We start from the raw sequence: 113795 nt of genomic DNA, 5'->3' as shown, positions 1-113795 counted from the left end.
ATCTTGGCGGCGTTGATGGTGGCCTTCGGGCCGTTGAGCACCGCAATCTGCACGATGCGCCCATCGACGGCGGCGGCATCGAAGTTTTTCTCCACATAATCCGCGCCCACCATATCGAGGATCAGCTCGACGCCGGTCTTGGTGATTTCCTTGACGCGTTCGACGAAGTCCTCGGTCTTGTAGTTGATGGCGTGATCGGCGCCGAGCTTGAGGCAGGCATCGACCTTGTCCTGGGAGCCGACGGTGACGATCACCTTGGAACCTAGCGCCTTGGCGAGCTGGATCGCCATGGTGCCGATGCCGGAAGAGCCGCCATGGATCAGCACGGTCTCGCCGGGCTGCAATCCGCCACGCTCAAACACGTTATGCCAGACGGTCATCAGGGTTTCGGCGGTGGCGCCGGCCTCGGTCATCGAGAAGCCTTCGGGGACCGTCATCGCCTGCGCATCCTGTGCGATGCAATATTGCGCGTAGCCGCCGCCGGCGACCAGCGACATCACCTTGTCACCGAGCTTGTGTTTGGTGGCGCCTTCACCGAGGGCGACGACTTCACCGGAGATTTCGAGGCCGGGCAGATCGCTGGCGCCGGGCGGCGGCGGATAGGCGCCAGAGCGCTGTGCGACGTCCGGACGGTTCACACCGGCGGCTGCGACCTTCACCAGGATTTCGCCGGGACCCGGCTTTGGAACGGGGCGCGTTTCGGGAATCAGCACCTCGGGGCCGCCCGGTTTGCTGATACCAACGACGGTCATTTGCGTGGGCAGCTTTTCCATGATTTGTCCTTGCGGCGTACGGGATGTCGGCTGGCCATCTGATTAAACAGCCGGATCAACGCTGGCAACATCCGGTGCATATTCGAATTTGAGACGGGGAGGGCCCCAAATGGCGATCGACGACGACGACAAACCGAAGAAGAAGGTCAGCCATGAGGTCGGGCAGGACCTCTCGCTGCTATCGGTCGAGGAACTCGCCGAGCGGATCGCGCTGCTCAATGGCGAGATCGCGCGGCTGCAATCGAGCATGACCTTGAAGCGCGCGACGCGCGATGCGGCGGATCGCTTTTTCAAATCGTGACGGGCTATTGAACGGCGCTCTCCCGGCTCTCTGTCATTGCGAGGTGAAGGAAAGCTGTCCTGCAGCTTTCCTCTTAGCGAAGCAACGCGGCAATCCAGAAGCCATACGCGAAGAAAACTGGATTGCTTCGCTCTGCTCGCAATGGCGGACGAGAGGCCTGTGCAATACCGCCGACGCTTCCTCAGTCGCGATCCCGACATTGTCTCATTCCGATACAGTTTGCGAGGCGTCGCATGGCAAACGGATCGTGAAGAAAGCCCGCGTATTTACGCGCAATTAAGCTTTCTCGCATATTACTTAAATTGTCCTTGTTTGGACACCGAGTGGCTCCTGTCCACTCTGTTTGACGCCTCCCTGTTATCAACTTTAAAGCCGCCGGAAACGGCGGCTCTTTTTTTGGTACTCATGTCTTCTTTTGGGGCGTCCGCGATCGTTAAATCGCGTTGGAAACCATAAATACTTCTTTAATTTTACGCCGCTGGACTCTCACGCACGCACGCGTAATGATTTGTTCATCATAAGCCCGCCGTTCAGAGCTGGCTGCGAAACCATTTGCGTGAGGCGTTAACTATGTCGGATCGTTTGCACAGCGAACCCGCTCTCGTTCAGTTTAGCGAGCGGCTGACCAATTCTGCTGCCTTCGGCGCCTTGTTTCGCGAGGGGATGGATCTGGTCGAAGAGACCGCGGCCTATCTCGACGGCGTCGGCCGTAGCGAGGCCAAGGCACTGGATCGCTCCGTCAGCCTGACTTACGCCACCGAAAGCATGCGCCTCACCACCCGCCTCATGCAGCTTGCCTCATGGTTGCTGCTGCACCGTGCGGTGAAGGAAGGCGAGATGACGTTGACCCAGGCCAATCGTGAAAAGACCAAGGTCAAGCTCAGCGCCGCCGATCCGAGTCCGGAAGAAATGCTGCTCAAGCTGCCCGAGCAGCTGCAGATCCTGATCACGCGTTCGATGGTGCTGCAGACCAAGGTTCGTCGCCTCGACATCTCGATCCATGCCGCGACCACCACGCATGCGCCGATCGGCAATCCGCTGGTGCCGCAGCTCAATCGCCTGAAGGCTGCGTTCGAACGCTGATCGCGCGTCCCTCACATTCCTGAACGCTGTTCCTCGCTCGCCGCTCATGCGCTAAACATGAGCTCGGCGCAGCGGGGGCATTTGCGATGGCAGACGATATCAGGGCATTGACCGGGGTGCGCGGCGTCGCAGCCGCTGTCATCGTCGTGTATCATTTCGGTGACGTGCAGCTCGCAACCGGTGGCACGGGCTCATTCTTCCGCATTCCCTACGGCTATTTGCTCGTCGACCTGTTCTTCATGCTGTCAGGCTATGTGATGGCGCTGACCTATCGCGACGCGTTCCTGTATCTCACCGGCAAGGCCTTTGCGCATTTCATGCTGAAGCGGGTCGCGCGGCTGTACCCGGCCTATTTCATTATCGGACTGTTCTATGTGGCCAAGATCGCAGCCGGTCTGTCCGGCGAGAAGCTGGAGATGTATTCGGCCTGGGACTGGACCGGCAACCTGCTGATGATGACCGGCTGGGGTCTCTACATTTTCCCGATCATCGGCGTAGCCTGGGCGGCGAGCGCCGAAATGGGCTCCTATCTGCTGCTGCCGATCCTGATGCCCTTCACTCAGCGCGGCAGTAAGTGGATCGCGGGTCTCGCCGTGATCGTGGCGTTGCTCGGCATCTATGCTGTCAGCATCAGCGGCCGCGGTTCGGGCGGGCCGCTCGATGTCGTCAACGGTAATTCGCTCTATCCACTGCTGCGCGCGGTGGCGGGCTTCACGCTGGGCCTTGCAATCTTTCGCTTTGGGGATGTGGTCGATCGACTGTCGCCGAGCGTGCAGGACATTTTGGTGGTCGCGCTGCCGCTGGCCATCATCGCGGTCGGTCTCGCCGATGCGAGCGATCGCTTGATGTATCTGCTGTACATCCCGCTGGTCGCGGTGCTCTCGCGTGATGGCCGGATGGCGCAACTGCTGTTCGGCAACGCGCTGGTCTACCGGCTCGGCATCATCTCGTACTCGATCTATCTGATCCACCCGCTGTTCGTCAGTTTCGCTATCAGGACCTGGCGGCATTTAGGCCAGACCGAGACTGTCTATATCGCCGCATCGCTGGTCTGTTTCGCCATCATCTGGGCGCTGGCGGAAGTGAGCTATCGCTTCGTCGAGATGCCCGGGCGCAACTGGATCACGCAGCGGTTCATCCCGCGTAGAAGCGATGCGCCTGTGAAGGCGTAAGCCAGCCGGAGATGCTGTGAGCGGTGCGGCGCGATGCCGCAGACACTGGCGGTCCATTCTTTCAGATATCACCGCCAAACTGTCCGCAAATGTGAGCGATGCCACTGCACGAAGGGCTTCATCTCCCGCAAAGTACTGCTGCCATAGGGTTTCCCGACAGGAAGCCAGAGCGTTGGCCCGAGAGCAATGCGAGTTTTGAAGGCAGGTGGCGCCGGCTATCTTCGCATTGTTGCGGTGACTCCATGTCGCACGGGAGCAATCGCAACGATGTGGCATTGAAGCGCGGCCACACCGAAATTCCGCGCCGATCCAAGTAGGAATCTGATGTCTTTGTCTCCTCGTCTGTTCGGTCTCATTGGCGTGTTGGCGTTTCCGGCGGTTGCGGTTGCGGCTGATCCGGTGGTGATGCTGCCATCGGTGCCCTTCGTGCCCTCGGCCTCCGGTGGCTGGACCGTGACCGTCGGGATCGGCGGCGAGATGCAGCCATCTTACGAAGGCGCCGGGAGTTCTGAACTTGCGCCAAAGCCGATCATCTCGATTCGCCGTGCCGGCACGCCGGCCCGTTTCAAGAGCATGCGCGACAATGCAAGCTTCGCCCTGATCGACGTGGGCGGCTTTCGCGCCGGTCCCGTCGGCAACTATAAAGCAGCGCGCAAGGCCGCCGATCACAGCGAGCTGCGCGGTTTGAGGGACGTCGATTTCGCGGTCGAACTCGGTGGTTTCGCCGAATACTACGCCTTCGACTGGCTGCGCCTACGCTCCGAACTGCGCCGCGGTCTCGGTGGCCACGAAGGCATTGTCGCGGATTTCTCGGCTGACGTGATTGTGCCGATCAACGAGCGGATGACCTTTGCTGCCGGCCCACGCTACCGGGTGACGGATGCGAAATATGCGGAGACTTACTTCAGCGTCAATAATATCGAGGCGCTTGCGTCTGGTTTGCCAGTTTACGACGCCAAGGGCGGTTCGAGTTCGGTCGGTGCGGGCGCGCAATTGCGCTACAAGCTCGATCCGCAATGGGAAGTGCGCGGCTATGTCGAATATGACAAGCTGCTCGGTAGTATCGCTGACAGTCCGCTGGTGAAATTCCGGGGATCCACCAATCAGGTGACCTACGGCGTCGGTGTGGCCTATTCGTTCGACGTCGGCGTGCGATAGCACGGCGCGCGTGCGTAGCGTGGGCAAACACCGCGCTTGCTGGCTTGCGCTTCTAGCGCTCCCCGATCAGATAGTACGACAACATCGTATCCAGCTCCTGTTCCAGCTCGCCATTGGCGAAGGCATCCGGACGGAATGCGATCGCCGCATCGAGTGCCGAGCCGACCATTCTCGGAATGAAGAAACTTCCGGCTTCGCGATTGAAGCCAGGGCGTAGCTCGTCGGCATGGCTGTCAAACATGCCACGCAAGAGGCCTTGCCGTTGCGGAAAGCGGTCGAATGGCCACTGAACAGGGGGACGGCCGGAGGCGGTCTCCATCAAGACCTTCAGCAGCGGCAGCACGCGGGCATGCTGGCTGATCGCGGTGTTCAGACCGGAGCGGACGAATCCACGCAGATCCAACCCTTCGAATTCTGAAATGGTCTGCCAGATATTTTCGGACATTTGGGCTTCCGTCCGGCCATGGAGGGCCCCGAACAGCGCGTCCCGGTTTGGAAAATATTGATAGAGCGATCCGATGCTGACCCCGGCGCGCTCTGCAATCCGGTTCGTGGTGGCGCGTTCGTAGCCTTCGTCCACCAGCACGAGGGCAGCGGCGTCCAGGAGGATGCCCACGGTCGCAACGGAGCGGGCCTGACGCGGCTTCTTGCGGTGGTGCCCGGTATTGGTCGGCATGGTCTCGTTGCGCCCCCGCGCAAGATGATGTGGCGCACCTTATAGGGAGGGCAACGGAGGCGGTTTTAAGGTACCGCCATGGCCAATGTCGGCCAGCAACGAAAAACGCCCCTGCTGGCTGCAGAGGCGTTTTGAAAGGCAATCGGATAAGCCTGAAAGGCCGATCTTCCTTGTGAAGATCAATCTTCCTTCTTGAGGAAGCCCGAGAATTTCTTCTGGAAGCGCGACACGCGGCCACCGCGGTCGAGAAGCTGGGTGGTGCCACCGGTCCAGGCTGGGTGCGACCTCGGATCGATGTCGAGGTTCAGCTTGTCGCCTTCCTTGCCCCAAGTGGAACGGGTCTGATACTCCGTACCATCGGTCATAACGACCGTAATGTTATGATAATCCGGGTGAATTTCGGCTTTCATGACGGTTCCTTCGGCGCGCCGGCGCCTGAATCTCTGTGATTTCGATGGCGGATTTGGCCGCTCTATATCGCAGGAACGTGCGGGAGACAAGGACTCCCGTCGTGGATCATTGCCCATGCAATTGACCTAGGTCATTTGCCTCGGGGCCCGCTCCGGCCTATCTCAGAGCAACGACAAGAACGGTTATAAATCATGAGTGCAGTCGAACGGCTTGAGATCCCCCGCGCGGCCAAGCCGACGCTTCCGCAGCCCGATCCGGTGCTTCCGGAGCCGTCGCTGGCGGATACCGTTGTGGAGCCCCAGGTACAACCCAGCCGAGCCAAATTGCGGCCGCTCCTGGCGTTGGCGCCCTATGTGGCGAGGTATCGCGGCCGGGCCCTGCTGGCGCTGGTGTCATTGACCATCGCGGCTGTGACCACGCTCGTCGTGCCTGTGGCGGCACGGCGGATGATCGACTTCGGCTTCAGCCCCGAAGGCATCGCGATGATCAACAACTATTTCAGCGTTATGATCGCTGTGGTGGTCGTGCTCGCACTGGCCAGCGCGGCCCGTTACTACCTCGTCATGACCATCGGCGAGCGCATCGTCGCCGATCTGCGCCGCGACGTGTTCCAGCATCTCACCGCGCTGTCGCCGTCATTCTTCGATACGTCGCGCTCCGGCGAACTGGTGTCGCGGCTCACGGCCGATACCACGCAGATCAAGTCAGCGGTCGGCGCGTCCGTATCCATCGCGTTGCGCAACCTTGTGCTGTTTCTCGGCGCGGCAGCCATGATGGTGGTTTCTAGCCCGAAGCTCTCCGGCTTCGTGCTCGCGGCGATCCCGCTGATCGTGATCCCGCTGGTGGCCTTCGGGCGCTGGGTGCGGCGTCTGTCGCGCAACGCGCAGGATACGCTGGCGGAAGCCTCGGCCTATGCCGGCGAACTCGTCGGTTCGATCCGTACGGTGCAGGCCTATACCAACGAGCAGCTGGCGAATGCGCGCTTCGGCAAGGAGGTCGAGCAGGCCTATGACGCCGCACGTGGCTCTACGCGCGCGCGCGCCGTGCTGACCGCGATCATCATCTTCATCGTCTTCTCCAGCGTTGTGGGCATTCTGTGGGTCGGCTCGCACGATGTTCTGACGGGCTCGTTGACGCCGGGTCGGCTCGGCCAGTTCGTGCTCTATGCGGCCTTTGCCGCGTCCAGCCTCGGCCAGCTCAGCGAAGTCTGGGGCGAGATTTCGGCGGCGTCGGGCGCGGCGGAACGACTGTTCGAAATCCTCAACGTGAAGTCCGCCGTGGTGGCCCCGGCATCGCCGCGGGCATTGCCGCAGCCCGCGCGCGGTGACGTCGTGTTCGACAACGTCTCCTTTGCCTATCCGACCCGGCCGGACATCCTGTCCGCCGCTGGCGTGTCGCTGTCGGTGAAGGCTGGCGAAAAGGTCGCCATCGTCGGCCCCTCCGGCGCTGGCAAGAGCACGCTGTTTCATCTGCTGCTGCGCTTCTACGATCCCAAGGGCGGCGCCATCTCAGTCGATGGCGTGCCAATCCGTGATGCCGATCCGCGCGAGCTCCGCAAGCGTATCGCACTGGTGCCGCAAGACTCCGTCGTGTTCGCTACAACCGCCCGCGAGAACATCCGCTTCGGTCGTCCCGATGCGACGGACGCTGAAGTCGAGCATGCGGCATCGCTGGCGCATGCCACGGAATTCATTCGCCGCCTGCCTGATGGATTCGAGGCGCAGTTGGGCGAACGGGGCGTCACGCTCTCGGGCGGCCAGCGTCAGCGCATCGCAATCGCGCGCGCCATCCTGCGCGACGCACCGCTGCTGCTGCTCGATGAAGCAACGTCTGCACTCGATGCCGAATCCGAGACGCTGGTGCAGACCGCACTGGAAGAACTGATGAAGCACCGCACCACGCTGGTGATCGCCCATCGCCTCGCCACCGTGCTGTCCTGCGATCGCATCCTCGTCATGGATCATGGCCGCATCGTCGAGCAGGGCACGCACGCCTCACTGGTCGCGGCGAACGGGCTTTATGCACGATTGGCGCGGTTGCAGTTCGGGGTGTGAGTGTTGACGATGGGAGGCTTGCTACGGCTTCCATTCCATCAGGTCGACGGCACGGCCTGACGTGTTCACCTCGTCGCCGGTTTTGACAAAGCCGTTACGCATATAGAATTTGATTGCGCGGATATTGTCGGCATTGACCTTCAGCGTCACGCCGGTGGGCGATAGTCGTTTGGTTTCATCGACCAGCGCGCGGCTGACATCTGATCCCCATTGAGCGGGGCTGACCACCAGTTGGTCGAGATAACCCGTGCCGTCGATGGTGACGAAGCCGACCAGTGCGCCGTCCTGCTGCGCAACTACGATCTGCGCTACGGGTACCAGTTCGGTGCGCCATCGGTTGCGCCACCAGTTTACGCGGGCGTCGAAATTGATCGAGGGATAGGCCTGTCGCCATGTCTCCAGCCACAAGGTGATGGACGCGTCTTCATCGCTCTCGCGATAGGGGCGCAACTCGAATGGCTCAGGCATGCCGTCAGCGCTCGGTGAGCTTGAGTTCGATGCGACGGTTGCGCTTGTAGGCTTCCTCAGTCTGCGCCGTATCCAGCGGCTGGTTTTCGGCGAAGCCGGCGGCGACGAGACGCTGTGCGGGCACGCCGAGCGAGATCAGATATTGCACGACCGAGATCGCACGCGCCGACGACAGTTCCCAGTTCGACTTGAACAGCGGGCTGTTGAGGATCGGCCGCGAGTCGGTATGGCCGTCGACGCGCATCACCCAGGCGATTTCGGCCGGGATTTGCTTGTCGAGTTCGATCAGGGCACTGGCGACTTTGTCCAGTTCGGCGCGGCCTTCGGGAAGCAAAGCCGCTTGGCCGACATCGAAGAATACTTCGGACTGAAACACGAAGCGATCGCCGACAACGCGAATGTCGGGGCGGTTGCCGAGAATGGCGCGCAGGCGTCCGAAGAATTCGGAACGATAGCGCGACAGCTCCTGAACGCGCTGCGCGAGCGCGACGTTGAGGCGCTGGCCGAGATCGACGATGCGTCCCTGCGATTCCTTGTCTCGTTTCTCGGACGCTTCCAGCGCTTCTTCGAGTGCCGCGAGCTGGCGGCGCAGCGCCGAGATTTGCTGGTTCAGCACCTCGACCTGCGCCAGCGCACGGGCGGAGAGCTGCTTCTCGGAATCCAGCGCCTTGTTGAGCTCGGTGTTGCGGCCTGCGGCATCGGAGCCCGCACCGGCGAGGCCGTCATACAAGCCCTTGATCCGGTCGCGCTCCGATTCCGCGGCGGACAGCCCGGCGCGCATCTGAGATAGCTGCTCGTCGAGATTGAGCTTGCCGAGCTTCTCCAGCGATAGCAGGTCGTTCAGCTGAGCCAGTTTGGCGGTGAGCTGCTCCAGCGCCTTGTCCTTGCCGGTGACTTCCTGCGACAGATAGAATTGCACGACGAGGAAGATCGACAGCAGGAAGACGATCGCGAGTACCAGCGTCGACAGCGCGTCGACGAAGCCCGGCCAGTAGTTGAATTCGGAAGAGCCGCGGCGATTGCGTGCCAATGCCATGGATCAGTTCTTCTCAGGTTGGCGAGCGATGTGTTCCAGCAGCTTCTTGATCTCGCGGCTCTGTTCGCCCTGGCCATCGGCCCATTCGCGGATCATCTCCTGCTCGCTGCGCATATGCGCCACAAGGCTCTGGATCGCATCGGCGAGATTGGCCATGGCGGTCGTGGTGCCACGGTTGTTGTTGCCGTCCTCGATGGAGCGACGCAGGCGCTCGATGGCATCCTGCAACTCGGCCGGGGTGCCGGATGAGGTAACGGGGGCTGTCTCGCCGGAATATTCCTTCACGGTGGAGGCGAGCCAGTCTTCCAGATCCGTATAGAACCGGTTCTGGGCCTGGCTGGATTGCAGGTCGAGGAAGCCGAGGATCAGCGAGCCGGCGAGGCCGAACAGCGATGACGAGAACGAGATGCCCATGCCGGCGAGCGGCGCGGCGAGGCCTTCCTTCAGCGTGTCGAACAGCGAGCCGGCATCGCCGCCGACCTTGAGGCCTTCGATCACCTTGCCGACGGAGCCAACGGTCTCGATCAGGCCCCAGAAGGTGCCGAGCAGCCCGAGAAATACGAGGAGGCCGGTCATATAGCGCGAGATGTCGCGGGATTCGTCAAGGCGCGTCGCGATCGAATCGAGCAGATGCCGCATGGTCTGCTGCGAGATGGTCATACGGCCGGTACGTTCGCCGCCGAGGATCGCAGCCATCGGCGCCAGCAGGGTCGGGCGTCGGTCCAGCGCGAGGCCAGGATCGGAAATCCGAAAGCTGTTGACCCACGAGACTTCCGGATAGAGCCGGATGACCTGCCGGAACGACAGGATAATGCCGATCGCCAATACCGCGCCGATCAGCGCGTTGAGCCCGGGATTGGCAAAGAAAGCGAGAACGATCTGCTTGTAGAGCACGGTCATGATCAGACCGCAGAGCACCAGAAACACCAGCATTCGGACCAGGAAGATCCGGGGCGATGAGAGCTTGGTCAGTTCGATTTCCATCGCGGAGCGGGAGGAGGAGCCAGGCGCCATGTGCTGATCATCTGCATGCGAGGAAAGGTTCGACGCGCAATATGGCACAGCCCCGCGACAAAAAAAGATCGGATACCGCCGGAATCAGCGATGTCACCGGGAACTTCCAGTTGAAATCCGGCTCGATCTGCCGCGTATTTAGAAAAGACCTTTTTGTTGAGCCGTTTGTGGAGAAGGAGTGGCGCTGGAGCGGCACGCGCTACGCACGGCGAATGATTGGCTCGACAATTTCGATTGCCATCGCGACGAGATCGAACGCATCCTGCGTCTGGTCCATGGACGCAACTCCGCATATGGATGCGGTGCTGGCGCCGGTTCTTTCTGCGACCGCAGGCTTGTTTGTCTATGCGGATGGAAGCGAATAGTGGCGTGAGCCAGTATCGAATGGCTGCTGTTAACTAAACGTGTACCGGTTCCATCCGATTCACGTTCGCGTGAGCCTCGAAAGCCTTTGTGAGTTCAATACGATAGGCCGTGTGGCAATGCGCCGCCTCGATATGTATTGCGCCGCAGCACCGCGGTTTTTATTCTAGGCTATCAAAGAAGTTCGATAAATCCGGCTACGCGCATGAAGACCACAGAGGTCCGGCGTATCCGTTGATGCATGTTCGAATTCGCAACTTGGGATATCAAAGTAAATGACGATGTTGAACGCACGCTCTGCAGGCTTCGCGCTTCTGCTGGCGGGACTCGCGCCCGTGCTCGCAGGATGCAACGAACCCAAGGACGCGGTGGCGTCAGCACCACCGCAGGTGAGCGAGCCTGAAGTCAGCATCATTTCCGTCACGCAACAGCGACGCGCGCTGGTTCGCGAATTGCCCGGACGTATCGCGCCGACGCGCGTTGCCGATGTGCGCTCGCGTGTGTCGGGCATTATCATCGAGCGCGCGTTTCATCAGGGCACCGAGGTGAAGGCGGGTGACACGCTGTATCGCATCGATCCGAAGCCGTTCGAGGTGGAATTGCAGTCCGCAAAGGCGTCGCTTCACAAGGCGGAAGCTGCCTATGACCTCGCGTCGATGCAGGCCAAGCGCGTGTCGGGTCTTGCACTGCAGAAAGCAGTCTCCGAAGCGGAAGCCGAGAAAGCAGTCGGTGCGCAGCGTCAGGCTGAAGCCGAGATTGCATCCAAGAAAGCCGACGTCGCGCGTGCGCGCCTCAATCTGGACTATGCAACCATCCGCGCGCCGATCGACGGCATTGTCGGAGCCGCTCTGGTGACCGAAGGTGCGCTGCTCGCGCAGAACGACAATACGAATCTCGCCACCATTCAGCAGCTCGATCCGATCTATGCCGATTTCACGCAGTCGGTGTCCGAATTGAATAACTTGCGCCGCTCTTTCGAGACCGGCGATCTCGAGCGGATCGCGCCTGGCGCGGCCAAGGTGAGACTGATGCTTGACGACGGCACGCTCTATTCGCTGCCGGGCAAGCTGCTGTTTTCCGAAGCCAAGGTCGACACCTTCACGGGTCAGGTAACGCTGCGCGGCGAATTTCCGAACCCGAAGCGTGAGCTGTTACCGGGCATGTATGTCCGCGTGCAGATTGAGCAGGGCATCGACACCGATGCCATTGCGGTTCCGCAGCAGGCAGTGCAGCGCAATGGTGGCGGCGGAGCCGAAGTATTCGTTGTCAAGGATGACGGTCATGTTGCGGTCCAGATGGTACGAACAGGTGCCGTGCAGGATGGTCAGTGGTTCGTGACCGAAGGCCTGAAGGGCGGCGAGCGCGTCGTGGTCGAGGGCTTCCAGAAATTCGCTGCTGGCGACAAGGTCAAGGCGACCGCCTGGACTGACGCGAATGCCACTGCGGGCCTTCCGCCCGAGGGGCAGAAAACCACTCAAGCGCGTCCCTGAGTAAATCGACATGGCTAGTTTTTTCATCGACAGGCCGATTTTTGCCTGGGTCGTCGCGCTTTTCATTTGTCTTTTCGGCGCCATTGCGATTCCGCAGCTGCCGATTGCGCAGTATCCGATCATCGCGCCGCCGTCGATTTCGATCTCGACCAGCTATCCGGGCGCGTCGCCGGAGAATCTCTACAACAGCGTGACGCGGCTGATTGAAGAGGAACTCAACGGCGCTGCGGGCATCCTGAACTTCGAATCGACGAGCGACTCGCTGGGCGCCGTCGAGATCATCGCGAACTTCCAGCCCGGTACCGATACCAGCCAGGCGTCAGTCGAAGTGCAGAACCGCCTGAAGCGCGTGGAAGCGCGTCTGCCGCGTGCTGTGATCCAGCAGGGCATCCTGGTCGAGGAAGCTTCTGCCGCGGTGCTGAACATCATCACGCTGCGCTCCACCGATAACAGCCTCGATGAAGTCGGCCTCGGCGACTTCATGATCCGTAACATCCTCGGTGAAATTCGTCGTATTCCGGGCGTCGGCCGTGCCTCGCTGTATTCCACCGAGCGCTCGCTGCGCGTCTGGGTCGATCCCGCCAAGCTGGTTGGCTACAATCTGACTTCCGACGACGTCAACAAGGCCATCACCGCACAGAACGCCCAGGTTGCCTCCGGCAGCGTCGGTGCCGAGCCGTCGACAGCGACCACCAAGACGTCGTCACTGGTGCTCGTCAAAGGCCAGCTCTCCACGCCGGAAGAATTCGGCGCCATTGTGCTACGCGCCAATTCCGATGGCTCGACCGTGCGGCTGCGCGACGTCGCCCGGATCGAGATCGGCGGCCTCAGCTACCAGTTCACCACGCGCCTGAACGGCCAGCCGACGGCCGGCCTGTCGGTGCTGATGTCCCCAAAGGGCAACGCGCTGGCGACAGCCTCCGCGATCGAAGCTAAGATGAAGGAGCTGTCGAACTTCTTTCCTGCAAACATTGCCTATGACATTCCGTACAACGTCACGCCGGTGGTCAAAGCATCGATCATGAAGGTGGTGATGACGCTGATCGAGGCGGTTGTCCTCGTCTTCATCGTGATGTTCATCTTCCTGCAGAATTTCCGCTACACGCTGATCCCGACCATCGTCGTGCCCATCGCGCTGCTCGGCACCTGCACGATGCTGTTGTTGGCCGGCTATTCGATCAACATGCTGACCATGTTCGGCATGGTGCTGGCTGTCGGCATCCTCGTCGACGATGCCATCGTCGTGGTCGAGAACGTCGAGCGTATCATGAGCGAGGAGGGGCTTCCGCCGAAGGAAGCCACCAAGAAGGCGATGGGCCAGATCTCCGGCGCTATCATCGGTGTCACGCTGGTGATGATCGGCGTGTTCGTGCCGATGGCGTTCTTCCCCGGCTCAGTGGGCATCATCTATCGCCAGTTCTCGGTCACCATGGTCGCCTCGATCGCGTTCTCCGCGCTGCTGGCGCTGTCGCTGACCCCGGCGCTTTGCGCAACCTTCCTGAAGCCTATCAAGGAAGGGCACGGCCATGCCAAGAAGGGCGTGTTCGGCTGGTTCAATCGCAAGCTCGATGCCACCCGCGATGGCTATTCAAGGACAGTGGGCTGGTCGATCCAGCGCACCGGACGCTTGCTGATCGTCTACGTCGCGTTGCTGGTGGGACTGACCTGGGGCTTCATGCGGATGCCCGGCGGCTTTCTGCCGATCGACGATCAGGGCTTCATCACCACTGATGTGCAGACGCCATCAGACTCCTCGTTCGCCCGCACTGAAAGTGCCATCGAAAAGGTTGAGGAATATCTGAAGAAGCGTTCCGGTATCGAGAGCGTTGTGTTCCTCACCGGCTTCAGCTTCCTCGGGCAGGGCATGAACACCGCGCAGGCCTTTATCACCCTGAAGGACTGGGCTGAACGCCCGCCCGGCGATTCCGCCGCGGCGCTTGTCAACGATATCAATCGGGAATTGTCGTCGATCCGCGACGCCAAGATCTCCGCTTTGCAGCCGCCTCCGATCGATAACCTCGGCAACTCTTCAGGCTTCAGCTTCCGCCTTCAGGACCGCGGCCAGAAGGGGTTCGTCGCGCTTAATGCTGCATCCGACAAGCTGATTGCAGACGCCAATGCCAGCCCTGTGCTGCAGAAGGTATTTGTAGAAGGCCTTCCGCCGGCGCCATTGGTCAATCTGATGATCGACCGCGAAAAGGCAGGCGCCTTCGGCGTCACCTTCGAGGATATCAACAGCACGATCTCGACCAATCTCGGCTCGAACTACATCAACGACTTTCCCAACCGCGGCCGTATGCAGCGCGTCGTGGTGCAGTCCGAGGCCGCCAACCGGATGAACGCGGCCGACATTCTGAACTACAATGTCAAGAACAGCCGCGGGCAGCTGGTGCCGTTCTCGTCCTTTGCCACTGTGGAATGGGCGAAGGGTCCGACCCAGATTGCCGGCTTCAACTTCTATCCGGCGGTGCGAATCTCCGGCGAGGCACGGCCCGGCTTCACGTCCGGCGACGCCATCAAGGAGATGGAGCGTCTGTCCAGCCTGTTGCCGCGCGGTTTCGGCTTCGAGTGGACCGGCCAGTCGCTGCAGGAGAAGCTGTCCGGCTCGCAGGCGCCGTTCCTGCTCGCGCTGTCAGCGCTGGTGGTGTTCCTGGTGCTCGCAGCGCTTTATGAGAGCTGGACGATCCCGGTGGCCGTGCTGATGACGGTGCCGCTCGGCATCGTTGGCGCCGTGCTGGCGGCGAATTTGCGGGGCCTGCCGAACGACGTGTACTTTACGGTGGGTCTGATTACGATCATCGGTCTCGCGGCCAAGAATGCGATTCTGATTATCGAATTCGCCAAGGACTTGCGCGCGCAGGGCAAGTCGCTGGTGGATGCCACGATGGAAGCCTGCTTCCTGCGCTTCCGTCCGATCGTGATGACCGGTCTCGCCTTTATCTGCGGTGTGTTGCCGATGGTCGTCGCATCGGGCGCCGGCGGTGCCAGCCAGCAGGCGCTTGGTACGTCGGTGACCGGCGGCATGATCGCGGTGGTGATCCTGGCGCTGCTGATGGTGCCGGTGTTCTTCGTGTCGGTGCAGCGGCTATTCTCGCCGGACAAGGCGCCGAAGACAGAAGAGGCAAAGCAGGACGGGCCGACCGCATCGCCGTCCGTGTCGCACAGCTAAGGTAATCAAACAAAAAGCCCGGATGGCGCAACGCCATCCGGGCTTTTTCTATTCGAGCGATCAATCTTACTTCGTCAGCGGCCGCAGGATCTTCGTCAGAGCGCCGTGGACGAACTCGTTGCCGGCAACGACGTTGCCGGTCGTCAGCACATCACCACCATTGATATCGCCAACAGTACCGCCGGCTTCCTTGATCAGGATCAGGCCGGCAGCGATATCCCAAGGCTGCAGGTTGCGCTCCCAATAGCCATCGAGGCGACCGGCTGCGACGAAGGCCAGATCGAGCGAAGCCGCGCCGAAGCGGCGCAGGCCGGCGACCTTCGGCTGCAACGCGGCCATTTCGTTGCGTGACAGTTCGAAGTCGCCGCGGCCGATATGCGGCAGGCCGCAGGCGATGACGCATTCGTTGAGCTGCTTGCGGCCGGCGACGCGCAGGCGGGTGTCGTTGAGGAACGCGCCCGAGCCCTTCTCGGCCATATAGAGCTCGTCATTTGCCGGATTGTAGATCAGGCCGGCAATCACCTGACCTTCGCGCGCCAGACCGATCGAGACTGCGAATTGCGGGATGCCGTGCAGGAAGTTGGTGGTGCCATCGAGCGGATCGACGATCCAGGTATGGCTCTTGTCAGTACCCTCGCGGTTGCCGCCTTCCTCGCCGAGGAAGCCATAGCCCGGGCGGGCCTTGTTGAGGTCCGTATAGAGCATCTCCTCGGCCCGCTTGTCGGCGAGGCTGACGAAATTGGCGGGGCCCTTCATCGAGACTTGCAGGTTCTCGATCTCGCCGAGGTCGCGCTTCAGGCTGCGGCCGGCGCGGCGCGCGGCTTTCACCATCACGTTCATAAGGGCTGAATTGATCATGCGTTCGTCTCACGACGACCTGACGGCAGGTCTGATTGGGGGTTGCTGAGGCGATGGGTGCCCTGCGGGCGGCATCTCGTCAAGGCAAGATCGCTACAGGGGTCATTTCTGGGTCGTGCCCAGCCACTTCTTGGCGGCTTCCTGGGCCTTGGTCTTTTCCTCGGGGGTAGCCTGGGCCAGAAGCTCGTCGAGCATCAGGTCCCCCTTTCCGGCGGTTTTGGCGACGATGTGCCATTTCAGACCTTCCAGCCGGTCATCTGTATTGGTGCGGAGCGCCAGTACCCGGGCGAGGCGGTTCTGGGCGATCGGGCTGTTCTGTTTGGAGGCTTTGCGGAGCAGGGCGATGGCCGCAGCCTCGTTCTTGGGGGTTCCCGTGCCGTTATAGAGCGCAATGGCATATTCGACCTCGGCGTCGACATTGTCGGCCAGGGATGCCGCCTGGAGCAGGCGGACCGCCTTGTCGATGCTTTTCTCGACGCCGGTGCCTTCCTTGTAGAACGTCGCCAGCGCGTATTGCGCTTCGGGGTTACCGGCATCGGCGGCGACGCGGAGCAATTCGGCCGAACGCTTGACGTCCTGCGGCAGCGTCTGTCCGTCGAGATAGAGCAGCGCCAGATTGTAGGCGGCCTTCGGATTACCGAGCTTGGCGGAGGATGCCAGCAGCTTCACGGCCTCATCGCGTTTGCCGACATTGCCGCGATCCGACAGTCGCAGCATCGCCAGCGCGAACATAGCCTCGCGGTCGCCGCGCTCCGACGCGCGCTGATACCATTCTGCAGCTTTCGCATAATCGCGTTTGACGCCCAATGCATTGGCATAGAGTTCGCCAAGCATGGTCATCGCCTTCGGGTCGTTGTTCTCCTGCGCGCGCTTGCTGGCGAGGTCGAAGGCGGTCTTGTACTGGCCGCGCTGATAGGCGCCATAGACCAGGTCGGCATTGGGGTCGGTTGGTGCGGCTTCTGCAGGCTGCGCGGGCTTTTCAGCAGGCGGCGTAGGAACTTTCTTCGCTGCTGTTGGCGCTTTCGCCGGTGCCGGCGCCTTTTTTGGAGCTGCCTTGCTTGCAGCCGGTGGTGGCGTTTGCACCCCCGGCGGTGTCAGCGAAATCTGCGCGGTCGCGCTGGCTGCCCAGGTCAGGCAGCCGGCAATTACAGTGAGGGAACGCAGAACTTTCATTCCGGCGTTATTCCTGTTCGACCTTGGACTGCCCCGAGACGAGCGTCGCGTATCCCTGCTGGATTGCCTTCTCTGCGTCCATCAAGGCTGCAGCAGCGCCGCGCGCGTCGTTCCAGATGACCTCGCCGACCAGCACGAAGTCAGCGCCGGCAGCTGCGAATTCCCTGGCCTCATCGAGCGTTGTGGCAAAGCCTACGCAGGGCGGTTCGAACAATTCGGCCCACCACTGAAGGCGCTCGACAATGGCGTCAGCCGATGGGCGCTGGCCGTTCGGGTCGGGCTCGCCGAACAGCACGTAATCGGCGCCGGCCTCGCCCGCTGCCATCGCATTATGGCGCGTCGACAATCCGCCGCAGCCTGCAATGCGATCAGGCTTCAGCGAGGGGAGTGCATCCTGCAGGGGAGCTAGACCGGGCAGATGCGCGCCATCGGCGCCGCCGCGTGCGACGAGCTCGACATTGCCTTCGACCAGCATCGCGGCGCCGCTGGTCTGGATGACAGGCGCCAGCGCCTTGATGCGCGTGATCATGGTGCGCTGGTCGGTCGTCGCCAGTCGCACCAGGACGGCAGCGACATCTGCTCTCTCAAGAAGAGCAGGCAGGTTCGCCGCCAGCACTGACGGATCCTCGACGACGGGCGTCGCGAGATAGAGGCGCGGCATCGGCGGCGGCGGGACGGGTTTGGAAGCCAAGATTATAGCGCCTTCTGTTCTTGATCAGTCGTCCACTCGCCCTTGCTGGCGAGTGAATTCATGTGTGCACGATGGGTGAAGGCCTGCTGACCGGCGGGCACATTGTTGGCTTTGCCGGACCATGCCTTTTGCGGCGCTGCCTGAAGCGCGCGGCCATAGGAGAATGTCAGTGGCCAGGGCAGGCTGCCGATCCTGTTCATGGCGTCGAGATGCGCGGTTGCATCTTCGTCAGATTGGCCGCCGGAGAGGAATGCGATGCCGGGCACCGATGCGGGCACGCAGTTCTTCAGCATGCGCACGGTCTTCTCAGCCACTTCAGCCACACCAGCCTGCGTCTTCGACTTCTTGCCAGAGACCGCCATGTTCGGCTTCAGGATCATGCCTTCCAGCGCGACCCGTTGGACCCGCAATTCCTGGAACGTCTTGTTGAGTACGCGCTGTGTCACCTCGACGCAGCGGTCGATGTCGTGATCGCCGTCCATCAGCACTTCGGGTTCGACGATAGGGACGATCTGTGCGGCCTGGCATAGCGCGGCATAGCGGGCGAGCGCGTGCGCGTTGACGGAGATTGCGGTCATCGAGGGAATCCCAGCACCGATATCGATCACCGCGCGCCACTTTGCGAAGCGCGCGCCGCGCGCGTAATATTTGGCAAGACGCTCGGCGAGCTTGTCGAGGCCTGCTGTGACCAGCTCACCGGGACAGTTCGGCAAGGCCTGCGTGCCCTCATCGACCTTGATGCCGGGAATGGCGCCGGCTTCCTCGATAAGCCCCACCAGCGGCGTGCCATCCTTGGCGTTTTGCCAGATAGTCTCGTCGTAGAGGATCACGCCGGAAATGTAGCTGCTCATCGCCTCGCGCGAGCGAAACAGCATTTCACGATAATCGCGGCGGCTGTCCTCGGTCGACTCGACGCTGATCGCATCGAAGCGCTTCTTGATCGTGCCTGACGATTCATCTGCGGCAAGCAAGCCCTTGCCCGGCGCGGTCATGGCGCGGGCGATTTTGTTGAGTTCGGCGAGATTCATGGGCATGTCCTGAGCGGGCTAGTCCTGCAGGTCAATCTAGACCGTTCTCGGGCAAAATCCGAGCATCTGGCCGGCCAATGAGCCCGTCCGCATCCGATTCCGGCAAAAATTCAGCCTGCCATAGGCTGTATGGCAGGCTGAAACACAGTCAATTGGCAGTTTGGGCTCAGGCGATCTTCGCGTTCAGCTCGCCCGATGCGTAACGCTTGGCCATTTCGGCCGTGGTCAGCACCTTTTTGATCTTGCTGGCCTGGCCGGCGGTATTGAATTCCTGCAGGCGCTGCTTGCAGAGCTTCACCATCGCTTCCATCGCCGGCTTCAGATATTTGCGCGGGTCGAATTCGCTGGGGTTCTCGCTCAGCACCTTGCGGATCTGGCCGGTCATGGCCATCCGGTTGTCGGTGTCGATGTTGATCTTGCGGACGCCGTGCTTGATGCCGCGCTGGATCTCGGCGACCGGGACGCCCCAGGTCGGCTTCATCTGGCCGCCGAACTTGTTGATGATGTCCTGCAGATCCTGCGGCACCGAGGACGAGCCGTGCATCACCAGATGGGTATTCGGCAGCTTGCGGTGGATTTCCTCGATCACGTTCATGGCGAGAATATCGCCGTCCGGCTTGCGGGTGAACTTGTAGGCGCCGTGCGAAGTGCCCATGGCAATCGCCAGCGCGTCAACCTGCGTCTCCTTGACGAACTTCACGGCCTCGTCGGGATTGGTCAGCAACTGGTCGTGGCTGAGCTGGCCCTCGGCGCCGTGGCCGTCTTCGGCTTCGCCCATGCCGCTCTCCAGCGAGCCGAGCACGCCGAGTTCGCCTTCCACTGAAATGCCGCCGAGATGCGCCATATCAGTGACGGTCTTGGTCACGCCGACATTGTAGTCCCAGTCCGCCGCCGTCTTGCCGTCCGCTTTCAGCGAACCATCCATCATCACCGAGGTGAATCCGGCCTGGATTGCGGTCATGCAGGTTGCAGCTTCGTTGCCGTGATCGAGATGCACGCAGACGGGAATGTGCGGATAGATTTCGGTGACCGCGTCCATCATGTGCTTGAGCATGATGTCATTGGCGTAGGAGCGGGCGCCGCGGGAGGCCTGGATGATCACGGGCGCATCGACGGAGTTGGCCGCGTCCATGATGGCCAGGGCCTGCTCCATATTGTTGATGTTGAAGGCCGGCACTCCGTAATCGTGTTCTGCCGCGTGATCGAGCAGTTGACGCAACGTAATACGGGCCATGCAGGAAGCTCCTTGTAAATTGGGACAGGCGCAAACGCCGCGCCGAGGGATATATGGCTCTTAGCGCGAGGAGACGGCGAATCCAAGACGCCATCAGTCGCGCATACAGCCAACGTTAATCGCCACGATGGCCCAGCGTTCCAGCTAATGGAATTCCCGGTAACTAATGTTCGCGAGCTTCGAGTGCCGCGACGTGCTCTTCCACTTCAGTCACGCGCTCGTCGAAATCGCCAGCAGTCGCACGCATCATCACGAGCATGCCGGCAGCGTCCCGACGCTGCTTACGGCTTATTTCTTCCAGCCGATCAAGACGCTGTTCAACCGAGCTACGAAACGACGAAATATCATCGCGGATCGCGATGAGGATGTCCGTCGTGATGTTGATCGGTTCGTCTGCCATAGCAGGAACATACCATAAACATTGCGGCGCCCACAAGCCTTGCGGGCAAAAATTTACCGCTGCTACTTCTTCAACACTTCCACACCCGGCAGCGGCTTGCCTTCCATCCATTCGAGGAAGGCGCCACCAGCCGTCGAGATATAAGAGAAGTCATCGGCGACGCCGGCGTGATTGAGCGCGGCCACCGTGTCGCCGCCGCCGGCTACTGAAATCAGCTTCTTCGCCTTGGTGCGCGCCGCTGCGTGTTTGGCGCCGGCAACCGTGCCGCGGTCGAACGGTGCCATTTCAAATGCGCCGACCGGGCCATTCCAGACCAACGTGGCGGCATCGTCGATCGCTGCGTTGATGCGTTCGATCGACTGCGGACCGACATCGAGGATCATGCCCTCATCTGGGATCGCATCGAGACCGTAAGCGTGTGACGGGGTATTGGCGGCGAAGTGGAATGCGACGATGGCATCCACCGGCAGGATGATGGCGCAGCCGGAAGCTTCGGCCTTGCCGATGATCCGCAGCGCAGTGGCGGCGAGATCTTTCTCGCACAGCGACTTGCCGACCTTGACACCCTGCGCATGCAGGAAGGTGTTGGCCATGCCGCCACCGATCACGAGCGCATCGACCTTGGTGACGAGATTTTCGAGGAGATCGATCTTCGACGAGACCTTGGCGCCGCCGACGATGGCGATCACCGGCTTGGTCGGCGCGTCCAGCGCCTTGCCGAGGGCGTCCAACTCGGCCTGCATGGTGCGGCCGGCATAGGCGGGTAACTTGTGGCCGAGGCCTTCGGTGGAGGCGTGGGCGCGATGTGCAGCCGAGAATGCATCGTTGACCCAGATATCGCCAAGCTTGGCGAGTTCGGCGACGAAAGCCGGATCGTTCTTCTCCTCAGCGGAATGGAAGCGCGTGTTCTCAAGGCAGAGAATGTCGCCGTCCTTCATGGCGCCAACGGCCTTGGCTGCGACGTCGCCAACGCAGTCGTCGGCAAAGGCGACCGGCTTCTTGATCACATCGGCAAGTGCCGCAGCCACGGGCTTCAGCGAGTTCTTGTCGTCGCGGCCCTTGGGGCGGCCGAAATGCGCGAGCAGGATTACTTTGCCGCCCTTGTCGGAAATTTCGGTGATGGTCGGCGCGATACGTTCAAGCCGCGTTGCGTCGGTAACCTTGCCACCATCCATGGGCACGTTGAGATCGACGCGCACGAGAACGCGTTTGCCCTTCACATCGACGTCGTCGAGGGTGCGGAAAGAATTGGTCATGATGTTGTGTCCCAAACGCCGGTCAGCGCAGAGCGGCGCGCCGCGAAGCGGGGACCGCTACATTCGTTGGCTCCCGGACGCGGCGTCTTATGCTGCGTCCGGGATAACGGTCGTGTCTTAGAGCAGCTTGCCCATCGCGACGGCGGTATCGGCCATGCGGTTGGAGAAGCCCCACTCGTTGTCGTACCAGGAGAGTACCCGCACCAGCGTGCCGTTCTGCACCTTGGTCTGGTCGAAGGCGAAGGTCGACGAATGCGGATCGTGATTGAAGTCGATCGATACGTTCGGGTGCGAAGTGGTGCCGAGCACGCCCTTCAGCTCGCCGGCCGCAGCCTTCTTGATCGCTTCGTTGATCTCTTCCTTTGTGGTGCTCCTTTTGGCGATGATCTTGAGATCGACCACCGAGACGTTCGGGGTCGGTACGCGGATCGAAACGCCGTCGAGCTTGCCGGCCAGTTCGGGCATCACGAGGCCGATGGCCTTCGCGGCGCCGGTCGAGGTCGGAATCATCGACATCGCAGCGGCGCGGCCGCGATAGAGATCGCTATGCAGCGTGTCCAGCGTCGGCTGGTCGCCGGTGTAAGCGTGGATCGTGGTCATGAAGCCGGTTTCGATACCGACGGTCTCGTTCAGCACCTTGGCGACAGGCGCCAGGCAGTTGGTGGTGCACGAACCGTTGGAAACGACCAGATGCTCCTTGGTCAGGGTCTTGTGGTTGACGCCGTAGACGATCGTGGCATCAGCACCATCGGACGGAGCCGAAACCAGCACGCGCTTGGCGCCTGCGGTCAGATGCGACGTCGCCTTCGCCTTGGCGCTGAAGATGCCGGTGCATTCGAGCGCGATATCGATGCCGAGATCCTTCCACGGCAGCGTGTTCGGATCGCGCACCGCAGTGACCTTGATCTTGTTGCCGTTGCCGAGCTGGATGCTGTCGCCGTCGACGGTGACGTCGCCGGGGAAGCGGCCATGCACGCTGTCGAAGCGCAGCAGGTGGGCGTTGGTTTCAACCGGCCCCAGATCGTTGATGGCGACGACTTCGATGTCGGTGCGCTTGGACTCGTAGATCGCCCGCAGGACGTTGCGGCCGATGCGGCCAAAACCGTTGATCGAAACCCGGACTGCCATTCAACTTCTCCCTTTTATTAGGCTCAAACCTCGCGTGAGGGCCTTCATATAGTGACGTGTGACGGGCGTTTCATGCCCTGAATGGAACGCTGGTGCAATGTGTCAAATTTACCAGCGTTCCGATAGAGTTAAGCCGCGTTGTGCTTGCTGGTTGCAGCCTCGACCACGGCCTCGGCCGTGATGCCGAACAGCTTGTAAAGCTCCTTGGCTGGCGCGCTCGAGCCGAAGCCCTTCATGCCGATGAAGGTGCCGTCGTGTCCGATCACGGCATCCCAGCCGAACCGGACCGCGGCTTCGACGGCGATCTTGATCGGCGCGTCGCCAATGATCGCCTTCTGGCGCTCTTCAGGCTGCTCCAGCAGCAGTTCGAGCGAGGGGACCGATACGACCCGCGTCGCGATGCCCTTGTCGGCCAGTTGCTTCTGCGCAGCGACTGCGATCTCGACTTCCGAACCCGAGGCGAAGATCGACACGGCGGCTTTGCCCTTGGCCGCGATCAACTCATAGCCGCCAGCGGCGCAGAGATTGTCGTCGTGATGGGTGGTGCGCACCGGCGTCAGGTTCTGGCGCGACAGGGCCAGCATGGTTGGGCCGTTGGTCTTCTCCATGGCGAGCTGCCAGCATTCGGCGGTCTCGACGGTGTCCGCGGGGCGGAACACGCGCATGTTCGGCATCGCGCGCATCGCGGCCAGATGCTCCACCGGCTGGTGGGTCGGGCCGTCTTCGCCGAGACCGATCGAGTCATGGGTCATGATGTAGATGACCGGGATCTGCGCCAGCGCCGAGATGCGCATCGCCGGTCGCGCATAGTCGGTGAAGCACATGAAGGTCGCGCCGGCCGGGATGAAGCCGCCATGCAGCGCGATGCCGTTCATGGCTGCGGCCATGCCCATTTCGCGAATGCCGTAGTGAATGTAGCGCCCCTTGAATTCGCCGGGCTTCACTTCGATGGCGCCCTTGGTGCGGGTGTTGTTCGATGGCGTGAGATCGGCCGAACCGATCACCATTTCCGGCACGACCTGCACCAGCGCTTCGAGCGCGAGTTCGCTCGCCTTGCGGGTCGCGACGGTCTGCGGCTCGGCGATCAGCTTCTTCTTCAGCGCGAGGATCGCGTCCGCCATGGCTGTCGGTCGAACGTGATCGTTGCGGCGGGTGAATTCGCTGCGCTTGTCGTCCGGAAGGGCATCAAAACGCTTTTGCCAGTCCGCGTGCGCCGATGCGCCCTGCTTGCCGACGTTGCGCCAGGCCTGCAGGATATCATCGGGCACCTCAAACGGGCCGTAATTCCAGTCCAGTGCCTTCTTGGCGCCTGCGAGTTCTTCCGCGCCGAGCGGTTCGCCGTGGGCCTTCGAGGTACCGGCGCGGGTTGGTGCGCCAAAGCCAATCTTGGTCTTGCAGGCGATCATCGACGGACGGTCGGACGCCTGCGCCTGCTTGATAGCGGCAGCGATGGCGACCTGGTCGTGGCCATCGACATGCACGGCATTCCAGCCATGGGCTTTGAAGCGTGCGACCTGATCGACGCTATCGGCAAGCGACAGCGGACCATCGATGGAAATGCCGTTGTCGTCGTAGAGGAAGATCAGCTTCGACAGCTTGAGATGACCGGCCATGGCCAGCGCTTCGTGGCTGACACCTTCCATCAGGTCACCATCGGAGCACAGCACGTAAGTGTAGTGATCGACGATATCGCCGTATTCGGCGGCCAGCATGCGCTCGGCGAGCGCGAAGCCAACGGAGGTGGCGATGCCCTGACCGAGCGGACCCGTGGTGGTCTCGACGCCTGAGGTGTGGAAATTCTCGGGATGACCCGGAGTTTTGGAATGCAGCTGGCGGAAGTTCTTCAGCTGGTCGAGCGTCATCTCCTTGTTGCCCGTCAGATAGAGCAGGGCATAGAGCAGCATCGAGCCGTGACCGGCCGAGAGGATGAAGCGATCGCGATCCGGCCACTTCGGATCGGCTGCGTCAAATTTGAGGAACTGTGTGAACAGCACGGTGGCGACGTCGGCGGCGCCCATCGGCAGCCCAGGGTGACCGGATTTGGCCTTTTCCACGCCGTCCATGGCGAGGGCACGAATCGCGTTGGCCATTTTCGAGTGATCAACCTGCGCCATGTCGGTTTCCGTCTAAATTGAAGGGAATGGAATATTCTGCGTCCGCAAGAGGCGCGGTCTGCAGCGAGATGTTGGGATCGCTTAGGAGAAACTGGTGGATAGCATCTGGGTTCCTGGGAGTCCAAGGTCTCCCGGACAGTTCTGGTCTGTGGATATTTACGGGCGGTTTTTGTCGGCTTTGCGGTGCATAGCTTTTAAGCTTTGTTGCGTCCGGCTCGCTTGCAACCTAAGTTTCAGGGCCTAAAGGCTTGCGGAGCCGTGGTTTTTGAGCTCCGGTCGCATCACACCCAAGGTCCCGCGTAACCCAGTATGATCGAACGCCCCGCCCATCTCACAGCCTCCGATCCCGCCAATGGCGGTGCGGCTGAGATCGACTCTGCCACGCGGCGGTTGATGGCAGCGCTGGATGCTCTGGAAAGTGCGGTCGAGCGCCGCCGTGAGGCGGATCGCGACGAGGATGAGCTGGCCACCCGCATTCAGGCGCTTGGCGCCGACCGGTCCCGGCTGGCGGATGAGCTTGATGGCACGCTGGTGAAATCGCGCCGGCTGGAGCGGGCCAACCGCGAGATCGCCGACAAGCTCGATACCGCCATCGGCACCATTCGCGCGGTGCTGGCGACTGACAACGCGCATGAGTAAAGCGAGATGAGCCACGTCAACGTTACGATCAATGGCCGGCAATATCGCATGGCCTGCGAGGAGGGGCAGGAGACCCGCCTGCTGCGGCTGGCGGAAAGTCTTGAATCCCGCGTCGAAAACCTGCGCGGCAAATTCGGTGAGATCGGCGATGCGCGGTTGACGGTGATGGCGGCGCTGACCATTGCCGACGAACTGGTCGATGCCAATCAGCAGATCCGTGCCCTGCAGGAAGAACTCGCCGCATTACGCGATGTGCGCGTTGTCGCCGCGGATCGCGCACGGGCGACGCAGACGGCGGTTGCCGCGGCCCTGAATGCTGCGGCAGAGCGGATCGAGAAGACCACCCAGGTGCTCAACCGCACCATCGGCGGCGGCGTTGCTATTGGATAACGCAGGCTTTGATGCCAAGCGGGCACTGGCGCATCCGTCTCATAACCCCTACATTGCTCACGCGAGGCTGCGTCGCGCGTCAGGAGCCATATATCCCCGGGGCCTTATCGATCCTTCAGGGAACTGTCCCTGACCAGGTCCGTGGACCTGGTCACATGGTGCCCACCTACTTTCGTAGGTGCTCCGGGATCGAGTGCTTCAACGGCCATCGTGGCTTCGCACTTTTACTTTTTTGATGGCTGTGGCCCTTGCATGGCGTTTGCCGTGCAATTTTAGCCTCGCTCGCCAAAGATGATCGCGAAGACCGGTCCTGCGCTTCCGCAGGCTCTGCGGACAGCATATCGTGCGGCATGTCCGACACGCCGCCCACTCCGACAAAGATTGAGCTCCGCATCGCCGCGCTGGCACGCCGCACGGCGCTGAGCGAGGCCGAACGGTCGGCAGCCGCACAAGCCATCGCAGCGCGTGGGCTGCCTTTTCCGGTCAGGGCCGGCGACATCGTCGCCGGCTATTCTCCCATCCGTAGCGAGATCGATCCAATTCCGCTGATGCAGCATCTCGCCGCCCAGGGGGCGCGACTGGCGCTCCCGGTGATCATCGCCCGTGATGAGCCCCTGATGTTCCGGATCTGGAGCCCGAACGATGCGCTGGTGCGCGGTTCACTGGGCATTCCGGAACCAGCACCGGACGCGCCGCCACTGATCCCCGATATCCTGCTGGTGCCACTCGCGGCATTCGACCGCGCCGGCCACCGCATTGGCTATGGCGCGGGGCATTACGATCGCACCTTCGCGCAACTGCACGCCATCAAGCCATTTATCGCCGTGGGCGTGGCCTTCGACACCCAGGAAATCGAGGCCATTCCCATGCAACCACACGACGTGGCGCTGGATTATGTGCTAACCGAAACCCGGACGATCGATTTTCGGAGCATCTGACTTGCGTATTCTCTTCATCGGCGACGTGGTCGGCAAAACCGGCCGCGTGGTGATCCTCGAAAAACTGCCGGGCCTGATCCGCGACTGGAAGCTCGATCTTGTCATCATCAATGGCGAGAACGCCGCCGGCGGCTTCGGTATCACCGAGACGATCTATAATGATCTTATCGACGCCGGCGCCGATGCCGTGACCCTCGGCAACCACGCCTGGAATCAGAAAGAGGCGCTGGTGTTCATCGAACGTGCACCGCGTCTGATCCGTCCGTTGAACTTCCCGCGCCACACGCCGGGCCGCGGCGCCGCGCTGATCGATGCCAAGAACGGTGCGCGTGCGCTGGTGATCAACGCCATGGGCCGCGTCTTCATGGAGCCGCTCAACGATCCGTTCAGCGCTGTCGGCAAGGAGATCGATGCCTGTCCGCTGGTGGAAGCCGCGGACGCCATCGTGGTGGATTTCCATGGCGAAGCCTCGAGCGAAAAGCAGGGCATGGGTTACTTCTGCGATGGCCGCGTGAGCCTCGTCGTCGGCACGCATACGCATGTGCCGACCGCTGATCATCAGATCCTCGCAGGCGGCACCGCCTACATGACCGATGCCGGCATGACCGGCGACTATGATTCCGTGATCGGCATGCAGAAGGAAGAGCCTGTCAGGCGCTTCACGACCGGCATTCCCTCCGGCCGTTTCGAGCCCGCCTTCGGCCCGGCGACTTTGTCGGGCGTTGCGGTCGAAACCGATGACAAGACCGGCCTCGCATCACGCATCGCGCCTGTGCGGCTCGGTGGCCGGCTGTCGCAGGCCGTGCCCGAGTTCTGGCTGACCTAGTTCGGCCTACTGCTCCGTCTGTTTGCGCAAATCCGCGACATCGCTTGCTGTGATCTGCGATCCCTTGCTGCCGAAGCGCGCGGTCACGTAATTCGCGACAGCCGCGATCTCCGTATCTGAATGGCTCTTGCCGAAAGCTGGCATCGAGAGTGCGCCTTGCGGCGTATGCCGCTTGGTGCCGGAGATCACGATCTGCGCGACGTTCGTCGCGCCGGGATCGTTAACGGCCCACGCGCCAGTCAGCGTGGCCATGGGCGAGAGTGCGCTCTCGCCTGTCCAGCCATGGCAGCTCACGCAGGCGCCCTGGAAGACCGTCTTGCCAAGCGCGTTCGCCGTCATGCCGTCCCTGTGCGAGGGCGGTGCGGGTGGCGCGAGTTTCGCGGGCAGATCAGGTGAGGGCACCGCCGGCACCGTGCGCAGGAATGCGACCATCGCCTTGATATCCGTCGGCGCCATCTTGCTGAAACTGTGGTCCACGGCTTCGCCCATCGGCCCTGAAGCGGTACCGTGACCTTTGGCATGTCCGACCGACAGATAGGAAACGACATCTTCGTCGCTCCAGTTGCCAAGGCCCGTCGTCTTGTCCGAGGTGATATTGAAGGCCCGCCATCCGGCGGTCAGCGCGCCAGCAAATTTCTTGCGGTTGTCGAGCGCGAAGCCGAGATTGCGCGGCGTGTGGCATTCGCCGCAATGCGCCAGCGCCTCGACGAGATAGGCGCCCCTGTTCCATTCCGGGCTTTGCGACGTATCGGGTTCGAAGCGCGTATCGGGATTGAACAATGCTGACCAGAACGTCATTGCCCAGCGCTGATTGAACGGAAAGGCAAGCGTATTCTCAGGCGGTGCTGCGCGCACCGGTGTGAGGCTGAACAGATAGGCCTTGACCGCGAGCGTGTCCGCATCGGTCATGTAAGTGTAGGACGTATAGGGCATCGCCGGATAGAGCCGGGCGCCGTCGTGGCGCTTGCCGCTTCGAACGGCGTCGAGAAACTGCTGGTCGGTGTAGTTGCCGATGCCTGTCTCTTTGTCCGGTGTGATGTTGGTCGAATACAGCGTGCCAAACGGCAGTTTGAATGCGAAGCCGCCGGCATATTCCTTGCCGCCGGGCGCGGTGTGGCAGACCATGCAATCCGCCGCACGCGCGAGATATTCGCCACGCTCGATCAGGCTGGCATTGGCCATGTTGGCGGGAGCGCCTGTCGGATTGGCGCCCTTGTAGTCCGTCAGCGCCACTTTCGGCCCGCTTGAGAAGGCCATCGGTCCGGGGCCGCGCACATAGAGCGCAGCGCCGGCGACGCCGACAACACCGATGAGGATGACGCTGCCGAGAATGCGACGTGCGGCGGGCGTCATGACTTCTTCCTTTCGGCGATCGCATCGCGGTCGATCGGCATCCTCCGCAGCGCAACGCCAGTCGCTGCATAGATCGCATTGCGCAGTGCCGGCGGTCCGCCGATCACGCCGCACTCGCCTATGCCGCCGGGTGCTTCGCCGCTCTTGATGAGGTGGACATTGATTTTCGGCATCTGGTCGATCCGAAGCATGCGATAGTCGTGGAAATTGGACTGCTGCACGCGTCCCTTCTCGATGGTAATGTCGCCATAGAGCGCGGCAGTGAGGCCGAACACGATGCCGCCTTCGATCTGCGCCACGATGGTGTCAGGATTGACAGCGATGCCGGTGTCGACCGCCACGTTGACCTGACGCAGACGAATTTCTCCCTGTGAATCGATCTCCGCTTCGACCACAGTCGCGATCGAGGTATCGAAGGTGGGCTGGATGCTCACGCCGCGTCCGACGCGCGCTGGCAGTGGCTGACCCCAGTTGGCCTTCTCTGCCGCAAGATTGAGGGCCGCCAGCATCCGTGGTGCCTTGCTGAGCAATTCACGCCGGAACACGACGGGATCCTTGCCGGCCTTGCGAGCGAGCTCATCCATGAAGCTCTCGATCGCGAACACGTTATTGTTCGGGCCGACGCCGCGCCAGAAGCCGGTCGGCACCGCCGGCGGTTCGACACGGACATATTCACACTGGAAATGCGGGAAGTCGTAGGGCTGGTCCGCGGCACTATCGATGGCGTCGATGTCGATGCCCTTCTGGAACGCAGGCGGCAGCCAACGCGCGATCACGGCCGAGCCTGCGATCTTGTACTTGAAGCCGACCACTTTGCCGTTGGACAGTGTCGCCGAAATGTTGTCGCGATAGACGGGGCGATAAATGTCGTGCTGGATGTCCTCTTCGCGGGTCCACACCACCTTGACCGGTCCATTGACCTGTTTGGCGATGCGCACCGCCGCCACGACCATGTCGGGCTCAAGCCTGCGACCGAAGCCACCGCCGATCATGTGTTGATTGACCGTCACCTTTTCGACCGGCAAGCCAGCGGCCTTGGCAGTCTCGGACTGCACCCGCGACATGATCTGCGTGCCCGTCCAGACCTCGCAGGAATCTCCCTTGAAGTGCACCGTGCAATTCAAGGGCTCCATGGTCGCGTGCGCAAGGAACGGCATCTCGTAGGACGCGTCGATCCGTTCGCCGGTGGCGAGACCCTTGGCGATGTCGCCGACGGATTTGGCGATTACGCCGTCCGTCTCGCTGGCCGTGCGCAAATGCGCCCAGATGTCCTTTGAACTGATCTTGGCGTTGGGCCCTTCGTCCCAGGTGATATCGAGCGCTTCGAGCCCGGACCTGGCGGCCCACATGTGATCGCCGACCACGGCCACGAGGTCGTCGAGCACCACGATCTGCCGCACGCCCGGAATCTTCTTCGCCGCGCGGTCATCGACCTTGGCGAGTTTGCCGCCGAACACCGGGCATTGTGCCAGTGTCGCGAATGTCATGCCCGGCACCATCGCGTCGATACCGTAGATCGTCTTGCCGTTGACCTTGTCCGGCGTGTCGAAGCGCTTCAGCGGCTTGCCGATCACCGAGAAGTCTTTCGGGTCCTTGAGCGCGACGTCCTTCGGCGGCGTGAGTTTGCCGGCGGCGTCGCACAACTCGCCATAGGACAGTTTGCGCCCGCTGGCCGTATGCATCACTTGCCCATTCGACGCCGTGCAGCTCGCAGGTTCGACCTGCCACTGTTCAGCTGCGGCTTGCACCAGCATCGCACGCGCGGTCGCCCCGGCATTGCGCAGCGGTTTCCAGAATGCGCGCACCGAAGTCGATCCGCCGGTCGCCTGGATGATGAAAATTGGATTGCCGTAGAGCTTGTCGCTGGGCGGCGCATGTTCCAGCGTGATCTGCGCATAGTCGGCGTCGAGCTCTTCGGCGAGGATCATGGCGATGGCGGTATAGATGCCTTGCCCCATCTCGACTTGCGGCATCACCAGTGTCGTCTTGCCGGTGGTGTCGATGCGGATGAAGGCGTTGGGGGCGAATTTGCCCTCCGTCGTATCGGGAGGTTGCGTCGGCTCATTGGCCGCGCGGACCGGAAGCTGGAAGGCGAACATAAAGCCACCGGCAAAGGCGCCAGCGAGCAGATTGCGCCGTGACAGGCCAGAAGGCTTGTTTGCAGGACTGGTCGCAACAAGCATGTTGTCTGCAAGTTTCATGGCCGACTCCTAGGTTTGCCGTTCGGAGGCAGCATGCTTGATCGCTTCACGCACCCGGACATAGGTGCCGCAGCGACAGATATTTCCGGCCATGGCGGCATCGATGTCAGAATCGTCAGGGGTTGGCGTAGAAGCGAGGAGCGCCGCCGCTGACATGATCTGCCCGGACTGGCAGTAACCGCATTGAATGACTTCGAGGTCGAGCCAGGCTTTCTGCACCTTGGCGCCGACCGGTGTGGTGCCGACGCCTTCGATTGTGGTGATGGCGCGTCCGCTCACCGCACTGACCGGCAGCAGACAGGAGCGCACGGCCTTGCCGTCGATATGCACAGTGCATGCTCCGCATAGCGCAACGCCGCAGCCGAATTTTGTGCCGGTCATGCCGAGAATATCGCGCAGCACCCAGAGCAGAGGCATGTCGTCTGGTGCGTCGAAGGACTTCTGCTCGCCGTTGATATTGAGATTTGCCACAGTGAGACCCCCGTTTGCTCGACTCGATGATGCAATGGCGAATGGTTCGTCATCGGCCAACGACGGTACTATAGGCGTACGGTCATCATTTCAAAAGCAGCAATAAGATGCCGCAGGACTATACATTGGTTTGTATGTCGCGCGAGCGTGTCTGTCGGATAAATCGCGGTAAAATCTCCGCGACGTCATCCGACGCCCTCCTCGTGGGCGTCGGATGACTTTTATTCAAAAGAATATTGCGGTTGCGTTAGGCTCGGCCTGCCCGAAAAACGGTACGTGAGCTGCCGACTGTGGGGCTAGTACCGCTCCGGCACGTACATTTCGGCTGGCACCGGCGTGCGGTGATAGTCGGGATTGCGCACGCGTGCAGGCAGGACCACAGGCGGATGCTCGACCTCCTGATAGGGAAGCTGTTCGAGCAGATGCGCGATGCAGTTCAGGCGGGCCTTCTTCTTGTCGACGGCCTGCACCACATGCCACGGGGCTTCCGGAATATGCGTATGCTCGAGCATCGCTTCCTTGGCCTTGGTGTATTGCTCCCAGCGGGTGCGCGCCTCGACATCCATCGGGCTAAGCTTCCACTGCTTGAGCGGATCGGCGATGCGCATCGAGAAGCGCAGGTGCTGCGCTTCATCGGTGATCGAGAACCAGTATTTGACCAGGATGATGCCCGAGCGCACCAGCATGCGTTCGAATTCCGGCACCGAGCGGAAGAATTCCTCCACGTCATCCTCGGTGCAGAAACCCATCACGCGCTCGACGCCGGCGCGGTTGTACCAGCTACGATCGAACAGCACGATCTCGCCGCCGGCGGGGAGGTGCGAGACGTAACGCTGGAAGTACCATTGGGTGCGTTCGCGCTCATTCGGCGCGGGGAGTGCGGCAACGCGGCAGACGCGTGGATTGAGCCGCTGGGTGATCCGCTTGATGACGCCGCCCTTGCCAGCGGAATCGCGGCCTTCGAAGATCACTACGACCTTGAGCTTGTTCTGCTGCACCCAGCTCTGCAACTTTACCAATTCGCCCTGCAGGCGGAACAGTTCCTTGAAATAGAGGCGTCGCTCGATGGTCTCCGCCGGGCTGTGGTCGGACATTTCGTTGGTCAGGGCGTCGAGACGATCGTCATCGATCTCGAGCTCGAGTTCTTCGTCGAAGCCGTCCAGCATCTCTGCACGAATGCGGTCGTGGATTGCTTGCGCGTCATCGCGGGAATGTTCGGTCATGGCAGCTCCGCTTGTATCGAATGGGTTCACGGTTATGGACCGATGCAAATGTCAGCGGTGTGACACTGCCTCCCAGGCCCGGGGCGAATGGGCAAATGGCCCCAATGGGTCTCGCCGCCGCTGTCCATGCAGGACGGGGTACCGCAAGCCGAAATTCAACTACGCGTGATTGGCGCTACCTTGAGAGCCAAGCGTGCGCATCTGAGGTCGCGGGGCTCGTTGACCAAGGAAAAATGTGATGAATAAATTCATTCTGTTGGGCGCCGCTTTACTAATCGCCGGCACTGCGAACTGGACCGCGCAGGCCAAAGACGGGCATAGCGCTGCCAGCAAGCATCGACGGATCATGTCCTCTCACGCGCGGTATGAGGGAAGCGCCCCCGTAACGGTCTATCGCGGATTTGGTGCCGGCCCCGGTTCATATGGATACAGCGCGCCATATGGATATGGCGGCGGTTCATACGGCGGAGATGACAATGCGGAAGGCCGAACGAGCGGCGGCTAGGACGCCTTGGCAGTTTCGGCTGCTAGCTCACTCGCAGACGGAATAGGCGGCGCTGCGCCAGGTCTCAGGTGGCAGCGCAGGGCCGTTTACAAACCCAAATCATAATTTGTACGCCGTGCGGAAGCCGCCCCAATGGCGTCCCTGTATGCGCACAGGCACGTCGATCTCGCGCATCATCACGGTCTGACCGTTGCCCATGTCGCGGGCATAACTCTGGATCAGGTAGGAACGTGTATTGCGACCGGCGGCCAATCCAGCCGGATCGTTGAAGATGCGGCGGTTGCGGCAGTTGGCCGTATTCCAGGCGACATCACCCGGGCGCTGCGGCTTGGAATAGATGCTGTTATGTACCGGTAGATAGCCGTTGCGGTCGATCATGGCGCAGAACGCCATGCGGGTGTCCTTGGCCAGAAACGCATCCTGGAATTCGGGGAGTGCGCGGTCGGCCCAGCCGAGAATCTTTGTCCGGTACTGCACCGGACTGGAGCCAGGGATTTCGACGTAGTTGTCGTCGAACATGTCGTCGATGCTGATAGCGCCGGATGCAATACCGTCGGCAAAGATCTTGTTGAGCGCGGCGCCGGCATCAATGGCGCGGGTGACGAATTCGGTGTTTTCGTCATGAATAGCCCATAGCCGGTCTTCGATCCGGCTGATGAGAGCCCCGTCGGGCGCGACGAACATTGCCTGTGCGCCGGCAGTGGAATGTTCGGCAATGCGCAGGCGGCAGGGGCCGACCTCGCTGAGTTCAGCAGCAACGATGTCGTGCAACGGAAGCCGGTTCGCGTCCGGTCCGCCGATGAGAATGCCGTCCATCGAGATTTCATAGACCGGCGCGCTGATCTGGCCGCCGCGTGCCTGAAGATCGACATTGAGGTGACATGGCAGCTTTTCGCGTCGGCGCTCGTCTTCGCGCTCGCTCTGTTTCAGCAGTACCGCGCAGCGCGACTTCAGCCGTGAGGCAAACATCGTGACGGCCTGGCCGGCCTGCGCGACATGCTCGCCATGGGCAGCCGCTTCCTTCGCAGCGCTATCGATTTCCGCGGCGCTGTCGCCGACCGAGACGATGAACTGCGAGGCGGTGGTGGCATTGTGCGACATCTCGCTGGTCGTCGCGTTCTGCTCGGCGACTGCGCCATTCACATTGGCAAACACCGGGCGGATCGCGTCGATGGCGGTGGAGATGCGATGCACCGCATCGACCGAACTCGCAGCGTCGCGCTGCAGGGTGTCGATCTTCTTCCTGATCTCTTCGGTGGCGTTCTGGGTTTGCACCGCCAGCGCCTTGACCTCGGTGGCGACGACCGAGAAGCCGCGGCCTGCAGCGCCGGCGCGTGCCGCCTCGATGGTCGCGTTCAGCGCGAGCATCGTTGTCTGCCGGGCAATCTGCGCGATCAACTCCAACACATTGCTGATTGCAGCGGAGGAGTCGCGCAGGCGGTCCACATTGGCGCTGGCTTCATGGGCGGCGGCGCCGGCCTCGTCCGCGAGCCGGCTGGCATCGCGCACCTGGGTGCCGATACCCTCGGCCGAGTGGGTGAATTTGTCGGCGGCCTGCGCGAAGGTCGTGGCGGTGGATTGCGCGGCGCTGCTGCGGTCGGCCAGCACGTCGGTGCGGGCGCGGATGGCGGAGAGGGTGGTGGCGGTCGATTCGGCGCCGCCGGCGACGGATGTCGCGGCACGCTCAAGCTGGCGGATAAGCGCGCCCAGCTCGAGTTCCAGCAACTCCAGGATGTCGCGAGCGGTATCTGGTTCAGGATGCTGCGGTGCCACAGAAGGTGCTGTGTTTTCAGCGATCATCACCACTTCAGCCGCTTCCGGCTGCCGCTTGCGGAACAGTCCAAACGCCATCGGTGACCCCAATGAATACAATCTATACGGGTAACCTTGCACCTCGGCGTGAAGTGATGGTTAAGGTCGGTCGCGGTATTGCGAAGATCTGCCGGATTCGGCGGCAAATTTTTGATTTTGCCGATTTCGCGGCCTATAACCCCGCGCCGCAGCCCTAACTACCCTGACGCTTCAAGAGAGACCGCATGGCCGGACATTCCCAATTCAAGAACATCATGCACCGCAAGGGCCGGCAGGATGCCCAGAAGTCCAAGCTGTTCAGCAAGCTGGCGCGCGAAATCACCGTCGCTGCCAAGATGGGGACGCCGGACCCGTCGATGAATGCCCGGCTGCGCTCCGCCGTGATCGCCGCCCGGCAGGAGAACATGCCGCGCGACAACATCGAGCGCGCCATCAAGAAGGCGATCGGCAGCGACGGCGAGAACTATGATGAAATCCGCTATGAGGGCTACGGCCCCGGCGGCGTCGCCGTCATCGTCGAGGCACTGACCGACAACCGCAACCGCGCCGCGTCCGACATCCGTTCCTACTTCACCAAATCCGGTGGCAATCTCGGTGAAACCGGCTCGGTTTCCTTCATGTTCGACCATGTCGGCGTGATCGAATATGACGCCGACAAGGCCTCTGCCGACGACATGCTCGAAGCTGCCATCGAGGCCGGCGCGGATGACGTGGTGTCGGGCGAGGGCGGCCACGAGGTCTATGCCTCGCAGGAGACGTTCCGCGAGGTTGCCAAGGGACTGGAAGCCAAATTCGGCGAAGCCCGCAAGGCGGCGGTGATCTGGAAGCCGCAGAACACGCTCTCGGTCGATGACGAGACCGGCGAGAAGCTGATCAAGCTGATGGACCTGTTGAACGAGCATGACGACGTGCAGAACGTCTATGCCAACTTCGAGGTATCGGACGCGCTGATGGCCAAGATGGGCGGCTGAGCAGGGGTTCAGCTTCCCTCTCTTTCCTTTGGGACGGCTCCGCGTTTCTATTTCGTTCCGCTCCGACCGGCGTTATCCCTGTGGGATGACAAACCCTCCGATTCGCCCTCCTGTCCGCATCATCGGCATCGATCCGGGCCTGCGCCGCACCGGCTGGGGCGTGATCGAGATCGACGGCAACCGGCTGACCTATATCGGCTGCGGTTCGGTGGAACCGCCGGACAATCTGCCGTTGGCAAGCCGGCTGCTCGGCATTCATGAAGGTCTCGCCAAGATCCTCGGCGACTTCCAACCGGCCGAAGCTGCGGTGGAGCAGACCTTCGTCAACAAGGACGGCGTCGCGACGCTGAAGCTCGGCCAGGCGCGCGGCATCGCCATGATGACGCCGGCGATGTTCGGCATTGCCGTCGCCGAATACGCGCCCAATCAGGTGAAGAAGACCGTGGTCGGCGCGGGCCACGCCGACAAGAACCAGATCCAGGTGATGCTGAAGATCCTGCTGCCGAAGGCTGAGCCGAAATCCGCCGATGCGGCCGACGCGCTGGCCATCGCCATCACCCATGCGCATCACCGTCAGAGCACGGCACTGCGCCTCAAGGTCGTCGGCGCGTGATCGGCAAGCTCAAAGGCCTGATCGACAGCTATGGCGAGGACTATGTGATCCTCGACGTACAGGGCGTGGGCTATCAGGTGCATTGTTCCGCTCGCACGCTGCAGGCACTGCCGCAGGCGGGCGAAGCGGCGGTGCTCTCCATCGAAACATATGTCCGCGAAGACCAGATCAAGCTGTTCGGATTCCGCAGCGATATGGAGCGCGAATGGTTTCGCTTGCTGCAGACTGTGCAGGGCGTTGGTGCCAAGGTCGCGCTCGCCGTGCTTAGCACGCTGCCGCCGGCCGACCTCGCCAATGCCATCGCGCTGCGCGACAAGACGGCCGTGGCGCGCACGCCGGGCGTCGGTCCTAAAGTGGCCGAGCGCATCGTCAGCGAATTGAAGGACAAGGCGCCGGCCTTTGCATCCGTCGATCCGGTGGTCGCGCAACTCGCCGGCGCGATGGACGACAACCGCGCACCAGGCGCCGTCAGGGATGCGATCTCCGCGTTGGTCAATCTCGGCTATGGCCAGCCGCAGGCGGCGGCCGCCGTCGCAGCCGCGTCGCGCAGCGCAGGCGAGGGTGCGGAAACGGCGCAACTCATCAAGCTCGGGCTGAAGGAATTGGCGAAGTGAGCCTTGCCAGAATCGCCCGTGTGATCGGCATTGTCGCGATCTTCGGTATTGTCGGTTCGCTATCCGTGGCTGCGCTCGTATCGTTGCTCGTCGTCGGTCTGGGTGCTTCGATCCTGCAATTGATCTTCTCTGTCGCCGATCTCGATGGTTTCAGATCGCTTGTCTCGATTGCACTGTGGTTGCTGGCATTCGTTGCTGCATTGGCCGCGCTGCTGCCGTCGCTCGGTGCCGGCGTCGTCTTTGCGCTGTCCGCCGTCTATGCTGGGCAAAACACGATCTGGATGGCGTGGCTCGCTGCGGCCGTCGGCATTGCCGGCTTCATCGGTTTTGGAATGTTCGTTCAGCCCTCGGAATCGTCGGCAGTGATTTTGCCCGGCGTTCGATCGCTCACGCAAGCGCTGTCGCTGTCCGCATTGCTCGCGGGCATTGCCGTGATTCCAGCCAGCCTGTGCTGGTGGTTCGCGCGGCCGTTGCACCGTGGTAACGTCGCATCATGAATACGCCACCCGATCGCATGGTTACACCTGAGCGCCGCTCCGACGATGTCGGCGACACCACGCTGCGCCCGCAGTCGCTGGCCGATTTCGTCGGCCAGGCACAGGCGCGCGCGAATTTGCAGATCTTCATCGATGCCGCCCGCAAGCGCGGCGAGGCGCTGGATCACACATTGTTTGTGGGGCCGCCCGGCCTCGGCAAGACCACGCTGGCGCAGATCGTGGCGCGCGAGCTCGGCGTCGGATTTCGCGCGACATCCGGTCCCGTCATCGCCAAGGCCGGCGATCTCGCGGCATTGCTGACCAATCTCGAAGAGCGCGATGTGCTGTTCATCGACGAGATCCACCGTCTCAGCCCTGCAGTAGAGGAAGTGCTCTATCCCGCGATGGAGGATTTCCAGCTCGATCTCATCATCGGCGAAGGCCCTGCGGCACGCTCGGTGAAAATCGAATTGTCGAAATTCACGCTGGTCGGCGCGACCACCCGTGCGGGTCTGCTGACCAATCCGCTGCGCGATCGTTTCGGCATTCCGCTGCGGCTGAATTTCTACACGATCGACGAGCTCGAAAAGATCGTCACCCGCGGTGCCCGCGTGCTGGACATCGGCATGACCCCTGAAGGCTCTAACGAGATTGCGCGCCGCGCCCGCGGCACGCCGCGCATCGCCGGGCGTCTGTTGCGCCGTGTGCGTGACTTTGCCTCCGCTGCGGATGCGTCAGCGATCGATCGCAAAATCGCCGACCACGCGCTGTCCGCATTGGAAGTTGACAGTGCGGGTCTCGATGCGATGGATCGCCGCTATCTCACCACCATCGCCATGAACTATGCTGGTGGCCCCGTTGGTGTCGAGACCATGGCGGCCGCGCTGTCCGAGCCGCGTGATGCCATCGAGGACATCATCGAGCCCTATCTGATCCAGTGCGGCTATCTGCAGCGCACCCCGCGCGGCCGGCTGCTCACCTCGCATGCGTTCAAGCATCTCGGACTGAGTGAGCCGAAACGGGATGAGAGCCAGATCGGATTGTTCGGTTCGGGCGACGAGGAGTAGTTCGCAATGACTGACAAGATCATCGGCGTCGTCGCTGCGCTGATCCGCGATGACGCAGGGCGCATGCTGGTGGTGCGAAAGCGTGGCACCGAGGCCTTCATGCAGCCGGGTGGCAAGCGCGATGCAGGCGAGGACGATCTGGCCGCGCTGGAGCGCGAGATCAGCGAGGAGCTCGGCTGCCGGCTGGTGCCGGGCTCGGCGCAGGCGCTCGGCCAGTTCAACAGCGTTGCCGCGAATGAACCGGGATGGCAGGTGCAGGCCAGTGTTTATGCGGTGCAGGTGGATGGAGCGATCGCGCCCCAGGCCGAGATCGCCGAAGCGATTTGGATCAATCCAACTGCGCCTGAGGCTATCGTCCTGGCGCCATTGACGCGTGATCACGTGCTGCCACTCGCAGCTCACGGCTTTTCGTTATGACCGGTTCTACGACCTTCCATCTCGACGGCGCCATCGCCGACGGCCTGCATCGCATGCAGGTGCGGCGCCATGGCCTTTGTGGGGTCTTTTAAGAGCCAAGAGATCGAAGGCGTGCTCGGACGCCGGCTTCGCGAGCGCTTTGATCTCGTCCTTAGCACAAGCTCGGGCGCAATCGTCGCCGCGCGGATCAGCCTTGCCCAACATTGGCGGCCGCTAGGCCTGAACCGTCGATGCGGCGATCTCGTCCAGTACTTCGGTCAATCGGTCTACGGCCCAATCCACCTGTGACTTGTCGATAATCAAGGGGGGCGCAAAGCGTATCGTGTTCCGGTGAGTATCTTTGGTCAGCACTCCTGCCTGAAGCAAGCGGCTGATCACCGTACCGGCACTAGCCATGTTGCGGTGTAACTCGACCCCCGCAAACAAACCGCGACCGCGTACCTCGCGAATGATCGGATTTTTGATCGCAGAGAGCCGATCGAGGAGATGCGCGCCGACAGTCGCGGCACGTTCAATCAATCGCTCGTCGATCAGTGTGTCGAGGGCGGCTAATCCAACCGCTGATGCAATCGGGTTGCCTCCGAACGTGCTGCCGTGGTCACCCGGAGTGAAAACCTGCATGACCTCGCGACGGGCGAGGAAAAGCGAAACCGGCAACATCCCGCCACCGAGCGCCTTGCCGAGCATCAGACCGTCGGGTGTTACTCCTTCATGCTGACACGCGAGCAGACGTCCGGTGCGTCCCAGACCGCTCTGGATCTCGTCGCACAGCAGCAGCACGTTGTTCGCCTTGCAAATGCGCGCGGCCTCAGCGAGATATCCAGGGGGCGGCACATTGATCCCGCCTTCGCCTTGAATTGGTTCGACCAGAAAGGCCGCGGTGTCAGGGGTAATGGCCGCGGCGAGCGCCGACGCATCGCCGAACGGCACGCGCGTGAAGCCGGGCGGGAACGGCCCGAAGCCGTCGCGATATTGGGTTTGCGAAGAAAAGCCGACGATCGAGATGGTACGGCCGTGGAAATTTCCCTCCGCGACGATGATTTCAGCCCGGTCAGTCGGCACTCCCTTGACCCTGTAGGCCCATTTACGTGCCGCCTTGAGCGCCGTCTCGACGGCTTCCGCGCCGCTGTTCATCGGCAACGCGGCGTCCATGCCGGTAAGTGCACAGGCCTTGGCGAGGAAAGGCCCCAGCCGATCGCTGAAATAAGCGCGCGAGATCGTGTCCAGGCGCTGTGCCTGTTCTGTCAGCGCCTTGACGAGGCGCGGATGGCAATGGCCGAAGCTTGCCGCCGAATACGCTCCCATCATGTCGATGTAGCGTCTGCCAGCCTCGTCCCACACGTAGACTCCAGCCCCGCGGACGATCGTGACCGGCAATGGTGCATAGTTTCCTGCACCAAAACGGGCTTCAAGACCGGCGAAATCGGTCATGACAAGCGCTCTCCCGATTGGGCGCGCCTAAGGCGATGCGCGCCTCAGTTCTGATGTAGGAAGGCCGACGCAGAAAAAACAGGTGCGAGGGCTCACGACAGGCACCGCCACCTCTCCCGTTCTGCTATAATCCGTTCATGACGATCGGGATTACCGGGCCCGAACGGAAGACGCCAGGGCGAAACGCCGTGGTCGGGGTGATTGTGACTGCCATCTTCTCCGGAATTTGCCTGATCCTTCTCGCGATTGTCGGCGACTTCCTGGTCGACTGGATGTGGTTTTCCGCGGTCGGCTATTCGCAGGTTTTCTGGACATCGATCGGCGCGAAAGCCGCAGTCTTTTCCGTCGTCTTTGCGGCAACTGCCGTCATTGCGTGGGCGAATGCCCGGCTGGCACTTTTTCTTGTCCGACGGCGGCGAGGCCGGCTTCCCGTCGACTTCGACTGGAAGCTCGCGGCCACCGCGGTGCCGCCCGATCCGTTCGAATTCATGCGCGATCGGTTGCCATGGCGCCTTGCCATCGCTGGCGGCGCCGGATTCCTCGCTCTGCTTGTTGCATGGGAGGAGGTCGGCAACTGGAGCATCATTCTGCAGTTCCTCTATCAGGTGCCATATGGCGCGAATGATCCGCTGTATGACAAGGATATTGGATTCTATCTGTTCTCTCTGCCCGCCTATATCGGCATCAAGAATTGGGCGTTGCTAACGCTGTTCATGAGCGCACTTCTCGCCGCAGTGATCTATTGGCTGCATGGTCAGATCGAATACCAGGTCCAGCGGTGGTCGATATCACCGCCAGCGGTTGCTCACGGCTCGGCGCTGCTCGGCTTGCTCTTTGCGGTGAAGGCATGGTCCTACGGACTCGACCGTTATTTGCTGCTCTACGGAGACAATGGCGTAGTGGTTGGCGCGAGCTACACCGATGTCCACGTTCAGCTACCCGTTCTCTGGTTGCTGATCGGGCTTTCGATAGTCGCGGCATGCGCCGCGTGGGCGAACCTGTGGACGCGTACCTACTGGCTCCCCACTGCCGCGATGTTGCTCGTCTTCGGGGGCGCTTTCCTGCTGTCCGGCGTGATCCCGATGCTGTTTCAGCGGTTCTACGTGAAACCGAACGAACTGGAACTGGAGCGGCCCTACATCGAACGCAGCATCCGTCTGACCAGGGAAGCCTATAATCTCGACAAGATCGCCGCCAAGCCCTTTCCTGCCGAACAGGACCTTACCTTCGCGACACTCGAAGCCAACAAGGCGACCATCGAGAACATCAGATTGTGGGACGGGCAGCCGCTAGCCGATACCTACGCCCAGCTGCAGGAGATACGCACCTATTACAAATTAAGCGACCTGGATGTCGACCGCTACTGGCTTCGCGGCACCTACCAGAGCGTGATGCTGTCGGCACGCGAGCTCAGATCCTCACTGCTACCGCCGAACGCCCAGACGTGGGTCAACCTCCACCTGCTGTTCACCCACGGCAATGGAGCGGTGATGAGCCCGGTAATGCACAAGAGCGCTGAAGGGCTTCCGCTGCTTTACCTGCGGGATATTCCTCCCGTTGCGGACGGCGGTCCCGAGATCCGCGAACCGCGCATTTATTATGGACAAGAGGAGAGCAACTACGTTGTCGTCAGGACGACCACGCCGGAATTCGACTATCCGAAGGGGAGTGAAAACGCATACACGGTCTACGACGGTGCCGGTGGCGTACCGCTGACGGGTATGGTGCGAAAAATCATCTTCGCTCACCACTTCAACGACATGAACCTGCTGCTCTCCAGCTACATCACCGACGACAGCCGGATCATGATCCGGCGCAATATCGGGGAACGGCTACGCACGATCGCCCCGTTCCTCAGCCTCGACCACGATCCCTATCTGGTCGTCAGCGAGGGGCGGATGTTCTGGATCCAGGACGCCTATACAACCAGTAACTATTTCCCCTCTGCGCAGCCTGCGCCCGGCCGCAATCTGAATTACATCCGCAATTCCGTGAAGGCCGTCATCGACGCCTATAACGGCAGTGTCAACTTTTATCTGATGGACCAGGCGGACCCGATCGCGGCCACCTACCAGCGAATCTTTCCGGGGCTATTCAAGCCGTTTGCGGCAATGCCGTCCGATCTGCAAAAGCACATTCGCTATCCCGAGGACCTCTTCCTGATTCAGGCGCAGCTTTACCAGACCTATCACATGGCATCTGCCGACGTTTTCTATAACCGGGAGGATCTTTGGCAGTTTCCGCGCCAGCCGGCCAGCGATGGCGTCGCGCCGATGGTCCCTTACTACATTGTGATGCGGCTGCCCGGAGAAACCCAGGCCGAGTTCTTTATCATGATCCCCATGGTGCCAAGCCGACGCGACAATATGATCGCATGGCTGGCAGCGCGCTGCGACGCTCCTGACTATGGAAAATTGATCGTCTACGAATTTCCCAAGGAGAAGCTCGTCTACGGACCGTTCCAGATCGAGGCGCGCATTCATCAGAACACGGAGATCTCCCAGCAAATATCGTTGTGGAACCAGATGGGTTCACGGGTGATCCGCGGAAACCTGCTGGTGATCCCGATCGAGAATTCGATCCTGTACGTGTCGCCGCTGTACCTGCGCGCGGTCCACGGACACTTGCCGGAACTCAAGCGCGTGATCGCCGCCTACGGCGAGCATGTCGTCATGAAAGAGACGCTTGCCGAGGCCTTGTCCGCGCTTTTCATCGAAACTAACGCGTCGCCGACATCGCTGAGTGCCGCAACGGAAATGCCACGTGCGAGCCCTGCGGAAAACAGGGCGCAGGAGGCGCTTGATCGCTATAACGAGGCAATGAAGCTGTTGAGGTCTGGGGATTGGGCAGGCTTCGGCACGCAGATCGACGCGATGCGCGGTCTTTTGGAGAAAATGAGCCGGGAATCGGCCGGACACTGACCAACGCCGGCTGATTGTCATTCGACAAAGAGATGCGCGTTCCCGCGACCAAGATTCCAGGTGCATCCCAAGCAAGGTTCAAGCCCAAAGCGATTGGCACTTGCTGGGGAAGGTGCCTCTGTGCAAGACGATTACTCTCCGAAGTGTGATAAGAGGAATCTCCCCGTGACAGCCTCTCTTGATGGCGAAATTCGCGACGGTCGTCATCATATGCGGGTCCGCGTGTATTTCGAAGATACTGACGCCGGCCAGATTGTTTATCACGCAAACTTTCTGCGTTTCATGGAACGCGGCAGAACGAATTACTTGCGTTTGCTCGGAACGAGTCAACAAGAGCTGCTGAAAGAAGCGCGAGAGGATACGCCCGGCTTTGCCTTCGTTGTTCGTTCGATGAAAATTGATTTTCTAAAACCGGCAGTCCTGGACGATCTGCTTGAGGTCGTTACGGTTCCACAAGAGGTGAGGGGCGCTTCGATCCTGCTCGGGCAGGAAGTGCGCCGCGGCGATGAGTTGCTGCTTGAGGCCAAGGTCAAGGTGGCCTTCGTGTCCGGCGGCCGCGCCAAGCCGATTCCGAAAGCGCTGCGGATCGCCATGAAGGCCGATCAGATTTAGCAATCGCCCCATAGGTGAAACGGCATCGACTCCGCATGCGGCAAGGCTACAATCCCAGCATATCGCAAAGCCGAGGGTCCCATGTCGCGTCCGCCGTTTCCGCCCTTCACCCGAGAGACCGCCGCCCAGAAGGCCCGCATGGCCGAGGACGCCTGGAATTCACGCGATCCGGTGAAAGTGTCGCTCGCCTATACCGAGGACTCGACCTGGCGCAATCGTGGCGAGTTCTTTCAGGGGCGCCCGGCGATCGTCGAATTCCTCACCCGTAAATGGGCAAAGGAGCACGAATATCGGCTGATCAAGGATTTGTGGGCGTTCGACGGCAATCACATTGCCGTGCGCTTTCAATATGAATGGCATAACGACGCCGGCAACTGGCATCGCTCCTATGGCAATGAGCAATGGGAGTTTGACGAGGCCGGCCTGATGCGGCGCCGCGAGGCCAGCATCAATGACGTTGCGATTGCCGAGAAGGATCGCCGTTTCCTGTGGCCGGCGCCGGGGCCGCGTCCAGCCGATGTGCCGGGTCTCGGCACCGACCCGTTCTAACTAAAGCGAGCCGCTATCGACCACGAATTCGACGCGCTCGGCGACGAAGCGCGAATGCGTAGCGCTTAGCGGCGTGCCGTCGGCATCCACATCGATGGAATCGACAATCAAGATCGGACGCCCGAGTGCGACACCAAGCCGTGTCGCATCGGTCGCGTCGATGATCCCCGCGGTGACCTTCGTCGAGGCGCGGCGATAGTCCTTGACGCCGTAATGCGCCAGCGCTTTGGTCATCGAGCGCACGCGCTCATAGACCTTGCCGAAATCGGGAAAGCGTTCGGCCGACAGCCAGTTGGTGCCGACGCAGATCGGCGTCTTGTCTGCGAGGCGCAGCGCCTCGATGCGGATCAGCGGAGCGCCGGCTTTGAGGCCAAGCTGCCTGGCGAGATCGCGTGTTGCCACATCGTCCCAGGCTCCGATCAATTGCGCCTGCGGCTCGCGCCCGCCGGCACCGGCAATTTCCGAGAAGCGCGTGCGTGATCGCAGGGGGTATGCAAGCTTTGGCGATTCCACATAGGTGCCGCTGCCGCGCTCGGCGCGCACCAGGCCGCGTTCGGCCAGGGTCGCGAGGGCGCGGCGCACGGTGTGGCGATTGACGCGGTAGATGTCAGCCAGTTCAGTCTCGCCGGGCAGCTTTTCGCCAGCACCATAGCGGCCATCTGCAATGCCGCGCTCGATGCCATCGGCCACATGCCGCCAAAGTGCCACGCCTGTTGGCTTGTCCTGAATGGTCACAAAATCGGTCCCGGAATGATGTCGACCACGCATTAGCGAAAAATCGTGCCGCTGTCACGAAACAGTCATTGCCTCCGCCTATAAAGTTGTCTAGTAAATCATACAACTTGTTGAGCGACGGTGACATGACTTCATCCTCCCTGAACCACCAGCAGGCCCGGCGCCGTGAGGCGATGGGGGTGCTTGGGCACTGCGCCACGGCGGATATCGCCGGTTATCTCGATGCAGTGGCTGTTCCCGCCCATGAACAACTGCGTCAGCCGGAGAGCGGCCTAGTGATGCTGCGCGGCCGGATCGGCGGCGATGGCGCGCCATTCAATCTGGGCGAAGCGACCGTGTCGCGTGCCGCTGTACGGTTGGCATCAGGCGAGATTGGCTTCGGCTACACGCTGGGCCGGGATGGTGCGAAGGCGCACCTGATCGCGCTCTGCGATGCACTCATCCAGACCAGTGAATTTTCAGATGCTGTCGAGACCAAGGTGCTCACGCCGCTGCGTGCGCGCGTCGTCGCCGATGTCAAGCGGAAGGCCGCAGAGACGGCAGCGACCAAAGTCGATTTCTACACGCTCGTGCGCGGGGAGGGCTGATCATGACGACAGTTGCGGAAATGCCGGCCGGTTTCGCGGATAAGGTCCTCGCAGCGCAATCGACCTTCCGTTCGGTGATGGATGCGATGGCGCGTCCCGGCACCGTGCAGCGGATTCAGGCTGTTTCGGGCGTACCTGCGCCGATGATGCGCGGCGCGGCCGCTATCGCGCTCACGCTGTTCGATCAGGACACGCCGGTGTGGCTCGATAGCAAGTTGGCGGCGACGATGGATGTTGCCAAGTGGATCAAGTTTCACACCAGCGCGCCGGTCATCGCCGATCCCGCCGTGTGTGCCTTCGCCGTGGTGGCTGATGCATCCGCGCTGCCGTCCTTCGAGCACTTCGCCTTCGGCACCGGCGAATATCCGGATCGCTCCACCACGATCATTCTGCAGGTGGCGAGCCTGACTGAAGGCCCTGCCTATGAGCTGCGCGGCCCCGGTATCGATGGTGCCACAATCCTGCGTGCTGCGATCGGCGTGCCGGATCTGCTAGATCGTCTCGCGCTGAATGCCTCGCTGTTTCCCCGCGGCATCGATCTTGTGCTGGTGTCCGGCGAATCCATTGTCGCGCTGCCGCGTACCACGCGTGTTGTCGCGAAGGAGGGCTGAGCATGTATGTCGCCGTCAAGGGTGGCGAACGCGCCATCGAGAATGCGCATCGTCTGCTGGCTCATGAACGCCGCGGCGATCGCGATGTGCCGGAAGTATCGCTGGCACAGATCTCCAATCAGCTCGGTCTTGCCGTCGATCGCGTGATGACCGAAGGCTCGCTCTATGACCGCGAGCTCGCGGCGCTGGCCATCAAGCAGGCACGCGGTGACATGATCGAGGCGATCTTCCTGCTGCGCGCCTTCCGCGCGACGCTGCCGCGGTTCGGTTCGAGTGAGCCCGTCGATACGTCGCAGATGCAGGTGCGTCGCCGCGTCTCCTCGACCTTCAAGGACATGCCGGGCGGCCAGGTGCTCGGCCCGACCTTCGACTATACGCATCGTTTGCTCGATCCGGTGCTGACCGGCGAATCCTCGCCCGAGCAGCCGGCCATGACCGATGCAGAGCCGGGCGTGATGCCGCGCGTCACCGATATTCTTGGCCGCGACGGCCTGATTGAAACGTCGCCCATCGAAGATCCCGAGAAGCCGGTGGGCGATCTCACCCGCGATGCGCTGAGCTTCCCGGCAGACCGCGATCTGCGCCTTCAGAATCTTGCGCGGGCCGATGAAGGGTTTCTTCTGTCGCTCGGCTATTCATCGCAGCGCGGCTATGGCCGCAACCATCCTTTTGCCGGCGAAATCCGTCTTGGCGAAGTCGAGGTCGAATTCATGGCCGAGGATGTTGGCTTCGCCGTGCCGCTGGGATCGATCACGCTGACCGAATGCCAGATGGTCAATCAGTTCAAGGGCTCGGATACCGAGGCGCCTTGCTTTACCCGCGGTTACGGTCTCGCCTTCGGCCAGTCTGAGCGCAAGGTGATGTCGATGGCGCTGGTCGATCGCACGCTGCGTGCACGCGAACTCGGCGAGGACATCAAGGCGCCGGCGCAGGACGAGGAATTCGTCATGTCGCATTCCGACAATGTGCAGGCGACCGGCTTCGTCGAGCATCTGAAGCTGCCGCATTACGTCGACTTCCAGTCCGAGCTCGGCTTGCTCCGCAAGCTGCGCAAGGAATTCGCCGATGCCAACGAGACGCCAGTTGCTCTTCAGGAGGCCGCGGAATGAACGCGCCGACATATAACTTCGCTTATCTGGACGAGCAGACCAAGCGGATGATCCGCCGCGCCATTCTCAAGGCGATCGCGATCCCCGGCTATCAGGTGCCGTTCGCCAGCAGGGAAATGCCGATGCCCTATGGCTGGGGCACCGGCGGCGTGCAGGTCACGGCGGCGATTCTCGGCCCCTTCGACAAGCTCAAGGTGATCGACCAGGGCTCTGACGACACCACCAACGCGATCTCGATCCGTAAATTCTTCGAGAAAACTGCCGGCGTTGCGGTAACCACGAGCACGGGCGATGCGACTGTGATCCAGACACGGCATCGCATTCCCGAAGCGACGCTGCAGGCGCATCAGGTGCTGGTCTATCAGGTGCCGATCCCCGAGCCGCTGCGTTTCCTCGAGCCACGCGAGACAGAGACGCGGCGTATGCATGCGCTCGCCGAATACGGCTTGATGCATGTAAAGCTGTATGAAGACATCGCGCGCTTCGGCCATATCGCCACGTCCTATGCCTATCCGGTGAAGGTCAATGCGCGTTATGTGATGGACCCATCGCCGACGCCGAAATTCGACAATCCGAAGATGGACAATTGCGCGGCGCTACAACTGTTCGGTGCCGGCCGCGAGAAGCGCATCTACGCAATCCCGCCTTACACATCGGTGGTGTCGCTGGATTTCGAGGATCATCCATTCGAGCCCTACAAGCACAAGGCCTGCTGTGCACTGTGCAATGCCGAGGATAGCTATCTCGACGAGATCGTCACCGACAACAAGGGCAGCCGGATGTTCGTCTGCTCCGACACCGATTATTGCGAAACGCGGCAATCACAGGGGCATCGCGGCAGCGAGAATGCTGCGCCCTATGCGGAGAGCGCAAATGCTTGATGTGACAGCGAATTCAACTGTACCGGGGGCGCGCGCGGCTGCGAGTGACGAGCCGTTGCTCGTTGCGGCAAACTTGGGAAAATCTTATGGCCGTCTTGCGGCATGCCGCGACGTGTCCTTCGAACTCTATTCCGGCGAGGTGCTGGCCATTGTCGGCGAGTCCGGGTCCGGCAAATCGACACTGCTGCAGATTCTCTCCGCCCAGTTAGCGCCGACCACCGGCAGCGTCTCCTACCGGATGCGCGACGGCGTGACCCGCGACCTTGCCACCATGGGCGAGGCTGAGCGGCGTTTCCTGTTCCGCACCGACTGGGGCTTCGTGCATCAGGACCCGGCGATGGGGCTGCGCATGGCGGTCTCGGCCGGCGCCAATGTCGGCGAGCGGTTGATGGCCGTCGGTCAGAACCACTACGGCAAGATTCGTGATACCGCGACCTCGTGGCTCGAGCGCGTCGAGATTTCGCCCGAGCGTATCGACGATGCGCCGCGGACCTATTCCGGCGGCATGCGGCAGCGGCTGCAGATCGCGCGCAACCTCGTCACCGAGCCGCGTCTCGTGTTCATGGACGAACCGACTGGTGGCTTGGACGTATCGGTGCAGGCGCGTTTGCTGGACATGATGCGCACGCTGGTCAGCGAGCTTGGTCTGTCGGCCATCGTCGTGACGCATGATCTCGCGGTGGCGCGGTTGCTGTCGCATCGCGTGATGGTGATGCAGGGAGGTCGCGTGATCGAAACGGGGCTCACCGATCAGGTGCTCGACGATCCCAGAGAGCCCTATACGCAATTGCTCGTTTCCTCGATCCTGCCGGCGTGAGGTCAACATGATTCCGATGATCGATATCCGCAACGCCGAAAAGACTTTCATCATGCATTTGCAGGATGGCATCCGCCTGCCGGTGGTGCGCAACGTCTCGTTCCATGTGGCACCGGGCGAATGTGTCGTGCTGTCCGGTCCGTCGGGGGCCGGCAAATCGTCGATCCTGAAGATGATCTTCGGCAATTATCGCTGCGACGGCGGCACCATCGGCGTGCGCCACAACGGTGACGTCATCGATATCGCCACCGCCGAGCCGCGCGAGATCCTGGGTGTGCGCCGCGACACCATCGGGTATGTCAGCCAGTTCCTGCGCGCGGTGCCGCGTGTGGCAGCGATCGATGTCGTGGCCGAGCCGCTGCTCGCTGCTGGCGTAACGCGCGTGGAGGCGCGTGCGCGTGCGGGGGCGTTGCTCAAGCGCCTCAACATTCCCGAGCGGCTGTGGAAGCTGCCGCCCTCGACCTTTTCCGGCGGCGAGCAACAACGCGTGAATATCGCGCGCGGTTTTATCTCCGATCTGCCGATCCTGCTGCTGGACGAACCGACTGCGTCGCTCGATGCCGCCAACCGAGCCGTGGTCGTTGAACTGGTCGCCGAGAAAAAACGTGCCGGCGTCGCCATGGTTGCCATTGTGCATGACGACGAAGTACGGCACTTGATCGCCGACCGGCTGGTGGACGTCGCATCCTTCGCCGCTGCTGCTGCCTGAGAAAGAGAACCATGACCGCATCATCGACCGAAACCGTCATCGGCAACGCCCGGATCGTTCTCGCCGACCGCGTCATCGACAAGGGCTGGATTGCCTTCGCTGGTGGACGCATCGCCGAATTCGGCGAGGGTGATGCGCCACGTGGTAGCGACGATGCGCGCGGCGATCTGATTATGCCCGGCCTGATCGAATTGCACACCGATCATCTCGAAGCCCATTTCATGCCGCGGCCGAAGGTGTTCTGGGATCCCATCGCTGCCGTCGTCTCCTACGACGGCCAGCTTGCTACGTCGGGCATCACCACGGTGCTCGACTCGGTGCGGGTCGGGTGTGAGGACTCAAGCCAGGGCATCGACAGCTATGCCGGCGTGCTGGTGGATTCCATTGCTTCTGCCGGCGAAGCCAGTCTCCTGCGGGTCGATCACTTCCTGCATCTGCGCTGCGAGATTCCGATGCCGACCGTGGTCGAGGAAGCGAAGGCACTCTTGGCGAAGCCGAACGTCCGGCTGATGTCACTGATGGATCATACGCCTGGCCAGCGCCAGTTCCGCGATGAGGAGAAGCTGCGCACCTATTATCGCGGCAAGGGCGGCAAGTCCGATGCCGAGCTCGATGTGATGTTCGCGCAACGCCTGGCTTGCCAGCAGCAATATGCGGCAGGCAATATGCGGGCGATCGTGGCGCTGGCTCACGGGCGCAATATTCCGCTGGCGAGCCATGACGACACCACGGAAGACAACGTGACCGAAGCCGTTGGAGACAAGGTCTCGGTGGCCGAATTCCCGACGACGCTGGAGGCTGCCCAAGGCCTGCACAAGGCTGGCATCGGCATCCTGATGGGAGCGCCGAATGTCGTCCGCAACGGCTCGCATTCCGGCAATATCGCGGCGATCGATCTCGCCCGCGAAGGCATGCTGGATATCCTGTCGTCGGACTATGTGCCGTCGAGCCTTCTGATGGGAGCCTTGCAGCTCTCGAGTAAGGTGCCATCCATCGATCTGGCGAGCGCGATCCGCACCGTGACCAAGCGGCCCGCAGAAGCAGTCGGGCTCATGGACCGCGGTGAGATCGCGGTCGGCAAGCGCGCCGACGTGATCCGCGTCCATGTGGCGCATGAAGTGCCGGTGGTGCGCAATGTCTGGCGCGAAGGACGTCGCGTGGCATGACCGACACCGCGGCGATATCCGAAGCGCAAGCAGGTCGGATCGGCCCCGGCCGGTTGGTGCTGGTGGTCGGCCCGTCGGGTGCCGGCAAGGATACGCTGATCGGTCTGGCGCAGGCCGCCTGCGCGGATGACGACAATGTGGTGTTCACGCGCCGCGTGGTGACGCGCGAGGCGTCGGAATTCGAGAATAATGCGCAGGTCACGCCGGAGGCGTTCCGTCAGGCACAGGCCAGCGGCGCCTTCGCCGTCCACTGGGAAGCGCATGGTCTTTGTTATGCGCTTCCGCGCTCGATCGATGATGCGCTTCGCGCCGGCCGCAATGTCGTTGCCAATATCTCGCGGACGGTTATCCCGGCGCTACGTGCCGCTTATGAAGATGTCGTCGTGGTGTCGATCACGGCGCCGCCGGAAGTGCTTGCGGCGCGACTTGCGGCACGGGGACGCTCAACCGATGGGCCGATCGGCGATCGGCTCAAGCGTAGCGTCGAGACATCAGGTGCCGACGTCACGATCAACAATATTGGTGTCGCGGAAGATCATGCGGATGACCTGATACGGGTCATCAGGGGTCAATAGATACGGCGGAGGGCAGTGCGGCCATGTCGGTGATCGAAACCATCGAGCAGCTCGAGGAGATCTACGGCCGTTTCGATGACATCGGCGAAGCATCCACCGCCAAGGTCGCGGACTGTGTAACGGCGCAATATCGCCGGCTGATCGAGGTCTCGCCCTTCGCCGCTCTGGCGACCACCGGCCCGGAGGGGCTGGATTGCTCACCACGCGGCGACCTGCCGGGCTTCGTTCGCATCCATGATGAGAAGACCCTGATGATGCCCGACCGCCGCGGTAACAACCGCGTCGACAGCCTGCGCAACATCGTGCGTGATCCGCGGATCGCGCTGCTGTTCCTGATCCCGGGCTCGGGCACGACGCTGCGCATCAATGGAGAGGCGCATCTGTCGGCGGATCCCGCATTGCTTGAATCCTTTGCGGTGACAGAGAAGGCTCCCCGCACGGTTATCGTGATGACGGTCGGAGAGATCTATTTCCAATGCGCCCGCGCCATCGTGCGGTCCGATCTCTGGAACCCTGACAAACGCGTCGATCCGAAGACTCTGCCGACGCCCGGCGAGATCCTGGCGGAGATGAGCGAGCGCCGGGTCGGTGGTCCGGAATACGATCGGCAATGGCCGGAAAGGGCGCGCCAGACCATGTGGTGAGAGGGCGAATCTGGGGGGGATTTTTGCAGTGCGTTTCTGTCGCCTGCCGCGACTCCGTAGGCCCCTTAATCTAAGTATTTTGCGCTTGCGAGGGTCCTGAAACCCTGCCGTACAAGTCGAATCGGGGTTTGATGGTCAAAAAACATCATTTTTCCCGGCAAAATCTGTGAAAATTTCATTGAGCACGGGTTTTTTCCCGTAATTCCTCATAGTGTCTGTCTCACCGAATCACGGCAAACCAAAAGGTGCAAAATGGCAGACCAAATGACGAAGTCGCAGCTCATCGAGAAAATCGCTGAGACCACTGAGCTCTCGAAGAAGGACGTCAAGGGCGTTATCGAGACCATGGCGACCCTCGGCTATAAAGAGCTGAAGAAGAGCGGCGTGTTCCTCGTTCCCGGCTTCGCCAAGTTCGTCGTCATCAAGAAGCCCGCCACCAAGGCACGCAAGGGCACCAACCCCTTCACCGGCGAAGCCATGACCTTCAAGGCCAAGCCGGCCCGCAAGATCGTGCGCGCCCGCCCGGTCAAGGCTGCGAAGGACGCGGTCTAAGCGGACCCTCGGCGCGGTCGCCCATGAGGTGACCGCAGCCGACCAGAATTGAAGACGGCGCGGCATTCCCTTGGGCATGCCGCGCCGTTTTCGTTTGGAGGAGTGCCTTACCTCTCCCCGCTTGCGGGGAGAGGTCGACTGCAACGCGCGAAGCGCGTGGAAGTCGGGTGAGGGGGCTCTCCATTCGCTCCGCGCCTGCGGAGGCTCCCCCTCATCCGTCGTCGCTTCGCGACGCCACCTTCTCCCCGCAGGCGGGGAGAAGGCAGTCAGCGCGGCTCTAATCGTTCACGCGCTTCTTGTAGGCGACCGCGTCCATATCCCTGATATCGACGCTGAGGCTTTTGGTGTGCGGCAGCAGCAAAACCATTGCCGCGCGCAACGCCTCGCTCACGGCGACTTTCTGCTCGGGTGTGCGGCCCTCGAGCATCGAGACCGACAGGTGGCAGAAGCCTTCGGCCCGGCCGGCCATCAGGTGATGCGCATACGGGATCGCGCGCACCTTGATGTCGGCGGCCTTCATTACCCCGGTGGCGGCGCCGGCATTGTGCAACGCCTGCATCAGGCTGGCGATGTCGAGCGCGTCGCCATGGCCGTCGGTGGAATGTTCGATGACGATATGGGGCATGAGAGGACAATTCCTGGTGCGTGTTCAATCTCGGACCTCATGGTGAGGAGGCGCCACTTGGCGCCGTCTCGAACCATGAGTGTAGGGCTCCTCATCCTTCGAGACGCGGCCAAGTGGCCGCTCCTCAGGATGAGGGGACAGCGTTAAAGAAGCAGCGGCTTCACCGAATCTGCGGCATCGCGCAGCAGCGGCAGGAAGCGATCGATCATTTCCCCGGTCGAGACCCGGTCGACATGGGCGCCCATATTGATGGCGGCGACGATGGCGCCATCGTAGCGCCGCACCGGCACCGAGATCGAGCGGAAGCCCGGTTCGGCCTCGCGGTCGACCAGCGAGTAGCCTTTCTCGCGGTCGGTGATGATGGTGGCCTTCAGCAGTTCCTTGTCGATGACCGTGAACGGCGTCATTGCCACGAGGTCCATGGCATCCAGCGTCGCGGTGAGGTCGTCGTTGGAATACTTGCCGAGCATCGCGCGGCCCACCGACGAGCAGAAGGCGGGCAGCCGATAGCCGAGATCGATGCCGGCGGAGAATACCCGCGCCGGGCTGGCGCGGGCGACGAAGATCACCTCATGGCCCTCAAGCACCGCGAGCGATGAGATCTCCTGCGCGTCGCTGGAAATGCTGTCGAGCACGGGCTGCAGGATGGTGACGACCTGATTGGACGTCATATAAGAACCAGCCAGCGCCAGGACGCGCGGTGACAGCGCGAACAGCTTGCCGTCGCTGGTCACATAGCCTTTGCGTTCCAGCGTAAACAGGATGCGGCGCGCAGTGGCACGCGGCAGCTCGGCTGCCTTGGCGACGTCGCTCAGCGTCATCGGGCGCGAATGTGCGCCGAACAGTTCGAACACCCTCAAGCCCCGATCGAGGCTCTCGATGAAGTCGGTATTGCCGCGTTCGTCGTCGGGGCGCTTGATCTTGGGCATGAGCCGCGGGTCCGCCCTATTTGCCTGCTTCGAATTTTTTCAGATCGAATGACAGATCGGCGGCCTGTTCTGGTGTTGGCGACAGTGACGCGGTGATCAGGCGACGCGCGATCATCTGGTCGCCCGGCCGGTTGATACTGTCGACGGCGGTGAGCTTGCCGTCGCGATAATAAAACACCGAGAACTTGCCATCATCCATCGACCCGCGGATCACCGCGCTGTCGGTCGGCGCGGAGAGGCCGACGATCTGCAGCTTGGCGTCATATTGATCCGACCAGAAACGCGGCACTGCGTCATAGGCTTCGGGTCTGCCGGCGATCATCGCGCCCACAGCCTTGCCCTGATCGGTGGCGTTCTGCACGGCTTCCAGCCTGACGCGGCGGCCGGCGAAGCCGTTGTGGTGATTGCTGACGTCGCCGGCGGCATAGATGTTCGGCGCGCTGGTCAGGCCATGTTCGTCGACATCGATGCCATTGGTGCAGGTGATATCCGCCTGCGCGGCCAGCTCGTCATTGGCGATGCCGCCAATGCCGGCGACGATCAGGTCGGCGCGCACCCGCAGGCCGCTGGAGCAGACGACCTCATGCACGGCGCTGTTGCCTTCGATGGCAATGACGGATTCGTTGAAGCGGATGTCGAGGCCATGGGAGCGATGGCTATCCAGAAGGAATTGCGAGATCAGCGGCGATACCGCGCGCTCCAGCAGGCGCGACTGCGCCTCGATCAGCGTCACCTTCTTGCCGGCCTTGGCGGCAGTCGATGCCACTTCGAGGCCGATGAAGCCGCCGCCGACGATGACGACGTCGTTGGCTGCTTCGAGCCGGGGCTTGAGATGCAGCGCGTCATCGAGGGTGCGCAGATAGACGATGCCGTCGCGCTCATGGCCGGGCACGCTGAGCCGTCGCGCCCGCGAGCCGGTGGCGATGACAAGCTGATCGAAGGGCAGGCTGTCGCCGCCGTCCAGTGCGATCCGGCCGGCCGCGCGATCGAGTCCGATGGCGCGATGGCCCAGCACCAGTTCGATGCCCTGGGTCTTGAAATAGTCCTCGCCGCGGAGGAAAAGACTGTTGTGCGCGACGTCGCCGGACAGAAATGCCTTGGACAGCGGCGGTCGCTGATAGGGCAGATGGATTTCATCGGCGACGATGCGGATTGGCGCCTGATAGCCCTTCTCGCGCGCGCTGATGCCGGCCTGGACGCCCGCGTAAGAGGCGCCGATGATCACGAGGCCGCTCACGAGCGCGCGCTCTGGGTCCGATCCACACGCGAATTCAAAGTCTTCGACATCATCAGCTCCCGAATTGCGTCCGTATATTGAACAAGTGTTCGTTCTGCGCAAGGTGATGCTTTAGGCGTGAATTGCTGCATATGCTCAGTGACGCGGCAAATCCTGCTGCAAAATTCTGCTTGCCTGGAATTAGTCTAACGATAATATTCGCACATTCGTTCGTCTATTGAACATTGTTGATGGAGCGGCGAGATGCATCTGGGTGCGAAATGTCTGATTGCAGGAGCCATTGCAATTGGCGCCGCCGTCTTGCCGGCGGTGGCGCAGCAATCTGACCCGAACGCGCCCCAGGTCGTCCTGACGGGCGGCAAGATCCTCACCCTCGACGGCCAATCGACGATCGCGCAAGCGCTGGCCATCCGCGACGGCAAGATCCTCGCGGTCGGCAGTGACGCCGCGATCAAGCCGCTGGCCGGTCTGCAGACCCGGGTCATCGATCTCGCCGGCAAGTCGGTTGTCCCCGGCCTGATCGACACCCACGCGCATTTCAAGGCGGCCGGGCTCGGCGACTATGTGGTCAATCTCGGCGGCGCCAAGGACGTGGCCGGCGCGCTCGATCTCATTCGGGCGTTCGTTGCGAAGAAGCAGCCCGGCGCGTGGATCACGACCGGCGGCTGGCATCCGCCGTCGCAGCTGGCGGAAAAGCGCTACCTGACCCGCCAGGAACTCGACAGCGTGTCCCCCAACAATCCGGTCTATCTGCGGACCGTCGGTCATTTTTCGATGGCCAATTCGCTGGCGTTGCAGAAGGCGGGCATCGGCAAGAGCACGCCGGATCCAGCCGGCGGCGCGTTCGAGCGGGACGCGAGCGGCGACGTCAATGGCGTGCTCGTCGAGACGGCGATCCCGCTGGTCGAGAACATCGTGCCGCCCTACACCGAAGACGAGGAGTTGCGGCAATATCGTCTCGCCGAGGCCGCGCTCAACCGCCTCGGTATCACCAGCGTCGTCGAGGGGGCGACAAGCGCGCGCGACACGCAGATTCTGCAGAAGCTCGCTCTGGCCGGCGATGCGACAGTGCGGGTCGGAACGATGTTTCGACCGGAGCCGCCCGCGGACTCCGCCGGTTGGGACGCCATCATGAGCGGCAACGGCGCCACGTCGGGCTTCGGCGACGATTGGCTGAAGCTCGGCGGCATCAAGATTTTCTACGATGGCGGCATGACCCTGAAGACGGCCATGATGCGCGAGGCCTATCCGGACTCCCATGACGATTATCATGGAATCGCGCAGGTCACGCCCGAGCGGCTGAAGCAGCTGGTGTCGATCGCCAACCTTCGCGGCTGGCGGGTCGGCGTTCATGTCGTCGGCGACCTCGGCGTCGATCAGGTGCTGGATGCGTTCGAAGCCGCCGACAAGGAAAAGTCGATCAAGGATCGCCGCTTCGTTTTGATCCATGCCAGCCTGATCCGCCCCGAACAGATGGAGCGGGCACGCCGCGTCGGGGCGCGGATCGATTTCCAGAACGCCTTCATGTGGGACAAGGCGGCGACGGTCGCGCGTTTCCTCGGCAGGCCGACCGCGGATCGTGCGGTCCCGACGCGCACTTTGATCGAGAAAATGGGACTGGAGAATCTCGGCGCCGGCACCGATTTCCCGGTCAATCCGCTGAATCCGTTCCTCACGATGTATATCATGGTGACGCGGAAGGACCCGGCCGGCCAGGTCTACGGCGCATCCGAAGCGATCGGGCGCGAACAGGCGCTTCGCCTCTATACTAGCGCGGCATCGCGCTACATGTTTGAGGAAACGCGGAAGGGGACGCTGGAGGCCGGCAAGCTGGCCGACCTCGTGGTGCTCTCCGCCGACTTCATGACGGTGCCGGACGACCAGATCAAGGACATCACCGCCGATATGACGATGGTCGGCGGCAAGATTGTATTTCAGCGTTAAAAGGCGCATCGCCAGAGTTAAAAAGGAAATCTTGCCATGATGAGCCAAGAGCAGAACGACCTGATCACCCGCATTGGGCCCAAGGCGCCCGCGGGCAAGCTGATGCGCCAATACTGGCAGCCGGCGGCACTGGTCGTTGAGCTCGAAGGGGATCGTCCGATCCGTCCGGTCAAATTGCTCGGCGAAGATTTTGTCCTGTTCCGCGACGAGCAGGGCCGCTATGGCCTGCTCGACCGCGACTGCCCGCATCGCGGCGCCGATCTGGCGTTCGGCCGTCTCGAAGGCGGTGGCGTGCGTTGCGCATTCCATGGCTGGCTGTTCGACGTCGAGGGCAAGTGCCTGGAGACGCCGGCCGAGCCGAAGACCTCCAAGCTCTGCGCCGGCATCAAGCAGCGCGCTTATCCCGTGGTCGAGAAGGGCGGCATTCTCTGGGCCTATCTGGGCGAGGGCGAGCCGCCGGCATTCCCGGAAATCGACTGCTTCGCTGCACCCGGCCAATATACCTTCGCCTTCAAGGGCCTGTTCGAATGCAACTGGCTGCAGGCGCTGGAGGTCGGCATCGATCCCGCCCATGCCTCGTTCCTGCATCGCTTCTTCGAGGACGAGGACGTCAAGGCGTCCTACGGCAAGCAGTTCCGCGGCGCCTCCGCGGGTACCGAACTGCCGATGACCAAGATCCTGCGCGAATATGATCGCCCGATCATCAATGTGGAATCCACCGAATACGGCCTGCGCCTGATTGCGCTGCGCGAGCTCGACGAGGAGCGTACCCATGTGCGCGTCACCAACCAGCTATTCCCGCATGGCTTCGTCATCCCCATGAGCACGGAAATGACGATCACCCAGTGGCACGTGCCGGTCGATGACGAGAACTGCTACTGGTATGCGATCTTTACCAGCTACACGGCGCCGGTCGACAAGAAGAAGATGACCGACCAGCGGCTCGAACTTTACGAGTTGCCGAACTACACCTCGCGCAAGAACAAGACCAACGACTACGGCTTCAATCCGCACGAGCAGAAGCACGAAACCTATACGGGCATGGGCGCCGACATCAACGTCCACGACCAGTGGGCGGTGGAGTCGATGGGCAAGATCCAGGATCGTACCCGCGAGCATCTCGGCTCCAGCGACAAGGCGATCATCGCCTATCGCAAGCTGCTGCGTGCGGAGATCGAGAAAGTTGCCGGCGGCCAGAGGCCGATGATGTCGCTCGATGCGGACACCGCGCGCAGCATTCAGGGCCCGGGCACCATGGACGGCATCGGGCCGACCAAGGGCTGGGAAACCTACTGGATGGAAGTCGACGTCGCCCGTCGCCGTGGTGCGCCATGGATGGCAGCTGCTCCGGCCGATCAGACCGAGCCGGGGTCCAATGTCATCCACCTGCCGGCGGCAGAGTGAAGATCGATCAGAACAGCCGCGGGAGAGTGCGTTGAGTTTCGTTGAGCGTCACGGTTTGTGGTCCGCGGAGCAAAAAGAAGCAGCTGTCCGGCTGCGCAGCATGGTCGAAGAGCACAAGCTCGAAGTGATCCGGCTGTCGTTTCCTGATCAGCACGGCATCCTGCGCGGCAAGACGCTGATCGCCAGCGAGGCATTGCGCTGTCTCGAAAGCGGTTGCTCGATCACCACAACCATGTTCGCCAAGGACACGTCGCACAAGACGGTGTTTCCGGTGTTCACCGCCGGTGGCGGCTTCGGCATTCCCGAAATGCAGGGCGCGGCCGATGTGTTGATGATCCCCGATCCCAGCACGTTTCGGATACTGCCTTGGGCGCCTGAGACCGGGTGGGTTCTGTGCGACGTGCATTTCGCCGACGGACGTCCGGTGCCGTTCGCGACGCGCAATCTCTACAAGAAGGTGCTCGGCGATCTCGGCGCACGTGGCTATGATTTCGTCGCCGGTCTTGAAGTCGAATTTCATATCTTCAATGTCGAGAACAACCGCATGAAGCCGGAGGATGCTGGCCAGCCCGGCAATCCGCCGGAGGTCAGTCTTCTCTCGCACGGCTACAATTACCTCACCGAGCAGCGCTACGACCAGATGGAGCCGGTGCTCGAAATCATCCGGCGCGACGTGATCGCGCTTGGCCTGCCGCTACGTTCGGTGGAAGTCGAATACGGCCCGAGCCAGTGCGAATTCACCTTTGCGCCGACCGTCGGCCTCACGCCCGCCGACAGCATGGTGCTGTTTCGCAGCGCCGTGAAGCAGATCGCCCATCGCCACGGCTACCACGCCACGTTTATGTGCCGGCCGAAGATTCCGAACGTCGTGTCGTCTGGCTGGCATTTGCATCAGTCAATCGTATCGCGTGCAACCGGCGCAAACGCGTTCATGCCGACCGACGGCACGCAGCCGCTGTCATCGTTCGGGCAAGGCTATCTCGCAGGTCTTCTCGCGCATGCGCGCGCGGCGACCGTGTTCACGACGCCGACCATCAACGGCTACAAGCGTTATCGCTCCTATTCGCTGGCGCCGGATCGGGCGATCTGGGGCCGCGACAATCGTGGCGCGATGCTGCGCGTCCTCGGCGGTGCCGGCGATTCCGCGACGCGTATCGAAAATCGCGTCGGCGAACCCGCCGCCAATCCCTATCTCTATATGTCGTCGCAGATCCTGTCGGGTCTCGACGGCGTCGATCGCAAGCTCGATCCGGGGCCATCAGCCGACACGCCTTACGAGACCAATGCCGATCTGTTGCCAAAGTCGCTGCGCGAGGCGACCTTCGCGCTCAAGGAAGATCCTTTCTTCCGCGAGAAGATGGGCGCGACCATGGTTGACTATTATACGCATATCAAGAATGCCGAGATCGATCGCTTCCAGGCGGAAGTCTCCGACTGGGAGCAGCGCGAATATTTCGAGATGTTTTGACGCGTCATTTCGGCGCGCTGATGCCGGATCAAACGGGCCATCTCGGCACGTTTATTGAATACAGGTTTGCCGAATAGTTTTCTTAACTTTCCAACGGGGACAACCGCAAATGAACAGACGCAGCCAATCCATTCTTGCACTGGCCGTTCTCGGCCTGATGACCGGCACGGCCTCCGCCGACATCATCAAGGTCGGCGTGATCGGCACCATGTCGGGCCCTTACGCGCTGTTTGGCAAGAACTTCAAGATGGGCATCGACGCCTGGGTCGCCGAGCATGGCACCAAAGCAGGCAAGCATGATGTCGAATTCATCTATCGCGATGAAGAGAGCCCGAATCCCGCCAAGTCAAAGGCGCTGGCGCAGGAGCTGCTGGTCAAGGACAAGGTGCAATATCTCGCTGGCGTCTATTTCACGCCGAACGCGATGGCCATCGCGCCGCTGCTGGAAGAATCCAAGACGCCGCTGATCGTGATGAATGCGGCGACCTCGTCGATCGTCGAGAAGAGCCCCTATATCGTCCGTACCTCCTTCACGATGTGGCAGAATACCGTGCCTGCCGCGAAAATTGCGTTGAAGAACGGCGCCAAGAAGGTGGCCATCGCGGTCAGCGATTACGGTCCGGGTGTCGATGCTGAAGCGGCATTCAAGAAGACGTTCGAAGGTGAGGGCGGCGCAGTGGTCGAAGCGGTTCGCATTCCGCTCGCCACCACCGACTTCAGCCCGATCATGCAGCGCATCAAGGATTCCGGCGCGGACACCATCTTCACCTTCCTGCCATCCGGCCCGCCGACGCTGGGTTTCGTCAAGGCCTATATCGACAACGGGTTGAAGGCCGGCGGAGTCAAGCTGATGTCGACCGGTGACGTCGTCACCGAGCCGGATCTGCCGAATATCGGCGATGCCGGCATCGGTATCCTCTCGACCTATCACTATTCGGTGTCGCACGACTCCAAAGAAAACGCGGCCTTCCTTGCCACCATCAAGAAGGGCGGCGGCAACCTCGACGAAGTCACCATGACGTCGGTCGCGGCCTATGACGGCGCGCGCCTGATCTACAAGATGATCGAGGCAACTGACGGCAAGCGCGATGCCGCCAAGGCGGTCGATGCCGTCAAGGACATGAAGTGGGTCAGCCCACGCGGTCCGGTGTCGATCGATCCCACCACGCGTCATATTCGCCAGAACGTCTATCTGCGCAGTGTGGAGAAGGTGGACGGCAAGCTGATCAACAAGGAGAGCCAGACCTTCGCCGATCAGCCGGACTGGGCGCTGAGCACGAAGTAGGCAATGCCGGGGATTCCGCCTCGTTGCGGAATCCCCCTCTTTCTGCGACATCGTCGCGCGAGATGAGATTTCTTTCGACATGACCAGCCGCGCGCGCTCGCTTCGATTGACCAATGCCCGCATCTATCGTTCTGCCTGGGATGAAACCCCAGCGGACAGCATCGTTGTCTGCGATGGCAAGGTGGTCTGGATTGGTGCAGCAGATGTTGCGCCAGCTGCCGACGAGACCATCGATCTCGCGGGTGCCACCGTCATTCCGGGCCTCACCGACGCGCATATTCATCTGTTCGCCATCGCTCATGCGCGGCTGCAGGTGCCGGTGACGCCGCGCGATGCGCCCACGATATCCGATGTGCTTGATTTGCTGGTTGCGCGTGCGCGCGCCATTCCAGGTGATAAATGGGTCTACGGTGCGGGCCTCGATGAGAACGGGCTGGCGGAGCATCGGCTGCCGACACGGGCCGAGATCGACGTCATCATTCCCGATCACCCGGTGCTGATCCGCCGCTTCTGCGGTCATGTCGCCATCGTCAACAGTGCCGCGCTGCGACTGCTGGGCATCAACGATGCCACCGCCGATCCGGAAGGCGGCACGTTCGGGCGCTCCGAGGATGGCCGACTGGACGGCAGCGCCAAAGAAAGCGCAGCCGAACTGATATTCCGTGCTGCGCCGCCGATGGATCGCAATGAGCTCACCGCGGCTCTGCGCGCGACAATTGCCGATAGCGCCAGGTTAGGTCTTGTCGCTGTCGTAGAAGCCGCAGTCGGATTCACCGTCGGCTTCGATGATGAATTCGCGATCTGGAACGAGATCCGCGCAAATAACGATGTGCTGCCAATGCGGCTCGGCTTCATGAACCAGCTCGACCCGGCTGAAGCGGCGGCGCGTGGGCTGGCGCCGACGCAAGACGCCGACTGGCAGTCCATGACGCTGAAATATTTCGCCGATGGCATCGTCGGCGCGCGAACTTCGGCGGTGAGCGAGGATTTCTTCGATACGCCATCTCGCGGCATGTTCATGCGCGATGAAACCGAACTGCAACGCGTGGTCGCCGAGGCCCATGCGGACGGCTGGCAGGTTGCCGTTCATTGTACCGGCGATCGCGGTATCGACTGCATCATTGAAGCCTATGAGAAGGCGCAAGCAGCGTATCCCCGCGCCGATGCCCGGCATCGCATCGAACATTACTTCGTGCCGCCCGCCGGTGGGCTGGCGCGGATGAAGGCATTGGGCGCGCTCGTCGTCACCCAACCAAGTTTCCTCACCCGGATGCGGCGCTCGATTACCGGTGCTTTCGGTCCGCGCGCCGATTGTTGCTATCCGGGCCGCTCGGTGATCGACGCGGGCGTCACTTACATCGCCAGCTCAGATGCGCCGACCGGGTCGTGGTCTCCGTGGGATGGCATCGCCGATGCGGTGAGCCGCGCCTCGGACAATGGTGCGCCGATCGGGCAGGGTGAAGCCATCAGCGTCCGCGAAGCCATTCACAGCTATACGGTCGGTGGCGCCATCGCGATGAGGCAGGAAGACTGGCGCGGCACGCTGATGCCGGGCATGGCGGCCGATCTGATCGCCCTTGATCGCGATCCCTTCGCCGCCGAGTGCCTCCCTCTGAAAGAGACGAAGGTGTTACTCACCATGGTGCGCGGCGCTGTCGTCCATGACGCCATGCCGCAGTTTCCGGAATGGCGCTCGGGCGCTGCTTCGGCATAGGATCAATCATGCGTACCGTCTTCAGCATCATGACCGACGCCGTCGCCTACGGGATGGTGCTGTTCATCATTTCCATCGGCCTGTCCATCATGATGGGGCTGATGCGCGTCGTGAACCTCGCCCATGGCGCTTTCGCCATGATTGGCGGCTATCTGGCCTCCTATGCGATCCGCGACCTGCATGTGCATTACAGCGTCGCGATCCTGATGGCAGTGGTCGGCACTATCATCGTGTCGATCCCGTTCGAGATTTTGTTGTACCGCCGGATCTACCGGAAGTCCGATCCGCTGATTCAGGTGCTGATGACCATCGGCATCACGTTCTTCATCATCGGCATCGTCAATTTCATCTTCGGCCCGTCGCTGAAATCGATTCCGCTGCCACAGACCCTCAGTGGTCCGCTCGATATCGGCTTCCGGATGCTGCCGACCCATCGCATCTTTGTCATCGCCTGCGGCGTGGTTACGGCGCTGGCGCTGTGGCTTCTGATCGAGAAGACGGAGTTCGGAATCAAGCTACGCGCCTCGGTCGATCATAGTGGTATGGCGGACGCCTTGGGCATCCGCACCGAAATCATCTATGCGGTGACCTTCGCGCTGGCGATCGGGCTGGGCGCATTCGGTGGCGTGGTCGGCGCGGAGATCCTGCCGATCGAACCGTTCTATGCACTGCGCTATATGGTGACGTTCCTCGTCGTCGTCTCTGTCGGCGGCGCAGGCTCGATCCTTGGTGCTCTGTCGGCGTCGCTCCTCCTCGGCCTCGCCGACACCACAGGCAAGTATCTCGCGCCGGAGTTCGGCGACTTCTTCTTCTATCTGTCGGTGATCTTCGTCGTGTTCCTGTTTCCGCATGGCCTATTTGGCAGGTCGCACGCATGAGCGAGATCGTCGCGATCCAGGTTCCGCACAAGCGCAGTATTCCCTTCGGTCAGGAGGCGGCAGGTGCGCTGAGTATCATCGTGCTCGGTGCCATCGGCTACTTTCTGTATCCGGACGATCTGGCGTTCCTGACGCGGCTGATCGGCATCGCATTCCTGGTGCTGTCGCTCGATCTGGTCACAGGTTATTGCGGCGTCGCCACCCTCGGCCATGCCGCGCAATTCGGCGTCGGCGCCTATGCCGCCGGCATTGCTTGCGTGCGTGGCATCACCGATCCCATTGCGTTGCTGGCGATCGGTGTATTCGCGGGAATGGTCATGGGGCTGATCTCCGGTGCGCTGATCACGCGGTTTCGCGGGCTCCCACAACTGGTGCTGTCGATTGCCGTGGGGCAATTGGTCGCCGCGCTTGCCAACAAGCTGTCGTGGCTGACCGGCGGCAGCGACGGCCTGTCAGGCATCACACCCGGCAAGGTGTTCGGCATCTTCAATTTCGACATGTACAGCCGCACGGCATTTTTGTTCTCGCTGGGCGTGCTGGTCATTGTGTTCGTGCTGCTGCAGCGTTTCGTGCGCTCGCCATTTGGTCTGATGTGCCGCGGCATCAAGGACGACGACCTGCGCGCCAGGATGATCGGCGTCTCGATCTATCCGCGCCTTGTCGTGATGTATGGCGTCGCTGGTGCCGTTGCCGGGATCGGTGGAGCGCTGACGGCGATCAGCACCGGCGTCGTCGGTCTCGATAGCGTCAGCTTCGAACGATCGGCCGAAGTTCTGGTGATGCTGGTGCTTGGCGGCGCCGGGCATCTGTGGGGCGCGCTGGCGGGGACGATCATCTTCATGATCTTCGAGCACATCGTGGCCGCCGCCAATCCGTTCCACTGGATGACGCTGGTCGGCCTGCTGCTGATCCTGATTGTGGTGTTCGCGCCGCGCGGGCTGATCGAACCGGTGCTGTCGCTGGCCTCCCGCTTCAAGCGCAAGGGAGAGGCGGCATGACCAATCTCCTCGAAGCCCGCGGCGTGTCGTGCTCGTTCGGCGGTCTGCATGTGACGCGCGACGTCAATTTCAAATTGACTGCCGGCGACCGCGTCGCGCTGATCGGCCCGAACGGCGCTGGCAAGACCACGCTGGTCAATTTGATCACCGGCGACATCGCGCCGAGCGAAGGCCAGTTCTTCATGGGCGGTGACGAGATCACCGGTCTCAGCATTCCCGATCGCGTGCGTCGCGGTCTGGTACGCACGTTCCAGACCACGCGGCTGTTTGCCAATCTCACTGTCGCCGACAATGTCGCGCTGGCGATCATGCAGCGCAAGCGAATCACGCGCCGGTTTTTCTCGAGCTCGACGGAGCTGCCGGAAGTCCGCGCAGAATGGAGCGAGATTCTGAGCCATCTTGGCCTCGCCAAGCTCGCTTATCGCAAGGTCGTCGAGCTCGCTTACGGACAGCAGCGCCTGATCGAGCTGGCCATCGGCCTCGCGCTGCATCCGAAGGTGCTCCTGCTCGACGAGCCCGCCGCCGGCGTGCCGCATGACGAGGCGCCCAAGATCCTCGAGGCGATCAATCGGCTGCCACCTGATATCGCCGTGTTGATGATCGAGCACGACATGGATCTGGTGTTCAAGTTTGCCAGGCGCGTGCTGGTGCTGGCGGCCGGGCGGTTGATCTTCGAGGGATCGCCCGATGAGGTCACCGCCGATCACGAAGTGCGCCGCGCGTATTTGGGGAGCTATGCCGATGCCCGCCGCGCCACTTGATATCCAGAACCTGAGCGCCGGCTACGGCCCGACGCGGATCATCGAGGGCATTTCGTTCTCGGTGAAAGCAGGTGATCGTCTCGCCGTGCTCGGCCGCAACGGCATGGGCAAGACCACGCTGCTGGCGACGCTGATGGGCCTGACGACGCGCCATGGCGGTGAGATCAGGATCGGCGACCAGGACGTCACGGCCAAGCGGACCTCGGCGCGCGCCGATCTCGGTATCGGCTATGTGCCGCAGACCCGCGACATCTTCGCCTCGCTGACGGTGGAGGAGAATCTGCGCACCGGGCTGAAGGGGCGGCCGGCGTCGGCGCTCGATGAAGCCTATGCGATGTTCCCGCGGCTGCGCGAACGCCGCGGCAATTACGGCAAGCAGTTGTCAGGCGGCGAGCAGCAGATGCTGTCGATGGCCCGGACACTGCTGGGCAAGCCCTCGATCCTGTTGCTCGACGAGCCTCTGGAAGGCTTGGCGCCGGTGATCTGCGACGAACTGATGGCATTGCTGGCGAAGCTGGCCGCCACCGGTGAAGTCACTATCATTCTGGTCGAACAGCAAATCGAGCGTGCGCTGGATTTCGCAAGCAGCGTCATGGTGATGGAGCGGGGCCGTACCAGTTGGAGCGGTACGCCGGATGTGCTGACTGCCGACCGCGCGCTGGTCGATCGGCTGGTCGGCGTCGGCATTCACTAAATTCCGGAATGGCGCGCCGGCTGGCGCGTCAGGCTCGAAAGATCGTGATTCCCAATACCAGCAGCACGATGCAGATCGCCAGGAAGATATAGAACAGCACGCGCGCGACGTCGGCCGTCGCAGCAGAGATGCCGGTGAAGCCCAACAGGCCGGCGGCGACGGAAATCAGAAAGAAGATCAGCGCCCATTTCAGAAGGCTCATGGGGGAACTCCGGTTTGCAGCAGTTCCGGAACGCCCCGCTGCGAGATTTAGTTCCGGCTCGCAACCAAAGCCGCCATGTGTCCGTAGCTCGCTAATGCGGCACCGACCCGGGGAGATGCGTAACAGCCTACTAATTGGGCAGCGCAAAGGTATTGGTTAGCATTTTAAACCCGCCCTTAACCAAAACATCCCTAATGAATGGATAGTAGACCTGCTCCCCGCAGTGGATTTGTGGTTCGGGGGACAAAGGGTTCAGTATGCGTGTCGCGGTCGGTCATGGGTGGTTGCGCTGGGTGAGCACCGTTACGGCGCAGGGATGTGCGGTGCCAGCGCCCCGTAGTAAAGTCTGACGCGCATGTTCACCAAACGCGCCATCGTTACGAATACGGAAGCCGCCGATGGCGCGGCGGGCGAGAGCCCGCTGCTCAGGGTTTGGCGCAATCGTAGCCTGTTCGGCGCTGTGTTTCTCGGCGTGATGATCCTGACGGTCATTGCGCTGGTCGTGCTGCCCGTGCGCTATCTCGCCACAGGTTCGGTGATCGTTGCCGAGCAGGAGCCCAGCAATAGCAATGCATCCGCCGCCTGGGCGCAGAAGATCGGCGACCCCGCCGACGTCGAAAGCCAACTGCTGATTGCGCGCTCGCCGCGGGTGATGCGGCTCGCCATGCAGCAGCCGGGCGTCACGGAAGCCGCGATTGAAGAGTGTCAGAGCAGGAGCAGCAGCTCCACCTGCGAAAAGATGAAGACTGATACGGCGGCGCTGATCGACTATGTGTCGGGAAATTTCGCGATCGGTGCTGTCGGACGTTCGCGCGTCATCAATATCTCCTACACTTCGTCGATCCCCGAAGTCGCGCAGAAGATGGCGAATGCGCTGACCAATGCGTTTCTCGACGAGCAACGGACATCGGGTGCGAGCAGCCGCGAGGTTGCCGCGTCCTATCTCTGGAAGGAAGCCAAGCAGCTGGATGCAGAGTTGCGCGATGCCGATGCCAAGATCCAGGCATTTCGCCGCAACAAGGGCTTGATGCGCGGATCGCTGGCACCGATCAGCTCGGAGCGGCTGAGCAGCATCAGCCAGCAGCTGTCGACCGCCGAGACCGCGCGTGCCGATGCGCTTGCCCGACTGCAGGAAATCAAGACCAATCAGGCGCGCGCTGCCGACTCGCCGTCAGTGCTGTCGAACCGTTCGATCGCCGATCTCAAGCAGCAGCTCACGGTCGCCACCGCGCAGCTCGCCAGCCAGGCCAATGTGCTGGGGCCGCGGCACCCGTCGCTGCGTGCGTTGGAGCAGGAGCAGTCCGCGATCAAGGAGCGCATGGCCACGGAAGTGGCGAGCATTGCAGCCAGTGCGCAGAAGGCGTTCGACGCTAATGATGCCCTCGTGAACGCGCTCAGAAAGCAGATGGATGCCGTGAAGGCTGAAGTCGGCTCGGCGACATCGGACGAGGCCTCGATTGAGAGCATGGTGCGCAGCACCGAGATCAAGCGCCAGCAATATGCCGATCTCTACAAGCGCGCCAGCGAACTCGAAACCGAGCGGCGCGTGTTGATTGGCAATACACGGCTGGTCAGTCTTGCCGAACTGCCGACCAAACCGTTTTTCCCGAAGAAAATTCCGTTCCTGGCCGCTGGCGGCACGCTCGGCCTGCTGCTCGCATTCGTCGCAGCCTTCTTCGGCGATCGCGTCAATCTTGCGGGTCTGTCCCGGCTGCGGACGGCGAATATTCGCCCGGTGCGTGCAGACGCGCCTGCCGCCGCTGCGTCTGCCGCCGTAGCTGCACCTGTCGCAGTCGCTGCGCCGGTCGCTCCGGCCCCTGTTCAGGCGACTGCCCCCGTGACGCCGCGTCCCGGACCGCCACTGCCGACGTCGTCATCGGAATTGGCCGTCGTCACCGGCGCGCCCGTTCTGGCACGATTGCCGACCGTCAAGCGCGATCCATCGGAATCGCCGATCGGTGCGATCCTCACGGCGCAGTCCGGCTCCTCGCTGTCGCGTGCGCTGCCGCTCGCGCTGCAGGATCGGCACTATCAGGATGCACTCCGCGATCTGGCGACGGGCCTGCTGACGTCGAACGACACCAGGACACGCCGCAAGATTCTGGTCGCGTCGCCGACGACGGCCGAGGGCAAAACGTTTCTGACCCTGACCCTGGCGCAATATCTCGCAACGGCTGGCCGCAGTGTGCTGGTGATCGAATGCGATTTCGGCGCGCCGAAGTTCGAAACAGCCTTGGGCTTACGCAGCAGCATGGGGTTGCAGGGAATTCTGCGCGGCGACATCACGCCGCGCGAAGCGGTGGTCCGCACCGCGACTCCCAATCTCGACGTCATTCCGGCCGGGCCGTTCTCGGCATCCGCCGAACTGCTGATGCGTAAGCCGCTCGGTGATCTCCTGCTCTGGAGCCAGGTCTACGACGTCGTCCTGATCGACGCGCCGTCGCCGGGCATCCAGACCGATCTGGGCGTGCTGGCCAGGCAGGTCGATGGTGTGCTGCTCTGCATGCGTTCCGGCCGCTCCTCGATCGGGCAGGCAGTGGCGACATCCAGCGCGATCCGTGTCGCTGGCGGCAGCGTCTTCGGCATTGCCGTCACCATGATGCCGGACGCCAATACGCCGAGCGGCACAGACCGGGTTTCGAATAATGCCTATGCCGGAGCGACGTGATGCCCGCTCCCAGCGTTCTGTTCGTCTGCCATACGGGCTCTATCTCCGGCGCTGAGCTCGTTCTGATCGATCTTGTTCAGCCATGGGCGGGCGAGGCGGCCTTCCTGTTCGAGGATGGCCCGCTGCATCAGGCGCTTGCAGCCAAGGGCCTGAAGGTGCGTGTGTCGCGCTGGGGCGAGGGGCTCTCGGATGTCAGGCGCGATAGCTCAATCCTGAAAGCCTTTCCGCTGATTGGTCGGCTCGGGGCCATCATTGCCGAATTGACGCGCGAAGCGCGCCGTCATGACGTCATCTATGCGAATTCGCAGAAGGCCTTTGTGTTATCGGCCGTCGCCGCCACGCTGGCGCGGCGTCCGCTGATCTGGCACCTGCACGATATCATCAGCAGTGAGCATTTCGGCGCCACGCAGCGCCGCGTGCAGGTGGCGCTGGCGAATTATTGTACGGCAAAGGTGGTCGTTCCTTCGCAAGCTGCTGCAGATGCCTTCATTGCCCAAGGCGGCCGCAAGGAGCTGGTCGCGATCGTGCCTAACGGTCTTGATGTGCCGCCGGACGCCAGCACGCCGCTTGAGATCAGGCGCGAGTTGAAATTGCCTGAAGGACCGCTCGTCGGCGTCTTCAGTCGCCTCGCGGCCTGGAAGGGCCAGCATATCGTGTTGCAGGCTCTGGCAAAGACGCCGGGCGTCAGCTGTATTATTGCAGGGGCTGCGCTGTTTGGCGAAGAGCCTTATGCCGAGAAGCTCAACCGGATGGTGGCGGATCTCGGTCTCGGCGATCGCGTGCATTTCCTCGGCCAGCGCGGCGACGTGCCGAGGCTGATGCGCGCCGTCGATGCGATGATCCATCCGTCGATTGATCCCGAGCCCTTCGGTCGCACGCTGGTCGAAGCCATGCTCGCCGATGTGCCTGTGATTGCGACGGATGCCGGTGCGGCGTCTGATATTCTCGAAGCCGGCAAGGCCGGGACGCTGGTGCCGCCAGGGGACGCCGATGCGCTGGCCGCCGCTATTACCAAGGTCATGTCGCGCCCGCCTGAACTGGCGGGCCAGTTGCAATATGCCGAAGCGCGAGCGCGCTCGCATTACAGCGTCGATCAGATGCTGCAGACGGTTTCAAACTTGATCGGGCGAGCGGCCGCGGGAGCGCCTGTGTGACCGCGCATCGCTGCTCAGTTTGCAATTTGCGTTCCTGGACGGCCCCTGATCGGGCCGTAGCGGCGCGCTTATGAGCGGTGCCCGGCATTCGACGCGGAAATTTACGGCGATTCTCATCAGCGGTGCGCTGACCAGCAAGCTGCTCGGTTTCGGCCGTGAGATCTTGATGGCGCAAGTGCTCGGCGCCTCGCTGGTCGCCGACGGCTTTCGTGGCGCGATCACGGCGGTGATGCTGCCGTTGGCCTTCTTGCAGAACGAGACCGTGCCCGCAGTGATGATCCCGATGCATCGGGACGCGCTGAAGGACGGCAACGGACCGCAGCGCCTCGGTGCCATGACGGTGGCAATCACCGGCATCGCCATGATTTTGATGGTTGGACTACAGGCGCTCGGCGAGCGGGCTGTGGATGCGCTGGTCGGTGGCTTTTCGGCGGAGGGGCGTAGCCTCACTCTCGACTTCATTCGCATCATGGCGCTGGGCATGCCGGCCTCGGCGATGATCAACGTACTGGCTGCGGGTGAAATCGCACTCGGCCGGACACGCCTGACGAATATCCGCGCCAGCATCCTGAACATCGCCGTGCTGATGGGCATCGCACTGGTCGCTGTGTCCGGCAACTTTCATACGCTGGCTTGGTCGTTCTCGGCTGCCTTCAACGCGCTTGGCGCCTGGGGGCTCTACACGATGTGGCGCGAGGGCGTGCTCAGCTTCAAGGGCCTGTCGCTGTCATCGGTGTTGGCGTCGGGCCGCGAATTCTTCCGTCGGCTGCGACCGCTGCTCGCGCTACCGGTCGCCGAACAGGCCAATGTCTGGATCGAACGCCTGCTGGCATCGCGGGTCGGGACCGGTGCGGTGGCCTCGCTGGACTATGCACGCACGCTGACCGAAAGCGCGCTGCTGCTGATCAGCCAGCCGGTCGGGCTGGCGGTGCTGTCCAGCCATCCCCCGAAGGATGTCGGCGCGCAGATCGAAGGGATCGCTCGGCCCATTCTCGCACTGGCGGTGCCGGCATCGGTCTTTCTCGCCATGTTCGCGCCGGAGATCGTGCGGCTGGTTTTTCTGCGCGGCGCCTTCAACGAGCAGGCGCTGTTCCTGACCAGTCAGGCCTTGCGCGGCATCGCGCTTGGCCTATGGGCTGCGACGCTTGGCTGGATCCTGATCCGCATCCTCAATGGCGCAGGCCGGAATTTTGCGGCCGCTGCCATCATCGTCACTGCCTATCTGGTTAATATCGTAGTTAACCTTCTCACCTCATACCTGCCCACGGCGCATGAATGGGGCACCTTGTTGCTTGGACTGGGTGAAGCCGCCCGTGGTATCGTTCTTCTGGCTGGCGTCATGATCGTCCTGGGGTCCCGGCGCAAGCTGCTCTACCTGATGTTTCTCGCGTGTTTCCCGGCAGCGCTGATGGCACTCTTCAGCTGGCAAATTCATGAGGTTCTGACGGGCCCGTGGCAGCGGCTTTTCGCCGGTGGCTTTGCCTATCTGGTCTGCCTCGCGCTGTCTGTCGCGATGCTGATGCCGGGCGTCTACATTGCGGCATTTGCGCGCGTCCGGGGGCGCTTGTGATTTTGATATGCGTTTTTGTATTAGAGAGTGCCTTGATCGTCTGAGGACTTTTCGATGAAGCACCTGTTATCCAGCGCCGCCCGACGCATGGCGTCTTCCGAAGCGCTGGTTCGCCCGATCAGCATGGCTGCCGATATGTTCATGGGCACGCGTGGCTGCCTGATGACCTTTCATCGCGGCGCCTCCGCTCGGGCCTGGGAAAAGCTGCCGAACCGCGACTTCTATCTCGATACGAATTTTCTCGATCAGTTCCTGTCGCATCTGAAACGACGCGGCTGGGATGTCGTGACGATGGAAGAAGCGATCCAGCGTTCGAAGGCCGGTAAGTCGAACGATCGCTTCGTCAACTTCTCCGTCGACGATTGCTATCGCGATACCTATGAGGAGATCGTGCCGCTGTTTCGCCGTCACAACGTGCCGGTGACGTTATTTGTCACGACGGGTATTCCTGACGGCACGCTTCCGCTGTGGGCCGCAGGTCTGGAAGATACATTGCTCAACAACGACCGGGTCATTCTCGAAGATGGTGCGATCGATGTGCCGACGTCTGACGCCAAGCGTGCGGCATTCCATCGGATTGCGGATCGTTGGGATGGTCCGCAGGCATCAGCCTCTTACAAGAAGTTTTGCGAACTCAATGGTGTCGACATCGACGCGATGCACTGGAAGCATGCGATCACCTGGGAGATGCTCGAAGAGTTGCGCGACGATCCGTTGGTGGAGATCGGCGGCCACACCGTGACGCATGCCCGTATTTCGTCGTTGTCGCCGGATGGTGCACGCTTCGAACTCAAGGGCGGTCGCGACCGGTTGATTGAGCGCCTTGGCATCCCCGCCAGGCATTTCGCATTTCCCTATGGACGTTCGGGCGATTGCGGTCCGCGCGATTTCGCGATCGCGCGCGATGCCGGTTATGCGAGTGCAGCGACGACCCGCAAGGGCCTCGTGCGCAATGGCCAGGATGCCTACAACCTGCCACGCTGCACGATCAACGGCGCGGATCGCAGTCTCGCGACCATGGAGCTCCATCTGTCTGGCCTGACGGGTGTGGCCGCGAGGATGACGGGGCGTGTCTAGCAGTCGTCGTCTCAAGGTCCTCTCGATTGCACATTCCGCCGTCAGCCGCGATGCGGGGCGTCTGCGATACTATCCACTCATCGGACGCGATGACGTCGATATGCATCTCGTCGTCCCGGCTAGGTGGTATCAGTTCGGCCGTACGATTATTGCAGATCCGTCCGACGATCCCGGCATGACCGTGCATGTGATGCCGATCCGCCTGCCGCGCGCCGGCCCGATGAGTTGGTATCTGCATTTTTATCCGGGCTTGCGGCGTCTCATCCGTGAGGTTGATCCCGATGTAATCCATCTCTGGGAAGAGCCGTGGAGCGTCGTTGCGATGCAGGCGCGCGTCCTCAAGGGCCGCGCCGCGATGGTCCTGGAAGTCGATCAGAACATCCTGAAGCGCTTGCCGCCGCCGTTCGAATTCGTCCGCAAGGACGTGCTGCGGAACACCGACCATATTCTCTCGCGCAGTCCGGAGGCGACAGCAGTCGTCCGCGCGCGCGGTTATGCGGGGCCAGCGTCGCCGATCGGCTATGGCGTCGATCTCGCGACCTTCAATCAGACCGGCGAGCGCCAGGCGCCGATTGCGCCCGGGCGGGGACTACGCATTGGCTATGTTGGGCGTCTCGTCGAGGAGAAGGGTCTCGACGACGCGCTCGACGCCATGAAGCGCGCCACGGCGGATGTGACATTGGCGATCATGGGCGAAGGCCCGTATGAGCCTGCGCTGAAGCTGCGCGTCAGCGAACTGGGCCTGACCGATCGTGTCACATTCCGGGGCTGGGGCAAACCGGCCGATGTCGCGTCATTCCTGAGCGGTCTCGATGCAATGATCCTGCTGACGCGCACCACCAGCGCCGTGCGTGAGCAGTTCGGCCGGGTGATCGTCGAGGCGCAGGCTTGCGGCGTGCCGGTGATCGGTTCGACGGGCGGCGCTATTCCCGATGTTGTCGGCAAGGGCGGCTGGACTATTCCCGAGCGCGATCCGGATGCGCTGGCGACACTGCTGGATCGGCTTGCCGCCGACCCGCAGCAGTTGCTGGACCGCGGCGTAGCCGCGCGCGACAACGTGCTGACGCGTTTCACTTACGAGGTGGTGGCGAATGCGCTGGTGTCGGCCTGCCAGCAGGCCGCTGATGCAAAGCGGGGGGCGGACCGGTCCCTCCCGTGAAGCAGGCGCTTGCGATCAGGCGCCGACCGCCATAGCGCCCGGCGCAAATTCGTTCTTCGAGGCTTGCACCTGCTCCAGCAGCTCGATGTAGCGCGAACCGACATAATCCCAGCCGTAATTCAGCGCCGTGGCATGTGCACCTTCGCACAGCCGCGCCAGCGCTGCCGGATCGGAGAAGGCCATCGCGATCTTCGCGGCGATGTCTGCGCCGTCCATCTTGATCTGATAGCCGTTTACGCCATCGACGAGATAATCTTCGATGCCGCCAACCGGCGTTGCAAAAACCGGCGTCGAGCAGGCCATGGCTTCCATGCAGACCAGCGAGAAAGTTTCATAGGTAGTCGGCAGTACAAAGGCGTCGGCCGCAGCGTAGAGGGCCGGCATATCGGTACGCGATCCCGCGAAGACCAGCCGATCGGCGGAGGTTGTCGCCAGTTTGCGGTAGGGCGCGGGATTATCCGAGCCCACCACAAGCATCCAGACATCGGGGCCGAGGCGTTCGAGCGCGCCGATGGCATGTGCCAGACCCTTGCGGCGAAATTCATGACCGGCGAACAGCAGAAGCCTGGCGTTCGCGGGGATGCCGAATTCCTCACGGATCCTGAGACCGGCCGCGGTGTCTCGGGCGAAGCGATTGAGGTCGATGCCGTTGGGGATCACGCGGATGCGCGACGCGGGCACCTTGTAGATCTGTTGCAGTTCGGTTGCGACGCGCGGCGAGACCGCGACATACATGCGATAGCGGAGGCCGCCGATCATCCAGCGATCACGGAGGGCCACCCACAGATGCATGGGATTCAGCATCCATGACCAGGAGCCGGCGTTGCGCTTTTCGGCGAGGCTCTGCGCATTGACTGCGTGCACGACCAGTACGTCGCCCGTCAGGCTGTCACCGTGACTGATGATGACGGCCTTGGGATGATGATAGGCGGCGCGCGTCGCCAGCAATGTGAAGGTGGGAACGACAAAAGCGCGACCGAGATAGCGCAGGATGCCGCGCGTCTTGATGTGCGAAAGCCAGGCGCCGACGCGCTCGATCCGCGTACCTGGCGTTGCCTTGTCGCCGACGGCGCTGGCGAGAACTGTGTTGGCGATTTTGGCGCGGCTGAATGCGCATGCGAGTTCGCTGGCCACGCTTTCAACGCCGCCGACCGAACTCAATTCCTGGACGATCTGGACGATCTGGACGATCTCGATGGTCATGGGCCGACACTATGAAAACGGGTGAACGCCAATACCGTAGGTGCGCTGATAAGTCGCAATTTCATCAATATCCTGCTTTCGCAGGCTTTTGTCACCAGCACAACGTCTAAGATTTTGCCTTCGCGATAAGGCATATCGGCAGAAACACTCTGACACAGTCGAGTGAATGCAGCCCCGCCGTGCGAAGTAGTATTCCGCTCTACCTGGTGTCGGTAACTGGTGCGGTTGCATGCGTCGTATTGGTGCGATGCTACGTCGACGACGCCCCGTCGGGCAGCATTTGCCAGCGCTTCGGGCTGAATGGTGAACGGCGTCTTGAAGCGAGATCTGAAACAGAGCGCGGAAATGGATATTGTGACCCCACTTCAATATTGAGTCATGCTTAACGCGCGCTGTTTCAAATTGATCACGCGGGTTTCAAAGAGACACAGCACTGATCGAGCGTGGGACAGTTACGGCCAGGCCGCATAGGACGGGCCGTGCTGACTTGGATCGAGCCGCGCGCGACGCCGATAGGCGCCTGGCGACGCATTCTGATACTTGCGGAAGAAGCGATTGAAATAGCCGGGATCGCGGAAGCCGAGGCCATAGCCAATCTGCTCGACTGGCAGATCGAGCTGCCGCAACCGCATGCAGGCTTCGTGGATCAGGCGCTGATGCACGATGGCGCGCGGGCTGTAACCTTTCTCGCGCTTGCAATGTGCGTGCAGCTTGTCGTCGGTGACGCCGAGGGCGGCCGCATAGCGTGCGATGGGCCAGCCGTCGCGATAATGCAGTTCGACCATCTGTAGGAAATTGCCGACGAGGCGAGGGCCGTCGCCGCGCTGTGCGGCATCGTCGGGGGCTTCCTCCGAAATCACCGAACGCCAGATGTGGAGGCACAGTAACAACACATGCGTCGACGTCATCGTCGCGCTGCCGCGGCCCGGCGTATTCAATTCACGCACCAGCGTGCTGCAGGATTCCGTGATGGCCGCAAAAGTCGTCGCGAGTTGCGCGCCTTCGCGCAGCACCAACCGGTCGATGGTTCGCCGTAGATGCAGCGCCTCGGCACTGCCGGCGACGGTGCGGGTGAGGACATCGTCCGACACTGAAATCAGATAGCCTTGGGCGCCGGCTTCGCCCTCCAACGTGCCTTCGTGATCGCCGGGTAGCCACAACAGGCCGGGGGACTGAATGGCAACCGTGGTGCCGCGCATCGTGGCGGTACCGCGCCGGGTTTCGATCACCAGCAGGTGTGAGCGCCTGGCAACCGACTGCCGGATGGTCCAGCTGCGCGGCGCCAGTCCGGGTGCGAATCTGTCGGCATGCACAGCGGGAAGCTTCTCCATGAAGCCGGCTGGACCAGAAACGATGTGCACGGTCTCAAGCACTGGGACAATCCGTCGCGTGAAATAGCTCGCCTACACGGATCAATACAATCTTTCCCCGGATGCGTCCAATTCCCAGCCCCAAACGCTGGACTAGTCTCCGGCCATCGAACGCCACAAGGCGTCGGTGAAAGGAATTCGGGGAGGATAACATGGTGTCAGCAGTCAAGCGCCTTGCGGCGGGACTACTCGCGGTTGCCGGTGCGGCGGCCGTCGGATGGGACGGTGCAGCGGAGGCCCAGACGTCGGTCAAGATCGGTTATGCCATCTCGCGCACCGGCCCCGCTGCCGGCGGCGCTGCGGTGACGACAATTCCCAACTACGAGCTGTGGGTGAAGGAAGTGAACGCCGCCGGTGGGCTCAAGCTCGGCGACAAGCGCGTCCCAATTGAGGTCGTCCAGTATGACGACCGGTCGAGCGCAGAAGAAGCCGCCAAGGCGCTGGAGCGGCTGATCACCCAGGACAAGGTCGATTTCATCCTGCCGCCCTGGGGCACCGGCCTGAATCTCGCGGTCGGCCCGATCCTGAACAAGGCCGGCTATCCGCACATTGCATCGACGGCCGTGACCGACCGTGCGCCCGAACTGGCGAAGCGCTGGCCCAACAGTTTCTGGCTGCTCGGCACCAGCGCGGACGCTGCGAAGACCCTGGTCGAGCTGCTGGTGAAGCTGCGCACCGAAGGCAAGATTGGCGATACGGTGGCGATGGCCAGCATCGCCGACGGCTTCGGCATCGATCTCTCTGGTGCGGCACGTCCCGCGCTGACGGCGGCCAAGTTTAAGCTCGCCTATGACAAGACCTATCCGGTCGGCACACAGGATCTCAGCCCGATCATCAATGAGGTGAAGGCGCTGAACCCCGACGTGTTCATCGCCTTCAGCTATCCGCCGGACACGATCGCGATCACCGAACAGTCACGCATCTCCGGCTTCAACCCGAAGATCTTCTACACCGGTGTCGGCACGGCATTCCCGCTGTTCAAGCAGAAATTCGGCGCCAACGCGGAAGGCGTGATGGGCATCGGCGGCTGGAATGGCGACAGCCCGGCCATCAAGGACTATCTGGCGCGGCACAAGGCGTCGGCGGCGAATGGCGCGGAGCCGGATCGCTGGGCCAGTGCGGTCACCTATGCCGGCCTGCAGATGCTGCAGCAGGCGATCGAGCGGGTTGGCAAGGTCGATCGCGCTGCGGTCATCAAGGACCTGCAGAGCGGCACGTTCGATACGGTGATCGGTAAGGTGAAGCTCGAGAACAACATGCCGACCAAATACTGGTGGGTCGGGCAGTGGCAGGACGGCGAGTTCTACGGCGTCGGCCCGTCGGGTAACGAGGGCGCGCGTGCGCCGGTCGTGCCGAAGCCGGCATGGAAGGCGCAGTGATCGCGTCCCTCCTGCAACTGGTCTGACAGAATGACAAACGCGGTTCTCACCGGCCTCGTGCTGGGTGGCATGTATGCGCTGATCGCCATGGGGCTGACCCTGCAATATGGCGTGGCGCGGATCATGAACCTGTCCTATGGCGAGTTCCTGATCGGTGCGGCCTTTGCGTCCTATTGGCTGTTCACCGGCTGGGCGCTCAATCCGCTCGCAGGACTGGCGTTTGTCATTCCGGTCAGTTTCGGCATCAGCTATCTCTTGTATCGCGTGCTGCTCACGCCGCTGGTGCGCCGCGCGCGTACCCGCGACGCGCTCGAAGTCGATAGTATTCTGGCGACCTTCGGCATGATGTTCATCGTGCAGGGCATCATGCTGACCATGTTTGGCGGCGCCTACTTTAGTTACTCGTTCCTCGCTGTGCCGGTGACGATCGTCGGCGAAGTGTTGGCGCTCAACCGCCTGATTGCTTTTGGCCTCGCAGTCGTCGTCGGCCTTGCGCTCTATCTGACGCTGACCCGCACCCGGATCGGGACGTCGATCCGCGCCGTGGCCGTCGATCCAATCGCGGCGCAGCTTGTTGCCATCGATGTCACCAGGACATCGGCGCTGGCCTTTGCGCTCGGCGGCGCGCTGGTGGCGTCTGCCGGCGTGCTGATCAGCATGTTTCTGACCTTTAGCGCCACCTCCGGCGTGGTGTTCACCATGAAGGCCCTGATCGTGGTCGTGATGGGCGGCGTCGGCAATTTGCTGGGCTGTCTCGTCGCCGGACTGGCGCTAGGATTGAGCGAAGCGCTGGTGGCGACCTTCATCGATCCCGGCCTGACGCTTGCGGTGAATTTCGCGCTGTTCCTCTGTGTGCTGCTGGTGAAGCCGGCCGGCATTTTCGGGAGGGCGCAGCGATGAGCCGTACCCAAATGATGACTGGCGCGATCTGTCTCGCAGCCGTGGTTGCGCTCGCATTCGTCCCGATGATTGTCGATGCCTATCACCTCGCGCTCGCCATCAGTCTCTTGCAATTCACGGTGCTGGCGACGGCATGGGGCATGTTCTCCGGCCCGACGCGCTATGTGTCGCTGGCGACCACAGCCTTCTTCGGTGTCGGCGCCTATACGGTCGCGGTGCTGGGCGAGCAATTGCCGTGGTCGCTGGTGCTGCTGGTTGCGGCCGTGATCGGCGCGGTTATGGCCGTCATCGTCGGCCTGTCGACGCTGCGGCTGAGCGGTGTGCATTTCGTCATCTTCACTTTCGGCCTCGCCGAGCTCGTGCGCCAGATCGTGGTCTGGTACGAGGTCAACAAGACCCGCGTGCTCGGCCGTTACGTCTTTGTCGACATCACCCAGAACGACATTTACTGGCAGCTGCTGGCGCTTGCCGTCATCGTGTTCGGTGCCGGCTGGCTGATTGCCCGCTCGCGCTTCGGCTTCGCGCTGCGGATCATCGGTGAAGACGAGGCCGTGGCACGACACTGCGGCATCAATGTCACCATCGCCAAGGTCGCGCTGTTCACCATCACGGCCACCTTCATGACGCTGGTCGGTGCGATCATGGCGCCGCGCTTCACCTATATCGAGCCATCGATCGCCTTCAACGCGACCATTTCCTTCGAGGTGGTGATCATGGCACTGCTCGGTGGTGCTCATCGCTTGTGGGGTCCAGCGCTCGGCGCCATTCCGCTGACGCTGTTGTTCGACTTCCTGTCCGCACGCTTCCCCAGCACATCGACCTTGATCATGGGCGTGGTGTTCCTCCTGATCGTCTATGCGCTGCCGTCGGGTGTCGTCGGCCTCTGGGAGAAGTTGAAAGCCTGGCGACCCACGGCCTCGAAGATGCGGGGAGCGCAGGCATGACCCCCAGCACAACGCCAGTCCTGCGCATCGAAGGCCTGACCCGCGCGTTCGGCGGTCTCATCGCTGTCAACGGCATCGACCTGACGGTGCATGCCGGCGAGATCGTCGGGCTGCTCGGTCCCAACGGGTCCGGCAAAACGACGGCGCTCAACCTGATCTCCGGCGTGCTGTCGCCGAATGCTGGCGTGATTGCCTTCGCCGGCCACGACATCGCGGGCTGGCCGACCCATCGCATCGCGCGTCTCGGTCTCGCACGCACGTTCCAACTGGTGCGCGTGCTCGACGGCATGACCTGCGGCGAGAATGTGGAGGCTGGGCTAGCCTTTCATCATGCGCCGCTTGCACGCGACGCGATGGCGGCGGCTGCGGCCGGCCTGCTCGCGCGGGTCGGTCTCGCCGGATTTGGCGGACGGCGCGCATCGGAGCTTACTTATATCGACCGCAAGCGGCTCGAACTGGCACGCGCGCTGGCACTGCAGCCGCGCCTGCTGCTGCTCGATGAATGGCTCGCCGGTCTGAACCCGTCCGAATTGCTGATCGGGATCGAGCTAATCAGATCGCTCAAACAGGAGGGGCTGTCGATCCTGCTGGTCGAGCATGTGATGGATGCGATCCGTTCGCTCTGCGATCGCTGCGTGGTCATGAGCAGCGGCCGCAAGATTGCAGAAGGGCCTGTAGCTGCTGTGCTGAGCGACCCCGCGGTGATCGAAGCCTATCTGGGAGTGCCGGCGGATGCTTGAGGTCTCCAATATCAGCGTCACCTATGGCCAGCATCACGCGCTGAGCGATGCGGCCCTCCATGTCGAGCGCGGCGAGATCATCGTCATTCTCGGCGCCAATGGCGCCGGCAAGTCATCGTTGCTCAAGGCCATTGCCGGTTTGCTGCCGTCACCCGCCAAGATCGTCAAACTCGCCGGTCGTGATCTATCCCGTCTGCCGCCTCATGAGATCGTGGAAGCCGGGCTTGCGCTGGTGCCGGAAGGTCGCGGCGTGTTCGGCGAATTGACAGTGGCCGAAAACCTGTTGCTCGGCGCCAACCCGAAGCGTGCGCGGGCGGTCGAGGCAACGCAGCGTGCCAAGGTGATGACGCTGTTTCCGCGGCTTGGCGAACGCTTGGCGCAGACGGTGCGCACCATGAGCGGCGGCGAGCAGCAGATGGTCGCCATTGGCCGCGCACTGATGTCGAATCCCGACATCCTTCTGCTAGACGAACCGTCGCTCGGCCTGTCGCCACTGCTGGTCCGCGAATTGTTCGCCGCCTTGCGCAAGGTGCGTGAGACCGGCGTCGGCCTGCTGCTGGTCGAGCAGAATGCCCGCGAGAGTCTGGCTATCGCCGATCGCGGCTATCTGATCGAGAACGGCAAGATCACCGGCAGCGGCACCGCCGCAGCCCTTCAATCGGACGACGCCGTGCGCCGCGCCTATCTCGGCGGTCTCGCCAGCGGCGCGGCCTGAGCGTTCCAAGAAACATTCAACGGAGGATATCGCCATGAACCAGATCAATCTGCTGCTCGAGAACCAGGATGTGGAGGCCATCGACGGCGCGACATTCGATCGCCTCAACCCGATGACCGGCGACATCGCGTCGCGCGCGGCTGCTGCGCAGATCGCCGATGCCAAGCGCGCCGCTGACGCTGCTGCCGCTGCTTTCCCTGTATGGTCGGCGACCGGTCCGGGTGCGCGCCGCGCCGTCCTGCTGAAGGCGGCCGATATCCTTGCCAGCAAGGCGCCTGATTTCATTGCCTTGATGGCGTCGGAAACCGGCGCGACTGCCGGCTGGGCCGGCTTCAACGTTCATCTCGCCTCCAACATGCTGCGCGAAGCGGCGTCGATGACGACGCAGATTTCCGGCGAGATCATTCCATCGGATAAGCCTGGCTGCATCTCGATGGCGATCCGCCAGCCCGCGGGCGTCGTGCTCAGCATCGCGCCGTGGAATGCGCCGGTCATCCTCGGCGTACGTGCGGTCGCGCTGCCGCTGGCCTGCGGCAACACGGTCATTCTCAAGGCATCGGAAATCTGTCCGGGCACACATCGGTTGATCGGCGAGTGTCTGCGCGAGGCCGGTCTGCCGCCTGGCGTACTTAATGTGATCACCAACGCGCCGGAAGATGCGCCCGCGCTGATCGATGCACTGATCTCGCATCCCGCCGTGCGCCGGATCAACTTTACCGGTTCGACCCGCGTCGGCCGCATCATCGCAGAGACCGCCGCCAAATATCTCAAGCCAGTGCTGCTTGAACTCGGCGGCAAGGCGCCGCTGGTGGTGCTCGACGATGCTGATCTCGATGCAGCAGTGGCGGCCGCGGCCTTTGGAGCATTCATGAACCAGGGGCAGATCTGCATGTCCACCGAGCGGCTTGTTGTCGATCAGAAGATCGCCGACACCTTCGTGGCTAAGCTCGCGGCCAAGGCGGGTAGCCTAGTCGCCGGCGATCCGCGCAAGGGCGATACACCGCTCGGTTCACTGATCGGCAAGGATGCTGCGGATCGCATGCAGGCGCTGATCAAGGACGCCGTGGGCAAGGGTGCCCGTGTTGTGGCGGGTGGCAGCGTCGATGGCACGCTGATGTCGGCTACAGTACTCGATCACGTCACCTCGGCGATGCGGATCTACAATGAGGAGTCATTCGGGCCGATCGTGAGTGTCGTGCGCGTCGATGGCGTGGACGAAGCCGTGCGCGTTGCCAACGATACCGAATACGGACTATCGGCGGCGGTGTTCGGCCGCGATATCGCCCGGGCGCTGGAAGTCGCCAAGCGGATCGAGTCCGGCATTTGCCACATTAACGGCGCGACCGTGCATGACGAGGCGCAGATGCCGTTCGGCGGGGTGAAGGCGTCGGGCTACGGTCGGTTCGGCGGCAAGGCCGGCATTGCCGAATTCACCGAACTGCGCTGGATCACCATCGAGACCGGCCCGCAGCACTATCCGATCTGATCGTGTCCGTTACACGCGGACGTCAGAAGCTGACGGCAGCGTAGGCCTTGCTGATATCTGCGGCCGCGTGCTGCAGATGCTCGCGCAACCTGATCTGGCTGGCTTTCGGCGTGCGGAATGCCGGCGTCACGAAAGAGATTGCGGCGATCACGCCACCGGAATCGCGGACGGGAACGGAGACGGCATAAACATGCGGTGTGATTTCCGCGCGCGACTCCGACCATCCCTGCTCGCGGATCACGGCGAGCTCGCGCACCAGCAGCCTGCGATGTGGTGCGAAGCCGGGATCGCGCCGAACGGCGTCGTCGAGGATTGTCTCGCATTCAGCTTCGGGCATATGCGCGAGCAGCATTTTCGGGCCTGCACCGCGGTGCAGCGGCAACGCCGTTCCGACCTCGAAGGTCAGGCGAATGCGTGATGACGATTCGGCGCGCTCGATACATACGGCGCGATCGGCCGAGCGGCGCAGCAAGATGATGGTTTCTCCGACTTCCTGAGAGACGCGCTTCATGAAGGGGCGCGCAATGGAGGCAAGGTCGGTGCCGGCGCGGGCCGCCTGCGCAAGGCCGATCACGCGCGGCGCGAGCACGAACGAGCCGCGGCCGTCTTCGTCGATGAGATCGGCTTCGCGCAAGATGCCAATGTACCGATAGGTCGACGACAGTGGCACCCCGATCTGTTCAGACAGGCTTTCTGCGGAATGCCGCGGACGATCGGTGGAGAAGGCCAGCAGGGCGCGAAGTATCTTTCGCGAACTGCCATCTGCAGCGGCAGGACGGTCCGTCTGGTCGACGCGTTTCGACGCAGTTGCGGCTCTCTTGATGGCCAACGGAACCTCCATTCGGTAATGCTTGCCAATGGAAACGGCAGCATGTGGATATCATTTGCGCACCAACAAACATTGCCGTGCGCGTACCTTCTTATAAGATAAGATAGTGTTCTCAGCAATTGAGAAGTAGCAAATCAGCCCATGAAGCTTCCGCCGCTGGACTATATTTGCCCTGCTACGCTGACCGAGGCGATTGCCGCGCTCGCGGTTCATGGCGGCAATGCCAAGGTGATCGCGGGTGGGCAGAGCCTGATGCCGATGCTTGCTTTCCGGCTGGCGGCGCCAAGCGTGCTGGTCGATATCGGACGGCTGCCAGATCTCAAAAGTATCAGTATTTCCGCTGAGGGCATCGACATTGGCGCCCTGGTGACCTGGCGCGACATCGAGCGCGATGTGCGCCTGGCTCAGGCGCATCCATTGTTCGCGGCGGCTATCGCCCATGTCGCGCATTACCAGGTCCGTAATCGCGGCACCGTCGGCGGGAGCATGGCTCATGCCGATCCGGCCGCCGAAATGCCGGGTATCGCGGTGACCTGCGACGCGACGCTGACAATCATCGGGTCGAACGGGACCCGCATCGTGAGCGCAGACGAGTTCATCACCGGCGGCCTCAGCACGGTTCTGGAGGCCGACGAAATCTTGACCAGCATACGCCTGCCGCTCTGGAAGAAGGCGCGGCGCTGGGCCTTCGAGGAATTCGCCCGCCGCCGCGGAGATTTTGCGCTGGCGGGTGTTGCCGCATTCTTCGACATCGACGCGCAGGGCCTGGCGTATAATGCGCATATCGGGGTGATCGGCGTTGCCGATCGTCCGATGCGTCTGCCCGGTGTCGAGGCGATCCTCGATGGTCGTCGGATCAATGCCGACGTGATTTTGCAGGCCGCGGCTGTCGCGCGGGATGCGGTCGATCCCGCCGATGATATCCACGCGGAAGCCGCTTATCGGCGTGATCTTCTCGGCGTGTTGCTGGAGCGGGCGCTGGCGCGCGCAGCCAATATCACTCTGCCGGAGGCCGCATGACGTCGGCCCGTCCCGTCCATTTCACCGTCAACGGTGCCGCGGCGACCGTCACGGTCGAACCTCGCACCACGCTGGCGGATGCGCTGCGCAACGAGCTCCGCCTGACCGGCACGCATCTGGGCTGCGAGCACGGTGTCTGCGGTGCCTGCACGGTCATCGTCGATGGTGCCGCCGTCCGCGGCTGCCTGATGCTGGCGGCGCAGGCAGAAGGGCGCGAGATAACCACCGTCGAGGGTCTTGGCAGCGCCGCGCATCTCAGTGCGTTGCAGCTTGCGTTCCGCAAGCATCACGCTTTGCAGTGCGGCTTCTGCACCGCCGGCATCCTCACGACTGCCCATGCATTGCTGACCGATGAGCCGCATGCGGACGAGGATCGCATCCGCGAGGTGATTTCCGGAAACCTATGTCGCTGCACCGGTTATCTGCCGATCATCGCGGCGATCATGGAAGCCCGTATTGCCTATAGCGATGTGCAATGCGAGGCCGCGCAATGACCGAAGCCGCCAAACTCCTGGTCGGCAGCGCGGTCGAGCGTATGGAGGATGCGCGTTTCCTGTCAGGATCCGGCAATTTTGCAGACGATCTTGCCGTCGAGGGGATGCTGCATGCGGCGATCCTGCGCAGTCCGATCGCCCATGCGCGGATCGTGGCGATCGACGCATCGGCCGCGCTGGCCATGGTGGGCATTCACGCCGTGCTCACGGCGCAGGATATCGGCGACACCATCCCCATCATCCCGCTGCGCCTGGCGCCGCTGCCCGAATTCGAGCCATTCCGCCAGCCCGTCATGGCAAGCGACAAGGTGCGCTATGTCGGTGAGCCCATCGCTGTCGTGGTCGCCGACAGCCGCGCTTTGGCCGAGGACGCGCTGGAGAGGATCGGCATCGAATTTGAAGCGCTGTCTGCAGTCACAGAGCGCGGCGCAAGTGAAACTCCGCTGTTCGACTTCGCCGAAGATAACGTCGCGCTGCGCTACGGTGCCGGTTTTGGCGATGCCGATGCGGCCTTCGCGTCCGCGGACTATGTCCGCACCGAGCGCTTTAGCGTGCAGCGCCACACGGCGCTGCCCATGGAAACGCGGGGCCTCCTCGCCGAATGGAATTCATCGGCCGGTCGGCTCATCGTCACAGGCGCGACAAAGGTTACGTTCTATAATCGCCGCGCGTTGGCGCAGATGTTGGGCCTTCGCGAGGATGATATCGATCTGATCGAGATCGATGTCGGCGGCGGCTTCGGTGTACGCGGCGAATTCTATCCCGAGGATTTCCTGATCCCCTTCGCTGCCCGCAAACTGGCATGCCCGGTCAAATGGATCGAGGATCGCCGCGAGCATCTGATGGCGATCAATCACTCCCGCGATGTCGCCTGCGAATTGTCGCTCGCCTGCCGCAGCGACGGATTGATGCTGGGTCTGCGCGGCCGGGTGTTCGCCGATATGGGGGCCTATATCCGCACCAATGGCGGCGTGGTGCCGGCCAAGGCGGCGCAGTTTCTGCCTGGTCCTTATCGCATTCCCCATGTCAGCGTGTCGGTCGAAGCCTTCATGACCAGCAAGACGCCGGTCGGCACCTATCGCGGGCCGGGCCGCTTCGAGGCGAATTTCTTTCGCGAGCGGCTGATCGACATGGCCGCGACCGATCTCGGCATCGACATCGCCGAATTCCGGCGCAAGAACCTGATCACCGAACAGGAATTGCCTTATCCGATCGATGGGCTCGTGCCCTATGAAGGGCCGACGTCCTACGACACCGGCGACTATGTCGAGGTGTTCGAGCGCGCCTTGAAGGAGATCGGCTGGGCCGAGAAACGTCATTTGCAGGGAAAACTGATCGATGGCGTACGTCATGGCATCGGGCTCGGCTGTTTCGTCGAAAGCGGCGGTGCCGGCCCGAAGGAGAACGCAGCGCTCACCCTTGAGAAGGACGGCTCGCTGACGGTGGCCGTTGGCTCATCGGTGCTGGGGCAGGGATTGGAGACGGTGCTCGGCCAGATCGCGTCGGATACGCTGTCGATCCCGTTCGATCGCATCCGTGTGCTGCATGGCTCGACGACGCTGCTCGATGAGGGCTTTGGCACCTATCATTCGCGTGCGGTGGTGATGGGCGGTTCGGCCGTGCTCGATGCCGCCACCCGGCTGCGCGAGAAGATCCTGCAGCAGGCGTCCAATCACCTGGGCAGGCCGAACAGCGAGTTGAAGATCATCAATGCGAACGTCATCGCGGACAATGGCGCATCCGTGTCATTCGCGGCGCTCGCAGCAGAGCGCGAATTGCAGGCAGACGGCACATTTTCCAACGAGGTGCGCACCTATAGTTACGGCACCCACGCGGCGCATGTCACCGTCGATCCACGCACAGGCGCGGTGAAAGTTCTCGATTACATAGCGGTCGAAGATGTCGGTCGCGCCATCAATCCGGCCATTGTGCATGGACAGGCGATCGGGGCCATCGTGCAGGGACTGGGTGGCGTTTTCCTCGATCATCTGATCTATGACGATCAGGGACAGCTCTTGAACGCCTCTCTGGCGGATTATCTGGTGCCGACCGCGAGCGACTTTCCGGTGCTGCGCGCGGTGACGCTAGAGCTGCGGCCGTCGCCGAGCAATCCGCTGGGTGCCAAGGGTGCGGGCGAGGGCGGTATCGTTGCTGTGGCCGCAGCGACGGCCAATGCGGTGGCGGCAGCGCTGGCGCCGCTCAATGTCGAGATTCATCACTTGCCGCTGACGCCGCCGCGTCTGTGGCGCCTCATCAAGAATGCGCGCGAGCGCACGACCAATGCCGCATAGGGACTGATTGTGCCGATCGATATTCATGCCCATTATGTGCCGCCGCAGCTGCTATCCGCGATCGATGGCCGCGGCGCATATTGCGGCGTCAGGCTGCTGCCAGCCGGGAATGGCAAGCCGCCGGCCCTCGGCTTCGATTATGGTTTCAGGGTTCGGCCGTTCTTCCCGCAACTGGTCGAGCCGGTTGAACAACGCCGTGCCAGCCTCGACCGCCAGGGTCTCGACCGGCAGCTCGTCGCCACATGGCCTGATATCTACGGCTACGGTCTGGCGAAAGATGCCTGCGCGCATTGGCACCGCATGCTCAACGATACGCTGGGCGAGTGGTGCCATACGAACAGCGACCGCTTTTCCTTTGTCGCATCGGTGCCGCTGGTCGATGTTGTCGACGCTGCTGCTGAACTCGATCGCGCCGTTGGCCTTGGCGCTGTTGCGGTCATGGTCCCGGCCAATGTTGAAGGCGTCAATATCGGCGAGAAGCCGCTTGATCCGTTCTGGGCTAAGGCGGAAGCGTTGGGACTGCCGGTCATCCTTCATCCCGTTCTGGTGGATGCTGCGCCGCGTGCCGCGAAGTTCGCGCTGACGCAGATTGCGCAATATACGTTCGACACCACGCTCGGCATCGGCTCGATCATCTTCTCAGGTGTGCTCGATCGCTTCCCGGCGCTCTCGATCGTCCTCAGCCATGGCGGCGGCACATTTCCTTATCTGCTGGGTCGCTTCGATGTGATGCATGCGCGGATGGATCGCGCGGGACAGGGCGATGTCGCGCAATGCGACCCGTCGGTCTACGCATCGCGCATCGGCTATGACAGCATCGTGCATGCGCCGAAAGCGTTGCGTTTCCTCGCCGATACCGTGGGCATCGAACGTTTGGCGCTCGGTACTGACGAGTCCTTCCCGCCGGCGGATCGCGATCCCCTCGCCAGCGTCAAGGCTGCGGGCTTTTCCGCTGCCGATATCGAACTGATTACCGAAACCAATCCGAGGCGTCTGTTTCCACGCTTGCCCTGAGCTGCGGTGCGTTCTGCCGTATCATCTTCATACGAGATAAAGAGGACCGATCATGCTGAAACGTCTGCTTGTTGCCGCCGGTGTTGCGATGTCGATGCTGGGTCTTGCGAACGCCCAGGAGATGAAGACGGTCAAGGTCGGGACGACCAATCTGTCGTCGGATATCGGCCTGTTCCTCGCTGAGAAGCGCGGCTACTTCAAGGAAGAGGGTGTCAAGGTTGAACTGATACCGTTCGACTCCGGCGCCAAGATGGTTGCGCCGCTCGGCGCAGGCGATCTCGACGCATCGGCAGGCGCGGCCTCCGCCGGGCTCTATAATGCTGTCAATCGCGGTCTCAAGCTGAAGATGGTGGCGGACAAGGGCACCAATATCGCCGGTTACAGCTACAAGGCGCTGATGGTGCGCAAGGATCTGATCGAGTCAGGTGCGTTCAAGTCGCTTGCGGATCTCAAGGGCAAGAAGGTCGCGATCATCGCCAATGGCGCGGCCGATGAGTCGGTCATCAACCAGGCGCTGAAGAAGGCCGGGCTAAAGGACGAGGACATCGAAAAGGTCTTCCTGCCATTCCCGCAGCATCTCACCGCCTTCGCCAACAAGGCGATCGACGCGGCGATTTCGGCGGAGCCCGGCGTGACGGCGATGGTGCGCAACAATGTCGCTGTGCGCTTCGTTGGCCTCGACGATTTCTATCCGGTGCAACAGACGGCCATGCTGTTGATCAATGGCAAGTTCGCCGAGGACCGCAAAACAGTGACGGCGTTTCTCAAGGCCTATCTGCGAGGGGTGCGCGCCTATGCGACGACGCTGAAGGACGGCAAGATCGGGGGGCCCGGTGCCGAGGACATGATCAAGGACATTGCCGAGATGACGGGCATCAAGGACACGGCGTTGCTGCATCAGATCGTACCGGTGTTCATCGATCCCGACGGTCAGATCAATCTGCCCAGCGTCGAAACCGATCTCGCCTATTTCAAGTCGCGCGGGCTGGTCACCAGCGACATCGAAGCAGCCAAGGTTGTCGATATGTCCTATGTCGATGCGCTCAAGCCGGTCCTGGGACCGTTTGTACGGCCCAAATGAAACGGTGAAGAGAAGTGTGGCGATGACGGTGCAGATGTCGACAGCAGCAATCGGGGACAGCGGGCCAGCGCCCGCGCCGAAGATCAGCCTGCGCGACGTCACCAAGCGTCACGATGCACGGCTGGCGCTGGACCGGATCACGCTCGATATCCCGACCAGCACCTTTTTCGTGGTGGTTGGCCCGAGCGGCTGCGGCAAGACCACGTTGTTGCGCATGCTTGCCGGGCTGGATGCGCCATCGGAAGGCCAGATCGACATCGCCAATTCGCAGCCCGGCCATCCGCAGAATTCCATGGTGTTCCAGGGGGACTCGTTGTTTCCCTGGATGACCGTATGGGACAACGCCGCCTATGGCCTGACGATGCGCAATGTCCCGAAGGCGCGCATCGACGACGTGGTCGGGCACTACCTGAACAAGACCGGCATGTATGGCGCGCGAACGCTCTATCCGCATCAGCTCTCCGGCGGCATGCGCCAGCGCGTCTCCATCGCGCGCGCCTTTGCCAACGATCCCGACATTCTCTTGATGGACGAGCCGTTCTCGGCGCTCGACGAGCAGAACAAGACATTGCTGCACGAAGAGCTGTTGCGGATCTGGGAAGAGACCCGCAAGACCGTGGTCTTCATCACCCACAGTGTCGATGAAGCCGTGACGCTGGGCGATCGCATCATGGTCATGACGGCTGGCCCCGGCCGCATCAAGACCATCGTGCCAGTGGATCTCCCGCGGCCGCGCAATGTCGTCGAGCTCCGGCACACGCCGGCTTATGGCGAACTAGTCTATGATATCTGGGCGCAGCTGCGCGAAGAGGTCGATCGTGCGCGCAGCCGCGAGCCGGGGAGCAAGGCATGAGTTCGGTTCGCACCCGTTCACTGTGGAGCGACCGCGCCATCAGCATCCTGTCGCCGCTGGTGCTACTGGGCCTATGGGAAATCTGCGCCCGCACCGGCATCGTGGATGTCAGGTTCTTTCCGGCGCCCTCTAACATCATTGGGCATCTGTTCGAACTCGCTTCCTCCGGCGCACTGTGGCGTCATGTGGGAGCTAGCCTCTATCGCCTCGCTGCCGGTTTTGTCGTTGGCTGCGTGCCGGCCATCGTGATCGGACTCGCTATCGGCCTCTATCGGCCGATACGTGCGGCCTTCGATCCCCTGATCTCCGCGACCTATCCAATTCCGAAGAGCTCCCTGCTGCCGCTGATCCTCTTGATCTTCGGTCTCGGTGAAAGCTCGAAGATCGCCATGGTCGCGATCGGCGTGTTCTATCCGGTGGTCATCAATACGGCGGCCGGCGTGCGACAGATCGCACCGATCTTCCTCGATGTCGGCCGCAATTTTGGCGCCAGCCGCTTCAACATGTTTCGTACCGTGGCGCTGCCCGGCGCATTGCCGTTGATCATGACCGGCATCAAGCTCGGTGCCGGCATGGGTCTGGTGCTGATCGCCATCGCCGAGATGGTCGGCGCCAAGCAGGGGCTCGGTTATATGATCTGGAATGCGTGGGAGCTGTTCGACGTTCAGACCATGTATGTCGGCCTGTTCGTCATCGCGATCATCGGCTTCGTGATGAATGCCGGCTTCGACGCACTGGAGCGGGCCATCGTGCCGTGGCGGAAGGGCTGAGCCGGTAGGATGGGTAGAGCGAAAGGCGCGAAGCGCCGGAGCGAAACCCATCGACTTCTTGCGCGTGAGTGATGGGTTTCGCTGCGCTCTACCCATCCTACGACGCAGTTGACGGCGAATTCTCCAGCGCATCTCTAATCGCCAGCAACTGCCGCCGAATATTGGATGCCGCAGTCACTTCCCAGAACGCGCCGCGCGTCGCCGGGCCGATGGCATAGAAGCCGGGCTGAACATGACCGGCGCTGTCACGCAGCTCGCAGGTTGGGGCGACATCGAGGCCGAGGCCGTTGAAGCCGGTCCGCGCTTGCCCGGTCGCAAGCAGCGACTTGATGAGCGGATCGCCAAGGCGATCATAACGCTCTTCCGGGCCGGTACAGTTCAGGATCCAGTTGGTGGCGAGATCGATGGTCTCGCCGTGTCCGCGCCGGCGGATGGTGATGTCATGTCCCGACGGTGTCACAACTGCGCTGGTGATGCGACCTGCGACCACGTCGAGGAGGTTGTTCCGCTGTAACTCTTCCAGCAGCTCGGCGACGTCGGGTGCCAGCCGATGCCGGTGCACCATCCAGATCGCACGGAGGTGTCGTGCAAAGCGGGCACGTTCGGTCTCGGAGGCATTCCTATAGAGTTCACCGATCGACAGTCGAAACGTATCGACCATCGTCTGCCATGGAATGCCCGCGGCCACCTTGCGGCGGGTGTCCCTGAGCAATGCCGCCAGAAGCCCACGCGCGGTGGGCACCGGGAATGAGTTCATCGGATCGGGATCGGTCTGTGCCGGTACGTCGATCAGCGGCAGCAGCCCGCGCCGCGAGACCATCGTGATGGGCGCGCGCATGCCGCGATGGACGAGATCGATCACCATATCAACCGCGGTGGCACCGGTGCCGATGACCAGCACGCGATCGTCCTTGCCGATCGGATCGAGCGCGCCCGGCGCCCAGACATTGGTGATCGAGCGCGGCGAGGTATCGATGCCGGGAAATGGCGACGGCGGCTGGTTGCCAAGACAGAGGAACACCAGATCGGCGTCGATGATCGCACCCGATGCCGTCGCAACGCGATAGCCATCGCCCTGCCGCGTCACACTCAGAGCCACATCCTGCCGCGGCGTCACGCGTCCGCTGCCCGTCAATTCGTTGAACTTCGTCGAGATGTAGTCGCCATAGACCCGGCGGGGCACGAAAGAGGTTGAATAGTCCGGCCAGTTGGCCTGGCCCGTTTCCGTCAACCATTCGACGAAGCCGTTATCTTCGGCGCCGAGTCCGCCCATCTTTGAGGCTGGGACGTTGATGCGGTGCCACTTGGCTTTCGCGGAATAGGCAAGCCCGCGCCCGAAGGCGCCATCGCGATCCAGCACGGTGATCGGCCCGATCTGCGGCAGTCTGGCCAGAATGATGCCGGCGAATGCGCCGGCCACGCCGCCGCCGATAACGGCAACGCGCAGAGAATGGGGAGAGGCTGATGTCATGCTGCCGGACGATGTGAGGAAAGGATGTCGAATATATCAGCTCGGCGGTGCGTAAGCGGCCGGATCGACCGATGCCGGGCGGCCGTCGAGTGCGAGTCGGCCGATCCGCGCGGGCGTTTCGGCGATCACCTTGCCGCGGCGCACGACCGCGAGCCGTGTCGCCTTCAGCCGGATCGCCTCGATCGGATCTCGCGCCTGCAGCAGAACGAGGTCGCCGTTGCAGCCGACATCGAGGCCGTAACCTTCGAGGCCCATGATCTTTGCAGGATTTGTCGTGACGGTGTCGAAACAGAAGCGCATCGCGTCGCGGCTGGTCATCTGCCCGACATGCAGGCCCATATGCGCGACTTCCAGCATGTCCGCCGAGCCCAGCGAGTACCACGGGTCCATGCAGCAGTCCTGGCCGAAGGCCACGTTAATGCCGTAGGGCCGCATCTCGGGCACGCGGGTCTGGCCGCGGCGCTTGGGGTAACTGTCGTGGCGCCCCTGCAGCACGATGTTGATCAGCGGGTTGGCGATCGCGGCGACGCCGGCCTCCGCGATCAGCGGCAGCAGTTTCGAGACATAGTAGTTGTCCATCGAATGCATCGAGGTCAGATGCGAGCCGGCGACGCGGTCCTGCAATCCCAGCCGCTGGGTCTCATAGGCCAGCGTTTCGATGTGGCGTGACAGCGGGTCGTCGCTTTCGTCGCAATGCATGTCGACGCGCAGTCCGCGCGCAGCGGCGATCTCGCAGAGTGCCTTCACCGATGCGGCGCCATCGGCCATGGTGCGCTCGAAATGCGGAATGCCGCCGACAATGCTGACGCCCTTGTCGAGCGCGCGCGCAAGATTTTGCGCGGCGGTTGGCGAGCGGAAATAGCCATCCTGCGGGAATGCGACCAGTTCGAGGTCGAGATAGGGCGCGACCTGCTTCTTGACGTCGAGCAGCGCATCGACAGCCAGCAGCCGGTCGTCGCAGATATCCACATGGGTGCGCACCGCGAGCAGGCCCTGTGCCACCGCGAGATCGCAATAGCGCAGAGCCCGTTCGATCAGGGCCTCATAAGTGAGGTGTGGCTTCAATTCGCCCCACAGCGCGATGCCCTCGAGCAGGGTACCCGACACATTCAGCCGCGGCAGGCCGAGCGATAGCGTCGCATCCATGTGAAAGTGGATGTCGACGAATGGCGGCGAGACCAGGTGCCCGGCGGCATCGATCACCCGTCCGGCCTCTCCCGCCAGATTGGGCTGAACCGCAACGATACGGCCCCCTTCAATGGCGATATCCTGGCCCGTGCGGCCGTCGGGAAGCGTGGCGTTGCGAATGAGGAGGTCGAACGGCATGAAACCCTTGCTGCTGCAGGTGTGATCGCCGAATTATCGGCGTTGCGCTGCAGCAATGCAAGACGGTCCCACGCGGGCGGCATCCGCCGGTCCGCGCGGACCGATTTGACCTGTATCAGTGAAACGATTGTTGTGCTGCGCGGAGCAGATCGATCGGGCTCCATGGCTTGGCCATGAACAGCGTGCCGTCGGGCAGCCGACGCACGCGAGGCGCACCCGACGTCACGATCACATGCATATCCGGGAATCGTTGCTTGGCGAGATAAGCGAGCTCGATGCCGTCCATCATGCCCGCGAGTTCCACGTCGGTGAAGACCATCGCAACATTGTCGCCGGATTCCTCCAGCACCAGCACGGCCGCCTCCGCGCTTTCGCATTCGATGACGTTCATCTCGCTCTCTTCAAGCAGCAGGCTGACCAGTGTGCGTTGTGCTTCGTCGTTCTCGACCACCAGCGCTGTCGACCTGTGTGCATAACCCATGGGGGAGCCTCCGTGGTTTGGTTGCGACAGGAGGGCAATGCGTGAGTTCATCAGGGGTTCAGATAAAAGTGAGTTCCCGTGAGCAACAATGTTGCTCACGCATATTACAGGCCTGCGCAGGATGATGTGCCTGCAGAACTGCAGTTAACCCGCTACGGAAGTTGAAGTCGCAATCTGCTGCATCATCTGCGGCAGCAGATAGGGCGCGCCATCATCGGTACGTGCAACGACGACATCGATATCGAACACACGGCGAATGACATCGCTGGTGATCGTTTCCGCAGGCGTTCCTTCCGCTGCAACGGCGCCGTTACGCATCACGATGATGCGGTCAGCAAACCGAACTGCAAGATTGAGATCGTGCAGCACTGCGATCACGGCCGTACCGTTGCGCGCACGCTGCCGCGAAATTTCGACGAGTTCGATCTGATGGCGCAGATCGAGCGATGATGTCGGCTCGTCGAGCAGCAGGATGCCAGGACCATGGGCAGCTTCGCCGCAGGCGAGCTGTACGAGGATGCGCGCGAAATGCGCGCGCTGTTGCTCGCCTCCTGACAGCGTTGGTAATTCGCGATGACGGAAGTCGCCAAGGCCCACTTCATCGATGGCGGCATCAACCAGCGATTGCGCTGAAGCCAGCGGCAGGTTGCCCCGACCCATCTGCACGACTTCCTCGACCGTGAATGGGAAGCTCACACTGACATGTTGCGACAGCATCGCGCGCCGCATCGCCAGTTCGGCGGGCGACCAGGCGTGGAGGTCGCGGCCTTTCAGCGTGATGGCGCCGCGCGACGCACGCAGATCGGCCGACAGCAAGCGTAGCAGTGTCGACTTACCGGCGCCGTTGGGGCCGACGATGGCGACCATCTCGCCGCTGGTGATGGCGAGATCGACATGATTGAGCAGCGTGGCCTGGCCGATGGTCAGCGAGATGCCGGATGCTGTGAGGACGGGTGTATTGGCCATTAACGTCACAGCCCCACCAGCCCGCGCTGGCGCAGCAGAATCAGCAGGAATATCGGCGCGCCCACGGCGGCAGTCAGGATGCCGATGGGCATCTCGGCCGGCGCCACGATGGTGCGGGCGAGCGTGTCGGCGCCGACCAGCAGGCTCGCGCCGAGACCGACGGATGCCGGCAGCAACAACCGATGACCCGGTCCAATCATCAGCCGTAGCAGGTGTGGCACGACGATGCCGACGAAGCCAATCACGCCGCAGACAGACACCGCCGCGCCGGTCATGACCGACACCAGCACGATGCAGATGCGCTTGAGGCGCTCTACGTCGACGCCGGAATGAAACGCCTCGGACTCGCCGAGGATCAGCACGTCGAGGCCGCGGCTCGTGAACATCATGCCGATCAGGCCGAGAGCCAGCATGGGCGCAATCGTCGCCGCCTTGCTCCAGGTGGCGCCGCTGAGCGAGCCGAGCAGCCAGAAGGTGATGTCGCGCAATTGCCGGTCGTCGGCGATGAACACAAGAAGCCCGATGCCGGCATTGGCGATCGCGGCAATGGCGATGCCGGCGAGAAGAAACAGCGCAATCGACGTACGCCCGCTGCGGCTGGAAATCCGATACAGAATGATCGTTGTCAGCAGCGAGCCGATGAAAGCCGCCAGCGGCAACAGAAACGGCTGCAGAAAAGCAACATAATGCGCAAAGCGGCTGTCGCTGATGACGATGGCGCCCGCTGCAGCAAATGCCCCGCCGCTGGAGACGCCGACCAGCGCCGGATCGGCGAGCGGATTGCGAAACAGGCCCTGCATGATCGCGCCGGCGGCGCCCAGCATGCCGCCGATCATGGCGGCGATGGCAATGCGCGGAATCCGGATCGACCACAGGATCAGCTGATCGCGCGCGGCAAATTGATTGCCGGGATCGGCGGCCGCGAGGCCAAGTGCTGCGGGCAGGCGGGACAGTGGGATGCCGGCGGCACCCACGGTGGCGGCAAGCAGCACCGTCAGCAGCAGTGCCGCGAGCAGGCCGCACAGCACGATAACGGTGGCAGGGCGACGCACCCGACCGGTCGTTCTGACAAACGCAGTCAGCTTGGCGTCGGCAGCGCTCATCTTATTGGCGGCAGTTGACGGCGAGCGAGACGGGCTTGAACGTTGCGGCCTCGGACGACAGCGCCGGGTCGAGCTTGACGGCGAGGTCGCGTGCGGCGGCGGCCGTGCGCGGACCGAAGCCGAGCAGATAGAGGCCATCCATGGCGACCAGGCTCCTGGTCTTCGCGGCCGGCGTCAGTGCGAATGCCGGGCTGGCAAACACGGTGTCGGCCTGCAGCGTGTCCTTGCCGCGCTCCATCGAGAGCACGGTATCCGGCTTGGCTGCGGCGATGGCTTCATCGCTCATGATCTTGTAGCCGTCGAAGCTGTCCGCGACATTCACACCGCCGGCCAGTTTGATGATCTCGTTGGCTGCCGTCTTCTGGCCTGCGACCATGGCGCGGCCATCGAGGAAGGACATCACGAACATCACCCGTGGCGGGGTCTTCACCTTGGCGCGCAATTCACGCAGCGCGGCAAGATCGCCGGCCACGGCGTTGGCGAGACATTCGCCGCGTGCCTCGACACCCGCGACCTTGGCGATCAGCCGGATCTTCTCCACCATGCCGGCTTCGGTGAACGTATCCGGCACCATGATGAGCGGAATCTTGGCGGCGTCGATGACGTCGATGGTTTCCTTTGGGCCGGAGCCCGCAATCGCCAGTACCAGTTGCGGATTCAGCCCCAATACGCCTTCCGCAGAGAGTTGCCGCATGTAACCGACATTGGGTTTGTCGGCCATGGCCTTCGGTGGATACAGGCTGGTCGTATCGACGGCGACGATACGGTCGTCAGCGCCGAGGGCATAAAGGATTTCGGTCACCGCGCCGCCGATTGAGACGATGCGGGTCGGATGGCCGATAGTGACGTCGCGTCCGCGTGCGTCGCGCACAACGGCGTCTTCGGCTGAGGCCGCGGCTGACAGTGCCAGCGTGCCGGCAAGCGCTACACATTGCAGTGCATGCGCGATGCGATGACGTCGAACGGGGAGACCGGCGGTCATTTGGTGAGGATCAGCTTGTTCTGGAACGTCAGGCGCAGGCGATAGGTCTCGTCGCCATGCGTAATCAGCAACTCACGCTGATCCGCGAACAGCTCCTTGCTGTCCATCCGGTCGCCATTTATGACCACATTGCGTCCGGCTGAGGATTTGGCGTGAGCGGCAGCGCTGCCGTCGTGAGAACCCGTATCCATAGCGCCGATCTATCCCATCCGTAAAAGTCTCTGTCATCGTTATAGGTTTTGTCGCACCTCATCGCCAAGCACTGCAGTCTATAATCAGTATAAACAGGGCGGGGATTGCTTGACCCCCCCGTTAATGAACCGTAATCGAAAATGGCAACTTGGTGGCAGGGGTCCCCGAGTCGCATTCGAGAGCCAGCAAGCTCACTGCCTCGTGCAGCGCCAGCCAGCCACGATCCGTTGAAATTTGTGTTTGGGGATTAGGCTATGGCTCTTGGGGGCATGACTACGCGCGCCTTGTTGTTGGGTGTGTCGATCGTATCAATGGGGGCGTTGGTCTCCGAGACCGCCTTGGCACAGGCCGCCGCGCAGGCAGGCGACGTGCAGCCGCAAAAGCCGAAACCCGCCAAGAAAAAGCGTGCTGCTGCCAAGCCGGCGGCCGTGCCGGCGCAGGTAGCTAACGCCAATGCGCAGGCCAGCCGCAGCGGCCAGTCACTCGATGAAATCACGGTGACGGCTTCGAAGACCCAGGAGCGCGCCATCGATGCGCTGGCGCCCGTCAGCGTCGTGACGCAGGAGCAGATCCAGCTGCAGCAGCCGAGCCGGCTGAGCCAGCTTTTCTACAATGTCCCCGGTGTCTGGATGCAGGATCGTGGCGATGATCCGTCCACGGCGATCAATATCCGCGGCTTGCAGGATTTCGGACGTGTCGCCGTTGTCGTTGACGGCGCTCGCCAGAACTATCAGCGCTCCGGTCATAATGCGAATGGCTCGTTCTTTCTTGACCCCGAACTGATCGGCGGCATCGATATCACCCGCGGTCCGACTGCCAATATTTACGGCTCTGGTGCCATCGGCGGCGTGGCCTCGTTCCGCACCAAGGACATCAATGACGTCCTGCGACCCGGCGAGCGCTGGGGCGTGGATATGAGCGGCTCCTACGGCTCCAACAACAATCGCGGTCTCGGCTCCGTGTTCGGCGGCGTGCGTGTCGACCCGACGGTCGATGTGTTCGGCGGTGCGGTCTATCGCACCCAGGGCAACTACACGGATGGCGCCGGTACCGAGATCGGCAATACAGGCAACGACATCGCTGCGGGCCTGATGAAAGTTACGGTTCGCCCGGCCGACGGCCATGAGGTGAAGTTCGGCGGCCTGTTCCAGGACTACAGCTACACGATTGGTCAGTTGAATCGTGGTCCAACTACAACGCCGGCCTTGATCGCTCTGAATCAGGGCTCGTCCGTCTACGCCTCCAATGCAAAGAACTATACCGGTACGGTGACGTGGAAATACGCGCGTCCGGAGGACATGCTGTTCGATTTCAATGTCTCGCTTTACGGCAATCGCGTCGACAACGACCAGACCAAGACCTATCACTATTCGACGGCCGGCACCGCGCTCTGCGGTGCTGGTAGTGCCGGTAACAACATTTCTGGTTGCGTTGGCGATCAGCGCGGCTACTTACTGGATACGTTCGGCGTCGACGTCAACAACACGTCTCGCTTCAATATCGGTGAGTGGCGCAATGCTGTGACCTATGGCTTCGACGTCTTCAACGACAAGGTGAAAACATTCGACTCGCGTGGAAACTCCAACATCACCACGCCGAGCGGCGAGCGCACAGTCTCCGGCGGCTTCGTCCAGCTAAAGACCAACTATTCGAGTTGGCTCGAAGTCATAGGCGCGCTGCGTTATGACCACTATGAGCTCAATTCAAGCGGGACAGCCGTGGGTGTTAACAATGTTTCATCCAGCGGTGACCGCCTGTCGCCCAAGATCACACTCGGCGTGACGCCGGTAGCGGGCTTTACGCCCTATGTGAGCTATGCGGAGGGTTATCGTGCACCATCCATCAGTGAAACGCTCATTGCAGGTGGCCACGCTTCCGGCGGCGGACCGACTTTCGTCACCTGTGCTGATGGTACCGCTGGCCTGTTCTGCTTCTTGCCGAACCCGAACCTCCGGGCAGAAGTCGGCAAGAACAAGGAAGTCGGCATCAATCTGAAATACAACGACGTCTTTACGTCTGGCGACAGTTTCCGCGCCAAGTTTAACTTCTTCCGCAACGACGTTGATGACTACATCGACCTCGTCGCCTCTACGCCAGTTCTCGTCAACTATGTATTCATGGGGCGTCCTGGCACCATCCTCAACAGCAACTTCTATCAGTACCAAAACATTGCCAATGCGAAGATCGAAGGCTTCGAGGCCGAGACGGCCTATGACGCGGGCCTTTGGTTCCTGGGCGTCGGCGCGACGGTTCAAAGCGGCAAGAACACCCAGACCAATGTTGGTCTGGCGACAATCCAGCCGCGCAAGGTCACGACCACCGGTGGCGTCCGCCTGCTCGATCGCAAGCTGACAATCTCGGCTCAGTGGGCTTCGGTCGCGGCCAATACCGACCTTCCGGCCGGATACGTGCCATCGACCTCCTACGATCTCGTCAATCTCTACGTCGCCTATCAACCGACGCAGGACATCACCTTGAATTTCGGGGTCGACAATATCCTGAACCAGTATTACCGCCCCTATGCTATTCCCGGGTCGACCAGCGATGGCACAACGCAGAACGACGCGTTGTGGACCGCCCCTGGTCCGGGCATCGTTTATAAGGGTGGCATCAAGGTGCATTTCGGCGGCGCATAATCGCCATCTGCATCCACCAGCCTCCAAGGAATCGCGCTCATGTCCGGGCGCGATTTCGGTTATGATAGGTTCTCGACGTCACGAAAGGAAAGACATCCATGTTCATCGCCATGAACCGCTTTCAGGTCAAAACCGGATCCGAAGCCGCTTTCGAAAACATCTGGGCGACCCGCGAATCCTATCTCTCGGAATTGCCGGGCTTCATCGAGTTCAGCCTGCTGAAGGGGCCGGTGGCTGAAGATCATACGCTGTATTCGTCGCATACGGTCTGGGCCAGCAAGGCGGACTTCGAGGGCTGGACCAAGTCCGAGCAGTTCCGCAAGGCGCATGCCCGCGCGGACAACAAGTCGGAAGGCGCCAGCCTCTATCTCGGTCACCCCAAGTTCGAGGGTTTCGAGGTGATCCAGTCCGAGCGCCGCAAGAGCGCTGCGGCCTGATCGCAGGCCCTGCGTCTCACACTAACGATCGATCACGGAGCCCTGTCATGCTGAATACGGATCTCGCCGCGCTGAAGACCTATATGGCGGAGAATCCCGGCGCCGTGATCGAGACCGTTGCGCGTGAGCGGGGCGTCACGCCGCGTGCGGTGCTTGAAGCGCTGCCCGAGGGGATGGTGACCATCGGCGGGGGCGCTGATGCGTTCGTCACCGCGATGACGGATATCGCCGAATGGGGCGAGGTGACGCTGATCGTGCACACCGAGGACGGCATCTTCGAAACGACCGCACCGCTGTCGCCGGGCGCCATCGGTCATGGCTACTACAATCTGACACAGCCGAAGGGGCTGCATGGCCATCTGCGTCATGAGCGCTGCGGCGGCGTCGCTTTCGTCGAGCGGCCCTTCATGGGCAAGTCGTCGGCTTTCGTCGCATTCCTCAATGTCGATGGCGGCGTGATGTTCAAGGTCTTCGTCGGCCGCGGCGAGACCCGTGCGCTGAAGCAGGATCAGCTTGAGCGTTTCCGCGCGCTGGCTGGAAAGCTCGCTGCTTAAGGCGTCTACCCTTCTTCACTGTCCTTCATCTGCGCCACCAGCATTTCGGCGACCAGTCGCGTTGAGGGCGATGCCATGCGCGCGGCCGACTGCACCAGCGTCACCTGTGTTGACTCAAGCCTGCGGTCGCGCGGCGGGATCGCGACCAGTGTGCCGGCATTGATGGCCGCCGTCGCCGAGACCATCGGCAGGAATGTCGCAAGATCGGTGCGGGCAGCGACGGTCTGGGTGAAGGCCAGCGAGTTGGTCTCGCTGCACATTTCCAGCCGCACACTGGCCTGTGCGCAGGACTTGTCGAGTTCCTGACGAATGCCGAAGGATGGGTCCGGAAGGATCACGCGCAACCCTGCAAGATCCTTCATCGCGTATGAGTTCTGGCCGGCCAGCGGATGCGTAGGCGCGACGATCAGGCAGACCGGTTGTCGCATGCGTCCGAGTTCGATCAGATCGCGGCGCGGCGCACGACCGAAGATCAGACCGAGATCGACCTCGTTCTGGCTGACCATCTCGACCACATCGCGAGCGCCCACAGCGGTGACAGATAGCGCGATCCCCGGATATTGCTGCGACAGGTCGACGAAGGAGTTGGGCAGGAAGCTCGACAGCATGCCTTCGACAGTGGCGATCTTCACCTGGCCGCGGCGCAGCGATGCGAATTCCTCGACCTGGCTACGCAGTCCGTCGAGCTGGCTGCGGTTCTCGACTGCATAGCGATAGAGCACGTGGCCGGCATCGGTCAGGTTCATGCCGCGCGCGCCGCGCTCGAACAGCTTGACCGCAAGCTCCTCCTCCAGACCCTGCACCTGCCGGCTGATGGCGGAGGGGGCGATGCGGAGCGCTGCGGCCGCCTGTTTGATCGATCCGGACTCGGTAACCACGCGAAAATAGCGAATGGCGGTGGATTCGATCATCGTCAGTCCCTCGCGGCTGGCTGCCCAGCGCGATGGCAGGACCTGACTAGCGTTCTGATTTTCAGACCTCTCACATCGAAATTCAATGCTTTTATTCGAAATCTAAATTTGACAGAGTTTTGATCAGGTCACGGTCCCGTCATCGATGGAGAATTTGGATGTTTCATCCCCGGCTTGCTGTCTCGGCTTTTTCCGCATCCCTCCTGCTGGCTGCGGCCGGTTTGGGAGCGACCTCCTCAACGGCCTCGGCGCAGGATGTCATCCGCTTCGGCGCGCCGCTGCCGATTACCGGGCCGCTGGCGCCGGAAGCCGTGAAGCAGCAGCAGGGCTACGACCTCTGGGCCGAACAGGCCAACAAGGCCGGCGGCATCGATGTCGGCGGCAAGAAGTACAAGGTCGAGATCGTCTATTCGGACTACCAGTCCAACACGCCGCGCTCGGTGCAGACCACCGAACAGATGATCACCCAGGACAAGGTGAACTTCATGTTCGGCCCGTTCGGCTCGGGCGCCGCCAAGGCCGCCAGTACGATCGCCGAGAAATACAAGGTGCCGATGCTGGCCGCGACGGCGTCGTCGTCCCAGGTCTATGACCAGAACTACAAATATTTGTTCGGCACTTTCACGCCCAACGATACGCTGACGACGCCATTGACGCAGCTCGTCAAGGCCAAGGCTGCCGACGTCAAGAAGGTCGCGATCCTTGCACGTAACGATCTGTTTCCGCTGGCCATCGCGCAGGAAATGGAGAAATCCGCCAAGACCAACGGTCTCGAAGTCGTTTACTTCGAGAAATACGCCATCAACACGCTCGATCACTCCGCAACCCTGTCGCAGATCAAGTCGCTGAATCCACAATGGGTGTTCGTCACCGGCTACACCAACGATCTCTTGCTGATCCGCAAGCAGATGGTCGATCAGCAGATGAAGGCCAATGTCGTGACCATGATCGCCGGTCCGGCCTATCAGGAATTCATCGAATCCGCCGGCCAGAGCGCCGAGAACATCTCCAGCGCGTCGTGGTGGCATCCAGCCGAACAGTACAACGGCAAGGATATTTTCGGCACCACGGCCAACTTCGTGAAGCTGTTCAAGGACAAGTACAAGCTTGAGCCCGACTACGCTCACGCTTCGGCTGCGGTCTGCGGTGCGCTGTTCCAGATGGCCATCGAGAAGGCCGGCTCGCTGGATCGCGACAAGGTGCGTGACGAACTCGCCAAGATGGACGTCGTGACCTTCTGGGGCCCGGTCAAGTTCGGCGCCAACGGCCAGATCAACTCGCTCGAACCTCCGGTCTTCCAGATCCAGGCCGGCAAGCCTGTTGTGCTGTTCCCGGACGCCATCAAGCAGGGCGACTTCAAGCTCGGCGTGAACTGAGCATGATCCCGAAAAGTGGATACCGGTTTTCGGACAAGATCATGCTCAAGCAAGTCTGCTGAGACCGGCGGGGAATCGATATGCTGGCCATCCAGGTCCTGATCAATGCACTCGTGCTTGGGTGTCTCTATGCTTGTATCGCGATCGGTTTCTCGCTGGTCTGGGGCGTACTTAACGTCATCAACCTGATTCACGGCTCGTTCATCGTGCTTGGCGCCTATCTGGCCTGGGGTGCGTATAATTCGCTCGGGCTGTCGCCTTGGTATGCGCTGCTGATCGCCGCGCCGGCCTTTTTCGTGTTCGGCTATCTGCTGCAACGGTTGCTGCTCAACCGCGTCATCACCGCCCCGGTACTGGTGACGCTGACGCTGACCTTCGGGCTCGATCTGATCCTGAACAATGCGATGATCTATTACTTCAAGGCCGATTACCGAAAGCTGATCCTCAATCCGCCCACGGGATCGATCTCGATCTTCGACGTCGTCGTTCCCGTCGACCGTCTGATCGCAACCGCCTCAGCGCTGGCGCTGACCTTCCTGCTCTATCTGCTGCTGCGTCGCTCGAAAGTCGGCCGCGCCATCGTTGCGGTCCGTCTCGACCGCGATGCCGCGGTGCTGATGGGCGTCCATGTCAAATCGATCTACGCCATCGCCTTCGGCCTCGGTGCCGCGCTGGCCGGTTGCGCCGGTGTGCTGATGGCGCTGATCTTCCCGATCTCGCCGCTGACCTCGTCGGCCTATCTCGGCAAGGCCTTCGTGGTCTGTGTGCTCGGCGGACTCGGCAGCGTGTCCGGCGCATTGGCGGGCGGCATCTTGCTGGCTTTGGTCGAAGGCGTCGGCTCGGTCTATCTCGGCCCGGCCCATGCGGTGACGCTGTCTTTCGTCCTGCTCATCATTTTCCTTGTCGTCAGGCCGCAAGGCCTGCTGGGCCGAAAGGGTTTTGAATGACCCGGACCAATATCGCGCTTCTCGTCCTCATTGCCTGCGTAGCATCGCTGCCGCTGTTCGGCGACGCGTATGCGCTGCGCTTGGGCACCATGGCCTGCATGTATGCGATCTTCGCGCTGTCATGGAATATCGTCGGCGGCTTCGCCGGCTATCCGTCCTTTGCGACGGCCGCCTTCTTCGGGCTCGGTGCCTACACGACGGGCATTCTCATGAATAAGGGCGTACCGCTGACACTGTCGCTGCTGGGTTCGCTGGTACTGTGCCTGCTGCTGGCCGCCGCGCTCGGCGCCGTGCTGTTGCGCCTCCGCGGCCATTACTTCGCCATCGCCAGCCTGTCGCTGGTCGAAGTGTTCCGCGAACTCGTCAACAACGCCACCGACCTCACCGGCGGCGGCATGGGCCTGAACATTCCGCTGGTCTCCGGGTCGAGCGTGCTGTCCGACGCGACGTTCTTCTTTTACGCCATGTGGGGATTGCTGCTGATCACCACGCTCGTCGTCATCGCAGTTTCGATGTCGAAGCTCGGCTTCGGCCTCAACTGCATCCGGCAGAACGAGACCGCCTCGAACATGGTCGGTCTCAATTCCACGCTTTACAAGGCCATCGCCTTCGGCCTGTCGGCCTGTTTCGTGGGCGCCGCCGGCGGGCTCTATGCGGCCTGGGTTCACTACATCGATCCGTCCGATGTATTCGACATCCTCTATTCGGTGAAGCCGATCGTGATGGCGCTGATGGGCGGGCTCGGTTCGCCGCTCGGCGTGGTCTGTGGCGCCTTCGTCTATCTCGGCCTCGAGGAAGTGGTCTGGCGCAATTACATCCAGATCCATTCGGGCGTGCTGGGCGTGCTGATCATCCTGCTGCTGCTGTTCCTGCCGCATGGGTTGGTCTCGCTCCATGCCGGCAAGATCTGGCGCGGGCTGTTCGGACGAAAGGCAAAGCATGTCTAAGCCCGGTCACGAAATCCTGCATCTGAGCAACGTCTCGCGAAACTTCAGCGGGCTGAAGGCGCTGAGCGACGTCTCGCTGTCGGTCAACAAAGGCGAGGTGGTCGGTCTGATCGGCCCGAACGGCGCCGGCAAGACCACGCTGGTCAACACCATTTGCGGTGTAACGCCGGCTAGCTCGGGCGTTGTGACTTTCGATGGCAAGGACATCACGCGGATCAAGACCTATCAGTCCGCGCGGCTCGGCCTGTCGCGCACCTTCCAGATCGTGCAGCCCTTTGCGGAATTTTCGGCGCTCGACAATGTCGCCGCCGCCGCTCTGTTCTCGCAGCCGGGCGAGAGCCTGAAATCGGCGCGCGAGGCCGCCCGCGCGCATCTCGCATTCGTTGGCCTCGACGGACAGGCCGACCAGTCCGCGGCAACGCTGACACTGGCCATGCGCAAGCGGCTGGAGCTGGCCAAGGCGCTGGCGATGAAGCCGAAGCTGTTGTTCCTCGACGAGGTCAATGCCGGCCTCAACAGCGCCGAGGTCGAACGCGCCACCAAGCTGATTCATCAGCTCGCCGCCGACGGCATCACCATCGTGATGATCGAACATTTGATGAAGGTCGTGCTCAATGTCTGCACCCGCATCGCGGTGCTGCATAACGGCAAGCTGATTGCCGACGGCGCGCCGCGCGACATCATCAAGGATCCCGCCGTCGTCGATGCCTATCTGGGCCAGCAATATGCACAACGGAACGCCGCCCGTGGCTGATCATCCGATGCTCGAACTGAGTGGGGTCTGCGCCGGTTACGGCGAAATCCAGGTGCTGTGGGGCATCGATATGGTGGTGCGCTCGGGCGAAATCACCGCGCTGATCGGCTCGAACGGCGCCGGCAAGACCACGCTGATGCGCGCGCTGTCCGGGCTGATCCCGCTGACATTCGGCAAATATGTCTCCGAGGGCGTCGATCTGTCGAAGGCGACGGCGGCGCAGATGCTGGCCCATGGCATCGTCCATGTGCCCGAAGGCCGCCGTCTGTTCGGTGCCATGAGCATCGAGGACAATCTCCTGATGGGCGCCTATTCGCGCAGCGTTGGCCGTACCGAACTCAATCGCGATCTCGATCGCGTTTACACGACCTTCCCGAAACTGCGCGAGCGCCGCAACCAGGCCGCGGCGACATTGTCTGGCGGCGAGCAGCAGATGTGCGCCATCGGCCGCGGGCTGATGAGCGCGCCGCGCCTCTTGATGATCGACGAACTCTCGCTCGGCCTGTCGCCATTGCTGGTGGAGCAGCTGGTCGCGGCGCTCCGGCAGCTCAACAGCGAAGGCATGTCGATCCTGCTGGTCGAGCAGGACGTCACCACGGCGCTCGATCTCTGCCATCACGCCTACATCATGGATATGGGCCGCATCGTGCGCACCGGGCAGGGCGCCGAATTGCTGGCCGATCCCATCATCCGCGACGCCTATCTCGGCGTCCTCGAAGACTGACTTTGATTTCACCTGAAGAGGCCAACCATGATCGAGACCGTCGAAGCCCCCAATAGCGGCTACCGTTACATGCCGGGCGTGTTCCAGTACTCCTGCGGCGTCGGCGCGTTGCCCGGCTTCGCGCTGGAGCGCGTGCGTTTCTCCAAGGTCGTCCCGCTGAAGGAAGGCTTCGCCAGGGTTGCCGAGATCATCAAGGCAGCCGGCCGGCCGCTGACCGCCTTCGCAGCCTGCGAACTGCGCTCGCCGGCACCGTTCACGGAGCAGGGGTTTATCGATTTCAACGAGATCTACATCAAGACCCTCGAAGACTGGGGCATCATGAAGGATCGCGTGAATCCCATCGCGCGCAGCAATGTGTGTCCGAAGATCGATCCGCCGTCAGAGCCGGGCTTCCATGCCTTCTCTTTCACGACCGTCGCGCCGAATGCGCCAGCATCCTTCGTCATCGCCGGCAGCGGCGAGGCCGCGGAAGGCAAGGGCGACTATCGCGACAACACGGTACGCCTCGGCGACATCAGCCCATCGGGGATGCTGGAAAAAGCCAAGTTCGTGCTCGACGAGATGGAGCGCCGCATGAGCGCATTCTCCGGCACCTGGGACCAGACCACTGGCGCGCAGCTCTACACCGTGCGCGACGTCTATGCGCTCTTGGAAAGCGAACTCGGCCGCCGCGGCGTGTTCCGCAATGGCCTGACCTGGCACTTCAACCGCCCACCGGTCGTCGATCTCGAATACGAGATGGACTGCCGCCGCGTGCATGTCGAGCGCGTAGTCGAGGTTTAACCGCCTCAGTGATGGCTGACGCGCAGATCTTGCGAGGTCTGCCGTAGTCGCCGGGTGAGTTCGCGCGCCAGGTTGCCCAGCAGCCTGGTGGCGAGCACCGGATTTTTCTTCAGGATCAGGTCGAAGCCGTCGCGCGGGAATTCGTAACAGGCCACCTCGTCGTCGGCGACGATGGTCGCCGAGCGCGGCACCGATTCCACTAGCGCCATTTCTCCGACCGTCGTGCCGCGCCCAAGTCCGGCGATGCGGCGTCGCTCGTGATGTCCGTCCGTGCGTAGCAACACGCTGACGCTGCCTTTCAGGATCAGCCACATCCGGTCGCCGGCATCACCCTCGCGGCAGATAGTGTCGCCGCATGCGAATTCCCGCTTGGTCATCACTGCGGTCAGTTCAGTCATCTCGTTGGGCGAAACGCCATCGAGAAAGTCGATCTGCTCGAGTGTGAGCTCATCCGCTTGCCCCTGCCTCGTAACTGAGCGGTTGAGCATCGTCTGCTCCATCCACTCCAGTGCGGAATCGAGATCCTGCGTCATAGACGGCGATGCGGGATCGTGCCCGATCCCGTGGCCGATGATGGCGGCATGGACAGGCCGGACATTGCAGTAGATCAGTCGCCGTTTCTTCTCAGTCGCCTTCTGGCGCAGGGTTCGCAACGCGTTGATGCCGGACACGTCGAGGTCGGAGATGGCGCCCATGTCGAGCAGGATCATGTCGGTGCTGTTGAACAGGTCCTTGACGCGGAGCGAGAGGTCGTCGGCATTGCCGAAGAACAGCGCGCCTTCGAGCTGCAGGATGGCGCGTTGCCGCCCGGTCTGCTGCAGGATCGCGAGATCGTCGGCCGAGCGAATGCGCTTGGAGAACAGCGTGTCGCCGAGATGGGCGCGGCGTACCAGTGGCCGGCTCATATTGATGACGAAGATGATGCAGGACAGGATGATGCCGACGATCACTCCGGAAACGACGGAGCTGAATACGGTCACGGCCATCACCGCGAGCACCACGATCAGGTTGTAGACCGCGTGCCGGCGAACCTGCGGCTCGCTGCTGGATCGGATGTCGGCCAGCAGCTGCAGATTCCAGCGATCGAACAGCACGATGCCGATCACCAGAAGCAGGCCGGCGAACACCGCGCGCGGCACCTGTGCGAGCACCGAGGACAGCGCGAATGTGATGGCCAACAGGCTGAGCGCCACGAAAATGCTGGTCCAGCGCGTGCGGCCGCCCATGCGATAGCCGAGCAGGATCACCGATGGAATCGCAGATCCGCCAATGCCGCCGCCGAGTGCTGCTGCCGCATTAGCGATGCCTTGTGCGGCGAGGTCGCGCACCGGATGGATATGCGTGTCGTCGAGCTGCTGTGCCACGCGAAACGCCAGCATGGTCTCCACCGTGCCGATGATTGCCAGCACCAGCGACACCAGCACGACATGCGGAAGCACGGCGGTCAGTTCCGGCGTGATCGAGCCGTCGAACACTGCGCCGAGCGGCATGGCGGGCGGGAAGCTGACATGGATCTCACCGATGGTCGGCCCGAGATCGAGACCTGTCGGGACGCTGATCAGATAGTAGAGCGCGGTGCCGGCGACGAAGCCTGCAAGCGATCCCGGTATTCTCCGCAGCCAGTCCGGCAGCCGCAGCCAGGCTGCTATGGCCGGATAGTTCAGAACAAAGAGCGCCAAGGCCACGACGTAAACCAGCATCGCCGGCTTGTTCGGCCACAGCGTATGCGCGGCAAAGAACGGCTTGAACTGGGAAATCACGATCAGCATGCCGACGCCGTTGAGCAGGCCGGTGAGCACCGGGTGCGGCGCGAATTTGATGGCGCGTGTCAGGCCGAGCAGTCCGAACAGGACCTGCCACAGCCCGGCCAGAAACAAACACAGCATGATCGCGGTCACGATCATCGCGGGCTGGCTCGCAAGCGTGGCATCATTGACCAGCGTCGTGGTCAGGCCGGCCTGCACCAGGGCCATGCTGACGCGGCTCGTCGTCACGATATAGGACGAGGTGGCGACCACGGCCGCGACCAGGCCGACGATGGCGCCGCCATACAGGCCGGCTGCAGCGCCCGCCGCGACATAGTCGGGGCCGAGCGGCGCAAACACCAGCAGTCCGCAAGCAAGGCAGAGCGGCAGACAGACGAGGCTGGAGATCAGACCGGCGCTGATTTCCGATCGCCAGTCGACGAGCGGCTCGGCGGGAGGCGAAGCTTTGAGCACGGGCTGGCCTTCGTCACAGAGGGACCGGCCACGTCTTCACGGATGATAGGTGTTGCCAGCTTTCGCCATTATTGTGAAACGGAACTGATCCGCAAGCCAAGATCGCGGCTCGTTCGCCAATTTCCCGCGCTAGACGCCCGCGACAATCGTCTTGCGATACAGCGCGCTGTAGCTGGCGGCAGAAATATTCCAGCTGAACGATTTCGACATCGCGCTGCGGCGCATCGAGTTCAGGCGGTCCTTCGATCCGTAGGTCGCAAACGCCCGCAGGATCCCGCCCAAAAATGACTCGGTGGATGGCTGCGTGAACAGGAAGCCGGTCTCGCCATCGACGATGGTTTCGGCGAGGCCGCCGGTCTGGTGGCCGATCGGCAGCGAGCCGAAGCGCTGCGCATACATCTGGCTCAGGCCGCAGGGTTCGAAGCGCGACGGCATCAGCGTGAAGTCGCTGCCGGCGAAAATCCGACGCGCCTCGCGGTCGTTGAAGCCGATGGCGACGCCGATCGCGTCGGGGCGACGGCGATGCGCGTCCATCAGCGCATTTTCGAGCTCGGTCTCGCCGCGGCCGGTCACGACGATCTGTCCGCCGGCGGATACGATGGCGTCGGCCGCCGACAGCACGAGGTCGACACCCTTCTGATGCACGAGGCGGGCGACCAAACCAAAAATGGGCCCGCGGGAGAGTGCGAGCCCAAATTGTTGACGTACCCCGTCGGCATTGGCGCGTTTGGCTTCCCAGTCGCCCGCGCCGAACGGTCTCATGAGCTCCGCGCAGACGCGCGGATCCCAACTCTCATCGATGCCGTTGAGAATGCCTGTCAGACGCGACTCGTTGGAGCGCTTCGTCAGCAGGCCTTCCAGCCCGCAGCCAAGTTCCGGTGTGGTGATCTCGCGCGCATAGGTCTCGCTCACCGTGGTGAGGTGCGACGAGTAGATCAGCCCGCCCTTGAGGAAGGACAGCTTGTCGTAGAATTCCAGCCCGTCGATATGGAACGACTCCGCCGGTGCACCGATCCGGCGCAGCGAAGACTTCGGAAACAGGCCCTGATAAGCGAGATTGTGGATCGTCAGGATGGTCGGGATCTTCACCCCGCTCCAGGCGAGATAGGCCGGCACCAAGGCCGCCTGCCAGTCATTGGCGTGGACCAGATCGGCCGACCAGTTCTTGTCGAGCTTGCCGGAGGCGAGCAGTGCAGCGGCGGAGGCGAAGCGCGCGAAGCGGACGTCGTTGTCCGGCCAGTCGCGGCCGCAGGCGTCGCCGTAGGGATTGCCCGGACGATCGTAGAGCTGCGGGCAGAGCAGGATGTAGATCGGCAGTCCGTCCTTGGTCGCAGCCAGACCGACCGAGCAGGCGGGCATTTCCGCCAGTGCCGGGCATTCGCCGACGATCTCGATGTCAGGAAACTGCGTGACGACGTCGCGGTAGCCGGGAAGGATGATGCGAACGTCGGTCCAGATGCGCAAAGCTCGAGGGAGAGCGGCGGACACGGCTGCAAGGCCGCCCACCCGGATGAAGTCGTCAATCTCTGGAGTGACGAACAGTACCCTCAAGAAATGCCCTCGTGCCCGCCGCGGCTACAAGGATACGAAACTGGTCCAGCGTCTTTGGGTACTTACGGAACCGAAGGGCAATGGAACTCAGTTTTGTTACTTGCGCTGCAAAATATCTGTCTCTGCACTGCAGTATATCACATCACTTAATACGGCATTGCAAAAGAGAAATGTGAGTTCGCTAAATTATCTCTGAAATCAGTGACTGGGTGACGACGGGACGATCAGCCGCAGGAAGCTCATGACGCAGCCGAGCGCGGCAAAGCCGGCACCGAGCGCCAGCGCCCAGGTCGCGCCGCCATGGCCGAACAGGCCGAAGCAGAAGGCGGCAAGCGCTGCGCCCATGCTCTGGCCGGTCAGCCGGGCGGTGGCCACGATACCGCTGGCGCCGCCGCTGCGGCCGGCGGGGGCGCTCGACATGATCGCCTTCATGTTCGGGGCCTGAAAGAAGCCGAAGCCGGCGCCGCAGATCACCATCCGCCAAACGATATTGGCGACGCTCGGATCGGGCGGCAGGGTGGCCAGCAGCACCATGCCGATGCCGAGCAGGGCCATGCCGATACCGCCAAGAAGCCCGGCGGGATAGTGGTCCGACAACCGGCCGGCGATCGGCGCCATGATGCCGACGACCAGCGGCCAGGGCGTCAGGAAGAAGCCGGTCTCGACTGCCGAACGATGCAGAACTTCTTCGAAATAGAACGGCAGCGACACAAAGGCGAGGCCCTGGACGGAGAAGGAGCAAACCGCCGTGGCCGCCGATAGCGCGAACAATGGGCGGCGAAACAGGTCGATCGGCAGCATCGGTGCAGGGTGATCGGCCTGCCGGCGGAGCAGCAGCCAGCCGAACAACAGGCCGGCAACCAGCTCGGCGACGACAATGGACGGCGCGGTGTGATGGGCGGCGCTGTCGATGCCGAGGATCAGCAGGCCAAGGCAGAGCGAGGTCAGCAGGGCACCGAGAAAATCGAAACGATGGGTGGCGCGCGTGGTCTTCGGCAGTGTCTTGAGGCTGATGACAATGGCGGCGAGGCCGAAGGGGAGGTTGATCGCGAACAGCCAGGGCCAGGTTGCAACCGACAGGATGCCCGAGGCGATGGTGGGGCCGAGGGTGAAG

108 protein-coding genes and 1 other RNA gene (2 of these 109 cut by a window edge) are annotated in these 113795 nt (G+C 62.3%); 69 read left to right on the top strand and 40 right to left on the bottom strand.

From position 1 onward, the window contains the following. Nucleotides 1–773, bottom strand: the 5' portion of a protein-coding gene (locus AB8B20_RS11635) for an NAD(P)H-quinone oxidoreductase (protein WP_093756808.1). 223 nt of this gene lie to the left of the window's left edge; only the first 773 of its 996 coding nucleotides appear in the window; its start codon is at nt 771–773; its stop codon lies off the left edge, out of view. Nucleotides 774–882: 109 nt separating this feature from the next. On the opposite strand from AB8B20_RS11635, the gene AB8B20_RS11630 reads away from it, so the two are divergent. The 4 genes from AB8B20_RS11630 to AB8B20_RS11615 all read left to right on the top strand — a co-directional run bounded on the left by AB8B20_RS11630 (nt 883) and on the right by AB8B20_RS11615 (nt 4487). Further along, nucleotides 883–1074, top strand: a complete 192-nt coding sequence (locus AB8B20_RS11630; RefSeq protein ID WP_089265408.1) for a DUF1192 domain-containing protein — start codon at nt 883–885, stop codon at nt 1072–1074. 570 nt (nt 1075–1644) lie between these two features. Next, nucleotides 1645–2157 (top strand): protease adaptor protein RcdA, encoded by a 513-nt coding sequence (gene rcdA / locus AB8B20_RS11625; RefSeq protein WP_089265407.1) that lies wholly within the window; start codon nt 1645–1647, stop codon nt 2155–2157. 86 nt (nt 2158–2243) lie between these two features. Continuing rightward, on the top strand, nt 2244–3329 hold the full coding sequence (locus tag AB8B20_RS11620) for an acyltransferase family protein (protein WP_439072675.1): 1086 nt from the start codon (nt 2244–2246) through the stop codon (nt 3327–3329). Between the two features lie 324 nt (nt 3330–3653). Further along, nucleotides 3654–4487, top strand: coding sequence for a MipA/OmpV family protein (locus tag AB8B20_RS11615; RefSeq protein WP_439072674.1), 834 nt, complete (start codon nt 3654–3656; stop codon nt 4485–4487). A gap of 52 nt (nt 4488–4539) precedes the next feature. Here AB8B20_RS11615 and AB8B20_RS11610 read toward each other — a convergent pair whose 3' ends face one another. Next, nucleotides 4540–5163, bottom strand: a complete 624-nt coding sequence (locus AB8B20_RS11610) for a TetR/AcrR family transcriptional regulator (RefSeq protein WP_439072673.1) — start codon at nt 5161–5163, stop codon at nt 4540–4542. A 179-nt stretch (nt 5164–5342) separates the two neighbouring features. Beyond that, the gene (gene rpmE / locus AB8B20_RS11605; protein WP_089265403.1) at nt 5343–5573 is read right to left on the bottom strand and encodes a 50S ribosomal protein L31; all 231 of its coding nucleotides are present in this window, start codon (nt 5571–5573) and stop codon (nt 5343–5345) included. A 192-nt stretch (nt 5574–5765) separates the two neighbouring features. Here rpmE and AB8B20_RS11600 point away from each other — a divergent pair, with 192 nt between their 5' ends. Continuing rightward, entirely contained in the window at nt 5766–7628 is a 1863-nt protein-coding gene (locus AB8B20_RS11600) for an ABC transporter ATP-binding protein/permease (RefSeq protein WP_439072672.1), read from the top strand. Between the two features lie 21 nt (nt 7629–7649). Here AB8B20_RS11600 and AB8B20_RS11595 read toward each other — a convergent pair whose 3' ends face one another. The 3 genes from AB8B20_RS11595 to AB8B20_RS11585 are packed head-to-tail and all read right to left on the bottom strand — an operon-like array spanning nt 7650 to nt 10146. Next, the gene (locus AB8B20_RS11595) at nt 7650–8096 is read right to left on the bottom strand and encodes a GNAT family N-acetyltransferase (RefSeq protein ID WP_439072671.1); all 447 of its coding nucleotides are present in this window, start codon (nt 8094–8096) and stop codon (nt 7650–7652) included. A 4-nt stretch (nt 8097–8100) separates the two neighbouring features. Beyond that, nucleotides 8101–9132 carry a peptidoglycan -binding protein gene (locus AB8B20_RS11590; RefSeq protein ID WP_089265400.1) on the bottom strand — a complete coding sequence of 344 codons (1032 nt, stop codon included), beginning with the start codon at nt 9130–9132 and terminating at the stop codon, nt 8101–8103. Nucleotides 9133–9135: 3 nt separating this feature from the next. Then, the gene (locus tag AB8B20_RS11585) at nt 9136–10146 is read right to left on the bottom strand and encodes a flagellar motor protein MotA (RefSeq protein ID WP_089265399.1); all 1011 of its coding nucleotides are present in this window, start codon (nt 10144–10146) and stop codon (nt 9136–9138) included. Between the two features lie 41 nt (nt 10147–10187). Between AB8B20_RS11585 and AB8B20_RS11580 the strand changes: the two genes are divergently transcribed. From AB8B20_RS11580 to AB8B20_RS11570, 3 genes are all read left to right on the top strand, one after another. Further along, on the top strand, nt 10188–10511 hold the full coding sequence (locus AB8B20_RS11580) for a hypothetical protein (protein WP_439072669.1): 324 nt from the start codon (nt 10188–10190) through the stop codon (nt 10509–10511). A 273-nt stretch (nt 10512–10784) separates the two neighbouring features. Further along, nucleotides 10785–11999 (top strand): efflux RND transporter periplasmic adaptor subunit, encoded by a 1215-nt coding sequence (locus tag AB8B20_RS11575; RefSeq protein ID WP_089265398.1) that lies wholly within the window; start codon nt 10785–10787, stop codon nt 11997–11999. A gap of 10 nt (nt 12000–12009) precedes the next feature. Continuing rightward, nucleotides 12010–15168 carry a multidrug efflux RND transporter permease subunit gene (locus AB8B20_RS11570; protein ID WP_439072668.1) on the top strand — a complete coding sequence of 1053 codons (3159 nt, stop codon included), beginning with the start codon at nt 12010–12012 and terminating at the stop codon, nt 15166–15168. Nucleotides 15169–15234: 66 nt separating this feature from the next. Here the strand turns inward: AB8B20_RS11570 and AB8B20_RS11565 are convergent, their stop codons facing one another. From AB8B20_RS11565 to tkt, 9 genes are all read right to left on the bottom strand, one after another. Continuing rightward, the gene (locus AB8B20_RS11565; protein ID WP_089265396.1) at nt 15235–16026 is read right to left on the bottom strand and encodes an inositol monophosphatase family protein; all 792 of its coding nucleotides are present in this window, start codon (nt 16024–16026) and stop codon (nt 15235–15237) included. A 102-nt stretch (nt 16027–16128) separates the two neighbouring features. After that, a complete protein-coding gene (locus AB8B20_RS11560; RefSeq protein ID WP_439072666.1) occupies nt 16129–17199 on the bottom strand; it encodes a tetratricopeptide repeat protein in 1071 nt (356 codons plus the stop codon). 7 nt (nt 17200–17206) lie between these two features. Further along, the gene (locus AB8B20_RS11555) at nt 17207–17890 is read right to left on the bottom strand and encodes a thiamine phosphate synthase (protein WP_439072664.1); all 684 of its coding nucleotides are present in this window, start codon (nt 17888–17890) and stop codon (nt 17207–17209) included. A gap of 2 nt (nt 17891–17892) precedes the next feature. Then, nucleotides 17893–18918 (bottom strand): class I fructose-bisphosphate aldolase, encoded by a 1026-nt coding sequence (locus AB8B20_RS11550; RefSeq protein ID WP_439072663.1) that lies wholly within the window; start codon nt 18916–18918, stop codon nt 17893–17895. Nucleotides 18919–19084: 166 nt separating this feature from the next. After that, entirely contained in the window at nt 19085–20152 is a 1068-nt protein-coding gene (gene fba / locus AB8B20_RS11545; protein ID WP_175368324.1) for a class II fructose-bisphosphate aldolase, read from the bottom strand. Nucleotides 20153–20315: 163 nt separating this feature from the next. Further along, a complete protein-coding gene (locus AB8B20_RS11540; RefSeq protein WP_089265391.1) occupies nt 20316–20552 on the bottom strand; it encodes a hypothetical protein in 237 nt (78 codons plus the stop codon). A gap of 62 nt (nt 20553–20614) precedes the next feature. Then, a complete protein-coding gene (locus AB8B20_RS11535) occupies nt 20615–21808 on the bottom strand; it encodes a phosphoglycerate kinase (protein WP_439072662.1) in 1194 nt (397 codons plus the stop codon). 117 nt (nt 21809–21925) lie between these two features. Beyond that, nucleotides 21926–22936 (bottom strand): type I glyceraldehyde-3-phosphate dehydrogenase, encoded by a 1011-nt coding sequence (gap, locus tag AB8B20_RS11530; protein ID WP_092144873.1) that lies wholly within the window; start codon nt 22934–22936, stop codon nt 21926–21928. 128 nt (nt 22937–23064) lie between these two features. Continuing rightward, nucleotides 23065–25050: a transketolase gene (gene tkt, locus AB8B20_RS11525; protein ID WP_439072661.1), complete on the bottom strand. Its 1986-nt coding sequence runs from the start codon at nt 25048–25050 to the stop codon at nt 23065–23067. A gap of 309 nt (nt 25051–25359) precedes the next feature. On the opposite strand from tkt, the gene AB8B20_RS11520 reads away from it, so the two are divergent. From AB8B20_RS11520 to AB8B20_RS11500, 5 genes are all read left to right on the top strand, one after another. After that, nucleotides 25360–25689, top strand: a complete 330-nt coding sequence (locus AB8B20_RS11520; RefSeq protein WP_093756794.1) for a DUF4164 domain-containing protein — start codon at nt 25360–25362, stop codon at nt 25687–25689. A 6-nt stretch (nt 25690–25695) separates the two neighbouring features. Further along, complete coding sequence (locus AB8B20_RS11515) at nt 25696–26079, top strand: cell division protein ZapA (protein WP_068735170.1); 384 nt, start codon at nt 25696–25698, stop codon at nt 26077–26079. A gap of 61 nt (nt 26080–26140) precedes the next feature. After that, nucleotides 26141–26300: non-coding RNA, 6S RNA (gene ssrS / locus AB8B20_RS11510), on the top strand. A 129-nt stretch (nt 26301–26429) separates the two neighbouring features. Beyond that, nucleotides 26430–27017, top strand: a complete 588-nt coding sequence (locus AB8B20_RS11505; protein ID WP_092144869.1) for a 5-formyltetrahydrofolate cyclo-ligase — start codon at nt 26430–26432, stop codon at nt 27015–27017. 1 nt (nt 27018) lies between these two features. Then, nucleotides 27019–27843: a TIGR00282 family metallophosphoesterase gene (locus AB8B20_RS11500; RefSeq protein WP_093756792.1), complete on the top strand. Its 825-nt coding sequence runs from the start codon at nt 27019–27021 to the stop codon at nt 27841–27843. Nucleotides 27844–27849: 6 nt separating this feature from the next. On the opposite strand, the gene AB8B20_RS11495 is transcribed toward AB8B20_RS11500, so the two are convergent. The 5 genes from AB8B20_RS11495 to AB8B20_RS11475 form a co-directional block, all read right to left on the bottom strand. Next, on the bottom strand, nt 27850–29196 hold the full coding sequence (locus AB8B20_RS11495; protein WP_439072659.1) for a c-type cytochrome: 1347 nt from the start codon (nt 29194–29196) through the stop codon (nt 27850–27852). Beyond that, on the bottom strand, nt 29193–31397 hold the full coding sequence (locus AB8B20_RS11490) for a molybdopterin cofactor-binding domain-containing protein (protein WP_439072658.1): 2205 nt from the start codon (nt 31395–31397) through the stop codon (nt 29193–29195). Before AB8B20_RS11490 ends, AB8B20_RS11495 begins: the two co-directional genes overlap by 4 nt. Before the next feature lie 9 nt (nt 31398–31406). Continuing rightward, nucleotides 31407–31868 (bottom strand): (2Fe-2S)-binding protein, encoded by a 462-nt coding sequence (locus AB8B20_RS11485; protein ID WP_165826854.1) that lies wholly within the window; start codon nt 31866–31868, stop codon nt 31407–31409. 296 nt (nt 31869–32164) lie between these two features. Further along, nucleotides 32165–33091 (bottom strand): polyphosphate kinase 2, encoded by a 927-nt coding sequence (gene ppk2 / locus AB8B20_RS11480; RefSeq protein WP_439072657.1) that lies wholly within the window; start codon nt 33089–33091, stop codon nt 32165–32167. 604 nt (nt 33092–33695) lie between these two features. Then, nucleotides 33696–35396 carry a methyl-accepting chemotaxis protein gene (locus AB8B20_RS11475; RefSeq protein WP_439073063.1) on the bottom strand — a complete coding sequence of 567 codons (1701 nt, stop codon included), beginning with the start codon at nt 35394–35396 and terminating at the stop codon, nt 33696–33698. 62 nt (nt 35397–35458) lie between these two features. Here AB8B20_RS11475 and AB8B20_RS11470 point away from each other — a divergent pair, with 62 nt between their 5' ends. The 7 genes from AB8B20_RS11470 to AB8B20_RS11440 all read left to right on the top strand — a co-directional run bounded on the left by AB8B20_RS11470 (nt 35459) and on the right by AB8B20_RS11440 (nt 39566). Next, on the top strand, nt 35459–35605 hold the full coding sequence (locus AB8B20_RS11470) for a hypothetical protein (protein WP_439072656.1): 147 nt from the start codon (nt 35459–35461) through the stop codon (nt 35603–35605). Nucleotides 35606–35632: 27 nt separating this feature from the next. Further along, nucleotides 35633–36379 (top strand): YebC/PmpR family DNA-binding transcriptional regulator, encoded by a 747-nt coding sequence (locus AB8B20_RS11465; protein WP_089265380.1) that lies wholly within the window; start codon nt 35633–35635, stop codon nt 36377–36379. 85 nt (nt 36380–36464) lie between these two features. Next, complete coding sequence (gene ruvC, locus AB8B20_RS11460) at nt 36465–36992, top strand: crossover junction endodeoxyribonuclease RuvC (protein ID WP_089265379.1); 528 nt, start codon at nt 36465–36467, stop codon at nt 36990–36992. Further along, nucleotides 36989–37606: a Holliday junction branch migration protein RuvA gene (gene ruvA, locus AB8B20_RS11455; RefSeq protein ID WP_439072655.1), complete on the top strand. Its 618-nt coding sequence runs from the start codon at nt 36989–36991 to the stop codon at nt 37604–37606. Before ruvC ends, ruvA begins: the two co-directional genes overlap by 4 nt. Further along, nucleotides 37603–38103, top strand: coding sequence for a hypothetical protein (locus AB8B20_RS11450; protein ID WP_244527924.1), 501 nt, complete (start codon nt 37603–37605; stop codon nt 38101–38103). The genes ruvA and AB8B20_RS11450 overlap by 4 nt, the downstream gene beginning before the upstream one ends. Next, on the top strand, nt 38100–39149 hold the full coding sequence (gene ruvB, locus AB8B20_RS11445) for a Holliday junction branch migration DNA helicase RuvB (RefSeq protein ID WP_093756787.1): 1050 nt from the start codon (nt 38100–38102) through the stop codon (nt 39147–39149). Before AB8B20_RS11450 ends, ruvB begins: the two co-directional genes overlap by 4 nt. Before the next feature lie 6 nt (nt 39150–39155). After that, nucleotides 39156–39566, top strand: a complete 411-nt coding sequence (locus AB8B20_RS11440) for an NUDIX hydrolase (RefSeq protein WP_439072653.1) — start codon at nt 39156–39158, stop codon at nt 39564–39566. A 213-nt stretch (nt 39567–39779) separates the two neighbouring features. Here AB8B20_RS11440 and rocD read toward each other — a convergent pair whose 3' ends face one another. Continuing rightward, nucleotides 39780–40997, bottom strand: coding sequence for an ornithine--oxo-acid transaminase (rocD, locus tag AB8B20_RS11435; RefSeq protein ID WP_439072652.1), 1218 nt, complete (start codon nt 40995–40997; stop codon nt 39780–39782). Between the two features lie 137 nt (nt 40998–41134). On the opposite strand from rocD, the gene AB8B20_RS11430 reads away from it, so the two are divergent. From AB8B20_RS11430 to AB8B20_RS11420, 3 genes are all read left to right on the top strand, one after another. Next, entirely contained in the window at nt 41135–43918 is a 2784-nt protein-coding gene (locus AB8B20_RS11430) for a UPF0182 family membrane protein (protein ID WP_439072650.1), read from the top strand. 165 nt (nt 43919–44083) lie between these two features. Further along, a complete protein-coding gene (ybgC, locus tag AB8B20_RS11425; protein WP_439072649.1) occupies nt 44084–44530 on the top strand; it encodes a tol-pal system-associated acyl-CoA thioesterase in 447 nt (148 codons plus the stop codon). Nucleotides 44531–44611: 81 nt separating this feature from the next. Continuing rightward, nucleotides 44612–45079, top strand: coding sequence for a nuclear transport factor 2 family protein (locus AB8B20_RS11420; RefSeq protein WP_093756782.1), 468 nt, complete (start codon nt 44612–44614; stop codon nt 45077–45079). On the opposite strand, the gene phnF is transcribed toward AB8B20_RS11420, so the two are convergent. After that, complete coding sequence (gene phnF, locus AB8B20_RS11415) at nt 45080–45814, bottom strand: phosphonate metabolism transcriptional regulator PhnF (protein ID WP_439072648.1); 735 nt, start codon at nt 45812–45814, stop codon at nt 45080–45082. Between the two features lie 125 nt (nt 45815–45939). Between phnF and phnG the strand changes: the two genes are divergently transcribed. The 10 genes from phnG to AB8B20_RS11365 all read left to right on the top strand — a co-directional run bounded on the left by phnG (nt 45940) and on the right by AB8B20_RS11365 (nt 53465). Beyond that, a complete protein-coding gene (gene phnG / locus AB8B20_RS11410) occupies nt 45940–46401 on the top strand; it encodes a phosphonate C-P lyase system protein PhnG (RefSeq protein WP_439072646.1) in 462 nt (153 codons plus the stop codon). 2 nt (nt 46402–46403) lie between these two features. Further along, the gene (gene phnH / locus AB8B20_RS11405; protein ID WP_439072645.1) at nt 46404–47012 is read left to right on the top strand and encodes a phosphonate C-P lyase system protein PhnH; all 609 of its coding nucleotides are present in this window, start codon (nt 46404–46406) and stop codon (nt 47010–47012) included. 2 nt (nt 47013–47014) lie between these two features. Then, a complete protein-coding gene (locus tag AB8B20_RS11400; protein WP_089265368.1) occupies nt 47015–48121 on the top strand; it encodes a carbon-phosphorus lyase complex subunit PhnI in 1107 nt (368 codons plus the stop codon). Beyond that, complete coding sequence (locus AB8B20_RS11395) at nt 48118–49002, top strand: alpha-D-ribose 1-methylphosphonate 5-phosphate C-P-lyase PhnJ (RefSeq protein WP_089265367.1); 885 nt, start codon at nt 48118–48120, stop codon at nt 49000–49002. The genes AB8B20_RS11400 and AB8B20_RS11395 overlap by 4 nt, the downstream gene beginning before the upstream one ends. Next, nucleotides 48995–49819, top strand: coding sequence for a phosphonate C-P lyase system protein PhnK (phnK, locus tag AB8B20_RS11390; RefSeq protein ID WP_439072643.1), 825 nt, complete (start codon nt 48995–48997; stop codon nt 49817–49819). The genes AB8B20_RS11395 and phnK overlap by 8 nt, the downstream gene beginning before the upstream one ends. Nucleotides 49820–49826: 7 nt before the next feature. Further along, nucleotides 49827–50528 (top strand): phosphonate C-P lyase system protein PhnL, encoded by a 702-nt coding sequence (gene phnL, locus AB8B20_RS11385; RefSeq protein ID WP_439072641.1) that lies wholly within the window; start codon nt 49827–49829, stop codon nt 50526–50528. Between the two features lie 11 nt (nt 50529–50539). Beyond that, entirely contained in the window at nt 50540–51694 is a 1155-nt protein-coding gene (locus AB8B20_RS11380) for an alpha-D-ribose 1-methylphosphonate 5-triphosphate diphosphatase (protein WP_439072640.1), read from the top strand. After that, the gene (gene phnN, locus AB8B20_RS11375; RefSeq protein ID WP_093756774.1) at nt 51691–52269 is read left to right on the top strand and encodes a phosphonate metabolism protein/1,5-bisphosphokinase (PRPP-forming) PhnN; all 579 of its coding nucleotides are present in this window, start codon (nt 51691–51693) and stop codon (nt 52267–52269) included. The genes AB8B20_RS11380 and phnN overlap by 4 nt, the downstream gene beginning before the upstream one ends. 23 nt (nt 52270–52292) lie before the next feature. Continuing rightward, nucleotides 52293–52913 (top strand): pyridoxamine 5'-phosphate oxidase family protein, encoded by a 621-nt coding sequence (locus tag AB8B20_RS11370; RefSeq protein WP_439072639.1) that lies wholly within the window; start codon nt 52293–52295, stop codon nt 52911–52913. 252 nt (nt 52914–53165) lie between these two features. Beyond that, a complete protein-coding gene (locus AB8B20_RS11365) occupies nt 53166–53465 on the top strand; it encodes an HU family DNA-binding protein (RefSeq protein ID WP_068735221.1) in 300 nt (99 codons plus the stop codon). Between the two features lie 277 nt (nt 53466–53742). On the opposite strand, the gene AB8B20_RS11360 is transcribed toward AB8B20_RS11365, so the two are convergent. The 3 genes from AB8B20_RS11360 to AB8B20_RS11350 form a co-directional block, all read right to left on the bottom strand. Further along, nucleotides 53743–54090, bottom strand: a complete 348-nt coding sequence (locus AB8B20_RS11360) for a 5-carboxymethyl-2-hydroxymuconate Delta-isomerase (RefSeq protein ID WP_089265362.1) — start codon at nt 54088–54090, stop codon at nt 53743–53745. Nucleotides 54091–54233: 143 nt separating this feature from the next. Next, complete coding sequence (locus AB8B20_RS11355; protein WP_089265361.1) at nt 54234–55019, bottom strand: IclR family transcriptional regulator domain-containing protein; 786 nt, start codon at nt 55017–55019, stop codon at nt 54234–54236. 16 nt (nt 55020–55035) lie between these two features. Further along, nucleotides 55036–56256, bottom strand: a complete 1221-nt coding sequence (locus tag AB8B20_RS11350; protein ID WP_093756771.1) for an NAD(P)/FAD-dependent oxidoreductase — start codon at nt 56254–56256, stop codon at nt 55036–55038. Nucleotides 56257–56499: 243 nt separating this feature from the next. On the opposite strand from AB8B20_RS11350, the gene AB8B20_RS11345 reads away from it, so the two are divergent. The 9 genes from AB8B20_RS11345 to AB8B20_RS11305 all read left to right on the top strand — a co-directional run bounded on the left by AB8B20_RS11345 (nt 56500) and on the right by AB8B20_RS11305 (nt 67402). Then, on the top strand, nt 56500–58200 hold the full coding sequence (locus AB8B20_RS11345) for an amidohydrolase (RefSeq protein ID WP_439072638.1): 1701 nt from the start codon (nt 56500–56502) through the stop codon (nt 58198–58200). A 36-nt stretch (nt 58201–58236) separates the two neighbouring features. After that, on the top strand, nt 58237–59604 hold the full coding sequence (locus tag AB8B20_RS11340; protein WP_439072637.1) for an aromatic ring-hydroxylating dioxygenase subunit alpha: 1368 nt from the start codon (nt 58237–58239) through the stop codon (nt 59602–59604). A gap of 31 nt (nt 59605–59635) precedes the next feature. Further along, a complete protein-coding gene (locus AB8B20_RS11335; RefSeq protein ID WP_439062813.1) occupies nt 59636–61072 on the top strand; it encodes a glutamine synthetase family protein in 1437 nt (478 codons plus the stop codon). Between the two features lie 109 nt (nt 61073–61181). Continuing rightward, the gene (locus AB8B20_RS11330; RefSeq protein WP_439072636.1) at nt 61182–62357 is read left to right on the top strand and encodes an ABC transporter substrate-binding protein; all 1176 of its coding nucleotides are present in this window, start codon (nt 61182–61184) and stop codon (nt 62355–62357) included. Nucleotides 62358–62436: 79 nt separating this feature from the next. Further along, nucleotides 62437–64071 (top strand): amidohydrolase, encoded by a 1635-nt coding sequence (locus AB8B20_RS11325; protein WP_439072635.1) that lies wholly within the window; start codon nt 62437–62439, stop codon nt 64069–64071. 8 nt (nt 64072–64079) lie between these two features. Continuing rightward, nucleotides 64080–64949: a branched-chain amino acid ABC transporter permease gene (locus AB8B20_RS11320; RefSeq protein WP_184519134.1), complete on the top strand. Its 870-nt coding sequence runs from the start codon at nt 64080–64082 to the stop codon at nt 64947–64949. Beyond that, on the top strand, nt 64946–65947 hold the full coding sequence (locus AB8B20_RS11315; protein ID WP_439072634.1) for a branched-chain amino acid ABC transporter permease: 1002 nt from the start codon (nt 64946–64948) through the stop codon (nt 65945–65947). Before AB8B20_RS11320 ends, AB8B20_RS11315 begins: the two co-directional genes overlap by 4 nt. Continuing rightward, nucleotides 65944–66708, top strand: coding sequence for an ABC transporter ATP-binding protein (locus tag AB8B20_RS11310; protein WP_439072633.1), 765 nt, complete (start codon nt 65944–65946; stop codon nt 66706–66708). Before AB8B20_RS11315 ends, AB8B20_RS11310 begins: the two co-directional genes overlap by 4 nt. Beyond that, on the top strand, nt 66689–67402 hold the full coding sequence (locus AB8B20_RS11305; protein WP_439072632.1) for an ABC transporter ATP-binding protein: 714 nt from the start codon (nt 66689–66691) through the stop codon (nt 67400–67402). The genes AB8B20_RS11310 and AB8B20_RS11305 overlap by 20 nt, the downstream gene beginning before the upstream one ends. Before the next feature lie 28 nt (nt 67403–67430). On the opposite strand, the gene AB8B20_RS11300 is transcribed toward AB8B20_RS11305, so the two are convergent. After that, complete coding sequence (locus AB8B20_RS11300; protein WP_439072631.1) at nt 67431–67604, bottom strand: DUF1328 domain-containing protein; 174 nt, start codon at nt 67602–67604, stop codon at nt 67431–67433. 355 nt (nt 67605–67959) lie between these two features. On the opposite strand from AB8B20_RS11300, the gene AB8B20_RS11295 reads away from it, so the two are divergent. The 5 genes from AB8B20_RS11295 to AB8B20_RS11275 all read left to right on the top strand — a co-directional run bounded on the left by AB8B20_RS11295 (nt 67960) and on the right by AB8B20_RS11275 (nt 75232). Next, nucleotides 67960–70272: a GumC family protein gene (locus AB8B20_RS11295; RefSeq protein WP_439072630.1), complete on the top strand. Its 2313-nt coding sequence runs from the start codon at nt 67960–67962 to the stop codon at nt 70270–70272. Continuing rightward, nucleotides 70272–71426: a glycosyltransferase family 4 protein gene (locus tag AB8B20_RS11290; protein WP_439072629.1), complete on the top strand. Its 1155-nt coding sequence runs from the start codon at nt 70272–70274 to the stop codon at nt 71424–71426. Before AB8B20_RS11295 ends, AB8B20_RS11290 begins: the two co-directional genes overlap by 1 nt. Before the next feature lie 70 nt (nt 71427–71496). Further along, entirely contained in the window at nt 71497–72996 is a 1500-nt protein-coding gene (locus tag AB8B20_RS11285; RefSeq protein WP_439072628.1) for a lipid II flippase MurJ, read from the top strand. Between the two features lie 54 nt (nt 72997–73050). Then, a complete protein-coding gene (locus AB8B20_RS11280; RefSeq protein WP_439072627.1) occupies nt 73051–74073 on the top strand; it encodes a polysaccharide deacetylase family protein in 1023 nt (340 codons plus the stop codon). Next, on the top strand, nt 74066–75232 hold the full coding sequence (locus AB8B20_RS11275; protein ID WP_439072626.1) for a glycosyltransferase family 4 protein: 1167 nt from the start codon (nt 74066–74068) through the stop codon (nt 75230–75232). The genes AB8B20_RS11280 and AB8B20_RS11275 overlap by 8 nt, the downstream gene beginning before the upstream one ends. Before the next feature lie 15 nt (nt 75233–75247). On the opposite strand, the gene AB8B20_RS11270 is transcribed toward AB8B20_RS11275, so the two are convergent. After that, the gene (locus tag AB8B20_RS11270) at nt 75248–76435 is read right to left on the bottom strand and encodes a glycosyltransferase family 4 protein (protein WP_439072625.1); all 1188 of its coding nucleotides are present in this window, start codon (nt 76433–76435) and stop codon (nt 75248–75250) included. Between the two features lie 452 nt (nt 76436–76887). Continuing rightward, the gene (locus AB8B20_RS11265; RefSeq protein WP_439072624.1) at nt 76888–77808 is read right to left on the bottom strand and encodes a helix-turn-helix transcriptional regulator; all 921 of its coding nucleotides are present in this window, start codon (nt 77806–77808) and stop codon (nt 76888–76890) included. Between the two features lie 149 nt (nt 77809–77957). On the opposite strand from AB8B20_RS11265, the gene AB8B20_RS11260 reads away from it, so the two are divergent. From AB8B20_RS11260 to AB8B20_RS11235, 6 genes are read left to right on the top strand one after another with little or no spacing between them, the layout of a single operon-like run. Beyond that, nucleotides 77958–79184 carry an amino acid ABC transporter substrate-binding protein gene (locus tag AB8B20_RS11260; RefSeq protein ID WP_439072623.1) on the top strand — a complete coding sequence of 409 codons (1227 nt, stop codon included), beginning with the start codon at nt 77958–77960 and terminating at the stop codon, nt 79182–79184. 30 nt (nt 79185–79214) lie between these two features. Continuing rightward, nucleotides 79215–80084, top strand: coding sequence for a branched-chain amino acid ABC transporter permease (locus AB8B20_RS11255; RefSeq protein WP_439072622.1), 870 nt, complete (start codon nt 79215–79217; stop codon nt 80082–80084). Further along, nucleotides 80081–81028, top strand: coding sequence for a branched-chain amino acid ABC transporter permease (locus AB8B20_RS11250; RefSeq protein ID WP_439072621.1), 948 nt, complete (start codon nt 80081–80083; stop codon nt 81026–81028). Before AB8B20_RS11255 ends, AB8B20_RS11250 begins: the two co-directional genes overlap by 4 nt. Beyond that, nucleotides 81025–81768 carry an ABC transporter ATP-binding protein gene (locus AB8B20_RS11245; protein WP_439072619.1) on the top strand — a complete coding sequence of 248 codons (744 nt, stop codon included), beginning with the start codon at nt 81025–81027 and terminating at the stop codon, nt 81766–81768. The genes AB8B20_RS11250 and AB8B20_RS11245 overlap by 4 nt, the downstream gene beginning before the upstream one ends. Further along, the gene (locus AB8B20_RS11240; protein ID WP_439072618.1) at nt 81761–82483 is read left to right on the top strand and encodes an ABC transporter ATP-binding protein; all 723 of its coding nucleotides are present in this window, start codon (nt 81761–81763) and stop codon (nt 82481–82483) included. The genes AB8B20_RS11245 and AB8B20_RS11240 overlap by 8 nt, the downstream gene beginning before the upstream one ends. Before the next feature lie 34 nt (nt 82484–82517). Continuing rightward, nucleotides 82518–83969 (top strand): aldehyde dehydrogenase, encoded by a 1452-nt coding sequence (locus tag AB8B20_RS11235; protein WP_439072617.1) that lies wholly within the window; start codon nt 82518–82520, stop codon nt 83967–83969. A 22-nt stretch (nt 83970–83991) separates the two neighbouring features. Here the strand turns inward: AB8B20_RS11235 and AB8B20_RS11230 are convergent, their stop codons facing one another. Further along, on the bottom strand, nt 83992–84798 hold the full coding sequence (locus AB8B20_RS11230; RefSeq protein ID WP_170849559.1) for an IclR family transcriptional regulator: 807 nt from the start codon (nt 84796–84798) through the stop codon (nt 83992–83994). Nucleotides 84799–84939: 141 nt separating this feature from the next. Here AB8B20_RS11230 and AB8B20_RS11225 point away from each other — a divergent pair, with 141 nt between their 5' ends. From AB8B20_RS11225 to AB8B20_RS11195, 7 genes are read left to right on the top strand one after another with little or no spacing between them, the layout of a single operon-like run. Next, nucleotides 84940–85818 (top strand): FAD binding domain-containing protein, encoded by an 879-nt coding sequence (locus AB8B20_RS11225; RefSeq protein WP_439072616.1) that lies wholly within the window; start codon nt 84940–84942, stop codon nt 85816–85818. After that, nucleotides 85815–86312, top strand: a complete 498-nt coding sequence (locus AB8B20_RS11220; protein WP_439072615.1) for a (2Fe-2S)-binding protein — start codon at nt 85815–85817, stop codon at nt 86310–86312. The genes AB8B20_RS11225 and AB8B20_RS11220 overlap by 4 nt, the downstream gene beginning before the upstream one ends. Beyond that, nucleotides 86309–88603, top strand: a complete 2295-nt coding sequence (locus tag AB8B20_RS11215; protein ID WP_439072614.1) for a xanthine dehydrogenase family protein molybdopterin-binding subunit — start codon at nt 86309–86311, stop codon at nt 88601–88603. Before AB8B20_RS11220 ends, AB8B20_RS11215 begins: the two co-directional genes overlap by 4 nt. 9 nt (nt 88604–88612) lie before the next feature. Continuing rightward, complete coding sequence (locus tag AB8B20_RS11210) at nt 88613–89617, top strand: amidohydrolase family protein (RefSeq protein ID WP_439072613.1); 1005 nt, start codon at nt 88613–88615, stop codon at nt 89615–89617. A 52-nt stretch (nt 89618–89669) separates the two neighbouring features. After that, the gene (locus AB8B20_RS11205) at nt 89670–90698 is read left to right on the top strand and encodes an ABC transporter substrate-binding protein (RefSeq protein WP_439072611.1); all 1029 of its coding nucleotides are present in this window, start codon (nt 89670–89672) and stop codon (nt 90696–90698) included. A gap of 34 nt (nt 90699–90732) precedes the next feature. Then, nucleotides 90733–91551 carry an ABC transporter ATP-binding protein gene (locus tag AB8B20_RS11200; RefSeq protein WP_439072610.1) on the top strand — a complete coding sequence of 273 codons (819 nt, stop codon included), beginning with the start codon at nt 90733–90735 and terminating at the stop codon, nt 91549–91551. After that, nucleotides 91548–92321: an ABC transporter permease gene (locus AB8B20_RS11195; RefSeq protein ID WP_175368370.1), complete on the top strand. Its 774-nt coding sequence runs from the start codon at nt 91548–91550 to the stop codon at nt 92319–92321. The genes AB8B20_RS11200 and AB8B20_RS11195 overlap by 4 nt, the downstream gene beginning before the upstream one ends. A 97-nt stretch (nt 92322–92418) precedes the next feature. Here AB8B20_RS11195 and AB8B20_RS11190 read toward each other — a convergent pair whose 3' ends face one another. The 7 genes from AB8B20_RS11190 to hemP all read right to left on the bottom strand — a co-directional run bounded on the left by AB8B20_RS11190 (nt 92419) and on the right by hemP (nt 98841). Next, the gene (locus tag AB8B20_RS11190; RefSeq protein ID WP_439072608.1) at nt 92419–93792 is read right to left on the bottom strand and encodes an FAD/NAD(P)-binding protein; all 1374 of its coding nucleotides are present in this window, start codon (nt 93790–93792) and stop codon (nt 92419–92421) included. A 36-nt stretch (nt 93793–93828) separates the two neighbouring features. Then, complete coding sequence (locus AB8B20_RS11185) at nt 93829–95118, bottom strand: amidohydrolase family protein (protein ID WP_439072607.1); 1290 nt, start codon at nt 95116–95118, stop codon at nt 93829–93831. Nucleotides 95119–95233: 115 nt separating this feature from the next. Continuing rightward, entirely contained in the window at nt 95234–95599 is a 366-nt protein-coding gene (locus AB8B20_RS11180) for a response regulator (RefSeq protein ID WP_068735283.1), read from the bottom strand. A 144-nt stretch (nt 95600–95743) separates the two neighbouring features. Then, the gene (locus AB8B20_RS11175; RefSeq protein ID WP_439072605.1) at nt 95744–96565 is read right to left on the bottom strand and encodes a heme ABC transporter ATP-binding protein; all 822 of its coding nucleotides are present in this window, start codon (nt 96563–96565) and stop codon (nt 95744–95746) included. 5 nt (nt 96566–96570) lie between these two features. Further along, nucleotides 96571–97668, bottom strand: a complete 1098-nt coding sequence (locus AB8B20_RS11170) for a FecCD family ABC transporter permease (protein WP_439072604.1) — start codon at nt 97666–97668, stop codon at nt 96571–96573. A gap of 1 nt (nt 97669) precedes the next feature. Then, complete coding sequence (locus AB8B20_RS11165) at nt 97670–98650, bottom strand: heme/hemin ABC transporter substrate-binding protein (protein ID WP_439072603.1); 981 nt, start codon at nt 98648–98650, stop codon at nt 97670–97672. Then, nucleotides 98647–98841 (bottom strand): hemin uptake protein HemP, encoded by a 195-nt coding sequence (gene hemP / locus AB8B20_RS11160; protein WP_068735289.1) that lies wholly within the window; start codon nt 98839–98841, stop codon nt 98647–98649. Before hemP ends, AB8B20_RS11165 begins: the two co-directional genes overlap by 4 nt. 255 nt (nt 98842–99096) lie before the next feature. Between hemP and AB8B20_RS11155 the strand changes: the two genes are divergently transcribed. From AB8B20_RS11155 to hutX, 3 genes are all read left to right on the top strand, one after another. Then, entirely contained in the window at nt 99097–101478 is a 2382-nt protein-coding gene (locus tag AB8B20_RS11155) for a TonB-dependent hemoglobin/transferrin/lactoferrin family receptor (RefSeq protein ID WP_441253323.1), read from the top strand. A 98-nt stretch (nt 101479–101576) separates the two neighbouring features. Beyond that, nucleotides 101577–101915, top strand: coding sequence for an antibiotic biosynthesis monooxygenase family protein (locus AB8B20_RS11150; protein WP_068735293.1), 339 nt, complete (start codon nt 101577–101579; stop codon nt 101913–101915). A gap of 47 nt (nt 101916–101962) precedes the next feature. After that, on the top strand, nt 101963–102469 hold the full coding sequence (hutX, locus tag AB8B20_RS11145) for a heme utilization cystosolic carrier protein HutX (protein ID WP_439072601.1): 507 nt from the start codon (nt 101963–101965) through the stop codon (nt 102467–102469). 5 nt (nt 102470–102474) lie between these two features. Here hutX and AB8B20_RS11140 read toward each other — a convergent pair whose 3' ends face one another. Further along, nucleotides 102475–103380, bottom strand: coding sequence for a LysR family transcriptional regulator (locus AB8B20_RS11140; RefSeq protein WP_175368379.1), 906 nt, complete (start codon nt 103378–103380; stop codon nt 102475–102477). Nucleotides 103381–103538: 158 nt separating this feature from the next. On the opposite strand from AB8B20_RS11140, the gene AB8B20_RS11135 reads away from it, so the two are divergent. The 6 genes from AB8B20_RS11135 (at nt 103539) to cnbZ (ending at nt 108911) form a co-directional block, all read left to right on the top strand. After that, entirely contained in the window at nt 103539–104756 is a 1218-nt protein-coding gene (locus tag AB8B20_RS11135) for an amino acid ABC transporter substrate-binding protein (RefSeq protein WP_439072600.1), read from the top strand. An 80-nt stretch (nt 104757–104836) separates the two neighbouring features. Then, nucleotides 104837–105703 (top strand): branched-chain amino acid ABC transporter permease, encoded by an 867-nt coding sequence (locus AB8B20_RS11130; protein WP_439072599.1) that lies wholly within the window; start codon nt 104837–104839, stop codon nt 105701–105703. After that, on the top strand, nt 105700–106650 hold the full coding sequence (locus AB8B20_RS11125) for a branched-chain amino acid ABC transporter permease (RefSeq protein ID WP_439072598.1): 951 nt from the start codon (nt 105700–105702) through the stop codon (nt 106648–106650). The genes AB8B20_RS11130 and AB8B20_RS11125 overlap by 4 nt, the downstream gene beginning before the upstream one ends. Next, on the top strand, nt 106643–107404 hold the full coding sequence (locus AB8B20_RS11120) for an ABC transporter ATP-binding protein (protein ID WP_439072597.1): 762 nt from the start codon (nt 106643–106645) through the stop codon (nt 107402–107404). The genes AB8B20_RS11125 and AB8B20_RS11120 overlap by 8 nt, the downstream gene beginning before the upstream one ends. Nucleotides 107405–107411: 7 nt before the next feature. Continuing rightward, complete coding sequence (locus tag AB8B20_RS11115; protein WP_439073062.1) at nt 107412–108128, top strand: ABC transporter ATP-binding protein; 717 nt, start codon at nt 107412–107414, stop codon at nt 108126–108128. Nucleotides 108129–108155: 27 nt separating this feature from the next. Beyond that, nucleotides 108156–108911, top strand: a complete 756-nt coding sequence (gene cnbZ, locus AB8B20_RS11110) for a 2-amino-5-chloromuconate deaminase CnbZ (protein ID WP_120291590.1) — start codon at nt 108156–108158, stop codon at nt 108909–108911. Nucleotides 108912–108916: 5 nt separating this feature from the next. Here the strand turns inward: cnbZ and AB8B20_RS11105 are convergent, their stop codons facing one another. The 3 genes from AB8B20_RS11105 to AB8B20_RS11095 all read right to left on the bottom strand — a co-directional run. Beyond that, nucleotides 108917–111130: an SLC26A/SulP transporter family protein gene (locus tag AB8B20_RS11105; RefSeq protein ID WP_439072596.1), complete on the bottom strand. Its 2214-nt coding sequence runs from the start codon at nt 111128–111130 to the stop codon at nt 108917–108919. Between the two features lie 129 nt (nt 111131–111259). Next, entirely contained in the window at nt 111260–112681 is a 1422-nt protein-coding gene (gene glgA / locus AB8B20_RS11100) for a glycogen synthase GlgA (RefSeq protein WP_439072595.1), read from the bottom strand. A gap of 198 nt (nt 112682–112879) precedes the next feature. Further along, nucleotides 112880–113795, bottom strand: the 3' portion of a protein-coding gene (locus AB8B20_RS11095) for an MFS transporter (RefSeq protein WP_439072594.1). 476 nt of this gene lie beyond the right edge of the window; only the last 916 of its 1392 coding nucleotides appear in the window; its start codon lies off the right edge, out of view; the stop codon is at nt 112880–112882.

The organism is Tardiphaga sp. 866_E4_N1_4 (genome assembly GCF_052076075.1).
GTDB classification, from domain to species: Bacteria; Pseudomonadota; Alphaproteobacteria; order Rhizobiales; family Xanthobacteraceae; genus Tardiphaga; species Tardiphaga robiniae.
This window is presented reverse-complemented; position numbering and strand designations above follow the sequence as displayed.

Excerpts from the sequence above, each read along its gene's own strand:
- phnK (WP_439072643.1), top strand. The coding sequence starts at position 48,995 with ATGCTTGATGTGACAGCGAATTCAACTGTACCGGGGGCGCGCGCGGCT.
- rcdA (WP_089265407.1), top strand. The coding sequence starts at position 1,645 with ATGTCGGATCGTTTGCACAGCGAACCCGCTCTCGTTCAGTTTAGCGAG.
- AB8B20_RS11470 (WP_439072656.1), top strand. The coding sequence starts at position 35,459 with ATGAATACAATCTATACGGGTAACCTTGCACCTCGGCGTGAAGTGATG.
- phnG (WP_439072646.1), top strand. The coding sequence starts at position 45,940 with ATGACTTCATCCTCCCTGAACCACCAGCAGGCCCGGCGCCGTGAGGCG.
- AB8B20_RS11345 (WP_439072638.1), top strand. The coding sequence starts at position 56,500 with ATGCATCTGGGTGCGAAATGTCTGATTGCAGGAGCCATTGCAATTGGC.
- AB8B20_RS11550 (WP_439072663.1), bottom strand. The coding sequence starts at position 18,918 with ATGAATCTCGCCGAACTCAACAAAATCGCCCGCGCCATGACCGCGCCG.
- AB8B20_RS11540 (WP_089265391.1), bottom strand. The coding sequence starts at position 20,552 with ATGGCAGACGAACCGATCAACATCACGACGGACATCCTCATCGCGATC.
- AB8B20_RS11245 (WP_439072619.1), top strand. The coding sequence starts at position 81,025 with ATGACCCCCAGCACAACGCCAGTCCTGCGCATCGAAGGCCTGACCCGC.
- AB8B20_RS11285 (WP_439072628.1), top strand. The coding sequence starts at position 71,497 with ATGAGCGGTGCCCGGCATTCGACGCGGAAATTTACGGCGATTCTCATC.
- AB8B20_RS11180 (WP_068735283.1), bottom strand. The coding sequence starts at position 95,599 with ATGGGTTATGCACACAGGTCGACAGCGCTGGTGGTCGAGAACGACGAA.
- rpmE (WP_089265403.1), bottom strand. The coding sequence starts at position 5,573 with ATGAAAGCCGAAATTCACCCGGATTATCATAACATTACGGTCGTTATG.
- AB8B20_RS11310 (WP_439072633.1), top strand. The coding sequence starts at position 65,944 with ATGACCAATCTCCTCGAAGCCCGCGGCGTGTCGTGCTCGTTCGGCGGT.
- AB8B20_RS11130 (WP_439072599.1), top strand. The coding sequence starts at position 104,837 with ATGCTGGCCATCCAGGTCCTGATCAATGCACTCGTGCTTGGGTGTCTC.
- AB8B20_RS11320 (WP_184519134.1), top strand. The coding sequence starts at position 64,080 with ATGCGTACCGTCTTCAGCATCATGACCGACGCCGTCGCCTACGGGATG.
- AB8B20_RS11305 (WP_439072632.1), top strand. The coding sequence starts at position 66,689 with ATGCCCGCCGCGCCACTTGATATCCAGAACCTGAGCGCCGGCTACGGC.
- AB8B20_RS11580 (WP_439072669.1), top strand. The coding sequence starts at position 10,188 with ATGGCACAGCCCCGCGACAAAAAAAGATCGGATACCGCCGGAATCAGC.
- AB8B20_RS11630 (WP_089265408.1), top strand. The coding sequence starts at position 883 with ATGGCGATCGACGACGACGACAAACCGAAGAAGAAGGTCAGCCATGAG.
- AB8B20_RS11465 (WP_089265380.1), top strand. The coding sequence starts at position 35,633 with ATGGCCGGACATTCCCAATTCAAGAACATCATGCACCGCAAGGGCCGG.
- AB8B20_RS11215 (WP_439072614.1), top strand. The coding sequence starts at position 86,309 with ATGACCGAAGCCGCCAAACTCCTGGTCGGCAGCGCGGTCGAGCGTATG.
- AB8B20_RS11205 (WP_439072611.1), top strand. The coding sequence starts at position 89,670 with ATGCTGAAACGTCTGCTTGTTGCCGCCGGTGTTGCGATGTCGATGCTG.
- AB8B20_RS11495 (WP_439072659.1), bottom strand. The coding sequence starts at position 29,196 with ATGACGCCCGCCGCACGTCGCATTCTCGGCAGCGTCATCCTCATCGGT.
- AB8B20_RS11270 (WP_439072625.1), bottom strand. The coding sequence starts at position 76,435 with ATGACCATCGAGATCGTCCAGATCGTCCAGATCGTCCAGGAATTGAGT.
- AB8B20_RS11565 (WP_089265396.1), bottom strand. The coding sequence starts at position 16,026 with ATGATCAATTCAGCCCTTATGAACGTGATGGTGAAAGCCGCGCGCCGC.
- AB8B20_RS11430 (WP_439072650.1), top strand. The coding sequence starts at position 41,135 with ATGACGATCGGGATTACCGGGCCCGAACGGAAGACGCCAGGGCGAAAC.
- AB8B20_RS11365 (WP_068735221.1), top strand. The coding sequence starts at position 53,166 with ATGGCAGACCAAATGACGAAGTCGCAGCTCATCGAGAAAATCGCTGAG.
- AB8B20_RS11315 (WP_439072634.1), top strand. The coding sequence starts at position 64,946 with ATGAGCGAGATCGTCGCGATCCAGGTTCCGCACAAGCGCAGTATTCCC.
- AB8B20_RS11225 (WP_439072616.1), top strand. The coding sequence starts at position 84,940 with ATGAAGCTTCCGCCGCTGGACTATATTTGCCCTGCTACGCTGACCGAG.
- gap (WP_092144873.1), bottom strand. The coding sequence starts at position 22,936 with ATGGCAGTCCGGGTTTCGATCAACGGTTTTGGCCGCATCGGCCGCAAC.
- hutX (WP_439072601.1), top strand. The coding sequence starts at position 101,963 with ATGCTGAATACGGATCTCGCCGCGCTGAAGACCTATATGGCGGAGAAT.
- AB8B20_RS11515 (WP_068735170.1), top strand. The coding sequence starts at position 25,696 with ATGAGCCACGTCAACGTTACGATCAATGGCCGGCAATATCGCATGGCC.
- AB8B20_RS11520 (WP_093756794.1), top strand. The coding sequence starts at position 25,360 with ATGATCGAACGCCCCGCCCATCTCACAGCCTCCGATCCCGCCAATGGC.
- AB8B20_RS11150 (WP_068735293.1), top strand. The coding sequence starts at position 101,577 with ATGTTCATCGCCATGAACCGCTTTCAGGTCAAAACCGGATCCGAAGCC.
- phnN (WP_093756774.1), top strand. The coding sequence starts at position 51,691 with ATGACCGACACCGCGGCGATATCCGAAGCGCAAGCAGGTCGGATCGGC.
- AB8B20_RS11595 (WP_439072671.1), bottom strand. The coding sequence starts at position 8,096 with ATGCCTGAGCCATTCGAGTTGCGCCCCTATCGCGAGAGCGATGAAGAC.
- AB8B20_RS11125 (WP_439072598.1), top strand. The coding sequence starts at position 105,700 with ATGACCCGGACCAATATCGCGCTTCTCGTCCTCATTGCCTGCGTAGCA.
- AB8B20_RS11560 (WP_439072666.1), bottom strand. The coding sequence starts at position 17,199 with ATGAAAGTTCTGCGTTCCCTCACTGTAATTGCCGGCTGCCTGACCTGG.
- AB8B20_RS11325 (WP_439072635.1), top strand. The coding sequence starts at position 62,437 with ATGACCAGCCGCGCGCGCTCGCTTCGATTGACCAATGCCCGCATCTAT.
- cnbZ (WP_120291590.1), top strand. The coding sequence starts at position 108,156 with ATGATCGAGACCGTCGAAGCCCCCAATAGCGGCTACCGTTACATGCCG.
- AB8B20_RS11290 (WP_439072629.1), top strand. The coding sequence starts at position 70,272 with ATGCCCGCTCCCAGCGTTCTGTTCGTCTGCCATACGGGCTCTATCTCC.
- AB8B20_RS11330 (WP_439072636.1), top strand. The coding sequence starts at position 61,182 with ATGAACAGACGCAGCCAATCCATTCTTGCACTGGCCGTTCTCGGCCTG.
- AB8B20_RS11490 (WP_439072658.1), bottom strand. The coding sequence starts at position 31,397 with ATGAAACTTGCAGACAACATGCTTGTTGCGACCAGTCCTGCAAACAAG.
- AB8B20_RS11370 (WP_439072639.1), top strand. The coding sequence starts at position 52,293 with ATGTCGGTGATCGAAACCATCGAGCAGCTCGAGGAGATCTACGGCCGT.
- AB8B20_RS11220 (WP_439072615.1), top strand. The coding sequence starts at position 85,815 with ATGACGTCGGCCCGTCCCGTCCATTTCACCGTCAACGGTGCCGCGGCG.
- AB8B20_RS11610 (WP_439072673.1), bottom strand. The coding sequence starts at position 5,163 with ATGCCGACCAATACCGGGCACCACCGCAAGAAGCCGCGTCAGGCCCGC.
- AB8B20_RS11135 (WP_439072600.1), top strand. The coding sequence starts at position 103,539 with ATGTTTCATCCCCGGCTTGCTGTCTCGGCTTTTTCCGCATCCCTCCTG.
- rocD (WP_439072652.1), bottom strand. The coding sequence starts at position 40,997 with ATGACCGATTTCGCCGGTCTTGAAGCCCGTTTTGGTGCAGGAAACTAT.
- AB8B20_RS11395 (WP_089265367.1), top strand. The coding sequence starts at position 48,118 with ATGAACGCGCCGACATATAACTTCGCTTATCTGGACGAGCAGACCAAG.
- AB8B20_RS11295 (WP_439072630.1), top strand. The coding sequence starts at position 67,960 with ATGTTCACCAAACGCGCCATCGTTACGAATACGGAAGCCGCCGATGGC.
- AB8B20_RS11380 (WP_439072640.1), top strand. The coding sequence starts at position 50,540 with ATGACCGCATCATCGACCGAAACCGTCATCGGCAACGCCCGGATCGTT.
- AB8B20_RS11475 (WP_439073063.1), bottom strand. The coding sequence starts at position 35,396 with ATGATCGCTGAAAACACAGCACCTTCTGTGGCACCGCAGCATCCTGAA.
- phnH (WP_439072645.1), top strand. The coding sequence starts at position 46,404 with ATGACGACAGTTGCGGAAATGCCGGCCGGTTTCGCGGATAAGGTCCTC.
- AB8B20_RS11185 (WP_439072607.1), bottom strand. The coding sequence starts at position 95,118 with ATGCCGTTCGACCTCCTCATTCGCAACGCCACGCTTCCCGACGGCCGC.
- ruvC (WP_089265379.1), top strand. The coding sequence starts at position 36,465 with ATGACAAACCCTCCGATTCGCCCTCCTGTCCGCATCATCGGCATCGAT.
- AB8B20_RS11255 (WP_439072622.1), top strand. The coding sequence starts at position 79,215 with ATGACAAACGCGGTTCTCACCGGCCTCGTGCTGGGTGGCATGTATGCG.
- AB8B20_RS11175 (WP_439072605.1), bottom strand. The coding sequence starts at position 96,565 with ATGGCCAATACACCCGTCCTCACAGCATCCGGCATCTCGCTGACCATC.
- AB8B20_RS11575 (WP_089265398.1), top strand. The coding sequence starts at position 10,785 with ATGACGATGTTGAACGCACGCTCTGCAGGCTTCGCGCTTCTGCTGGCG.
- AB8B20_RS11585 (WP_089265399.1), bottom strand. The coding sequence starts at position 10,146 with ATGGCGCCTGGCTCCTCCTCCCGCTCCGCGATGGAAATCGAACTGACC.
- fba (WP_175368324.1), bottom strand. The coding sequence starts at position 20,152 with ATGGCCCGTATTACGTTGCGTCAACTGCTCGATCACGCGGCAGAACAC.
- AB8B20_RS11570 (WP_439072668.1), top strand. The coding sequence starts at position 12,010 with ATGGCTAGTTTTTTCATCGACAGGCCGATTTTTGCCTGGGTCGTCGCG.
- AB8B20_RS11440 (WP_439072653.1), top strand. The coding sequence starts at position 39,156 with ATGACTGACAAGATCATCGGCGTCGTCGCTGCGCTGATCCGCGATGAC.
- AB8B20_RS11420 (WP_093756782.1), top strand. The coding sequence starts at position 44,612 with ATGTCGCGTCCGCCGTTTCCGCCCTTCACCCGAGAGACCGCCGCCCAG.
- tkt (WP_439072661.1), bottom strand. The coding sequence starts at position 25,050 with ATGGCGCAGGTTGATCACTCGAAAATGGCCAACGCGATTCGTGCCCTC.
- AB8B20_RS11250 (WP_439072621.1), top strand. The coding sequence starts at position 80,081 with ATGAGCCGTACCCAAATGATGACTGGCGCGATCTGTCTCGCAGCCGTG.
- AB8B20_RS11115 (WP_439073062.1), top strand. The coding sequence starts at position 107,412 with ATGCTCGAACTGAGTGGGGTCTGCGCCGGTTACGGCGAAATCCAGGTG.
- AB8B20_RS11535 (WP_439072662.1), bottom strand. The coding sequence starts at position 21,808 with ATGACCAATTCTTTCCGCACCCTCGACGACGTCGATGTGAAGGGCAAA.
- AB8B20_RS11505 (WP_092144869.1), top strand. The coding sequence starts at position 26,430 with ATGTCCGACACGCCGCCCACTCCGACAAAGATTGAGCTCCGCATCGCC.
- AB8B20_RS11590 (WP_089265400.1), bottom strand. The coding sequence starts at position 9,132 with ATGGCATTGGCACGCAATCGCCGCGGCTCTTCCGAATTCAACTACTGG.
- ppk2 (WP_439072657.1), bottom strand. The coding sequence starts at position 33,091 with ATGACCGAACATTCCCGCGATGACGCGCAAGCAATCCACGACCGCATT.
- hemP (WP_068735289.1), bottom strand. The coding sequence starts at position 98,841 with ATGGATACGGGTTCTCACGACGGCAGCGCTGCCGCTCACGCCAAATCC.
- ruvB (WP_093756787.1), top strand. The coding sequence starts at position 38,100 with ATGAATACGCCACCCGATCGCATGGTTACACCTGAGCGCCGCTCCGAC.
- AB8B20_RS11360 (WP_089265362.1), bottom strand. The coding sequence starts at position 54,090 with ATGCCCCATATCGTCATCGAACATTCCACCGACGGCCATGGCGACGCG.
- AB8B20_RS11200 (WP_439072610.1), top strand. The coding sequence starts at position 90,733 with ATGTCGACAGCAGCAATCGGGGACAGCGGGCCAGCGCCCGCGCCGAAG.
- AB8B20_RS11170 (WP_439072604.1), bottom strand. The coding sequence starts at position 97,668 with ATGAGCGCTGCCGACGCCAAGCTGACTGCGTTTGTCAGAACGACCGGT.
- AB8B20_RS11260 (WP_439072623.1), top strand. The coding sequence starts at position 77,958 with ATGGTGTCAGCAGTCAAGCGCCTTGCGGCGGGACTACTCGCGGTTGCC.
- phnL (WP_439072641.1), top strand. The coding sequence starts at position 49,827 with ATGATTCCGATGATCGATATCCGCAACGCCGAAAAGACTTTCATCATG.
- AB8B20_RS11340 (WP_439072637.1), top strand. The coding sequence starts at position 58,237 with ATGATGAGCCAAGAGCAGAACGACCTGATCACCCGCATTGGGCCCAAG.
- AB8B20_RS11195 (WP_175368370.1), top strand. The coding sequence starts at position 91,548 with ATGAGTTCGGTTCGCACCCGTTCACTGTGGAGCGACCGCGCCATCAGC.
- AB8B20_RS11280 (WP_439072627.1), top strand. The coding sequence starts at position 73,051 with ATGAAGCACCTGTTATCCAGCGCCGCCCGACGCATGGCGTCTTCCGAA.
- AB8B20_RS11235 (WP_439072617.1), top strand. The coding sequence starts at position 82,518 with ATGAACCAGATCAATCTGCTGCTCGAGAACCAGGATGTGGAGGCCATC.
- AB8B20_RS11400 (WP_089265368.1), top strand. The coding sequence starts at position 47,015 with ATGTATGTCGCCGTCAAGGGTGGCGAACGCGCCATCGAGAATGCGCAT.
- AB8B20_RS11620 (WP_439072675.1), top strand. The coding sequence starts at position 2,244 with ATGGCAGACGATATCAGGGCATTGACCGGGGTGCGCGGCGTCGCAGCC.
- AB8B20_RS11140 (WP_175368379.1), bottom strand. The coding sequence starts at position 103,380 with ATGATCGAATCCACCGCCATTCGCTATTTTCGCGTGGTTACCGAGTCC.
- AB8B20_RS11240 (WP_439072618.1), top strand. The coding sequence starts at position 81,761 with ATGCTTGAGGTCTCCAATATCAGCGTCACCTATGGCCAGCATCACGCG.
- AB8B20_RS11120 (WP_439072597.1), top strand. The coding sequence starts at position 106,643 with ATGTCTAAGCCCGGTCACGAAATCCTGCATCTGAGCAACGTCTCGCGA.
- AB8B20_RS11300 (WP_439072631.1), bottom strand. The coding sequence starts at position 67,604 with ATGAGCCTTCTGAAATGGGCGCTGATCTTCTTTCTGATTTCCGTCGCC.
- AB8B20_RS11615 (WP_439072674.1), top strand. The coding sequence starts at position 3,654 with ATGTCTTTGTCTCCTCGTCTGTTCGGTCTCATTGGCGTGTTGGCGTTT.
- AB8B20_RS11155 (WP_441253323.1), top strand. The coding sequence starts at position 99,097 with ATGGCTCTTGGGGGCATGACTACGCGCGCCTTGTTGTTGGGTGTGTCG.
- AB8B20_RS11600 (WP_439072672.1), top strand. The coding sequence starts at position 5,766 with ATGAGTGCAGTCGAACGGCTTGAGATCCCCCGCGCGGCCAAGCCGACG.
- AB8B20_RS11190 (WP_439072608.1), bottom strand. The coding sequence starts at position 93,792 with ATGACATCAGCCTCTCCCCATTCTCTGCGCGTTGCCGTTATCGGCGGC.
- AB8B20_RS11165 (WP_439072603.1), bottom strand. The coding sequence starts at position 98,650 with ATGACCGCCGGTCTCCCCGTTCGACGTCATCGCATCGCGCATGCACTG.
- AB8B20_RS11355 (WP_089265361.1), bottom strand. The coding sequence starts at position 55,019 with ATGCCCAAGATCAAGCGCCCCGACGACGAACGCGGCAATACCGACTTC.